Here is a 113,947-nt window from a genome sequence, read left to right as displayed (position 1 = left end):
GCGTGAGTAGCTGCGGATGATCTCAGGGCGGCCGCGCGTGGGCCAAGGGCGTTTCTTCAGCACAAGATCATCCTGGAGCTCGCCGACCGGAGCCTGCCGATGAGGGCTCGTGCCACGGCCGCCGCGGTACATCTGAGGACCGTCCGACTGGGCCGCTATGCCAGCACTCCGGCGACATGCGTCAGCACGGAGAGCCAACGTCCTACTGGCGGGGGAGCCAGGCCTTGATCAAGTACTCGGCTTCCTCGGACAGTCGCGCACGCCGGCCTTCTTCGTCGGCGATCTCGATCTCCCCCTGCAGGGCCAACTCCGTGCGCAGTACGGTCGCTCCCGGGACAGGTACCCGCTGACCCGGCTTCTCCGTGAACGGCTGCAGCTCTGCTGCCAGGGCCTTCGCGTCGTCCGATGCGCTCCGGCGCAGCGATAGGAAGACCCGGGCCAGCCAGTCCGCAGGGATCTGCACCATGGAGTCGGTCATGCTGGTGCAACGACCAGCCTGGGTGGTCCGTGTCGCTTGACCGCCCGGGTGGCCCAAGGGTGCCGAGGCTGTCGGCGGCTGCTCGGCCGGTGGTCCCGCACCGTCTCCCGCCCCCCGGGCGACGTGACTGAGGCTTCGAGGGGCGAGGAGTCGGTGGGCGCCCGCCGTTCAGGGGGGCTGCGATGCCCTGGCGGGCACCTCCATCTGACACCACCCTGGCAATCACACCGCTCACCACGTGGTCTGAGTGTTGTATTCACACCTGATCGGACGATCTATGTCAGGGCGGGGACCTGGCCAGCGGGCCTTGACCCCGGATTTTGAACACGTCTATCCGGCCTGGGGTCAGGGTGGTTGTTGCTGGTTGGAAGTCGTTCTCGTAGGCGATCAGAGATGAGCTTGCCGAACGTCATGCCGGGCCGGCTCCTCGTGGAACACATGACCGACCGGGCTGGAAGAGCGGGCCTGACCCACGTGCCCTGGCCTTCCGCGGTGCGGGACGATCAGTCCGGTGCCCAGGTAGGCGCCGACGGCGATGACCGTCGTCCCGGCCGCCACGACCGGCAGGTCCGACTCGCGCCAGACGCGGGCGTCGGCCTTGTTACCCGGCGCCGGCCGAGCCGACGCGATGACCAGGCGGGTGTCTGCGTCGATGATGACCTGCACGTTCGCCGAAAGCCGGTAGTTGCGGGACGAGGCGGCTACGGTGCGGTCGCGGACCGGGATCAAGGTTCCGTCCACGATCCACAGCCGGTCGACGTCGGCGACCGGCTGTGGGGCCGGCTCCAGTGCCAGCAGGGGCCGCAGGCGCTGGATGACCCGGCAGACGGTGGGCGGAGCGAGCTGCCGCATGGTGAGGTTCGTGCGGTAGTACACAGTCACCAGCAGCACCCGGTCGGGCGGCGGCAGGCACCAGGGACGGCCGCCGCGGGGCCCGTTCCCGCCCCGCTCCCGCACCACTTTCACCAGCTTCGCGAACCGGTCGATCCGCAAGCCCGTGAACGTCTCCACCCACACCGGCTCAGCCCGCAACACCCCACCCATACAGGCAAAATGCCCAAGACTGAGCCTTCTGCAACACCCTTTAGTACTGCAACGCATGTGGGGGGCGTAGTCCCGGCCGTTACCGCCGGGTAGGTCCGTGGTTCGGCTTCGGGCCGGGACGAGGCGGTGGGGTGGGGAGGGGGCTTGTGGCCTGTTTGGCGGGTTGATCAGTGGACGACTCGGTCTGCGATTCGGGGTTTCCCGCGGCTTCGGCTCTCCTCGGTCGGCGAGTTCGCGGTGCCAGGCCGCGAACTGCTCGCGGATGGCGGCGGCGGCCGGGGCGTCGAGGCCGTAAGCGGCGAACTGTTTGTCCGTGTGGTGCTGGACGCGGGCGAGGGCAGACACGTACTTGTCGAGACTGGGTTCGGCCTAGTTCTGTGCGGCGAGTTCGAGCAGCCGAGAGCGGGTGTAGCCGGCCTTCAGCGGCGCGTTGACGTCGATGGCGTCTCGGATTTCGGCTCGGCCGAACAGGGCCCCGGTCTTGGCCGCGGCGAGGTCGTCGAGGTGGAGGACCGGGCCCGAAAACCGGGCCCTGCGTTACGCATACCTGCGATGGGGGTGCTCCTGGGAGCCCAGAAGCCCCTCCGCGCCTGACCGCTTCCCGGGCGGCATGGGCGCTGGGGGACGCAATGCGCGGGAGCCAGTGCACGGCCCTCGCCGGGCTCCCGTGTACGGGGAACAGAGGCAGGCAAGAAGCGTCAGCGCGCTGCGCATAACGCCCACTCTGTACGTAACGCATACCGGCAGCCTGTCCAATTTACGCCGCGCAGGCCGCTGACCTGCGGTTTTCTTTCGCATGTTTTCGATAGATCTTATCCCGATGGACCCATCATGTTGAGTGGGTGGCCATCCTTGAACCCACGGCAAAGGGCGCCTGACCTCCAGTTTTACCGAGTGCGAATTATGTGCGCCACGTGCGTTACGGGCGACATCTTGACGCATATCTGACGCACGTTGACGCACGCGCGACGCACGATCGACTCCTCCATTGGTGGGGCGTCACACACGAAAAGCTGCCTTCCCACCGGGCGCAGAGCCTGGTGGGGACGGCGGCTTTTCCTATGTGGGTCGGCGCGGCAGGCGCCCCTAGGCCGTTTCGTTTGGATCACCGTGCAGACCAGAGGAAGATGCCCGCGATGTGGAGTCCGGCCAGGTAGATGGTCGCGGTCTTCTCGTAGCGGGTGGCGATGCCCCGCCACTGCTTCAAGCGGTTGACGCAGCGTTCGACGGTGTTCCGCTGCTTGTATGCCTCGCGGTCGAACGCCGGTGGCCTGCCGCCCCGGCGTCCGCGCCGCAGGCGGTGGCCGCGTTGATCGGCCGGGACGGGGATCACAGCGCGGATCCCGCGCTTGCGCAGGTGCTCGCGGATTGCGCGGGAGGAGTACGCCTTGTCGGCCAGGACCACGTCCGGCCTGGTGCGGGGCCGTCCTCTCCGTCGGCAGCCTGCTCATCCATCTCCACTACCGCAAGGCCGGTGTTGTAGTGCGCGCGGATGAGTATCGGCAGGGACAGGTTCTGTATCGATTCCTGATCACCCGTCGTTCAGCTGCCCTGCGATCGCAGGCGGTAGGCCGTGACGTGGGGCGTGTCCCGGTGGGGATGCGCAGTTGAGCAGCCGCGCCAGCCGGAGGCGGCACGTAGACACACGGTTGGGTCATCACAGGCAGAAGCCAGCTACCGAGCCGACCACAAAGAGGGTTCATCTGCTATCTCGTTCCCAGAATCAGCCGACGAAGTGGCCGACTACGAGGTTCTGACCGCTCTTCCGGATGCTATTGGTGATCTTGTCGGTTCTGTTGGCACGGAGCTGATGCGCCCCGTGCAGCTGCCTGACTTGCAGCCAATGCGCGAGGCAGGGGTCGGACCTTCGGCTGAGCTGGTGGAACGGCAGGCAGGGTTCTACGCTCGGGGGGCGAACGCGGCGGGCGGTCGAACCATGAGGTATCCCCGGGTGGGGAGTCGAGAGGGAGTGCTTCGTGCCACAGGCAGCGTTACAGTTTCCTGCATTACAGTCGGACGATCCGGACAGTCTTGGAGGCTTTCAGCTGGTGGCGCGGCTGGGCGAGGGCGGTATGGGGCAGGTGTTTCTCGCTCTTTCCCCTGGCGGGCAGCCAACGGCTTTGAAGGTGATCCGTCACGAGTTCGCCGGGGACGCGGAGTTCGGGCAGCGATTCGCGCGCGAGGTGGGTGCCGCACAGAAGGTGCGCGGTGCCCACCTCGCGCCGTTGCTGGACGCCGACCCCCAGGCCGAGCGGCCATGGCTGGCCACGACGTACGTGGCCGGGCCCTCCCTGCGGGACCTGGTGGCCGACCATGGGCCGCTGCCGACCGGGCAGGTGATGCTGCTGACCTGGGGCATCGCCCACGCCCTCGCCGACATCCACGCCGCGAACGTGGTGCACCGGGACCTCAAGCCCGGGAACATCATGCTGGACGAGAGCGGTCCGAAGGTCATCGACTTCGGCATCGTCAAATCTCTGACCCAGTCGGTGACCTACCGGAGCCATTCCACCCGGATCGGCACCCCGCTGTACATGTCGCCCGAGCAGGCCTCGGGCCGCGCCGTCGGCGCGGCCTCCGACGTCTTCGCTCTCGGTTCCACCCTGTATTTCCTCGCCGCCGGCCGTGAGGCGTTCGCCGCGGAGAACGAGTGGGCCGTTGCCCACCGCGTCGTCGCGGACGACCCGGACGTGTCGCTCTTCACCCCTCCTCTCCGCCGACTGATCGCCGCCTGCCTGCACAAGGACCCCGACGAGCGCCCGACACCGTTACGTGTGCGGGAGTGGTGCGAGGAGGAGCTGGGTAACGCGCTCGGTCCGGGCGCCTGGATGGGGATTACTGGCGCCCGCGTGGCTATCCAGGCGCGCACCAGCGCTTTGCGTGCCCTCACTGTCGCCGGCTCGGAAGCGGCAGACACCGCCTTACGCAATCAGCCTGATTCCCCGCACGTGATGGGTGGCGATGAAGGCGGCGGGACCCCGAAGACGGGGCCTGTCGTCTCATCGGCTCCCGCCGCTTTGCCGGGTACGCAGAAACTGCCGCAGCAGGTGCCGGACCCGATCGGGCCCCCATCGGTGGGTGAAGTGATCGGCACCCATGTGGCAGAGATCCTCGTGGCAGCGGGAGCGCTCGTCTGGGCGAGCTTCAAGCCGCTCTTTTCGGAGACCTGGAAGAAGGAGTCCTCCGGCACTCAAGTGGCGCACGTAGTCGAGCGCTTCAACTGGCAGCACCCTTGGGAAGCGATTCCCAGCGGCATCCCCGGAGTGGCGACGAGCTGGCAGGCGATACCCATCGGGATCATCGGTACAGCGGCCGGCCTCGCCTTGGCACTCCTGTTCCTGCTGAGGCTGGTCGGCAGCCAAGACCTGAAGAAGTTCGGCCTGGCGGCAGGCGTGATCTGTGCCGGCTGGATCACCATCGTGACGCTCCTTGGTCTGTGGGTGCTCGCGATGACATTCGGCTGGGAGCCCTCGGATGACGCCAATCCCGGATATACAATTCGCACCGTGCTCCTGCCTGGAGGCTGGCTGCTACTTCTCGCAAACGGCCTGACGGCTGACGCGCTCCGACGCACGCACGGATACCTCGCCAGGCGGGCAGCAGGCAGTGCCTGACGCTCGGACCGTCCTCACCGAGGTGGGTCAGATCGGAGTGGAAGTACTCGCGCAGGCCAGTGTCAGAGCGGGCCCTAGCCTCGATATTTCGTGACGGTCCGTCGGTTTCCTCGGCGGGCCGTTTCGGTTGTTCGGGCTGGTGGTGGTCAGGCTGATGGCCCGGCTGTCGCGTCGGGTGGGCGCCAGGTTCCACGGCTCCGGTCGGGGTGGTGCTGCTCGCAGGGGCGGGAACGTGCTGGTCAGTCGGGGTTCGGGAGGGCTTCGAGCCGGACGATGGCGTTGGTGATCACGTCGGTCCAGGGCCAGTGGCGTGCGAATCTCAGGTGCCGGCTGCGGGCGGTGGTGACGATCTGTGCGGCGGCGGAGAAGAGGCGGAGCCGGCGGCGGCGGGGCTCCCACCTGCGGGTTTTGCCTGTCAGGGCGAGCATGGGCATCCACGCGAGGAGGTCGAGGGCGATCTGGACGATCTCCAGCCAGATCTGGTTCTGTGCGGTGTCGTGCAGGGGCAGGTTGCGCAGGCCGGTGGCGCGGGCGGCCCGGATGCGGGCCTCGGCCCTCGCGCGCTGGCGGTGCCGCAGTTCCAGGGCGGCGATCGCCGTGCCGGTGGGGTTGGTGGCGAACGCGGTGAGGCGCAGGCCGTCGGCATCGGTGATGCGTAACTGGGCGCCGGGGTGTGGACGTTCCTTGCGGACGATCAGCCGCATCCCCTTTGGCCAGCTGCCCAGGACATCGCCGGTGAGTTCGGCGACCCAGGCGCCGTCGCGGATCTCACCTTCCGGTTCGACGGCGGGTGTCCACGCGGCGGGCGGGGCCTTGAGGACGGCCTGGTGGATGGCGTCGTGACGGTCATGCCGACCGAGTACGACAGCCACCTTCCCCGCTGGGCGAGCCAGGCGACGAACTCGTGGGTGCCGCCTGCGGAGTCGGTACGGATCAGCGTCTGGCGTCCGCGCCGGTACTTCTTCGGCAGCTGGACCAGGGCGAGTTGGGCGGTGGCGATGTGGTCGGCGGCGGTATTGCTGCCCGCGTTCCCGGGCCGCAACAGCGCGGCCACCGGCTCTCCGGTGCCGCCGCTTCCGTGATCGACGAAGCCCAACAGCGGGTGGTGTCCGAAGGTCTTCTTCCAGGTCGCGGTCGCGTCCTGCTTCTCGGAGTGGGCCAGCACCAGCACCCCGTCCAGGTCCACGATCACCTGGCCGGCGGTGTCCGGCGATGTGGCTCCGGCCAACTTCCAGACGCGCTCGCGCGCTTCGGCCCGTGCTGACCGGGTCGCGGTCAGGGCCTTGGGACCGGCCGCGGCCAGGGTATCGATGAGGCGGGAGAGGGTCGGGTCGGAGGCCACCGGGCCGAACACGCCCGGCTCGGCCCGCAGCATCCCGACATCGGCCAGGCAATCCCCGCCCAGCGCGACCGCCAGGGCCACATCCAGCACGGTCTTGCCCGGATCGTGCACCGCCCGGGCCTTCCGCCACGGTGCCAGCGCCACTGATCTCGAGTCGCCCTGGGCAGGGGTCAGTCGTGTGCGATCCGCTCGCCTATCCGGCGAGGGCGAGATTGTGCATGCGGGCGATGCCGAGCATGGCGTGGTGGAGGCCGTCGCCTTTGAGGCGGCAGTCGCGGAGGATCTTCCAGGTCTTCATACGGGCGAAGACGTGCTCGACGCGGGCGCGGATCTGCTTGTGGGACTTGTTGTGCGCCTGCTTCCAGTCGGGCAGGTCTTCGCCTTTGCGGCGTCGGTGCGGCATGACGAGTCCGGTGCCGGGGTAGCCGCCATCGGCGATCGTGAGTGTTCTGCCGACGGCGGCTTTGGTGCCGGATTCCTCCAATACGGGAGTCAGCCCTAGCAGGAACCTTCCAAGGCCCCTGCTGACGGCGGGCTGTTCGATTGAGTGACAGCAGCTGCGTGTGGCTCGTCGGGATGCATCGGATTCCTCTGGCTCCCTGAAGCCCCGCGTGGGACAAGCACTCGGTGGTGACACGTGGCTGCTGTCCTCGGTCGGGTGTGTTGGGTCCGTGGGCATCGGGTGGACGCTTCGACTACTTCCGGCTCGTGAAGCCTCTTGTAGGGACCGGCGCCTCCCGGTGCTTCGGATCTGACATCACCCGAACGGGCGCTTTCTCGTTGATTCTTGTGGTGTGAGCTCGCCGCACGGTGACCCCTCGAAAGCCTTCGGCGCTGGACGCCTTAAGACGGACCGAGGCTCGCGCGGTTTGCTGGTGCCACGAACGGCCAGTGAGAGGGAGGGCCAGGCCCACGCCAGACGTGGGGTGAGCCCTGGTATTGGAACGCCGCGTGGCCCGCATGGGCTCCTGACCAGCCCAGACGAGAGGAAAGGAGAACCAGTTGACCGTCCACTGCGGGATCGACTGGGCAGAAGGACACCACGACGTAGCCCTGGCTGACGACGGGGGCAAGCTGGTGGCCAAGCTTCGAATCGACGACACCCTTGCCGGCTACCAGCAACTGCTGGAACTGTTGGCCGAACACGGCGACACTGAACTGAACCCGATCCCAGTGGCCATCGAAACCGGCCGCGGCCTCCTCGTGGCCTTCCTGCGGCAGGGGAAACGGCAGGTCTATGCCCTCAACCCTCTGTCCGTGGCCCGCTACCGAGACCGGCATAGCGTCTCACGCAAGAAGTCTGACCCCGGCGATGCCCTCGTGCTGGCGAACATCCTCCGTACCGACGCGCACATGCACCGACCCATGCCAAACGACTCCGAGCTTGCCCAGTCCGTTGCCGTGCTGGCGCGAGCCCAGCAGGACGCAACATGGAACCGGCAGCAGCTGACGAACCAGCTGCGGTCACTGCTGCGGGACTACTACCCGGCCGCCCTCGAGGCCGTCGCCGGCTGGCAGAACGGCCTGTGCCGGCCGGAAGCCCGCGCGATCCTGGCAGTGGCGCCCACTCCTGGAAAGGCGGCTGCTACCAACCGCAAACGATTGTGCACGGCCCTGAAGCGAGCGGGCCGGGTCCGGGGCATCGACGCCGAGGCCGAACGCTGGGTCGAGATCCTCCAGCGGCCGCCGGCCCGCCACCCGCAGCTGGTCGAGGACGCCCTTGGACAGCAGATGCTCGGGCTGCTGAGGCAGCTCGATGCGGCCTGTCACACGGTCGACAAACTCGCCGAAGCGACGGAGAAGGCGTTTCGTCAGCACCCCGACGCTGAGGTGATACTGAGTTTCCCGGGCCTGGGCGTCCAGCTCGGCGCCCGCATCCTCGCCGAGACCGGAGACGACCGATCGCGTTTCGATGATGCTCAAGGACTGAAGGCGTACGCGGGCGCGGCACCCATCACCAGGGCATCCGGCAAGCACCACTACGTCGGGCGGAGACGGATCAAGAACAATCGTCTACACGACGCCGGGTTCCTCTGGGCATTCTCCGCACTGACCGCCTCCGGCGGCGCGAACGCACACTACCGACGCCGACGAGCCCGCGGCGACTTCCACCCCGCAGCCCTCCGGCACCTCTTCAACCGCATGCTCGGCCAACTCCATCACTGCCTCCAGAGCCAGACCTTGTTCGATGAAAAGACAGCCTTCCCGATACCCCTCCTCGTCGCCGCTTGACAAGTAGATGCCGTGAGAGGTCCCACGCCTTGCAGTCGTTGCGATTACCGGCGAGCGGCCGCGGCCGACCACGACGACCAGGCGGGTGTCGGCGTCGATGACGATCTGGTGGTTGGTGGAGTACCGGTAGTTCTTGAACTGCTCTGCCACGGCGTGGTCGCGGGTGGGCACGAGCGTGCCGTCCACGATGAGCACGGTGTCCTTGGCGAACCGCTTGTGGGGCTACAGGGCGAGCATCGGCCCGAGGGGGTCGATGATGCGGTCGGCCGCCGACTTCGAGACCCCGAAGAGTGGAGCGAGCTGGCGCATCGTCAAGTTCGTGCGCCAGTACGCCGCCACCAGCAGTGCCCGGTCCTCCAGCGGAAGGCTCCACGGCCGGCCCTTGCGGACCGCGTCCGCACCCTCGCATCGCAGCACGGTCACCAGCTTCCCGAAACCACGCGGGCTCAGCCCGGTGAACGGGGCTGTCCACGACGGCTCCGACGCCGTGATCACACCAGCCACAGCAAGATGATCTCACCCTCCCTTGCCGGGAGCCGGGCGATCACGACCACTGTGTCGCGGCGAATCATGCTGTCCGGCCATGCGTTCGCTCGTATGCACGGAGCCATCCGGACTCGGCCGGACTGGACCGGCAGACCCATCAGGCAGGTCGGCGCCGCCGGTAGTAGGCCCAGGCCAGGGCCAGCACGATCGGCCCCCACAGCATCGCCGGGCTGATGCACAACCGGGCCAGGGCCATCCACCATCCGTTGCTGAATCCCACCTCGGGCAAAACGCCCGCCCAGGCGAGCGGATAGAGGTCGAACATCGCCACCAGCGCCAGGCCGCCCAGGACCGCCGGGATCACCGCAGCGAGCGGCGCCACCCGCCGACCACCGACGAATGGCACCCAGCGCGGCACCACCTCGCCCCAGCTGCTCACCAAGCCGGTGGTGAGCAGAGCCAGTGCCTCGGTGAGCACACTGAGCCCGACGACGTAGAACGGAACCCACCAGGGAGCGGTTGGGGCCGCCGGGTCGATCATGCCCATACGGAAGTCGACGGCGAACGGCAGCCGCCACAGGCAGTGCGGCAGTACGACGAACGGGAGGATCTTGGCGAGTCGGAGGGCCCAGACGGGGACGGGACGCTCGGTGTCGCCGAGCGGAAGGGCGAGACGTGTGATCGGCATGACGCCCACCATCGTCGAACCTCAACGACAAGGCGTCGGCTATACGCCCGATCAGGATCCCCCACGAGAGCTACCCCTCGGTCATCCTGGCGGATGACCGTCGCCAGAACCCGGGCGGCCATCTCGGAGGTCAGTTACGGGGCAGCCCTTGGCGAGTGAAGATTGCCAACAGCCCCGGAAGTTGAGTCAGAGCCGGTTCTCAACTACGTAACCAGCCGCTCGATCATAGGCGTACGAGGTCGGCGGGCTGCATGCCGCTGCGCCAAGGAACTGTCGGGCACCGCGCAGTGTGGTGTGCAGGACCTGCTGGGTTGCCCGGCTGTCGAGACGTACGTCGAGACCGCCGGGGAGTGGGTGGAATCCCAAAGCGCGAAGACGGAGAGGACCCGGTGCTGCGGCGAAGGCAACTACTCGCGAACCTGGCGGTTACCGCAGCGGCCGCCATGGGGGCTCCCGTCGCCGGCGTGGCCCCAGCCAAGGCCGAAGAGGCACAGCTCGGCGAGACGCTCGTTGCGGGGTTGCGCGACGCGATGCTGGGACTCGGGCGCACAGCCTCTGATACGCCGGTGGACGTCCTCGCGGCGGAACTGCGCCGAGCCTCGGCCGACTTCGACGACTGCGCGTACTCCAGCCTCGCCCTCCGCCTCCCACGCCTGATTACCGCGGGGCATCAGTCCAGCAGCGACAGCTTGCCGCGTGCTGGCGCAGGCCTACCTCCTGGCGACGCGTATCCTCGTCAAGCTCGACGAGCCGCAACTCGGCTGGATGGCAGCCGACCGAGCTCGGCAGTTCGCCGCCGCCGGCGGGGCGCCCGTGGCGGTCGCGGAGGCGGCCCGCCAGCAGGCCGTCCTCGCCCGCAAGGCGGGGTGGCACGATCAGGCCCTCACCCTGGCCCTGAACGCCGCTGACGACCCGGCACTGCGCGACCTGGGCAACGCCGGGATCGCCCAGCGAGGCCTGCTGGTCCAGTGCGCCGCCTACACCGTCGCCCACCAACGCGATCAAGCAGGCATGCGCGAACTGACCAGCGAGGCCGCCGCCATCGCCAAGAGCCTGGGCGCCGTCACCCACCTGCGGGATACCAACGGCGGGTTCAGCTGGGCGACCGTGCAGCTACACCTGATATCGGCGGAGAACACCGCCGGCGATCCCTCGGCCGCCATCGCTGCCGCAGATGCCCTCGTCCCCCAGTCGCTTCCCTCCACAGAGCGGCGCGCGCTCTACTTCACCGACCGCGCGAAGGCGTTTGCTCAATGGGGTCGGCGAGACGAATGCATCCGTGCTCTCCTCCAGGCCGAGTACTGGGCCCCTCAAGAGACCCACGCCCGCCCGGCTGTGAAATCCCTCGTCTCCGGCCTGCTGCTCTCCGGGCGCACCACACCTGAGCTCCGAGGCATCGCCGCCCGCAGCGGCGTTCTGCACGGCTAGAGGTTGTCCCGTATGGGGTTGGGGTTATGCCGTGAGGGCCATGTTGTGGAGGCGTGCAACGCCGAGCATGGCCTGAGAAGGCTCAGCCACTGCACGGCAGGCAGATCATCGCGAGTCCGAGGCCCCGGTGAAGCTGGGATCGCTGCGCACCGACCGCGTTCGGATGGGTGAGCGCCGGGACAGCAGCCATCCCATCAGCGCAGCGGCGAGGCCGGCCAGGCCGGCCGCCGCGAAGCCGCCTGCCGGTCCGGACGTGTCGATCGCCCCGCCGACGATCGGGACGCCGAGGGCGAAGCCCGCGCCCAGCGCCGAGGACTGCAAGCCTGTCGCCTCACCGCGCACGCTCGCGGGTGCGAGCCGGCTCACGGCGTCGGACAACGCGGAAAGAGTCGGTGCGGCAAGCAGCCCCGCGCCGCAGCCTGCCACACACAACCAGTGCCAGTCGTGGGCCAGTCCGGCGGGAATGGTTACCAGCCCGAGCAGGCCGAGCAGCAGCCAGGTGGGCAGCGGTCGCGGGAGCGCGCCGTACAGAAGCCCGCCGGCGATGGAGGCCGCGCCGTACACGGCCACCACGACGGCGGCCCAGGAGACCTGGCCAGCTTCCTTGAGAGTGGCCACGATGGCCAGGTCGGTACCGTTGAGCACGATCGTGGCGCCGAACGCCATCACCAGCACCGCGATCATTCTCGGGCCCAGCCACTCCCGGCGACGGGGGCGGTCGGCTGGGGCGGCCGGCGCCTCGTCCTCGGCCCGCAGCGGGGGGTTGAGCAGGGCGATCCCCGCTCCGCCCGCCACGATCGCAGCGCCGACGCCCCAGGCCACCACGCCGGAGGGCAGTTGTGCCGCGCAGAGGATCACGATCGGCGGGCCCACCATGTAGGACAGCTCGCCCTGTACCGCTTCCAGCGCGAAGGCGGCCCGGCGCTGTCCCGCCTTCGTCATCGCGGCGATCGCCTGCCTGGTTACCATCGGGGCCGGCACCATCAGCAGACCTGCTACGAAGGCGGCGGCCAGCAGGGGCGTGTACGGCAGTACCGCGACGCTCAGCCAACACGCGACCTGAACCACGACGGTGATCAGCAGCACGATACGCGCGCCCCGCCGGTCGATCATGCGGCCCAGCAGCGGACCGCCCAGCGCCAGACCGGTGGTCATGGCCGCCGCGGCTCCTCCCGCTGCCGCGTAGCTCATGTCCAGGCCCAGAACGACGTACATCGTCAGCGCCATCCCGGAGGCCGTGATCGCGGTGCGGGCGAGCAACGAGACGCCCAGCAGCGATGCCATCCCGGGCACGGCGAGCACCTGTCGGTATCGAGTCACCCGCGTGACGCTAGCTCCAATCATCTGGCAATAGGAAGTGGCCATATTATTGGAGCCGATATAATAAATTTTTATGGCCAGGGATCTGGAGATCGTACTGCTGCGGTCGTTCGTTACCGCTGTGCGGGCGGGCAGCATCAGCCGCGCCGCAAGCGCGCTGGGGCAGAGCCAGCCCGCGCTCAGCCAGCAGTTGCGCAAGCTTGAGAACACCGTCGGTAGCCCCCTGCTCCTCCGGTCCACGACCGGCGTCTCGCCGACCCGCGCGGGTGACGAACTCCTGCCATACGCGGAGCGCATCCTCTCGCTCTCCCAGCAGGCACTCACCGAAGCCGGCCGCGCACTGACCGGCCACTGCGGCGTCGGGTTGCTCGAAGACCTCGCCGCGTCCCAGCTTCCGCAGGCCCTCGCCGACCTCGCCCGGCTGCATCCAGGCGCGACGCTTGAGGTGCTCAGCCTCTCCGGCGACGCGAGGCGCGAGGCGTACGACGCGGGACGCGTCCAACTCGTGCTCGACGAGGCGGCGGACGTTCCCGGCCGGCCGCGCTGGACGGTGCGCCGACCGCTGGTCTGGGCGGTCGGCCAGGGTGTGGACTTGGCTGCCGATCCGCTACCCGTGGTGCTGTTCTCGGGCCCGTGCACATGGCGTGCGTCGGTGCTGGAAGGGCTGGAAGGTGCCGACCGCCGCTGGCGGGTGGCGTTCGAGAGCAACAGTCTCGTCGGTGTGCTCGCCGCGGTGCGGGCCGGGCTCGGCGTTACGGCGGTGCTGCCCGGGAATCTCGAACCGGCCATGGCGTGCCACGACGCGGACGCCCTCCCCAGCCTGCCGGACATCGAACTCGGCCTGGCCAGGCACCCGCGGACCGAAGGCGATCCGCTGGTCGATGCCGTGGAGACCGCGCTACGACGCATGGTCTGAGCGGCGCCGCCCTCTGCCCGTCGAGTGCCGCTCGAATCTGACCGAACCAATCGGTGTCCAACCGCCGCCCGTCGGCGTTGTCCAGTCATGGATGGGGTGATGTCAGCAGGTGATCCGAAGTGGATCGAGTCGTTCGTCGGGTTGAGCCCGGTGCAGTTCGACCGTCTCGTCGCGTTGGTGCGGCGGCGGGGTGGTGACATCCAGCGAGGCCGGCCGTGGCGATTGCCGCTGGAGGACCGGGTGTTGCTGGTGGCCACGTACTGGCGCACGAATTTGACGTTGCGGCAGGTGGCGCTACTGTTCGGGATCTCAAAGTCGGCCGCGGACCGGATCCTGAACCATCTGGCGCCGCTGCTGGCGATCTCTCCGGCCCGCCGCAGACGCGAGGGCACCGTGTACATCGTCGACGGCACGCTGGTGCCCACTCGTGACTGCACTGTCGCGGCCTCGAGCAAGAACTACCGGTACTCGACGAACCTGCAGGTGGTCATTGATGCCAACAGCCGCCTGGTGGTGGCCATCGGTGACCCGCTACCCGGCAGCCGCAACGACTGCCGGGCCTTCACCGAGTCCGGTGTCGACCGGGCCCGCCATGGTGTTCCCACCCTCGCTGATGGCGGCTACCAGGGCACCGGACTGCTCATCCCGCACCGCAAAAGACGAGGCCAACAGCGTCTGAGCCCGCAGCAGGAGGCCGAAAACGCTGTCCACCGTCGGGCCCGGGCACGTGTCGAGCATGCCCTGTCGCGCCTCAAGAACTGGAAGGTTCTGCGGGACTGCCGACTCAAGGGCAACGGCGTTCACCTGGCCATGCTCGGCGTTGCACGCCTTCACAACAGGGCCCTCACGGGATAACCCCAACTCCATACGGTACAACCGCTAGCCGACAAAGCAGCTGATACTTAGGGCAAAGCGTCAGGCGATGCGGACGCAGACGGCTCGGTGCGATGACGATATCGGGCCAGGTCAACCGGGCGCTGCGCGCGCTGCGCCCCTCGCGGGAGCATCGCCATCGACCGCGGACTCGGCTAAGTGCCGTGGGCGTTGCCACTCATTGGGCGGGCTCGGGTAGCGGATCGAATGGCGACGGCGGCGGCGTACGTCGGTCAGCATCGCATGGGGAGCCGTCGCCTTCACCGACGCGACCGGCAGAACCGAACCCTGCGGGACGGACGGGTCAGCCCGTCAGTAGCGCATCGCGCACCGGGATCCAGTCCAGGGCCGACCGGATGCCGTCCTCCAGGGACAGCTTCGGCGTCCACCCCAGCAGCTCGGCCGCCCGGTCGCTCTTGGTGTAGCCGCCGGCCACGTCGCCGGGCCGGGGGGCGGCGTCGATGGTCTGCAGGGGTGTGCTGACGACGTTGTTGAAGGTGTCGCACAGCTCCCGGACGGTGGTGCCGGAACCGGTGCCCAGGTTGATCGCGATCGAGCGCTTCGACTCGTCGAGGATGGAGTCGAAGCGCTTGATCGCGGCGATGTGTGCCGCGGCGAGGTCCCACACATGTACGTAGTCCCGGATACCCGTGCCGTCGCGGGTCGGGTAGTTCGTTCCCGTGATCGGGAACGGGCGGCCCTCCTGGTGCGCCTGGATGAGGACACCCAGAGCGTGGCTGGGACGCTTCAGCTGCAGTCCGGTGCGCAGCTCAAGGTCGGCGCCGACGGGATTGAAGTACCGCAGCGAGAGCACGCGGGGCCCAGCAACGGCGATGTCGGCGAACATCTCCTCGCAGTGCGCCTTCGTCCGTGCGTAGGGACTCTGCGGGGCCAGCAGCGAGTCCTCGTTGATCGGTGAGCCGTCCTCGGCCCGGTAGATGGAGGCCGAGGAACTAAAGATGATCCGGTCGCAGCCGTTGCGGTGCAAGTGCCCGACGAAAGCCAGGCTCTTCGACACGTTCGCGTCGTAGTAGCCGATTGGGTCTGCCACGGAATCCGGCACCACGATCAGCGCCGCGCAGTGGACCACGGCGGAGATGTCCCGATGTTCCGCGAAGATGCGGTCGACCATCGCGCCGTCCGCGATGTCGCCCTCATAGAAGAAGCGGCCCTTGGTGAACTCGCGGCGGCCTTGGACGAGGTTGTCGAGGATCACGGGGGTGATACCGGCATCCAGGCAGGCCGAGGCGACGGTGCTGCCGATGTAGCCGGCTCCTCCAGCGATGAGGATGGTTGTCACAATGATCTCTTCCTGCCGATTCGGGTAAATGGGCAACCGGCCCCCAGGCCAGCGGAATTGGGTGCAGCGCCATCGCTGGTCGCCGCGAAGGCAGCACGCCGCCTCGGCGCAGGGAACGCTGGACGGCTTGGAGGCCTTCGGTGTTGCTGGCCCGGGCGGGCGCGGTCTGAGGGCTTTCCCTATACCGCGAGCTGTGTGAGCCCGCTGGCCGACTTCTCAGGGTTGAGGCGGGAGAAGTGTTCCGTGCCGATGATCCTGTTCCGGGTCGGTTCAGGGAGGCGGGAGAGGAGGGCGGGGAGCGGCCGTTGCTTCGCGACCTCGCTGCGGTGCGCGAGGATCGCCTGCCACTTCCTGCCGAGCCAGGGTCGGACGTCGACCGTCGCGGTGATCATCTCGTCCGGCACGCTCAGGACCGACTTGTCCACTCCGGCGAGCAGAGGACCGAGGTCGTCGAGGGCGGAGTGAGGGTGGGTTGCGGTGTACAGAGCCGCGGGCTGCCAGGGTTCCCCCGCGTCGGGATAGAGGTGCTCCAGCCCGGCGGCGGTGAACGCCAAGGTGGTGACGCGGTGGGTGTGCCGGTGGTCGGGGTGGCCGGTGAGCTGGCCGTAGGCGTCGTGGGTGACCATGATCTCGGGCCGGAACTGCCTGATGTGCCTCACGAGGTCCTCGATCACCTCGTCGAGCGGTGCGTCGCACAAGCGCGGGCGACCGGGGGCGGACTGGGGGATGCGGTGGTCGGCGTACCCCAGCATGCGCGGTTCGCCTGCGCCCAGGGCCGCTGTGGCGTCGGCCAGTTCGGCGGCGCGGTGGGTGTCGGGGGCCCAAGTGGTGGTGACGACGGTCGTCCGGGCACCGGAGTCGGCGTGCTGGGCGAGGACTCCGCCGGCGACGAGCGCCTCGTCGTCCGGGTGGGCGAAGACGCCGAGCAGACTGGGCAGCGGCACGGTGGCCTCCTGGTTGGTCGGGTCGACGGCGGGCGCGTCGGTGCTCGCCGGACGGGCTGGAGGGATCACGAGGCGGGTGCGGGTACGGGCGTGCCGGTGAGGTGGTAGGCGCGGTGGGCGAGGTGCGGCGCGAGCTCGGGGTGGCTGCCGCGGCCCGCGACCTGCAGGAGCTGCGCCAGTGCGACGAGTTCACCGAGCCGGCCCTCGGGGGTGTCGAGGACGTGGCTGAACTCGGCACGGATACGGGCGGCGGTGGTCGGCTGCGCGAGGGTGTAGGCGTGCAGGAGGCCCACGTCGAAGCCGGTGGGGAGGAGGCCCCACCCTTCCCAGTCGAGGATCACCAGGGGCTCGGGCGTGATGTTGCCCCAGTGAAGATCGCCGTGGCCGGTGGTCCAGGAGGTGATGGTGGGTGTGGGGATGCCGAGGAAGCGGGTGAAGTTGCGGTCGATCCACTGCTGCCGTACGGCCTGGCGGTCGGTCGGGACCCTCGCGGTCGTGGCCAGGGCGGCCCGAAGGTGAGCCCACCAGGAGCCGGGCAGATTGGCTTCGCGCGTCAGGATGGGCCCGCCCGCCTGCAGCGCGGGCTGGGCGATGTATTCGGACAGCTCGGCCCGGTAGGCGCTGGTGCCGTCGGTCCACTCGGTGACGTCGTGCAGCCGGGGCCGGGGAACGGACCGGGGCAGAGCGGAGTCCGCGGCAGCAGTGCCGTCCCACAGGCGGCCGCCGGACTTATCGGCAGGAGCGCTGACCAGCCGCAGCCACCACCGGTCGGCTCGGCGGCCCAGGGTGCGGCCCTGCCAACCCCAAGCCTCCGGACCGGACACCGTCAGAGAGAAGGCACGGGCGGCTCGCTGGTGCGCTCGGCGCATCCGTTGCCGATCGGCCTTCTCGGCCGGAGCCGCGAATACTGCCTGCCGGGCGTTTGGTTCGGTCATGCGGGCCGTCCGAGAAGACGCGCAGCCCCGGCGCCCAGCAGCTGTCGGCCTGCGTCCTGCCCGACAGCACTGGCTGCCGTCGTGGGACCGGACGCGCAGGCGCGCAGAGGGTCGCCGCCGGCCGGGTCGAGAACGGCCGCGTGCACGGTGACCACGCCCGACGCTGCATCGAGGGTGGCGTGGGCGGAGGCGGCGGTCAGACATCCGCCCTGCAGCGTGGCGAGCGCGGCCCGCTCGGCGTCGAGCAGGATCCGGGTCGGGGTATGGGTGAGGGGACCGAGCAGCTGCCCGGTCGCGGGGTCGTCTGCACGGTGCTCGACGATCACAGTCCCCGCCCCGGCCGCGGGCAGCCACACGGCTGGGTCGAGGATCTCGCAGGCCCGGTGCTCCTGGCCGAGGCGACGCAGGCCGGCCAGGGCGGCGATCACGACGTCCGCGCCGAGCGTTCCCGCGTCTAGTGCGCGCAGTCGGCTGTCGGCGTTGCCCCGGATCGGTACCTGCACGAGGGTTGGGTGGAGGGCCTTGAGGAGGGCTGACCGGCGGGGCGCGCTGGTCCCGACCCGGGTACCCGGCGGCAGCTCGGCGAGCGTGGTCACAGGCTGGCCGGTGGGGAGGACGAGAGCGTCGCGGGTGTCCTCACGGGGCAGGACCGCTCCGATGACGATGCCGGGGGAGCGGTCGTGCGGGCCGGGCACGTCCTTGGCGCAGGCGATCGTGGCCTGGACGCGTCCGTCCAGGAGGTACCGGTCCGCGTTGCGGGTGAAGGCCCCCTTGCCGCCGATCGCCGAGAGCGGGCCACGGTGCCGGTCGCCCTCGGAGATGATCTCGACGACGTCGAGCACCGCCTGCGGGTAGCGGCTCCGGAAGGCGACGGCGAAGCGCCCGGTCTGCTCCAGGGCCATCGGGCTGGGCCGGGTACCCAGCCGGACGGTGGTGAGGTCGGTGGTGCTGGTCATCAGGGTCGGACTCCATCGGCGGTTGCGGGGGGTGGGGGAAGGAGGCGGGTCAGAGCGGCATCGAGGACCGCTTGGCCTGCGAGCGCTGGTGTCGATGAGGTGGGCGTCGGCGTGCATCCACGCAGCGGCGGCAGCGGCGTAATCCGCCGCCCGGCGCCGCCGGTGCGCGCGTACGGCCTCGCTGCGGGCATCGTCACCGGGGTACTCCTCACTCGCGTCGATCCGGGCGCGCAGCCCGTCCGGATCGACGTGAAGGGCGAGATGGACGAGGCCGGGCGACAAGCGCAATGGCGCGAAGTTCTCAGCGGCGTACGCGGGATTGAGCACGGTCATGGGCGCGATGACGTGACCGCCCGTGTACTCGGCGACCTCTCCGATGTAGGCCGTGGTCAGGCGGCGCCATGCCGCGTAATCCTGATAGTCGCGGAGCTTGCCGGGATGCTCGTTCAGAGTGCGGCGCAGCAGATCACCGATCTCCTCCGAGTCGGCCACCACCGAACCGGGCAGCGCCCCGTGCAGCCCGGCCGCCAGGGTGCTCTTCCCGCTGCCGAAGGCTCCGTTGATCCAGATGATCACTGCTTGTCGGACCTCCCTTGTACCGCGCCACGTCCAACGCCGCTGTCGGTGGTGCCGTCACGGCCCGGCCAGCTGACGACGATGCGGCAGTCGTTCTTCCCGACAACGTTCCCGGCGGGGAGGCGGGAGTCGGGCGTGTCCGGGGGCAGCACCGTCAGCTGAGGGGTGGCCCGGCCGCGCAGTTCCCGGTCCCAGGTGTGCACGGCCGCAGCGATGGTGTCCGCGGCGGACTTGCCGTTCTCCCCGAAGAACTGCACCCCGAACTCCCACGTGGAGATGTCAGTGGTTTCGTCGTGCTCGCGCTTCTCCACCATCAGGCAGGCCAGCGAGCGGCCGAGGACGATGGCTTCGGCACCGGACCTCTTCGGCAGCCGCACCGGGCCTTGGCGGTCCGGATCGCCGCCCATCCGGCAGAAGCCGACCAGGGAGGTGGCCAGCCACAGCTGCAGGTCCTCGAACGACTCGCCGCCGCGGACCGTCACCCCGGTCCACAACTCGGTCCCGCCTGCGGCCAGGGCGCGGTCCAGGCCGTCGAGCGGGGCAGGCGGGGTGTCTTCCCAACGGATGCCGTAGCCGGTCTCCCCGATCGGGGCCGGGGCGTCGTCCCACCGGCCGACGCCCTGCATGGGGACGAACCCGCACGGGCTGATGTCCGTGGAGACCAGCGCCCAGTGCTCCTTGCGCAGGCCGACAGCTCGCGTGAATCCGCCGATGCGCAGCGGCACGACCAGGTGCCCGCCTTCCGCGAGCTGACTGGACCAGCGCCAGGGCAGGTCGTTCGAGGCGACGGTGACGATGATGGCGTCGAAGCCGTTCTCCGGGATCAGGTGCCCGGGGGCGCCGTGGGTGCCGTCGCCGAGGACGGGCCGGACCCGGTCCGCGTACCCGGTCTCTGCCAGGAAGCGCTGCGTGCGGGCGTGCACGTAGGGGTCGATCTCGACGCACACCACCGACCCGTGCGCGCCGACAAGCTCGGCGATGAGGGAGGCGTTGTAGCCGCCGCCTCCGATTTCCAGGACGTTGGCGCCCGGCCGGAGGTTGGCCCGGCGCAGCATGACCGCCTGCATCTCCGGCTGGGAAACCGAACTCATAGACCGGCCGGTGTCCTCGTCGAACACGGTGGCCACAGCCTCGTTGGCATACGCCTGGGCGAGCGGCTGCTCGGGCAGGAAGGCGTGCCGGGGCACCGTTGTGAACGCCCGCCGCAGCTCAGGGGTGTCGGTCCACCCGGCCGCTGTGAGTTCCCGGACCAGCTGCTGGCGGAGCCGGACCGCCGTGGCCGGTTCCGTGAACGTCAGCGACACGTCGTTCGCCGGCCTGGGTGTGTGGTGCGCGGGCGGGACATCGGGCAGCAGACCCGGCCACACCACGTTCAGGGCTTGGGCGGAAGCGGTGAACAGCGGCTGCGGCAGGCTCCGCACGGCGGAAGGGGTGTGCCACTCCCACCGGGTGATCAACTCCGGCTCGCGCGCCGTGGGCTGGCCGGTGTAGTCGGTGATGCGGGCGATCTCGGTGATGCGGGTGAAGCCGTGAGTGGCGTCGCACAGCGTCCCCAGCAGCAGCACGGCCTCTGTCAGGGCGTGCAGGCCGGCCTCCTCGGCGAGCTCGCGTACCGCGGTGGTCTCGAATGCCTCGCCCGGCTCCACCTTGCCCGCGGGGAGTTCCCACACGGTTCGGGAAGGGTTCCAGCCGAGAAGGACCTGCCCGTGTTCGTTGGTGACGACGACCGCGACTCCAGCCATCGCGGCCGGCTTCGGCGTCCGCTTCTCGCCGTACGCGACGACGTCGGACTTGGGCCCGCGCAGCAGCAGGACGGTGGAGTCGCCTGCCTCGACGCGCTCGCTGTGCTGCCAGCCGTCGGCGAGGAGGTCGATCTCGGCGTCGTCCAGGTAGATCCCGCGCAGCTCCTCCGGGTGCCGGTCCGCGTGCGGGGTGATCACACACAGGGTGCCGTCCTCGTCGAGCAGTGCGGCGAGTTCCGTGACTGTACGGGTGCGGTCGTGCAGGTGAGCCAGGGCCCGGCGCATGGTGATGACCCGGTAGCCGCCGGCGGGCGGTGCGAGGGAGGAGAGGTCCCCGCCGCTGATGTCGAGCTGGTGGAAGGCAACCTCGTCCGAGACCGCGGTGGCACGCTCAACAGCGGACTGGGCCCAGTCCACCGCGTCGACCCGGTACCCGGCAGCGGCGAGGAAGCGGGCAAGCTCACCGGTCCCGCAGGCCACGTCCAAGGCCCGGGCGTCCTGGGTGTCCCGCGGCAGGGCCAGGTGCTCGGTGAGGATGGCCTTTTCGGTGTCGGTCAGCGGGCGGAAGTCGCGGCCGGCCTCGTAGTGGGCGTGCCAGTCCAGCGCGGTGTGCGTGGTGCTCATGCGGTACGTGCTCCCTTTCGTCGGGTTGCTCAGGAGAGATCGGCGGGGCGCTGGGAGGCGGGTCCGTAGAGGGCTGCCGGTTCGCCGGTCATCAAGGCCCAGTAGCGGTCGCCGAACGACCAGTGCCACCACTCCGTGCCGTAGTTGACGAGCCCTGCGGCCGTGAGTGCACGGCTCAGGGTGGCGCGGTGCAGCCGGGCCTGGTGGGGGAGGCCGTCGGCGAGGGTGTAGCAGGCGCCCGCGCTTTCCTCCGGGCTGGCGTTGACCCGGGTGCCCATGTCCAGCTCAGTGCCGTCCGCATCGACGAGGGTCAGGTCGACGGCAGCGCCGGCGCTGTGTGGGGCGATCTCCGGCGGTGACACGTACCGGCTCGCCTGCGCCCTCAGCTCCTCCGCAGGCCAGTCGGCATGGGCGGTGCGCAGTTCGGCCGCGTACTCCTCGAAGTACCGCTGTTGTAGTGCCGGCGGCCGGAACCCTTCGACGACGAGCACGCGCAGGCCGTCGGGCAGAAGCGACTGGGCGTGCAGCAGCCGGTCGAGGACGCCGGAGCGGAGGTGCGCGAAGGCGTACGCGGGATCGGAGCGGCGGTCATCGAGGAGGAGCTCTCCGCCGGCGCGGACGTCGGCGAGGGGCTCGCCGTTGTCGGCCACCGGGATCGCGGCGACCCGCGGGTCGGACATCAGGACGATGCTCATTCAGGCCTCCCAATTCCAGGTGTCGAAGTACGCCGGCATCCCCGCGTGGCGGGCGGCCACCACTGCCTCGAGCCGTGCGTGGTCCCGTCCCGGCATCAGCTCCTGCCATTCGGACACGGTCAGGGCGCGCACTTGATCGTGCTCGTCCGGGTCCAGCACGATCTCGGCAAGCTGCCGCGAGGACAGTCGGCCGCCGTCGAACACGAACCCGACCGTCGCCAGCGGCCAGTCCTTGCCCGGCAGCCCGAACACCGTGGCCAGGAGCTTCGGCGGTCCCGCCACGTGGAGCCCGGTCTCCTCGCGGCACTCCCGCACGGCCGTCTCCCAAGGGCGCTCGCCGGACTCGGCGACGCCGCCCGGCCACTGCCAGGGGTGGGCGCTGGAGTACGTGGCACGCAGATGGACGGGCCGGTCCTCCTCGTCGGTGAAGAACACGGCCCCGAAGACCGTGGCCTTCGGCAAGGTCGCGGCGAACTCCTCGGGAGGAAGCCATTTCTTGCTCACGATGCGTTCCCTTCGGCCAGGGCGGGGAAGCGCGTCATCCGCATGAGCGCCGGGTCGGGGGCGAAGCCGAGATCCTCGTACAGCGGGGCCGAGCCGGCGCTGGCGTACAGCTCGTACAGGGTCACCCCATCGCGCTCCAGGTGATCGAGGAGCGCGGTGAGCGCGGCCTTGGCATAGCCGTGGCGCCGGTGGGCGGGGTCAGTGGCAACGGCGTGGATCCGTACGGCCAGCCCCTTGGGGTACTTCGGGGCGGGAAGGACGGCGTGGACCAGGCCGAGGGCGCAGGTGGCGAGCCCGCCGCTGGGCGAGTCGATGACGTAGGCGCGGGCGTCACCGCCGTACTGGAGGCGTAAGGCGAGCTGGTCGGCGCACGTGGTGAGCCGGGCTTCGTCGAGGGGTTCGCTGAGGATGTTCTCCGAGCGCAGGCGGGCGATCTCGGCGGCGTTTGTTGGGGTGGCCAGGCGAGGTTCGGGCACGGTGTTTCCTTCCCTGAAGGGGCATGTGGGGCTCACGGGTACTGGGCGTGGAGTCGGCGCAGGGTGCGGTGGCCGCGCTCGGTCACCTCGGGGTCGTCGTGGCTGGTTCCGTAGGCGATGCCGGAGACGGCGTCGAAGGCGGCCTCGCACTGAAGGCGCAGCTCCTCGGTGGGGGTGAGCGGTCTGCCGTAGCCGTCGAGGAACGCGGCGCGCAGTTCCGGGCGCCCGGTCCAGGTGTCGCTCAGCCGCACCAGGTCCCGCGTCACCGTCCCGTGCTCGGACCGCTCGAAGTCGAACAGTTGCGGTTCGCCGTTGTCGTCGAGCAGGACGTTGCGGTACTGCAGGTCCCCGTGGGTGGGCACGAGCACGGGCTTCGGCAGGTCCGCGTAGGCGCTGACCAAGGCGAGGACGAGGTCCTCGTCTTCCTCGGCCAGGTACGGTCGAGCGCCTTCCAGATGGCGCTTGACCTTGTCAGCGGCAGTCGCGGACTCAGCGGGCTGCTCGGGAGCACTGCGGTGGAGGGCGCGGACGAGACGGCCCAGATGGTGCTGGACCCGCGCCTCGTCGGCAGCGCCGAGGACCATCCCGTGCAGCGAACGTCCGGCCAGCGAGCTGATGACGACGGCCTGCGCCGCCGGGTCGGCTGCGATCAGACGGGGAGCCCTCGGCCCGAGCGCCGGCACCCACGACCGGTACGCGGCGACTTCCCGGTCATGGAACTTCCGCCCGCGGTGCCGCTTCAGATACCAGGTGCCACCACCAACCCCTGTGAGCAGCCACACCCGGCTGCCGGTGCGTACCCAGGAGACCTCCGTCGCGTGCGCGATCCGGCCGATCGCCTGCTCGGCGAACACGCGCAGCCGGTACGGCAGCTCCACCTCACCGGTCGGCGGGCCGGACAGGAGGCGGGTGCGGTCGGGGCCGTCCGGGCTGTGTTCGACGGTGTCGCCCGGCTGTTGGAAGTGCACGGCGGCGGGCAGGCCGGCACGGTAGGCGTCCAGACCTGCCCGGCAGTACGCCACCATCGGCGCGGGGAGGGCGTCGAGCGGGTACCAGTCCATACCGTCGCAGCGGTCCGGCTCCATGACCTGTGGCCGGCCGCCCCACCGGCGCACCTCGAAGAAGACGCCGATGCGGGAGCGGGAGCCGGTGGGCGGGTGGTGGTGGACGGTGACGGCGGCGGTCACGTCCTCCGCCGCGATGAGGACACCGGTTTCCTCGTGGGCCTCCCGGATCACGGCCTCGACCATGTCTTCGCCAGGGTCGAGGTGCCCGGAGGGGAGATGCCACAGGCCGCTCGCGTAGACGGGGCCGGCCCGGCGCGACAGCAGGACCTCGGGGCCGCTCTCCCCGCTGCGGCGCAGGACGAGGTGCACGTCGACCGGCACGGTGTGCCGGTCCCCGCCGCTCACCGCGACGTCCCGGGGCGGCGCGCGAGCAGCACCGTGAACACACCGTCTTCGTGCAGGACTCCGTCTTGGGCGTGCTGCTGGAGCAGGGGCCGGGCTTGCTCCTCGAATCGCTTGTGGTCGGTGAAGAGGTCGGGGCGGGCGTAGTGGTGGTCCACCGAGTCGAACAGGGTCACGTCTCTCCGATCGTCAGGCGCGGGCCGCGAGCAGCGGCCAGAGCGCCTTCGTCTTCAGCGGTCGGGGTGGTGGCGGGTGTCGGGGACCTGGGGCAGCCACGGCACGGCGGTTTCACGGAAGCTCTGGTTGACCGGGATCAGGTCGGTCGGGTTGCCCAGCGCGGACAGGGTGACCGCGATGCTGGTGGCACCGTCGTCGAGGGCGCAGAGCTGGCTACCGCATGTCGGGGAGAAGCCGCGTCGGGAGTCCGGCCACGTGTAGTGCCACGTCGGCTCGCCGCCCTCGTTCCAGGTCAGGCCGTCGAGGGGGAAGGAGACCCAGGACATCATCGGGGCCCCGGACAGCCGCTGGCAGTCCTTGCAACTGCAGGTGTGGGGGTAGTCGGGGGCGCCGGTGACCGCGAACTGAATCTTGCCGCACTGGCAGCTGCCGGTCCTCGGAGTGGTGACAGGGGGCACGGTCATAGGGTCGCTTCCTTCGGTGTGCGGTGGTGGGTGTGCGGGCCATGCGCTGAGTGCGGTGCCGCCTGCTGTTCCGGGGCGGCGGGGAGAGGCCAGGAAAGGTCCGCCGGCCCGGTACCGGCGCTGACCCACTGGGTGCCGTCGGGTTCGAGGTGGAGCCAGTAGGAGGAGGGGGATCCGGCGTTCTGCCAGCGGGCGGCGATGTCCTGGATCTCCTGCCAGATGTCCCGCGGCCCGCATGCCGTGACCGCCCACCCTCCGGTGTCGTCGGGACGAGCGGTCATCCAGGACCCGCACGCGGGTGCACCGATGACCAGGTCTTCGGCGGCCCAGTTGCGGACCAGGCCGGGGTGGAGGTGATCCAGTGCCAGCCACAGCCCCCGCGCCACGTCTGCAGGCGGGCCTGTCCGGGTGCTGTACGTGCTGCTGCCGTCACCGGCGGCGATCCCTTCCCGGAAGCGGGCGCTAAGGAAGATCTGCTTGCCCCCGTCGCGCAGGCGATGCCCGAGCTTCACCGCCTCCAGGCGGGCTTCCACCAGCCCGGCGGAAGTCCGGGTGATGACGGCGAGCCCGGGCCAGGACGGCGAGGACGTCGCCAGACTCGCCAGCGCGAGACCGCCGACGGCCAGCTGCTCCGGCCAGGCCGCGGGCACGCGGGTCACGGCGTAGGAGACGAAGATCCTGTCGTACGGCGCCTGCGAGGGCCAGCCGTCCTGCCCGTCCCCGGTCACCGCCAGAGGCCGGTGGCCGAGCGCGGCCAGCCGCTCTCGGGCGGCAGCGGTGACGTGCGGGTCGCGGTCCAGGGTGACCACCCCGGTATCCCCGGCGACCGTGCAGGCCACTGCCGCGGTCACCCCGGCGCCGGTCCCGATGTCCAGGTATCGCTGTCCCGGCTTCACACCCAGCCGATGCAGAAGGCCGACGGTCATGCCGACCGTGCTGGACATCGCCGTCATCGAACCGCCCGACCGCGGGCCAGGCACCCGGCCCAGGATCGGCTCACCCTCGTGCTGCACCAGCACGCTCTCCCCGCCGTAGAGCAGCCCGAGCAGCTCTTCCCGGTCCGCGGAGATGCTCCAGTCGAGGAGGTCCCAGCGGGGTGGGGTCTCGTCCGGGGCGCTGCGCCGTACGTAGGCCTGCGGCATCAGCACCTCCCTGCGTAAGGCCAGGAAGGCGTCGCGGATCGGGCCCTGCTGGAGGTGGCCGGCGGCTTCCAGTCCGGCAACCATCGCCGCCCGGGCGGTCTCCGTTCTCACGTCGAGGACGAGCTCGGCCCGGGTCGGCGGCACGGTGGGATCGGCCACGTACGACTCCTTACGTCTGGGTGGGGGGACGGCGGGCGGGGTGCGGGGTGGTCAGGTCCATCCGAGTTCGGTGTAGGGGCGGCCGGCTCGGATGCCCTCGATCGCGGCCCGGGTGTAAGCGACGATCGGTTCGGGGAGGGCGTCGGCGGGCCACCAACCCCAGGAGACGCACCGGTCCGGCTCCAGAACCTCTGGCGTCCCCGTCCACTGCTGGGCGCGGAAGACGAACCCGACGCGGGGTTGGGCACCGGGTTTGTCCACCATGTGCACCACGTGCGCCAGCTCGACGTCCTGCGGATCGATGAGCAGGCCTGCTTCCTCCTTCGCCTCGCGGACCAGGCAGGCCACGGCGGATTCCTGCTCGCAGTGTCCGGCGAGGAAGTGGTGGGTGGCTCCGGCGTACGCGGAGTCCGGGTGCCGCAGTCCGAGCAGTACCTGGTCGTCACGTTCCAGGTAGAGGTGGATGCCGACGATGTGGGGAACACTGGTGCTGTCGGCTTTCGGCCCCTCCGGCCGGAGAGCCCCGGGCCGGATCACCAGCTGGTCGCGGGACGACTGCTCGGCGTGCTTGCGCACCAGGTCCAAAGTGGAGGGGCTCAGCCGCAGTCGGGGCATGTCGTCGGGGTGGAACCAGGCGAGCATCACGCCTTCGGTGAGGTGGAGGCCTACGCAGTCACCGTTCCACCGTGCGGTGAAGACCTGGATCGGCACGGTCAGGCCGTCGGTGCCGGTGGCGAGCTCGACAGCGAACGGTTCCAGCGTGTCGGGCTCGAACCCGGCCTCCTCACGGAGCTCGCGGCGGACGGTGTCTTCCAAGGAGGTGTCGCCCGGTTCGCGGCCGCCGCCGAGCAGGGACCAGGCTCCCGGTTCCCAGACACCGGGCAGGTCATCGCGCAGGTGGAGCAGGTAACGGCCGTGGCCGTCATGGATCAGCGCAGAGGCGTTGGCCGGCTCGACCCGGCCGTTGAGGGCTGAGGCGCAGAGCTTCGTCCGCAAGGCCGGAGACGTCACCTGTTCGAAGGGGAGCCACTCAGCGCCCGAGACCTCCTCGGTCTGCACCGTGATCTCCACTTCGTCTCGGACGAGCATGAGGACGAAGCGGAGGTCGAAGTGCTGATGGGCCGGCTCACCCTTGGCCGTATTGGCGTCGATGTCGTGGACGTCGATGTCGAAGGGCTGCGTGCCGTACTCGGCGGTGGTGCACAGGGCGCCGGACGGGATGCCGGCCTCCTCGTGGACCTCGCGCAGCGCCGCTTCCAGAAGCGTCCGGTCGCTGTCCTCGACGTGTCCGCCCGGGGCGAGCAGCTTGCCGGTGGCGTTGTGACGGATGTGGAGGACGCGGCGGTAGCGGTCGACCACAACCGCACTGCACGTCACGTGCCCGGGCAGGGTGGAGCGGCTCGTGGGGTCGTCGCAGTCGTCCAGTGCCCGCAACAGGGGTGCCAACGGCGGTGCTTCGGCTGGGCGCTGTTCCAGGTAGGCGGTGACGAGATCGTGGATGTGCGAGCGGCTGGGTGGCAAGGCGGGCCTCACAGTTCGGGGAGAAGGCAGGGAAGGGCGTGACGCTCAGGGGCGTGGGTCTGGTGCGGTTGGTTCGGCGGGCGGGCGATCGGGCCCGACGAGGGCGGATGTCCCGGCCGGTGGAGCGGGTACCGGCATGGTGGTCAGGCGGCTGACGGGCGAGCGCCACAGCACGGCCACCGGCACCACGAGCAGCAACGTCCCGGCGACCAGCGCCGCACGGGCCCCGTACGCGGTGGCCACAGCGCCGCCCGCCAGGGCCGCGAACGGCTTGCTCCCGGAGACGAGCCAGGTGGAGGTCTGCTGCGCCCGCGCCTGCAGCTGCGGCGGACAGACCTGCTGGCGCAGCGACCTCTGAGTGGTACCAGCCACCGCTGCGGCAGCGAGCTGAAGACCGCCCGCCACGGCGAGGACCGCCAGCCAGCCGGGTCCGGGCCCAGCGATCAGAAGGGGCACGCCTGCCGTCGGGCATGTGGCGAATCCGGCGAGCAGGGTGGGTCCGGGGCCGAAGCGGGCCACGATCCTCGGGGCCACCAGAGCGCCGGCGAGCGCGCCCCCGCCGGAGACCCCCATCACGATCCCCAGCCCGGTCGGCCCCGCCCCCAGAGTGGTCAGCAGGTAGAACGCGAACAGGGCACTGGTCACGCCGACGCCCACACCGGTGAGGGTCAGAGCCAGCACGAGGTCCCTCACCAGCGGGGTCCGTGCCGTGTAGGCGAGGCCCTCCCAGATCTCACCGGCGAACCGGTACCTGCGCCTGCCCTCGGCCGCCGCGACCGGCGGCCCCGGTTGCGGAATCCGGGCCGCGCACCAGGCGGACACCAGATAGGACAGGGCGTCCAGCCAGAACGCCCTGGCCGCGCCGACGACGGCGACGACCACGGTGCCGAGGTACGTTCCGGCGGTGTCCGCGGCCCCGAACGCGGCCCCGACCCGGGCGTTGGCCCGGTGCAGCAGGGCTGGTTCGACCAGCTGCGGCACGATCGCGATGGCCGCCGCCTGGTGCAGCACGTTCACCGCACCCAGGACCAGTGCGACCCCGTACAGCACGGGCATCGACAGCACACCGGCCAGCGCCGCCGCCGGGATGACCGCGACGGCCGCGGCGGCGGCCAGGTCGGTGCCCACCATCAAGGCCCGCTTTCCATGCCGGTCGACGACGGCTCCGAACGGGAGCGCGAGGAGGAAGGTGGGCAGGTGCGCCAGGGAGGCGAGCAGAGCGGCCTGCCCGGCCGTCGCGTCCAGCTCGAGGACGGCGAGCGTGGGCAGCGCCACCAGGTGCACCGATGTCCCCGCCAGCCCGGCGGCCTCCCCGCTCAGGTAGAGCCTGAACACCGGCCCGAGTGCGGACGCCTTCCCGGGGGGAGAAGGCCGGGGACTGGGCAGGGTCACCACAGGCCCGCCTCTGTCAGCAGTTGGCCTGCCGGCATCAGCTCCGGGGTGGCCTGGCCGGTGAGGAGATCGTCAGGGACCGGGACCTGAGCATTCAGACAGAGTGCCTCCCGCCATGCCAAGACCTCCTGCCACTGCGCGCGAGCCCGAGCCAGCCCTGTCCCGGTCCGGCCGGACGCCTTCTCGGGCAGGTCCTCCAGGCGGAGCCCGCCGGCAAGAAGCAGCTTGGCGGTCACCGGACCGATGCCGGCGACCCCGGGGATGCTGTCGGATGCGTCCCCGGTCAGCGCCCGGAAGTCCGGCCACTGCACCGGGAGAACACCGAAGCGGGCGGTCACGTCCGCGGCCGTCACGAGCTGACGCCCGGCAGGAAGCCGGGTGTTGAGGATCCGCACCCGGTGCCCATCCAAGAGTCCGAACAGGTCACGGTCGCCGGAGAACACCATCACCTCCCGGCCTGCGTCGACGGCGAGGCGGGCCAGGGTGGCGAGGGCGTCGTCCCCTTCACAGCCCGGCTGCTCCAGCCACCGCACCCCCGCCGCGTCCAGCGCCCGCTTGACTGCGGGCAGATGGACGACAGGGCTGTGGTCGGCACCCGCCCTGGCCGCCTTGTAGCCGGGCACGCTCTCAGCGCGGTCGGCGGCGCCGTCCTCGGCGTCGAAAACCACGGACACCTCATGACCCGGACCGTGCTCCCGGTGCGCCTTGCGCAGCAGGGCAACGAACCCGAATAGGCCGGTCAGGTCCTCCCCGCCGGTCGCGGTCACATGCCGGGGAAATCCGAAGTGAGCCCGGTAGAGCAGATGATGACCATCGGCCAACAGCAGCGGAGCCCCGGGTACGACGGAGCGCGAAGGGGTTCCGGACTGCCGGTCTGGGTGTGACTGCTCCGCGTGGGATCCCCCCACAGGGGCGTCGTTCACCCCGGGGTCCTTGGTTACGGGGGTCATACGTGGTCCTCAGCGCGCACGATGTCGTGATCGCCGGCGGGCTGCGCCGGGATCGTGGCATCGAAGGCTGCTGCCTGGACCAGGTAGGCGTCGCGGAAGTCCCCAGTGCCCGTCGCCGGGTCCATCAGTTCCACGAAGGTGCCCGACTCCGCCACCCGGCCGTTCTTGAGGACGTGGATGAGGTCCGCGTGGCGCACGGAATGCAGGCGGTGCGTGATGAGCACGATCGTCTGGCCGGAGGTCGCGGCCAGGGCCCTGATCTGATCGAAGACCCGTTGCTCGGCGACGGCGTCCAGGGCGCTGGTCGGTTCGTCCACAATCAGGATCTCGGCCTTCCGGTACTTCGCCCGCGCGATGCCGATCCGCTGCCACTGGCCGCCCGAGATCTGGTGCCCGCCGCGGTAGCCGCGGGCCAGGAGCGTGCCGAGCCCCTGCGGCAGGTCGTCGAGGACCTGGTCGGCGCCGGCGAAACCAGCAGCCTCCTGGACCGCCTGATCGTTGATGGCCTGGCTGGGCTGTCCGATGCCGACGTTCACGCGGAAGGTGAAAGGCCAGTGGTAGAAGTCCTGCGACATCAGCGCGACACGGCCGAAGACCTGGTCGCGGTCAGCGGTGCGGGCGTCGACGTCGTCCCACCAGATGGTGCCGCTGCCCTCATCAGGCAGGTACAGGCCGGCCAGCAGCTTGACCAGCGTGGACTTCCCGGAGCCGTTCTCGCCCACCAGCGCGATGATCTTGCCTGCCGGGAACCCCAGGCTCACGTCGCGCAGTGTGGGCTCCGGCTCGTTGCTGCCGCTGCCGGGGTACGTGAAGGAGACCTTCTCGAACCGGACCTCCCGCAGCCTCTCGGGCAGCGGTTGCCCGCCCACGGGGATTGCCCGCGTCGTAGCCTCCCGGCACAGCCGCTCGAAATCGGCGACGAACAGCGACTCCTGGTGCAGCTCGGTGATCTGCAGCACCAGGGTGTCCAGACTTGCAGCACCGGTCCGGATGGCCAGGACGGCCGTGCCCGCGACCGCGAGGTCCATGGCCCCGCCCCACAGCAGCACACCCAGGGCCCCGTAGGTGAGGAGGGTGGCGATGCCGCCGGCGCCGTCAGCAACCAGCCCGATCCGCGCGGCGCGGCGGGCCAGCCGGGTCTGCTCGCGCTCGCTGGTCTCGGCCATGGTCCGGAAGTGGCCCAGCAGGAACGGGCCGACGCCGTGGACTCGGACCTCCGCCGCTGCCTCCTTCTGGGTCAGCAGCTGGCCGAGGAGATGCCCGGCCCGGGCGTGCTGGACGAAGGCGTGGAAGGAGATGTACTTCTGGCGGGAGATCATCAACGAACTCCACGCGCTCGGCAGGGTCATCAGCACGAGCAGCGGCAGCAGCAGCGGGTGCAGGACGGTCAGCACGCCGGCCGCGGCGATGAGGGAGACCGCAGAGTTGAGGGTATTGGTGCAGTAGCGGATCATGCGCCGGGCGGAGTCAGCGCCGTACCGGGCCGCGTCCAGGAGCCGGTGGAACTCGTCGTCCTCGATCGCTGCGAGCTCCGTACGGTGCACCAGCCCCAGGTACTGCTCGGTCGCCACCCGCTGCACCTTCGGCTCCAGGGCTCCGGTGGCTGCCGTCGACGCCGACCGCAGCAGCGAACCGAGAAACGCGGTCACAGCCACGACCGTGAGAGCGGGTACGGCCTGCGTAAGGCGCTCGTTGGTGCTGCCGCTCGCCAGGATGTGTCCGAGAACGCTGTTCACGGCGACCAGTCCCACGGCCTGGGCGATCCCGCGGCCAGCCTCGGAGGCCAGGACGACGCGCAGGGCGCGGGCGTCGGCCAGGTGTGCGAGCCGCAAGCCCGTCCCGACCAGCCGAGGCAGTTCCTTCGCCATGGCCCACAGGCCGAGCTTCAGCCAGGCGCCTTCGTGCCGGTCCCAGCCGATGTCGTAGGCGAGCTCGCCACCGAAGAGGAGCCGCTCGGAGTCCGACACCCCCGCGGTGCCGGATTCGGTCTTGGTGTCCTTGCTCACGCGGCCCTCCCGGTATTCGGTCGTGAGCCGCGGTCACGGCAGGAGGGGGAGTCAACCTGGCGCCCATCCCCCTGTGGCGCGCACGGGGCGGACTTGGGATGTTCGATTACGGAAGGAGCTTCGGGGTGGTTCGGCTGGGGATTCATACGGTCCTCCGGATGGGCGCACGGCTGGTACTGGTGCTCTAAGAACGGCTCCCGATCGGGCGAGTCACGGTCGATTCGGGGGCGGATGGTGAACAAATGTTCTGGTCGGCCCTGGTGGGCTTGGCGTGCCTGAGGGGGAGGTGTTGAAACTCGCTCGAACAGGGCCTTGTCACCCGGGCGGGGGATTGTGGGCTCAGGTTCGGCAGCTGGGTCGTGGCGTCTGTGGGCATGCCGGGGAGGGCAGTGGCGGGGCTGCCGCTGCCCTGACGGGGGTGCGAGGAGGGATCAGGCGGTGGTGCCCTCCAGGGCCTGGTTCCAGGAGCTGATCCCCGAGGGATCGAGGAGCGGCGTGACCGGCGTTGCGAGGTACTCGTGCTCGACGAGGTAGAGGGCCGCGGTGCCGGCGTGGCCGGGAAAGAGCTCGTTCATCCGGCGGGTAATCACTTCGGCGTCGGCGTCCGGGACGCCGAGGAGGGTCCGCGCGAAGATCTTCCGGTTCCAGACGTCAATGCCGAAGACCGACGGGTCGCGCGAGACATCGGAAGCCATGACAGCGGCCGTGTAGGGGCCGACACCCTTGATCTCCTGGAACCTCTCCACCAGGCTCCCACCCCGGAGGGTCTCTGGCCTGTGGCTGCGGAAAGACGCGGCGAAGTGAGGCAGGGACTTGGCCCGGTACCCGAGCCGGTCCTGCACCTTGAAAGTCTCGGCGCACAGCTGCGCCGCATGCGTCCGTCGACCACCTCTTCCTCGTGGACGGCGATGAGTTCCTGATCCAGGAGCCGCTCCAGGGCCCCGTAGAGCGTTCCGGTGCGCATTTTCGTGCGCCCTTCCGAGATCTTCTCGACCTCCTGGGCGATCGCGTACCCGTGCCGTGGGGCGTCGGCGATCGTCGGGCACCGCCCTAGCGGAAGACGGCCATCGCCTGGACCTCCAGGACGCCCTCCTCCGGGTCCCATTCCTGGACCTTGCCCAGGCACCGGGCCAAGAAGGTGCCCCGGGGGACCTGGTTGCGCAGGCCCTCCGTGGCGCAGGTGATCCGGACCCGGGGGCCCCGTGACGGGTCGGCCGGATCCCCGTACGGAGCGAGGAACACGGTGGAGCCGGATCGCTCCGGGCCGTCGCCGGTCGTGCGGAACCGGCCCCGGATCAGTACGAAGCCCTCGATGTCGCGCAGCCGGACGGCGCCCTGCGCGTCGGCGGCCGTCCGCAGCAGCGCGGGGCCGCGCGTGACCGACTGGCTCGGGAGGTCGACGTGCACGATGATGCGCTTCTCCTCCAGCACCTTCGTGATCAGGCCGATCACCGAGATCGGCTCCGCGACCTCCAGATAGCGGCTGACGATCTCGGTGTTCTCCTTGCGGCCACCGTCGGCGCCGACGCCGAAGACCTTGGCGCGGACGGTGCCGTCCTTGCTGTCGCTGGTGCGCTGTTCGACCTCCTTGCGCAGGGCGGCCGTGTACCCGCCCATCTGGTAGTGGTCCATCACCGTCTTGTCGTGCAGGTAGAAGCAGATGCCGTCCGTGAAGTCCAGGGCGGCGGCGGCCCGCCGGGCGCGGACCAGCCGCAGCGCCGCCACCGCCAGGAGCGCCGCGAGGCCCGCCCCGGTGGCGGCCCACAGCAGCATCCAGGGCCACCACACGGCCCACCACGCTTCACTCGTGACACCCACGGATCTCCTTGAAGGCATTGAGAAGGGACTGGCCGGTGGCATCGGCCATGTGCCCGCCGGTGGCCCTGGCGGCCCGGTCGAGGTCCCGCGGATCGGCCTCGCCGTACCGGACGGTGTACGTGCGGACCGCGCGGGCCGCCGACGGCAGGGCCGCGTACCGGGCGAGGAAGGCGTCGAGGCTCATCCCGGCGTTGTTCTCCCCGTCCGTCATGAGCACGATCGAGACGCGCTGCCCGGGGTCGTTGCCCACCGCGTCGGCCGCGGTCCGGTAGCCGTGGTCGAGGGCCGACCACACGGCGGTGCCCGCGTCGAACGTGTCGTCGGCGACCATGCCGCGCAGCCGCTCCAGGTCGGGCGCCCCCGCGTACGTCACGCTCCGCTCGTCCAGGACGCGGCCGCCGAAGCGCACCACCGTGAGAGTCTCGCCCTGGTGGAACCGCGTGAACTTGCCGGAAGGCGAGCCGTCGGCGCCGCTGAGCCCGTCCATCGTGGCGCGGAGGTTCGCGATGCGCTCGCCGCGCATGGACGTGGAGAAGTCGAGCAGGAAGATCACCCGCACCGGGCGGCCGCTCCGCGCGTCGGCGTAGTCGGCCAGCAGCCGGTCGACGACCGCCTGACTGTCCGGGAAGTACAGGGCGTTGCCGAGCGGGGTGCGCAGGCTGGGCACGCGGGTGAGGCCGGGGTCGACGGGCCGGCGCAGCGTACGTTCCATGATCTTCCGCTGAACCGGCTCGCTCCGGAGCCAGGCCGTCAGACGGTCGTACGCGGCCCGCTTGGCCGGATCGAGCAGCATCAGCGGATAGTCGGACAGCACGATGCCGTCCTTCGGGTAGACGACCTCCAGGGGAGTGCGCAGGGTGCCCGCGCGGTTGAGGGAGAGCAGCTCGGACTCGTACGTGATCAGGGCGTCGAGGCCGTCCTGGTCGCGTGCGTACGCGTCGGTGAGGCGGCCGGAGGAGTCCTCGGTCAGCGCCTGCCCGGTGAAGAAGCCGCGCAGCCGGTCGCAGGAGACGTCCTCGGGGCGCAGCGCGCCGCCGGTACCCGCGGCGGCGGTCGCGACGCCGACCAGCGCGGCGAGCCCGCTGTTCGAACTGCGGGGGTCGGCCATGGCGTACTTCAGCGTGCCCGCCGCCGCGGCGTCCGCCAGGTCCGCCCACGACAGCTGCCCGTCGGGGGTCGCCTTCCGCAGCCGCTGCGCCACCTCGGGCTTCAGGCCGACGACGACGGGGGAGCGCATGGTGCTCGTCGACAGCGGACCGTCCGTCTGGCGTCCGGCCTGCTTCAACAGGAGCTGGAAGGGGCGGGACGAGGAGAGCCAGGCGAGGTCGTGCCGGTAGTGGCCGGTGACCAGGGAGGCGGTGGCCTCGACGGTGCCCTGGTACTCCATGGTCAGCGTGATGCCGGTCTCGCGGCGCAGATCGTCGAACAGGGGCTGAATGTCGGCTAGTTCGGAGCTGGCGAGCACCCGCAGGGTGACCGGCTCGTCCCGGTCCCCGGAGCAGGCGGTGAGCGTGGCCAGCACGCACAGGCATGCCAGGGCCAGCGCGGCCAGGGTCCGGGGGCGCCGGCCGGTCGTGCCATGGGCCGTCATGGCGCCCCGTCCGGGAGCGGGGCGGGCGGGCAGTCGCCGACGATGGAGATCATCTGCTCCAGGTAGCGGATCCTGGGCATGGGCGAGCGGGTGTTGTCACTGCGCAGGGCCGGCACCGGGACGCTCCGCTCGGTCAGGAACTGCGACAGGTGGTCGCCGGCGACCTCGCCTGCCGGGTCCAGGATCCGGAAGCCCAGCTCCGTCGCACGCCGACGCAACTCCGGGTCGGTGGCGATGAGTTCGCCGAGCCGCTCGCCCCTGCCGTTCAGGGAGATGAACTGGGGCTGGGTGACGAACTGGCTGGAGGGATACAGCAGCACCCGCTCCGGGTCGAGCCGCTCGGATTCGGCGCGGTGGCGGACCTGATAGGTGAGGTACTGGTGCTCGTAGGCCACGACCACCGGGGCGATCCCCTTGCCCTCCGGCGAGATGTACGTCTTGAACACATCGGCCGCGGGCAGGCCCTGCTCCATGAGGTGTTTGACGGACTGCGCGCGGCTGCTCGCCTCCTGCTCGGTGGAGGGCACCTCGGGACCGTTGCCGCGCCTGGTGAAGGAGACCAGTGCCAGATAGGTGCCGGCCGAGTTGGAGCCGCACACGTCGGGGCTCTGGGCGACGATCCGGTTGGCGTTGGAGATCCCGTGCTGCTGGATGCCGAGATCGTTCCAGCGCTGTCCCCTGTCGATGCTGTCGAGGAACTTCTGCATGTCCAACGAGTAGTAGAGCGGCCGGTCCGCGCCCTCGGCGGGCAGCGGGGTGGCGATGCCGGCGCCGTGCAGCGTCTCGGCGTACTCCCGGTACGTCGCGAGCACGATGGGGCTCACGAACGGGCGGTGCACCTTGGCGTACTGGCCGGCCGCCGCACGCACGCCGGTGATCAGATCGCCGGCCGGCTGACCCGAGGGGAAGACGAAGTCGAAGGCGGCGAGGTCCCGCAGGGCGACCTCGCGCGAGCCCGAGCTGGTGATGTGGACCTTGACGCGGTGTTTGAGCAGGATCCGCTGGACCTCCTCGTCCTCGAAGAAGTCGCGCTTGGAGGCCATCTTGCCCTCGAGGACGACGACGCTCTCGAAGGGCAGCAGCAGATTGCCCGACACGGCCAGCGCGGCGAGGCCCGTCAGTACGGTGGCCAGCGCGGGCAGGAAGAACAGCAGCAGGCTCCGCCGCGACCACGAGCCGGACGACCGGCGCCGGACGGTCAGACGAGGCTCCTCGATGAACGGTCTCTCCGCTGAAGCCCTCTCTCCGACGGTCACACATGCCCCCCAGCACGCTCGCGTCACGCTCAAGCGGCAGCATCTACTGCCCGGCTGACCATTCACGCACGGTTCGGCTAATCCCGTATTAACAACTGCGTTGAAAACGTGGAGAGTTGGCTTGCCGACCGGCGTCTTCCGGCCATCATCGCGGCCCGCCCGGCGCGCACACCGCCCGGCGCGCACACCCGACCGCGCGCAGGCGCCCCGCAGGGTGGGTCGGCAGCTGCGCTACCGGGGTGCTGCGGACCCGGCGCCGCCGTCCGCGACGCGGCGCCGGACCTGGTCCTCCTGGGCGAGACGCCGCAACAGCTCGAACACCGGGGCGCAGATCGCGAAGACGATGACCGCCCGCTCGGCCAGGGCCACGGGGTCGTCGAGGCCGGCCGCGCGTTCCAGGTCCAGCAGGGCCACCGACTCGGCGAGCCTCGCGTAGGCGGCGAGCTCGCCCGGGGCGTACTGCGCGTCGAGCCGTCGCAGCTCCTTCAGTGCCGCCGTCAGCCCCTGCACGTGCGGTGAGGTGCCGGGCGCCTGCCACTCCAGGGTCGTGAGGAGCTCCGCCACCTCGGCCCCGGCGGTCGCGTCGGCCTCGGCCTCCTCCTCGGGGGCGGCGGCGGGCTGGGCCGCCACCGGCACCGGAAGGGCGTAGCTGACCGCTCCCAGGGCGCCTTCGGAGCTGTGGGCCTGGTCGACGGCTCCGAGCACCTCACGGGTGGCGGCGATGGACAGGCCGCCGAGCGTGGTCAGTGCCTTGATCAGCCGCAGCCGCTCCGCGTGCTCCTCGCCGTACTCGGCCAGGGTCGCGGCGGTCGCCCGCCCGGCGGGCAGCAGGCCCTGCCGCCGGAAGTACTTGATGCTGGCGACCGGCACGCCGGTCCGCCGGCTGAGCTCCGAGATCTTCATACGGCTTCCCTGATGGTCGTGTGGTCCGGAATCCGTCATCGGCGATTGGACACCACAACAAGATACTGCGACTATCCAGTAGCTGGATACCTGAAGTATCCAGCTTAGGAACGCAGCCGCGCCGGAGAATCGATGCCTCAGCCCACGCCCCCCTCCGTGCTCCGCCGACCCCAGTTGTGGATCGGAACGGGACTCATCGCCGCAGTGGTCTCGATGTTGTTCGCCCTGCTCTACGTCGGGGGCAACGTCAACCCGAGGGGCAACCTGCGCGACCTGCCCGTGGCCCTGGTCAACACCGACGCCGGCGCCGACGCGGGCGGCCGCCGCGTCAACCTGGGCGAGCAGGTCGTCTCGGGGATCCAGAAGGCCGCCAAGGGCGACAAGAGCATCGACTGGCAGGTCGTCAGCCGCGAGGAGGCCGACAAGCGGCTGGGCCGGGGCAAGGTCTTCGGTGCCCTCGTCATCCCCAAGGACTTCTCCGCCACGGTGACCGGGCTCGCCGCCCCGCAGCCCGCGCCCCAGGGCAAGGCCGTCCCGCCGACCCTGACCGTGCTGACCAATCAGGCCGCCGGCAGCATCGGCTCCTCGATGTCCTCCCAGGCCGCCCAGAAGGCCGCCCACGCGGCCTCCGCCCAGCTCGGCCAGGAACTCCTCAAGCAGGCCACGGCCCAGAAGACCCCGCTGCCGACGGCCGCCCAGCTCAAGCTGGCCGACCCGGTGACCGTGAACGTCGCCGACGGCCACCCCGTCGGCTCCCGCAGCGCCATGGGGCTGAGCGCCTTCTACTACGCGCTGGTCCTGGTCGTCTGCGGCATGCTCGGCGCCAACGTGGTCAACTCTCAGGTCGACACCGCGCTCGGCTACCTGCACACCGACTTCGGCCCCATCCGCAAGCGCGAACCCGTCCAGCACACCAGCCGCGTCCGTACCCTGGCCATCGGTATGGCGCTCATGCTCGGCCTGTCCCTGGTCATGGGCACCCTGGTCGAGGTCGCCACGGTCGCCATCCTCGACATGGACGCGTCGCACCTCGGCCTGCTGTGGCTCTACTCGGTCGCCACCATCGCCGTCGTCGGCATCGGCAGCCTGGCCCTGTTCGCCGCCTTCGGCACCCCCGGCATGCTGCTGGCCACCATCGTCTTCGTCGCGATGGCCGTCCCCTCCTCCGGCGCCACCGTGCCCGTCCAGGCGCTGCCCGGGTTCTTCCGAGGTCTCGCCGAGTTCGAGCCGCTGCGCCAGATCACCGAGGGGCTGCGCTCGCTGCTCTACTACGGAGCCCAGGCCGACGCGGGCCTGACCCGGGCGTGGGCGTCGATGGGTGTCGCCCTCGTCGCCGCGCTGGTCTTCGGCTTCGCCGTCACCCGCCTCTACGACCGCAGGGGGCTGCACCGCATCCCCCTGCCCGGTGCCGGGACCGGGGCCGCCGCCGAGACCCCTGCGCCCCCCGCGTCTCCCGAGGCCGCAGCACCCGCCACGGCCTGAGACCGGCCAACGCCGCCTGCGCACCCATGGAGACCGATCAGCTCGGCTCCGGGTGCGCGAGCCGGTGTCTCACCGTGGTGCGGGGCCACGGCTGAGGCGCGCCGCCCTCAGCGGCAGGGGTTGCCCGTCCGGAAGGTGGCGGTCGCCGCGGCGATGACCGCGTCCAGCCTGTCCCGGGTGTCCTCCAGGGTGCCGATCCGGGTGTCGATGCGGTCCCGCTCCGCCGACAGCCGTTCGAGCAGTTCCGGTGTCACCTCACCGGTCACCACGCACGGCAGCAGTTCCACGATCGACCGGCTCGGCAGCCCCGCCGCGTACAACTGCTGGATCAGCAGGACACGGTCGACGGCGTCGTCCGGATAGTGCCGCTGTCCGCTGGGGCTGCGTTCGGAGGCGAGCAGGTGCTGCTCCTCGTAGTAGCGCAGCGCCCGCACACTCACACCCGTTCTCGTGGCGAGTTCACCGATGCGCATCACATTCCCCTTGCCCCTGACGTCAACGTCAGCTTTTAGCGTGACCGGTGTACGGGCCTGAGGCCAGTGATTCCACCGGGAGATGAACAAGATGACGTACGACCGTTACACGGGACTGCGGGTGGCGATCGACGCGGGCGTGGCCCACGTCACGCTCGACAACCCGCCGGTCAACATGCTCGACACGACGCTCATCAACGAACTGCACGACTTCGCCGGAGCCGTCCGCGAGGACGAGCGGGTGCGCGTGATCGTGCTGCAGAGCGCCGACCCGGACTTCTTCGTCGCCCACGTCGACCTGGGCTTCATGCTGAACCCGGAGACCTTCGCGGAACTCGCCAACCCGGACGCCCGGACCGGCGGGGACGAGTCACTGATCAACCCCGTGCAGAAGCTGATGCTGCGCCTGCGCGCGCTGCCGCAGGTGACGATCGCCAAGCTCGCCGGGCGCCTCCGGGGCGGCGGCAACGAGCTGGCGATGGCACTCGACATGTGCTTCGCCGCCCGGGGGCGGACCTGGCTCGCCCAGCCCGAGACCCGGATGGGCATCATCCCCGGAGGTGGCGGCACCCAGCTGCTGCCCCCGCTGGTGGGCCGCGCCAGGGCCCTGGAGGTGATCCTCGGCGGAAACCTCTTCGACGCGGAGGTGGCCGAGCGCTACGGCTGGATCAACCGCGCCCTCCCGGCCGGCGAGCTCGACGGCTTCGTCGACGACCTGGCCCGGCGCATCGCGGCGCTGCGCCCGGAGCAGATCGCCGCCGCGAAGGCGGCGGTCGGGGCCGCAGCCACCGGCGGGAGCCTGCTGGAGGGGCTCGGCGAGGAGAGCAAGGCCCTGGGCGGGGTCTACCCGGCACCGGATGCCGTGGTCGAGCGCATGCGGGCCGCCGTGGCGGCCGGCGCCCAGACGCGCGAAGGCGAACTCGACCTGGAGGGGTCACTGGACCGCGCGGTCTGAGCCGCCGACCGCTCGAGCACGCGGGCCCTCAACGGGTCAGGTCTGTGCCATCACCCCGGACCGTCCACGACGGGTGGGTGTTGACCTGGGTCACCGTGGCCTGGGCCAGGCGCTTGTAGCGGTTCGCGATCGACTCCGCCCGGCCGACGGGCAGGGCTCCGCCGTGCTCCGCGGCCCGCGCGATGATCGCTTCCGGTCCCAGGTCCCGGTTGGCCAGCACGACAGCGTTCACGGTCGGTCGGCGCATGCGGTCGTAGCGGCGGAGCGCGGCAGCCGGGTCGTGCTCCCGCGTCAGACACCAGGCCAGGACACGGGCGTCGACGATGGACTGCGATCCGCCGTTCATGCCCATCGGGAACATCGGGTGCGCGGCGTCGCCGAGCAGGGCGACGCTCCCGAAGCTCCAGTTCGGCAGCGGGTCGCGGTCGAGCATCGGGTACTCGAAGATCGTCGAGGAGCGCTCGGCGAGCGCCTCCAGGTCGATCCACGGCAGGTTCCAGTCCGCCAGGCCGGCGCGGGCCTCTGCCGGTGTGATGCGGCGGCTCGGCCGGTCCGGCGGCGCGGCCGACTGCCCGTGCCGTACCTCCAGTACCCAGTTCAGCAACGCATCGCCCCCTTCGACCGCCGGGTCCTCGATCGGATAGGCGACGAACTTCGCCCCCGGGGTGCCGCCAGCCACCACGATGGAACGGCCGCCGAGGACGTGTGGGTACCGCGCGACTCCGCGCCACATGTGGACGCCGTTCCCGTGGGCGGGGCCCTCGTCCGGGTGGAGCTGGGCGCGGACCGCGGAGTCGATGCCGTCGGAGCCGATCAGCACGTCGGCGTCCTCCACCGCCGGCGTGCCGCTCGTGCGGTCCACGAAGTGGGACCGCACGCCGCCCGCCGTCTGCTCGAAGCGCCGGAACAGCCGGCCGGTGCGAACGGAGTCCGGTCCCAGGCGCTCGCGCACCGCCGCCAGCAGCATGACGTGCAGGCGGCCGCGGTGCACGGAGTACTGCGGCCAGTGGTAGCCGGCCGCGCGGCCGAGCGGCTCCTCCCATATCGGTTCGCCCGCCCGGTCGCGGTAGCTGAGGCGATGCGGGGGCAGAGCGACCACGGCCAGTTCCTCGGCCAGGTCGAGTTCGGTGAGCTCGCGCACGGCGTGCGGGAGCAGGTTGATCCCCACACCGACGGCCTCGACGGTCCGTGCCGCCTCGCTCACCCGGGGCCGGAAGCCGGCGGCGTGCAGGCTCAGTGCGCAGGTCAGCCCGGCGATCCCGCCGCCCACGATACTGACCCTCATCGGTGTTCCTGCCCGGTCAGCGGGTGGCCTCGGCGGCGTCTTCGATGAGGCGGGCGGTGACGCCCGGATGGCTGATCATGGGGACGTGGGACGCCCCCGGTACCTCGACGATGCCGCGGGCGCCTGCGCGCCGGTAGAAGAAGCGTTCCAGGGCCGGCGGGATGGCCTTGTCCTCGCCGGCCACGAGGCCCCAGGAGGGGACGGTGTGCCAGGCTGCGGCGGTGGTCGTGTCGGTGAAGGCGGAGGCGCTGAAGGGCCGCTGGGTGGCCTGCATGAGGCGGGTGTCGGCGAGTGGGACGTCTGCGGCGAACGCGGCCCGGAACTTGTCGGCCTGGAGGTACAGGTCGGTGCCGGTGGTGCCGTCGGGGTTGGCGTACGGAACCGCCCGGGTCGCGGCCTGGATGATGCTGCCGGGGAACCTTTTGATCAGTGCGCCGAGCTGTTCGCCCTGGTCGGGGACGAACGCGGCGATGTAGACCAGCGCCTTGACGCTGGGGATCCCCGCTGCGGCGTTGGTGATGACCGCACCGCCGTACGAGTGGCCGACCAGGACGATCGGGCCCGTGATCGAGCGGAGGACGCCGGCGACGTAGGGAGCGTCGGTGGTCAGGCCGCGCAGCGGGTTGGCGGGGGCGAGGGTCGGGTATCCGGCGTGCTGGAGGCGCCTGATGACGTCGTTCCAGCCGGATCCGTCGGCGAATCCGCCGTGCACCAGCACGATCGTCGGCTTGGTTCCGGCCGCGGCGCGGTCCGCGGCGTAGGCGGTGGAGCCGAGCGGTCCCAGCAGAGCGGCCGTGCCTGCGACGGCGGCGCCGGTGGCGAGCACGCGGCGGCGGGTGGGATCAGGACCCATGGGGTGACTCCTTCTCGGTGGACGGGGAACAAACGGGTTTCGCCCGGCGGTGGGCCGGGCGGGACGTTCTGGTGCGGCGGTGTGCGGCGGTGTGGCGGGGCCTTCGTGTCGCCGGGCCTGGCTGGACGGACGCCGTCCCGCGGAGGACGTTAGGTTCCGGGCGGGCACCGTCGCTTCCGTCATGTGACGTAGGCGTGCTAGGCACACCTGCCGACCGGCGCGGGGCGGCGGCTCGAGCCGCTCGACCGGTGACGCCCCGCGACCCGAGACCGCAGAGGTGACGAGGTATGCGGGGCCGTGCGGGTCGAGGTGAACCGGAGGCGCGGGGGCGCCGTTTACCCGTTCACTGGAACTTCATCAGGGGTTCGACGAGGAGTTGAGCGCGGGTACGTCAGGCCCAGACCGGCGTACAGATCCTGCTGGGTTTCCTCATGACCCTCGTCTTCAGCCCGCGGTTCGGCGCGCTCACCGAGGTGCAGGCGGGTCAGTACGTGCTGACCCTGTTCGTGGCCTTCGGAGCCGCCGCCTTCCTCATGGCACCGGCCCCCTTCCACCGCGTGGTCTTCCGCTGCGGGATGCGGACACAACTGGTCACGGTCTCCAACCGGTTGGCACTCGCCGGGCTGGTTCTGCTCATGGTGGCCATGAGCAGTTCCCTCCTCCTCGTGGTGACCATGGTGCTGGGGTTCGGCACGTCCGCGGTGCTGGCATCCGTGATCGTCGGCGCAGTGGCCTGGTTGTGGTTCGGCTTGCCGGCGTGGTGCCGTCTGCGCCATCGGAGATGACACCCTTGCCTACCGGGTGGGGCCGGCTTCCGGCGCTGGTGCGGCTCGCAGGCCCTCGAGCAGCGTGGCCAGGTAGCGGTGAGCGGTGTCGATCCGGTCGGCAGGGGTGCCGCCGTGGACGTGCACGGCGTGGGCGATGCCGCACATGAGCGGGACCAGGTCGGCGGAGGCCAGGTCGGGGCGGACCGCTCCGGCCTCCCTGGCCCGGTCGAGGAGCGTGGCACCGGACGACCACAGCGACGCCTTGAGTTCCGTGGTCCGCGGCAGGGTGTCGGCCGGTGCGGCGGTGACCGGGGCCAGGGAGGCGTCGCTGACCTGCGCTTCGACGGTGCGGGTGAGGAAGGCCTCCAGCGCGCCCCAGGGGTCGGTGCCGGCCAGCGCCCGCCGGCCGGCGGTGGCCAGGGATTCCAGACACGGGGTGGCGACGGTCTCCAGCAGTGCCTCGGGCGTGGCGAAGTGCCGGTAGACGGTGCCGACACCGAGTCCGGCGCGCCGGGCGACGTCGTTGAGCTGCAAGGGCGTGCCCTGGTCGACCAGGGCACGGGCGACGGCGACGATCCGGTCCCAGTTGCGGGCCGCGTCCTTGCGCAATGGTGTCGTCGTCATGGGGACATGTTAATTGGATAGCCCATCCGGATGGCCCCGCCGCCCGTATCGGCCTTTCACGGCGGGTCAGGTGGCCGCAAGAGGCGCGTGCCGTTCGCTGAGCCGGCGTACGGCCTCGGCGACGCGAGGGTCGGCTGCCGCGCGGGCCGGCGTGACCGGGCGGGCCTCGGCCCCGATGAGGATGCCGGTGCGGTCCGTCAGCGCGTCGTCGGTGGCGGCGATGATGGAGGGCCTGGCCGCTAGGGACGCCGGGCCGGAAGTCGAGCGTGCGAACGTGCGGCGCACGAGCGGCCACAGCAGCCGCAGGGCGGGCGAAACGATCTTCGGGTCGGTCAAGGTGCCGTTGGTCATGTCGGTCGCGGCGCCGCCGGGGTCGGCGGCGAAGACCGATACGCCCGTGCCGTCCAGGCGCTTGGCCAGGTCGAGCGTGTAGGCGAGGTTGGCGAGCTTGGCGCGGCCGTACCAGTGGAAGCCGTAGTAGCCCCCCGGCGGCTCGACGGCGTCGAACACCCGCTTCGCCACCCCGACCGCTCCCGAGGTGACGTTCACGATCCTGCTCGGCGCACCGGCCGTCAGTGTGGGGAGCAGGAGCTCGGTCAGCAGGTAGGGCGAGAGGTGGTTGACGACGAACGATGCCTCGACGCCGCCCAGGTCCTGCCGATCCGGGAACATCGCCCCGACGTTGTTGACCAGTACGGTCAGCGGTTCGCCCGAGGCGGCATGGTCGGAGGTGATCCGGCCGGCGAGGGCGCGCACGTCGTCGAGCGAGGCGAGATCGGCGGACAGGAACCGGCCCGGGTGTTCCGGGCTCACCGTGTTGATCCGCTCGACCGCCCGGGCGCCCCGGTCGGCGTTGCGTCCGACCACGGTGACCGAGAACCCGGCCGCAGCCAGCCCCAGCGCCGTCTCCAGGCCGATGCCGGCCGTTCCGGCCGTAACGACGGCTGTCTTCTTCATGACACGTCCACCCCGGTAGAAATTCGGATAGGTCATCCGCTTGGTGTGACCGTAACACGCATGCGGATGACCTATCCGGTTAGAGCCCGCTCGGTCCGCTCCCTCGGCGCGATGTGGCACACGTCACTCCGAAGGGGTCGAACTTCCGCTCCGCCCGCGCATCTTGTCGGTGTCATCGACCCACGTTCAAAGATCGGGAGCACTGATGGGGTCACCTCTTACCGGCCCGCCGGCCGAAGGCGCCTACACCCTCCCGGCGGAGGGCGTCGCCTTGCGGTACCACGTCCACGGAACGGGACCGCTGTGCGTGGCGCACCCCGGCGGCCCCGGCATCGAGCCATCTGGCCGCGCTGATCGACCACTTGGCCGGGCACCGGGTGCACCTGCTCGGCCACTCGCACGGCGGCTTCGTCGCCCAGTTCCACGCGCTGCACCGTCCCGGCCAGCTCGCCGGAGTGGTGTTGTACGAGAGTGCGCCGGTCACGGGCCCGAGCTCGGCGAGGAGTTGATGCGCAGGGTGGGCGAGTTCGCAGCCCGGCACGACGTCGTGTGCGGAGCGCGGTGGGCCGAGGAGCTGCACACGCTGATTCCCGCCTCGCAGCTGCTCGTCCTGGAGCAGAGTGGACACTTCGGCCACCTGGAGGAGCCGGACCGGTTCACCCGCGAGGTCGCCGCCTTCGTAACTTCCGGGAACTCCTAGAGCATGGGGAGACAGGGAATGCCCACGACGGAGACCGTACGCGGACCGGTTGTCCCGGCGGACCGAGCCGCTCCGCGGATGTTCGACACGGACGGGCCGCTCTTCGGGCGCACGGCAGATCTGGACCGCATCGACCTCTTCCTGGAGGGTGTCGCGCGGGACAGCGGTCCCCTGCTGCTGCTCGGTGATCCGGGCGTCGGCAAGACCGCACTGCTGGCTGCCGCCGTGTCCCGGGCAGAGGAGCGCGGTATGCGCGTCGTGGCGACGGCCGGTGCGGAATACCGGGCACGGCTGAGCTACAGCGGCCTCGGGCAGCTGATCGAGGCGGCGGCGGGCGAACAGCCGTCGGTCGTCCTGGGCGACGCGCTGGCCGTGGTCCTGGGCCGCCGGGACGGCCCGGCACCGGAACACGAGACGGTCGCGAACGCCGTCCTGTCGGTGTTCGGGCAGCTCGCGGGCCACAAGCCGACACTGCTGGTCGTGGACGACGCGCAGTGGCTGGACCCGGCCAGCGCCACCGTCCTGGGCGAAGTCGCGCGCCGACTCGCAGGCCGCGGCGTCGGCATGCTGTGCACGGCCCGGGAGGGGGCGGAGGGGTTCTTCGACCACAGCGGACTGCCCATCCACGACGTGGGGCCCCTCAGCGACGCCGCGTCCGAGGACCTGTTGGTCCAGCGGTTCCCGGCGCTCGCGCTGCGGGTACGGCGGCGCCTGATGGCCGAAGCGCAGGGCAACCCGCTGGCGCTCCTGGAGCTTCCGGTCGCGCTCAGCGGCCCGCAGCAGGCGGCCTCCGCGACCCTCCCCGAGCGTTTACCGCTCAGCCGCAGACTGCAGTCGGCGTTCGCCTCCCGCATCACCGGCCTGCCTGCGGCCACGCGCTACCTGCTGCTCCTGGCCGCGCTGGACGGCACCGGAGACCTGCAGGTGCTGCGGCGTGCCACGTCCGGGCGGTGCAGCCTCAAGCACCTGGGCTCCGCCGAGCACGCCCAGCTGCTCCGCGTCGACGAACCGTCGGGCATGCGGTTCCGGCATCCGCTGACACGGGCGGCCGTGGTGGAGCTGGCCACCAGCGATCAACGGCGCAGCGCCCACCGTGCGCTCGCCCGGGCATGGCAGGAGGTTCCCGAGCGCCAGGCCTGGCACCTGGCCCAGGCCACGGAGGCCCCCGACGAGCGGGTCGCAGCGCTGCTGGAACGGGCGGCCGCCGTCATCGGCCACCGTGGCGACGGGCCCGCCGCGGTGACGGCCCTGCTGCGGGCCGCCGAGCTGACCCCCGCAGGGCCCGAACGGGCACGACGGCTCGCCGAGGCGGCCTACACCGGCGCGAACATCACCGGTGACCTGCGGGACGTGCCCCACCTGCTGGACGATGCGCGCCGCACGGCGCCCGGGGCGGGATCCCTGGCCATGGCCGTGGCCGGTGCGGCGTACCTGCTCAACGGCTCCGGCGACATAGACACCGCGTACAGGCTGTTGTGCGGTGCGATCACCATGCAGCCCGAACCGTACGACCCCGCCGATGCCACGCTGGCCGAGGGTCTGCACACCCTGCTGCTGGTGTGCTTCTTCGGCGGCCGGCCGGAGCTGTGGTCACCGTTCGACGCCGCGCTGGCCAAGTACCCTGCCGTCCCCGTGCTGTTGGCGACGGCGCGCAGCACCTTCGCCGATCCGGCCCGCACGGGCCCGTCCGCTCTGGCCGTGCTGGACGAGGTCATCGCGGAGCTGACCCACGAGTCCGACCCGCTGCGCATCATCCGGGTGGCCACCGCCGGGGCGTACGTGGACCGGCTGGACGGATGCGTGGAAGGGCTGCACCGCGTCGTGGCGGGCGGCCGCCGGGGCGAGAACATCACCACCGCCATCGACGCCCTGTTCCTGCTCGGCAACCACGCGTGGATGACCGGGCAGTGGTCGGACCTGCGGCAGTTCGTGCGCGAGGGACTGGACCTGTGCGACCAGTACCACTATCCGATGCTGGCCTGGGTGGGGAAGTACCTGCTGGCCTGCACGGCCGCGGCGTGCGGAGACCACCCGGCGGTCCGCGGCCTGACCGGCCAGATGGAACAGTGGGCCGGGCCTCGGCGCGCCGACACCGTGCGCGCCTACGCCGCTCACGCCAGGACCCTGTCCGCCCTGGGGCAGGGGGACTTCGAGGAGGCGTATCAGCAGGCGACGCTGATCGCGCCGCCCGGGAAGCTGCCGGACTTCGCCCCGCAGGCGTTGTGGACGGTCATGGAACTGGTCGACGCGGCCATGCGAACAGGCCGCAGCAGCCGGGCCGTGGACCATGTCGCCGCAGCCCGGGACGCGGGTCTGGAGGCGGTGTCCCCGCGGCTGAGGATGCTGCTGCACGCCTCCGCCGCCCTTGCCGCCGACGACGAACGGCATCCGGGCTTCCAGGACGCGCTCGCCGTGGAGGGGGCCGGGCGGTGGCCCTTCGACCTGGCCCGTATCCGCCTGTACTACGGCGAGCGGCTCCGGCGCGGCAGAGCACGCGCGCTGGCGCGCCATCACCTGGCCGCTGCGGCTGACACGTTCCAACGGCTCGGCGCGGTGCCGTGGGCCGATCGGGCGAACCAGGAGCTGCGCGCCTGCGGCAGCTCCGCGCGTACGTCTCCCCGGCCGGAGACCGCCCCGCTGACACCTCAGCAGCGGGAAATCGCCAACCTGGCGGCGGCAGGCCTGACCAACAAACGGATCGGCGAGAAGCTCTCCCTTTCCCCGCGCACCGTCTCCACCCACCTCTACCAGCTCTTCCCCAAACTCGGCGTGACCTCCCGGGCCGGACTGGGAGACGCCCTGAGGCGGCTCGACCAGCACTGACACACTCCGCCGACTGGGCTACGTCATATGACGGAAGCGGCGAATTCGGCCACATTCGTAGGGTGCGCAGCACGGGCCGCGCATTCAGGCCCGAAGAACACTGGAGGAAAGATGAACGACAACGCACCGCGCGGAAATGTCGTGCTCGTTCACGGAGGCTTCGTGGACGGCTCCGGTTGGCAGGGTGTGTACGACGCCCTCAAGGCCGACGGCTACAACGTGGCCATCGTGCAGAACCCCACGCTTTCGCTGGAAGGCGACGTGGCCGCCACCCATCAGGTGATCGACGGGATGCCGGGACCGGTGACCCTGGTCGGCCATTCCTACGGCGGGGTCGTGATCACCGAGGCGGGCAACCACGAGAAGGTGACCTCGCTGGTGTACATCGCCGCGTTCGCCCCCGACAAGGGCGAGTCGGTGAGCACCCTGATCGCCGACCCGCCGCCGGGAGCCCCGGTCCCGCCCATCCTGCCGCCCGACCAGGGCTTCCTGTTCCTGGACCGCGACAAGTTCGCCGACTCCTTCGCCGGCGACCTGCCGCGCGCCCAGGCCGAGTTCATGGCCGACTCCCAGGTCCCGTGGGGCCTGGACGCCCTGGGCGGCACGGTGTCCCGGCCTGCCTGGCGGACCAAGCGCGCCTGGTACCTGATCGCCACCGACGACCGCATGATCCCGCCGCCGGCCCAGCACGCGATGTCCGAGCGGATCGGAGCACAGACCGTCGAGGTGGCCGGCAGCCACTCCGTGTACGTCTCGCAGCCGGACGCCGTCGCAGAACTGATCAGGCAGGCCGCCGCCGGCTGAAGACCGCCGATGCCACGCCGGGCCCGGCTCGGCAGCGCCCGCCGATCGATCCGCCACATCCGGTTCGGCGGGCGCCGCCCACGCATCGACCGTCAGGTATGGCGGTTCGTCTGCTGGTCAGAGGGCAGCAAGTCCTTGGCCCGGCGCTCCATCAGGACCGGCAGGTAGGTACGCACACGTGCATATCTGAGCTCTTCGTACGCCGTCCGTACCGAGCTTTCCACCAGCCCGGCATCCAGCTCGGGGTGGGCCTTCATCAGCCGCTCCGCGACATGGCGGATGGTGAGGTCATCCTCCGACTCAGCCACCGCGCACCTCAGCCTTCCTCCGGGGACCGGCTTCCTCAGTCTCGCGGAGCGGCGGTCACCCCGGAAGCCGATCTTCCGCCGCTTTGCGCGGCCATTGGCCGTCAGGCGTCGTCGAATCGCCGGCGGGAGGCCTCGATGTGACCGAGGTGGCGGTGGGTCCAGTCGCACAGTCCGTCGATCGTCACCCGCAGGGCCTGGCCGGGCTCGGTGAGGGTGTACTCGACCCGTGGCGGCACGACGGGGTGCACCGTCCGCTCGACCAGACCGTAGCGCTCCAGCATGCGCAGGTTCTGGGTGAGCATCTTGTGGCTGACGCCGTCGACCTCATCGCGCAGCTCGCTGAACCGCAGGGTGTCGTCCCCCAGGGCCTCGATGATCAGGAGCGCCCACTTGTTGGCGACGTCCGAGAAGATCTCCCGCCCCAGGGAGTCCGCGCGCCGCAGGTCCGCCTCGTCGGGCGAGCCCGTGAACTGCTTGGTCACCATCAGGTTCCCCAGTCACTGAAAAGTGCGTTCTTCCATGTCAGCAACCACTCTCCTACGGTTCCTGAGTAACCACAAGAGAGCAAGCGCGCGTTACGGCTCGATGGAAGCGAGCTCGCGGGCGCTCATGGCAATGGAGGCAGGCAGCATGTCCATCACCCTGGTGAACCCCAACGGATTGCCGGAAATCGACGCCTACCGGCAGGTGTCGATCGCGACAGGATCGAAGCTGGTCTTCATCGCCGGACAGGTCGCCTGGGACGCCGACGGAGTCAATGTCGGCGAAGGCGACCTCGCCGCCCAGGTCGAGCAGTGCTACCTCAACATCGCCACCGCCCTGGCCGAGGTCGGCGCCTCCTTCGACGACGTGGCGAAACTGACCGTCTACGTCGTCGACTGGACCCCGGACAAGATGCCCCTGCTCATGGAGGGGCTCGGCCGGGCGGCCGCGAAGCTGGGGGTCACCGCGGCACCCCCTGCCTCGCTGCTGGGTGTCGCCGCTCTGGACGTACCCGAACACCTGGTGGAGGTCGAAGCCACCGCGGTCATCGACTGAACGGGCGCTCCGGCGTCGGTGATCCCGGCCGGCTTCTCCTGCCGCGGGGGTTCCGCGGCAGGAGAAGCCGAAGGGCACCCGTCAGGTGCGGTACGCGTAATAGACCGCGTCCGGGTAGGACGCGATGATGCTCGCGAGCGACTTCCGGTACGTGTTGGTGGAGTGGTAGGTGAGGTACGGCATTCCGGCGTTGCTGCGGTACGTCACCATCATGGAATGGTCCTTGGACCCGTCCCTGTTGAAGTCCACCTGCACGATGTCACCGACGTCCGTCTGGTAGACGCTGGCCAGGTTGGCGGCCCGCTGGTTGGACAGCGTGAACCACGCCCACTCGTTCGCCCCGACCCACGAGTCGGTCTGGCGCGTGCCGTCGTACGACCAGTTGCGGTAGTCCGTCGTGGGGCCCGGAACGGTCTTCCAGCCACCCGCCTTGAGCGCCTGGCTGATGAAGTTGGTGCAGTCACCCCCCGCTCCGCTGAACTTGCGGTACGCCGGGTTGTAGTTGCTCCAGTACTTCTCCGCGTACTTCGCCATGGCCGTGTAGTCGTACGCACCGCCGGTCTTCGCCTTGGGCTTCGCCGGGGCGGGGTACTTGGTCGACGCGGGCGTGCCGTCCGGGTACTGGTTGCCGTCGTCCTTGACGACTTTCGCCTTGGCCGCCACCGGCTCGTTGATCGCGACGGGGCCGTTGTCCTGGGACTTGATCGAGGTCAGCTCCCAGGCACCGCCCCGCTTGCTGGTGAGGGTCAGTTCGTAGCGCGTCCGGAAGTCGGTCGTGGCAGGCTCGTCCCCGCGCAGCTTCTTGTAGGTGAGCGTGGTGTCCTCGGTGACCGCGACGGTGGCCTTCCCGCCGGTGACCGTGGCTCGCTCCACGGCGACGTGGGTGGTGGCACCCGTGTAGGCCTCGCCGAGCGCCGCCAGGCGCGTCTTACGGGACTGCAGCGACGAGATCGCGGCGTCCTCGTCCTTCTTCAGCTGGGCCGACATGCGCGTCTTCGCGGAGGCCGGGCCGGAGTTGCGGTGCCCCGGGTTGTCTTCGACCAGAGCCTGGGTGCGCTGGGAGAGCACGTCGTCGGCCATGCGGGCGAAGGCGTCGACGGTCGCGCGGTCGGCTGCTTCGGGCCCGGAACCCGCACTCGCGGAGTAGGCGAACAGCGTCGCGGACGACAGGGTCACGGTCAAGGCTGCGCCGACGGCAAGCCTGAACCTCTTTGGTATCACTGCTTTTCCCCTTGTCACCCGGTCCACACGAACCGGGGGACGGAATCCTCGCACAACCTGACGACTCCTTCGATGCGTTCCGCTTCGCCGGCAGTCGCCTGACAGGAACCGTCTCGAGCGCAGGGCGGCCTGCCTCCGGTTCATCTCCGGCCACGGCGCCGTACTTCGCGGCCCGATGCCGATGCCTTCACGCCGGCCTCACAGCAAATGCCTCTAGGGTATGCAGGAAAGTACAGCAAGGGGGCATTCCCAGTGGGCAGGCAGGATACGTCCGCAAGAGGGCGATCGTGGGGCAGGCGGGCGGTTCCGGAGGGTAGTGGCGGTGCCCCGTCGGGCCGCCGGGGGAAGACCGGGACGCGCCGTCGGCCCCGGGCGTCAGCCGGCCGGCCGGCCGCCCTCGCGTCGGCCACCGCTGCGGCGCGCACACAACTGCGGCGCCTGCGGCCCGCCTTCCCGAGGCCGGGCCGCAGCGGCTGGCGCCGGTGGATACCCTCCTGGCGCCAGTGGCTGGGTGCCTGCCTGTATGCGTTCGCAGTCCTGGCGGGCTTCATCACGTACGCCTACGCGACCACGCACATACCCGAAGACCTCAACTCGTTCGCCACGCAGCAGGACAACGTCTACTACTGGGCCGACGGCTCCACGATGGCCCGGACGGGCTGGGTCAGCCGGCAGGAGATGCCGCTGGACAAGGTGCCGGCCAAGGTCCAGGGAGCCGTTCTCGCCGCCGAGAACGCGAGCTTCTACTCGGATCCCGGCGTGTCACCGTCCGGCGTCCTGCGCGCCCTGGGTGCCGCGGCGACGGGGGGCGAGACCCAGGGCGGGTCCACCATCACGCAGCAGTACGTGAAGAACGCCTACCTGAACCAGGACCGCACACTCTCCCGGAAGTTCACCGAGCTCCTGCTCGCCGTGAAACTGGACAACCAGAGGGACAAGGACCAGATCCTCCAGGACTACCTCAACACCAGCTGGTTCGGGCGCGGGACGTACGGGATCCAGCGCGCCTCCCAGGCGTACTACGGCAAGGACGTCTCGCAGCTCAATGCCAGCGAGGGCGCCTTCCTGGCCTCCCTCCTCAAGGGCGCCGGGCTGTACGACCCGGCCCTCGGCAAGGAGAACCACGAGCGGGCCGTCGAACGCTGGGCCTGGATCCTGGACCGCATGGTCGAGACCGGCCGGCTCTCGCGCGCCGAGCGCGCCACCTACACCGCCTTCCCCGAGCCCTCGGGGGCCGCCCTCCCCGGAACTCCCGGCGCGCAGACCGGCTATCTGGTCGAGCTGGCCAAGGCCTACACGATCAAGGCGGGCCACATCTCGGACTCCGACTTCGACCTCGGCGGCTACCAGATCTACACGACCTTCGACCGGACCCGCATGACGGCCCTGACCTCCGCCGTTCAGAAGGCGCAGAAGGACTTCGACGCCGAGCGGCGTCCCGACACGGACAAACACGCGAAGATCGGCGCGGCGAGCGTCTCCCCCGACGGGCGGCTGCTCGCCGTGTACGGCGGCCCCGACTATCTGAAGCAGGGCTTCAACGAGTCGAACGCGACGACGATCCCGGTCGGCACGGCGTTCACGCCGATCGTCTACGCCGCCGCGCTCGACGAAGGAGTGCTGCGCTCGCGCGGCAAGACCCGTACGCCCGTCTCCCCCTCCACCACGTACAACGGCGACGACCAGGTCACCGTGCAGACGCCCGAGGGGCCGTACTGGGACCGCAGCGGCAAGGTCGTGAAGGGCCGCAACGACGACGGCCGCAACTGGGGCCAGGTGACCTTGCGCCAGGCCGTCGCCAACTCCGTGAACACCCCCATGATGCAACTCGGCCTCGACGTGGGCCTCGACGGCGTGCAGTCGTTCGCCCAGCGCGCGGGCCTGCTCGGATCGAGCCTCGGGCCACGCATTCCCACGTTCGCGCTCGGGGAGAACTCGATGCCCAGTGCGATCCGCATGGCCGGCGCCTACGAGACCTTCGCCGCCGACGGCATGCACACCGACCCCTACTCGGTGCGCTCGGTCAGCCTCAACGGCGCTGCGGTGCCGCTCGATACGCCGCAGCCGACCCGCGCCGTGACGGCCAAGACCGCCCAGGCGGTGACGGACGCCTTGCGGGACGCGGTCACCGAGGGTTCGGCGAAGGCGGCGGGCAAGGCGCACGCCGGGGCGGCGGGCAAGACCGGAACGACGGCCGCGAATACGGCCGGCTGGTTCGTTGCGAGCACCGAGCAGGAGTCCACGGCCGTGGTGGTCTACCGGATGTCGCTGACCGACCTGGTTCCGCTGCCGCTGACGGGACTGGGCGGCGACGCCCCGGGCACGCCCGGCAGCGAGCGGGCGGTGCGTCTGTGGACCGATTACATCAAGGCGGTGAAGTAGGCCGGGCAGCGCACGCTGCCCGGCCCCCCGGCGACCGCAGGGCCCGTCTACTTGATGAGCGAAGCCCAGTCCGGTGCCTGCGCGGGGTCGAGCGTGCGCAGTTGGGCCAGGACCTTCGGGTCCTGCGCGTCGAGCCAGTCCGCCAGCTCCCGGAACGACACGCAGCGGACGTCCTGGCGCGGACAGACGTCCTTCATCACGTCCTCGACGGCCTTCATGTAGATGCCGCCGTTCCAGTCCTCGAAGTGGTTGCCGACGAACATGGGCGCCCGGCTGCCGTTGTAGACACGGTTGAAGCCGTTCAGATACGAGCCCCTGGTCTGCGCCTGCCACGCCGCGAACTTCGCCGGGTCGCCCTGCGTGCTGTCGCCCGACTGGTTGAAGAGGAAGTTGAAGTCCATGGAGAGGACCTGCACCTCCTTGCCCTGCAGCGGTACGAGCTGCAGGGGGAAGTTCCAGATGCCGTCCTGCTTGGACGGCCACAGCTGGAAGTCGCCCGCGGAACTCGCGTCGTAGCGCCAGCCGTACGGCTTGATCGCGGTCAGCAGGTTCTTCTGGCCCTCCAGGCAGGGCGCCCGGCCCCCGACCACTTCCCGGTCCGGGTCGAAGGGCAGCGGCGCCTCCTTGGTGAAACCGGTGTTGGTCTTCCAGTTCTTGACGAAGGAATACGTCTGGTCGATCTCGCTCTTCCATTCGGCGGGGCTCCAGTCCCCGCCGCCCTTGGGGCCGCAGAAGTGCCCGTTGAAGTGCGAACCGATCTCGTTGCCGTCGCCCCAGGCGCCGCGCAACTGCTCCAGCGTGCTCTTCACGTGCGGGACGGTCGGGTAGGAGATGGCGGCCGAACCCTGGCTGTGCTGGGGCGGCCGGTAGAGCGTCTTCTTGCTTTCCGGCAGCAGGTAGATGCCCGTGAGGAAGAAGGTCATATGAGCCTTGTTCTCGCGGGCGACCTCGCGGAAGTGGGAGAAGAGGTGGTCGTCGCCCTCCAGCGCGCCGTCCCAGGAGAACACCACGAACTGCGGCGGCTTCTCCCCGGGCTTCAGCCGCTCGGGCTTGAGCTGTCCCGGCTGTGGCCCGGTGTAGGAGGTGGAGCCGTCGCCCAGCACCTTGACCTTGCCGTCCCACGCCTCCTCGGCCTTCTTCGCAGCGGCGGCCCCGTCGGCCGCACCGCCCGGAGCCCCGAGCTTCGCATCGTGCTGGGCGGCCCCCGAGGGACCGCTCCTCGTGAAGGCGAACGCGGCGGCGGTGGCCCCGGCCATGGCGATCACGGCGACGCCTATGCCCAGGCGCCTGCGGTTCTGCGCCTTCCTCCGTACCTTGCGGCTACTCCGGGACTCCGTCCGGGCAGCCGGAGCGGTTTCGGTATCAGCCATCGCAGTCGTCCCCCTGAGATCCCCGCAGCCGGGCCGCGTGTGGATGGTTCATACGAATATAGAACTTGTCCGCACTCATCCCACACTCCGGACTCCTCGACCCGTCGCTTCACAGCCAACTCACAGCCCACACCGGGTACCGGCCTCAGGGGGCGGTGGGGCCGTGTCCGGTCGGACGAAGGCAAGGATCGGCGGTGCGGGCGACCTCGAGCCGAGGCGCCCTGCCCTGCCCGTCACGGGCCGGACGGATCCTCGTGGACGGCCCGCCGCGGGGCGTCATCGAGGGTCACCACCAGGTTGCCGTCCGGGGTGCGCCGCGCGAGTTCGCCGGTGCGGAAGTACCCGTCGGCGGTGAAGGAGCGTGCGTTGCGGCCGGGGGACCGGTAGTAGCCGCGCAGGGTGTACGGACCGCGGGCGAGGAGTTCGCCGGGCTCTCCGTCGGGGACGTCCTTGCCGTCGGCGTCGACGATGCGGATCTCGTCGTCGGGCGAGAGCGGCCGGCCCTGCGTGGCGAGCACGGTCTCTTCCGGATCGGCGGGCCGGGTGAGCGTGAGCAGCCCCTCGGCCATGCCGAAGACCTGCTGCAGGCGACAGCCCAATTCCGGTCCTATCCGTTCGGCGGTCGCCCGGTGCAAGGGCGCGCCACCGACCTGGAGGAGACGCAGACTGCTCAAGTCGGCCTGGACCGTGGGGAGTACGTCGAGCCACAGCCGGGCGGCGGCGGGCGCCAGCGACGTGACGGTGACCCGCTCCCGTTCGATGACCGCGAGGCATTCGGCGGGTTCCGGGTTCTCGGCCAGGACGACGGTGCCGCCGACGGAGAGGGTGCCGACGATGCCGGGGCAGCCGAAGGCGAAGTTGAACTCGGCGGGCAGCGCGGCGAGATACACGTCGTCCTCGGTGAGCGACACCAGCTCCGCGGCGGCCCGCGCCTGGTAGGCGTAGTCGTTGTGGGTGCGCGGAACGAGCTCGGGCGCCGCGGCGTTACCGCCGGAGAGCAGGAGGAACGCCACCTGATCGGGGCTCTGCGCAAGCGCCGGCTCGGGCGCGGCGTCGATGGAACCCAGCGGGGAGTACTGACAGCCCGACGGGTCGGTCGTAAGGCCGCCGTACGGGGACGACTCGCCCGGCGCCTCAAGGGTGAACACCCGCCGCAGGAACGGCCATCGGGCCGCGATGTCCGCAGCCATCGCCGTGTGGTCGAAGCCCTGGTACGTCGGGGGAGCGACGTAGCCGACGGCCTGGGTGACCCGCACGAGCTCGGGCACCTCGGACGTGCGGTGCGAGAGCGGGCAGAACACGGGGATCGCGCCGACGCGCATCAGCGCGAACACGGTGACGACGTACTCGGGAACGTTCGGCAGCTGGACGACCACCCGCTGCCCGGGCCGGAGGCCGCGCAGCCGGAATCCGGCGGCCATGCGGTCCACGCGCCGGTTCAGGTTCGCGTACGTGATGCGGGTGCCGCCGTGCACGAGCGCGGTCCGTGGCCCGTACTGCAGGGCCCAGCCGCGCAGCAGGTTGTCCAGCGTGTTGCCACGCCAGTGCCCGGCCGCCCAGTAGCGTTCGACGAACTCCTCGGGCCAGGGCGTGCAGCCGGCGAGCATGGATGTCATTCGTTTCCCTCTGTGCCGGGTTTCCGGACCGGAAACCCGGCGGGTCGTGTTTCGGTGCGTTGCCCCTGGCAAGCCAATCCTCCACCACCCCTGTTCGCAATGCGCTTTCCGGACCATGGGCGCTGAATTCCATCAGCGGAAAGTCCAATCAGGGCCTCTGACCAGCAACTTCAACGGGACCGTGTTCGCGTCCCTTTCGCCCGGCGGCGCCAAGACCCGGGGCGGCGGGGCGCGACGACACCACTCGTCACGCCCCGCCCTCCCGCAGCAGCCGGGGCACCCTCGACCCGGGCCGCGAACCGGGGCCCCTCAGCCCCGGTCGTACGTGTGGAACCCGCGGCCCGTCTTGCGGCCGAGGAGCCCTGCCTGGACCATCCGCTGGAGGAGCGGCGGCGGGGCGTAGAGGGGTTCCTTGAACTCGTCGTAGAGGGATTCCGCGATCGCGGCAACGGTGTCGAGGCCGATGAGGTCGGCGAGCTTCAGCGGTCCCATGGGATGGGCGCAGCCGAGCACCATGCCGGCGTCGATGTCGGCGGCGGTGGCGAAGCCGGACTCGGCCATCCGGATGGCCGACAACAGGTAGGGGACCAGGAGCGCGTTGACCACGAACCCGGACCGGTCCCGGGAACGGATCGCGCTCTTGCCGAGCTTCTCGCGTACGAAGGACTCCATCGCCTCGGCGGTGTCCGCCGTCGTGTGGAGGGAGGAGACGATCTCCACCAGGGGCAGGACCGGGACGGGGTTGAAGAAATGCAGGCCCAGTACACGGTCGGCGCGGCGAGTGGCCATGCCCAGGGTCGTGATCGGGATGGCGGAGGTGTTGGAGGCGAGGATCGCCTCCGGGTCCTCCACGATCTTGTCGAGAGCGCTGAAGATCTCCGTCTTCACGTCGGCGTTCTCGACGGCGGCTTCGATGACCAGTTGCCGGTCCGCGAGATCCTCGAGGTCCCCGGTGAACAGCAGGCGGGCCAGTGCGTCCTCGGCGGAGATCCGGTCGAGCTTGCCGCGCTGCACGGCGCGTTCCAGCGATACGGCGACCCGCTCACGGGCGGCGCGGGCCGCCGTGGCGTCGGCTTCGCAGACGACTGTGTCGAGGCCGGCGCGGGCGCAGACTTCGGCGATGCCGGCGCCCATCTGGCCGCCGCCGACGATGCCGATGCGACGGAGCCCGGAGCTGAGCGTGCTCATGAGCGGGCCTCCGTGCGGCGGACGAGGTGGCGGGTGTAGGCGTCGGGGGTGAAGAAGGCGGGCAGCTCGCGGCCGAGGGCGGTGCGTTCCAGGATGCCGCGCGCTTCCGCGGCCAGGGCGTCGGGCTGCTCCGCGGCGAGAGCCGCGCATTCGGTGTCGATCAGGCGCAGCACCTCGTCCCGGGTGATCCGGCGGTGGCGCAGCCACTGCCAGAGCTGGACGCGGGCGATCTCGGCGGTGGCCGCGTCCTCCATCAGCCCGTAGAGGGCCACGGCGCCGCTGCCGCGCAGCCAGGCGTCGAAGTACCGCAGGGCCACGGCCACATTGGCGCGCACCCCCTCCGTCGTGGGCGGTCCGCTGATGCGGCGGACCGACAGCAGGTCCGAGGCGCGGACGCTCACGTCCTCACGGGTGCGGTCGATCTGGTGCGGACGCTCGCCCAGGACGCCGTCGAAGACCTCCCGGCAGACGGGGACCAGACCCGGGTGGGCGACCCAGGAGCCGTCGAAGCCGTCCTCGGCCTCGCGCTCCTTGTCGAGCCGCACCTTGGCCAGGGCCGCTTCGTTCGCGGCCGCGTCCTTGCTCGGGACGTGGGCGGCCATGCCGCCGATGGCGTGGGCGCCGCGCTTGTGGCACGTACGGACGAGCAGTTCGGCGTACGCCCGCATGAACGGGGCGGTCATGGTGACCTTGGCCCGGTCGGGCAGCAGGAAGTCGGTGCGGTGCCCGAAGTTCTTGATGAGGCTGAACAGGTAGTCCCAGCGGCCTGCGTTGAGACCGGAGCTGTGCTCGCGCAGCTCGTAGAGGATCTCCTCCATCTCGAACGCGGCCGTGACCGTCTCGATGAGGACGGTGGCCCGGACGGTGCCGCGGGGGATGCCGAGGAGTTCCTGGGCGAGCAGGAAGACATCGTTCCAGAGGCGGGCCTCGTACCGGTTCTCCAGCTTGGGGAGGTAGAAGTACGGTCCGTACCCGGCATCGATCTGCCGCCGGGCGCAGTGGAAGAAGTACAGGCCGAAGTCGACCAGCGAGGCGGGGACGGGTCGGCCGTCGACCGTGAGGTGCTCCTCGGTGAGGTGCCAGCCGCGGGGGCGGACCACGATGGTCGCGAGTTCCGTGCCGAGGCGGTACTCCTTGCCCCCGGGGGTGGTGAAGTCGATGCGCCGCTCGATGGCGTCGAGCAGGTTGAGCTGACCGCCGATGACGTTGTCCCAGGTGGGCGCGGTGGCGTCCTCGAAGTCCGCCATCCAGACCCGCGCCCCGGAGTTGAGGGCGTTGACGGTCATCCTGCGGTCCGGCGGGCCGGTGATCTCGACGCGGCGGTCGGTCAGGCCGGGCGCGGGCGGGGCCACCCGCCAGCCGGGGTCGGCGCGGACGGCCGAGGTGGCGCGGGAGAAGTCCAGTGGCGAGCCCGCGGCCAGGTTGGTGTGGCGGCGCTGCCGCTCCTTGAAGAGCTCGAGCCGTCGCGGGGCGAAGGCGGCGTCGAGGCGGCCGATGAAGTCCAGGGCCGCGGGGGTGAGGATCTCCTCGTGGCGCTCGCCCGGCGTTCCGTGGACCTGGACGGTGTGGGTCAGTGCGTGGGTGGACATGGTGGGTCTCCTCCGGGGAGGGGAGGGCCGGACGGGACGCTGCGTCCGGCCCTCCGGAACACGGGCCGACGGGACGGGCCGGCGAAGCGGTGCTGCTCGCCGGCCCAACGGGGTCCCAGGACCTGCCGGGGTCCCAGGACCTGCGGGGTTCCTAGTGGAACTGCTCCTCCTCGGTGGAGCCGGCGAGCGCGGTGGTGGAGGAGGCGGGGTTGACGGCGGTGGAGACCAGGTCGAAGTAGCCGGTGCCGACCTCGCGCTGGTGCTTGACCGCGGTGAACCCGTGCTCCTGGGCGGCGAATTCGCGCTCCTGGAGGTCCACGTACGCGGTCATGCCGTGCTCGGCGTAGCCGCGGGCGAGGTCGAACATGCCGTGGTTGAGGGAGTGGAAGCCGGCGAGGGTGATGAACTGGAAGCGGTAGCCCATCGCGCCCAGCTCCCGCTGGAACTTGGCGATCTGGTCGTCGTCCAGCGCCGCCTTCCAGTTGAAGGAGGGGGAGCAGTTGTAGGCCAGCATCTGGTCCGGGTACTGAGCGTGGATCGCCTCGGCGAACTCACGGGCCTGCTCCAGGTCCGGGGTTCCGGTCTCCACCCAGATCAGGTCCGCGTACGGGGCGTAGGCGAGGCCGCGGGCGATGACCGGGGCCATGCCGCCCAGGACGTGGTAGAAGCCCTCGGCGGTGCGCTCCCCGGTGCAGAACTCGGCGTCGCGCTCGTCGACGTCGCTGGTCAGCAGAGTCGCGGCGAGGGCGTCCGTACGGGCGATGATCAGGGTCGGGGTGTCGGCGATGTCGGTGGCCAGGCGGGCCGCGTTCAGGGTGCGGATGTGCTGCGCGGTGGGGACGAGCACCTTGCCGCCGAGGTGGCCGCACTTCTTCTCGGAGGCGAGCTGGTCCTCGTAGTGGATGCCGGCCGCACCTGCCGCGATCATGGCCTTGGTGAGCTCGAAGGCGTTCAGGGGACCGCCGAAACCGGCCTCGGCGTCGGCGACGATCGGCGCGAGCCAGTCGATGCCGTCCGTGCCGCCCTCGGCGGTGGAGATCTGGTCGGCGCGCAGCAGCGCGTTGTTGATCCGACGGACCACCTGGGGCACGGAGTTGACCGGGTAGAGGCTCTGGTCCGGGTAGGTGTGCCCGGCCTGGTTGGCATCGGCGGCGACCTGCCACCCGGAGAGGTAGATGGCCTGGAGGCCGGCCCGGACCTGCTGGACGGCCTGGCCGCCGGTGAGGGCGCCGAGCGCGTGGACGTAGTCCCGCTCGTGAAGCTGTCGCCACAGCCGCTCGGCGCCGCGCCGGGCCAGCGTGTGCTCCTCGCGGACGCTGCCGGAGAGCCGGACCACGTCCTCGGCTGAGTAGGTCCGCTCGATGCCGGCCCAGCGCGGGTCGCTCGCCCAGCGCTCGGCGAGGTCCGCTGCCGCTGCCGTCGTGTTCGTGTCTGCCATGACCGTCACCGTCTCCATGATCTCGATTGAGCTGCGCCTGTACGTCAAAGGTGCAAAGCCTTGGCACTGTGTGCCGTTCGTGCTGGTGGCGGCCCGCCGTCCGTGCATGGAACGAGCTGAGCAATGTTGTCGAACCCCAGCCGGAACCTGCCGGGATCACCGACATCAGGGCATGAATCGCGCCCGGCGGTTCCGCGCCGGCCGCCGAGTCCGGCGGGCCGCAGGACGACTCTCCCAATGACACCCAGTGCCATCAAGAAGGGATGTCTGCTAAGTTCTGCGCATCTTTTCGCGCTGGTTTGCCAAGTCTGCAAAGGCCGGCCGATGCGGACTCCCGAGCTACGCTGACGCGGGACACGAGGGGGCGCGGTGAGCAAGACGTACGCGGGAGCGCGGCTGCGGCGGCTGCGCGAGGAGCGCCGGATGAGCCAGGCCGATCTGGCCCGGGTGCTCGCGATCTCGCCCAGCTACCTCAACCAGATGGAGCACGACTCCCGCCCGCTGACCGTGCCGGTGCTGCTACGGCTCACCGAAGCCTTCGGCGTCGACCCCGGCTTCTTCTCGGAGCGCGACACCGGCCGCCTCGTCGCGGACCTGCGCGAGGCGCTGGCCGGGGAGGTGGCCGAGGCCCGGGTCTCCGCCTCCGACCTCGCCGAACTGGCCTCCCGGATGCCGGCGGTCGCCCAGGTGCTGCTGGACCTCGGGCGACGCAGCCAGCGGCTGGCCGAGGGCCTGGCCGGGGTCGCGGACGGCCGTGACGGGGACATGGGCGGCCCCCTCTCCCCGCACGAGGAGATCCGCGAGTTCTTCTACCGCCGCCAGAACTACCTCCACGACACCGACCTCGCCGCCGAGGAACTCGCCCGCACCATCGGGATCCGGCCCGGCGAGGTGGTCCGCGCCCTCTCCGCCCGGCTGGCGGACCGGCACGGCGTACGGGTCGCGGTCGCCGGTGACTCGGCGGCCGGCTCCGAGCGGCTGCACCACTACGCGGAATCCGGGCGCGTGCTCCGGCTCTCCGCCCGCCTGAGGCCGGGCCAGCAGGCCTTCCGGATGGCCACACAGCTGGCCCTGCTCGAGTACGGGGACGAGCTGGACCGGCTCGCCTCGGAGGACTTCCCCGCCGGTTCCACCCCGCACGGCCTCGCCCGGATCGGCATCGCGAACTACTTCGCCGCCGCGCTGATCCTCCCGTACGGCGCCTTCCACACGGCCGCCGAGGGATTCCGCTACGACATCGAGCGGCTCACCGACCACTTCGGCCTCGGCTACGAGACGGTCTGCCACCGCCTGAGCACCCTCCAACGCCCCAGGCTGCGCGGGGTCCCCTTCTCGTTCGTGCGCGTCGACCGCGCCGGGAACATGTCGAAGCGGCAGTCCGCGACCGGATTCCACTTCTCCCGCGCGGGCGGCACCTGCCCGCTGTGGAACGTGTACGAGGCCTTCGCCGCGCCCGGCCGCATCCACGTCCAGGTCGCCGCCATGCCGGACGGTCAGCGCTACCTGTGGACCGCCCGCGCCGTCACCCGGCACCGGGGTGGCTGGGGCGAACCCGGCAAGACCTTCGCGATCGGCCTCGGCTGCGAGATCCGGCACGCCTCGCGGCTCGTCTACTCCGACGGCCTCGACCTGGACGACACCTCCGCCGACACGCCGATCGGCATGGGCTGCCGGATCTGCGAGCGCCTGGAGTGCCCGCAGCGCGCCGTCCCGCCGCTCGGGCGCCCGCTGGCCGTCGACGAGAACAGCAGCACCTTCGTCCCGTACCGGGTCGCCGAGCGCGCGGAGTAGGGCCCCGTCGCGGAGCAGGGCCGGTTCGCGGGAACCGCCCAGCCGGAAGGCCTCCGCCGGCGTCACCGGCTCCCCGGCCCGTACGGCGGGCAGTTCGGCCCAGCCGGGCAGCGAGGTCACCGGCTCCCGTTCGCGCAGGGTGCGTTCCGGGCTGAACCCGCAGGGGAGCAGCAGGACCACCTCCGGACGGGCCGCCCGGACCGCGTCCCAGTCCATGCGCCGGGTGTGTTCGCCCGGCGCGGCGATCAGTGCGTTCACACGTCCGCGCCGTGGGTGGGGTGGACTTACTAGGACGTCCAACTATATGTTCGTGGCAACCCGCGGTGCAGGGAAGCCGGTGTGAATCCGGCGCGGTCCCGCCACTGTGACCGGGGAGTGTGCTCTTCAGTAGTTCAGGCCACTGACGGAAATCCATCCGTCGGGAAGGCCGGAGAGCGCGCGCTGATCCGGGAGTCAGGATACCGGCCGTGGGGTGTTCCGTGTTGTCCACGAGGATGGAGAAGACACGCATGGCACCGGTACGTGACCACGGCCCAGGTGATCCGGCGGAGTACCCGAACGGCACGGCCCTGTCCGCGCGTTCGTGACTCGACGGGCGCTTTCGCGCCCTCACTGTCCCGCGGCCGGCCCCGCGGTGCGCACCCCGGTCGGTGCCGTACCGCGCCCTCGCCGCGCCTTCCTCGGATCCTCACCTGATGAGAGCAGGCTTCGATGGTCCGCGAGCTCACCCATTTCATCGGCGGAAAGCACACGACCGGTACCTCCGGTCTCTTCGCCGACGTCCACGACCCCAACACCGGCGCGGTACAGGCCCGGGTCCCCCTGGCGGGGCGTGCCGACACCGAGGCGGCGATCGCCAACGCCGAGGAGGCCCAGCTGGAATGGGGCCAGTGGAACCCGCAGCGCCGTGCCCGCGTCATGCTGCGTTTCCTCCAGCTCGTCGAGGGCGAACGCGACGCGCTGGCCCGGCTGTTGTCCTCCGAGCACGGCAAGACCGTCGCCGACGCCCACGGCGACCTGCAGCGAGGCCTGGAGGTGGTCGAGTTCGCCGCCGGAATCCCGCACCTGCTCAAGGGCGAGTTCACGGACAACGCCGGAACCGGCATCGACGTGCACTCGCTGCGCAGCCCGCTCGGCGTCGTCGCGGGGATCACCCCCTTCAACTTCCCCGCGATGATCCCGCTGTGGAAGGCCGCCCCGGCCCTGGCCTGCGGAAACGCCTTCATCCTCAAGCCCTCCGAGCGGGACCCCTCCGTACCGCTGCGCCTCGCCGAGCTGTTCCTGGAGGCAGGTCTGCCGCCGGGCGTGCTCAACGTCGTCAACGGCGGCAAGGAAGCGGTCGACACCCTCCTCGAGGACCCGCGCGTCCAGGCCCTGGGCTTCGTCGGCTCCACTCCGGTCGCCGCGCACATCTACGCCACCGCCGCCGCGCACGGCAAGCGCGCCCAGTGCTTCGGCGGCGCCAAGAACCACATGATCGTGATGCCCGACGCCGACCTGGACCAGGCCGCCGACGCCCTCGTCGGCGCCGGATACGGATCGGCCGGCGAGCGCTGCATGGCGATCTCCGTCGCCGTCCCCGTCGGGGAGGAGACCGCGGATGCGCTCGTGGCGAAGCTGAAGGAGCGCATCGCCGCCCTGCGCATCGGCACCTCCGACGACCCGGACGCCGACTTCGGTCCCCTGGTCAGCCGGGACGCCCTCGACCGGGTCGACCGCTACGTCGGCATCGGCGCCACCGAAGGCGCCGAACTCGTCGTGGACGGGCGCGGATTCACCCTTCCCGGGCACGAGAACGGCTACTTCGCAGGAGCCTCCCTCTTCGACCGTGTCACCCCGCAGATGCGGATCTACCGCGAGGAGATCTTCGGCCCGGTGCTGTGCGTCGTACGGGCCGCCGACTACGAGGAGGCCCTGCGGCTGCCCAGCGAGCACCCGTACGGCAACGGCGTCGCCATCTTCACCCGCGACGGGGACACCGCCCGCGATTTCACCCGCCGCGTCAACACCGGCATGGTCGGTGTCAACGTGCCCATCCCGGTCCCCGTCGCGTACCACACCTTCGGCGGCTGGAAGAAGTCCGGCTTCGGCGACCTGAACCAGCACGGCCCGGACGCCATCCGCTTCTACACCCGTACCAAGACCGTCACCTCGCGCTGGCCCTCCGGGGTCAAGGAGGGCGCGAGCTTCACCATCCCGACGATGGGATGAGCACCGTGACCACCCTCACCGAGGACCAGCTCGCTCTCGCCGAGGTCACCCTCGACTTCGCCCAGGAGCAGCTGGCCCCCTACGCCGTGGCCTGGGACCAGGACAAACACTTCCCCGTGGACGTCATCCGCAGGGCCGCCGCACTCGGCCTCGGCGGGATCTACGTCCGCGAGGAGCACGGCGGCTGCGGACTCACCCGAGCCGACGGGGTCCTCGTCTTCGAGACCCTGGCGACCGGCTGCCCCTCCATCGCCGGCTACCTCTCCATCCACAACATGGTCGCCTGGATGGTCGACCGGTACGGCAACCGGCAGCAGCGCGAGCGCTGGCTGCCGGGCCTCTGCTCCGCCGAGACCCTGGGCAGCTACTGCCTCACCGAACCGGGCGCGGGCTCGGACGCCGCCGCGCTGCGCACCCGCGCCGTGCGGGACGGCGAGGACCAGTACGTGCTGACCGGCGTGAAGCAGTTCATCTCCGGCGCCGGAGCCTCCGACGTGTACGTGGTCCTCGCCCGCACGGGCGAGGACGGCCCCCGCGGGATCTCCGCCTTCGTCGTCGAACGCGGCGACCCTGGCGTCTCCTTCGGCGCGAACGAGCGCAAGATGGGCTGGAACGCCCAGCCCACCCGCCAGGTCGTCCTCGACGGCGTCCGGATCCCCGCCGGCCGGCGGCTCGGCGCCGAGGGCGACGGTTTCCGCATCGCCATGCACGGCCTCAACGGCGGCCGCCTCGGCATCGCAGCCTGCTCGCTCGGCGGCGCCCAGAGCGCGCTCGACCGCAGCCTCACCCACCTCGCCGACCGAGAGGCCTTCGGGGCCCGGCTGCTCGAGGCCCAGGCCCTGCAGTTCAGGCTGGCCGAGATGGCCACCGAGCTCACCGCCGCCCGCGCACTGGTCCGGCAGGCTGCGCAGGCCCTGGACCACGGCGACCCGCAGGCCCCCCAGCTCTGCGCCATGGCCAAGCGCTTCGCCACGGACACCGGCTTCTCCGTCGCCGACCGGGCACTGCAACTCCACGGCGGATACGGCTACTTGAGTGAATACGGCATCGAGAAGATCGTCCGGGACCTACGGGTCCACCGGATCCTGGAAGGAACCAACGAGATCATGAACGTCATCGTCGCCCGCGGCCTGACGGAGCACCTTCGATGACCGGGGACGAGGAGGTCCTGGTGCGTACCGAGGGACGGGCCGGCCGGCTGACCCTCAACCGCCCCAAGGCCCTCAACGCACTCAGCCACCCCATGGTGCTGCGCATCGAGGAGGCCCTCACCACCTGGCGGGAGGACCCCTCGGTGGAAACGGTGGTGATCTCCGGCGCGGGAGAGCGCGGACTGTGCGCGGGCGGCGACATCCGCGCCATCTACGAGGACGCCCGCTCCGGCGGCAGCGCCTCGGCGGACTTCTGGCGGGACGAGTACCGGCTCAACGCGCTGATCGCCCGCTACCCCAAGCCGTACGTCGCCCTGATGGACGGCATGGTCATGGGCGGCGGCGTCGGCATCTCGGCCCACGGAACCGTGCGGATCGTCACCGAACGCTCACGCGTCGCCATGCCGGAGACAGGCATCGGCTTCGTCCCCGACGTCGGCGGGACCTACCTGCTCGCGCTGGCCCCCGGCGAGCTCGGCACCCACCTGGCCCTGACCGGCGCGCCCGTGGGCGCCGCCGACGCGCTGCTCTGCGGCCTCGCCGACCACTTCGTACCGGCCGAGCGGCTGGGCGCGCTGGTGGCGGGGCTCGCGCAGGCGCCCGTACACGACGCCCTGGCGCCGCACGTCGGCGAGGCGCCGCCCGGTGAACTGTCCGCCCACCGGGAGTGGATCGACCACTGCTACGCCGCCGAGACGGTGGAGGAGATCGTCGAACGCCTCCTCGGCAGCGGGGTACCGGCGGCCAAGGAGGCGGCCGCCACCCTGGCCGCCAAGTCCCCGACGGCGCTCAAGGTCACCCTGGCCGCGCTGCGCAGTGCCCGCCGGCTCGGCCCGCTGGAGCGGGTCCTGGAGCAGGAGTACCGCGTCTCCTGCCACGCCTTGCGCTCGCCCGACCTGGTCGAGGGCATCCGGGCCCAGGTCATCGACAAGGACCGCAGCCCCCGCTGGTCGCCCGCCCACCTCGCCGAGATCGGCGAGAGCGACGTGGCCCGCTCCTTCGCCCCGCTCGGCGCCGACCGCGAACTGAACCTCGCCGCCCCCAGCTCCCTTCAGGAGGTGCCCTGGTGACAACCGTCATCGCCTTCATCGGCCTCGGCCGCATGGGCGGCCCGATGGCCGCCAGCCTCACGGCCGCCGGCCACCGCGTACTCGGCTTCGACCTCGTCCCCGATGCGCTGGCCGCCGCCGCGGCGGCCGGGGTGGAGATCGCGGACTCCGCACGGGCGGCCGCGGCCGGGGCGGACGTGGTGATCACCATGCTGCCCGCGGGACGCCACGTACTCGCGCTCTACCGGGACGAGGGGCTGCTGGCGGCCGCGAAGCCCGGCACCCTGTTCATCGACTGCTCCACCATCGACGTCGCCGACGCCCGCGCCGCCCACGGGGCGGTGGTCGCGGCCGGCCACCGGGCCCTGGACGCCCCCGTATCGGGCGGAGTCATGGGAGCCGAGGCGGCGACCCTCACCTTCATGGCCGGCGGGGGCGAGCCCGAATTCGCCCAGGCGCAACCGCTGCTGGCGGCCATGGGCAAGAAGACGGTGCACTGCGGGGGAGCGGGCGCCGGGCAGGCCGCGAAGATCTGCAACAACATGATCCTCGGCATCTCGATGATCGCGGTGAGCGAGGCCTTCGTCCTCGGCGAGAGCCTCGGCCTGTCCCACCAGGCCCTCTACGACGTCGCTTCCACCGCCTCCGGCCAGTGCTGGGCGCTCACCGCCAACTGCCCCGTCCCCGGCCCGGTCCCGGCCAGCCCCGCCAACCGCGACTACCGCCCCGGGTTCGCCGCCCCCCTCATGGCGAAGGACCTCGGACTCGCCGCCAACGCCCTGCGCGCCGGCGGCATCGACACCGGACTCGGCCTGCGCGCCGCCGACATGTACACCGCCTTCGCCGAAGGCGCCGGAGCGGACCAGGACTTCTCCGCAATCGTCCACGCCCTGCGCGAAGCAGCCGCAGCACAGAACGGATGACCTCATGACCGACACCCCGTACGAGACGATCCTCGTCGAGCGCAAGGGCCGCACGGCCCTCCTCACCCTCAACCGGCCGAAGGCGCTCAACGCCCTCAACCTCCAGGTCATGAACGAGGTCGTGGCCGCCACCGAGACGCTGGACCGGGATCCGGAGATCGGCTGCATCGTCCTCACCGGCTCCGCGAAGGCGTTCGCCGCCGGTGCGGACATCAAGGAGATGCAGCCGCAGGCGTACGTGGACATGTACCTCACCGACTGGTTCACCGCCTGGGACCGCCTCGGCAACGTCCGCACCCCCACCGTCGCGGCCGTCTCCGGCTACGCGCTGGGCGGCGGCTGCGAACTCGCCATGCTCTGCGACATCCTGCTCGCCGCCGACACCGCCGTCTTCGGCCAGCCGGAGATCAAGCTGGGCGTGATCCCGGGCATCGGCGGCTCCCAGCGGCTCACCCGGGCCGTCGGCAAGGCGAAGGCCATGGAACTCTGCCTGACCGGCCGGACCATGGACGCCGTCGAGGCGGAACGCGCCGGGCTGGTCTCCCGCATCGTCCCGGCCGAGGAGCTCCTCGCCGAGGCCCTCACCGTCGCGGAAACCGTCGCGGCGATGTCCGCGCCCGTCGCGATGATGGCCAAGGAGGCAGTGAACCGGGCCTTCGAGACCACCCTGGCCGAGGGGGTCCGCTTCGAACGCCGTCTGTTCCACGCGGTGTTCGCCACGGCGGACCAGAAGGAGGGCATGTCCGCCTTCGTAGACAAGCGAGCCCCGGACTTCACCCACCGCTGACCCACCTCACCCGGCAGGTGCGGGGCGCGGCGCACGCTCCCGCACAATGATCTCCGGATCCCGCAGGCGCGGCCGCCCACCGGCGCCGCCTGCGGCCTGCCCGCACCGAACCGACCCCGGGAGAGCCCGTGACCCCGCCGAGCCCCGTGCCGTCCACGCCGTACGCCGTCCCCGTCGTGGGCCGCGCCCCGTTCGGGGCGAGGTGGGCGCTCGTCGACGGCTCCGGGCAGCTGGTACGTCCGCCGGACCTCACCGCCGTCGGGCCGTTCCACGAGGACGGCGGAGGCGGCCTGATCGCCCCCGCGGCCGACCTCGCGGGGCGTTGGGGGTACCTGGACGCCCGGGGCGGCTGGATCGCCGAACCCGGCCTCGAGTGGGCCGGGCCGTTCGACGGGGCAGGCCTGTCCCGCTTCCGGTCGGCGGAGCTGTGGGGGTACGCGGACACCACCGGCGCGCATGCGGTGCCGGCCCGTTTCACCGACGCGGAGCCCTTCCACCACGGGCTGGCCGTGGTCCGTACCGATGACGGTGCGGGGTACGCCGACCCCACGGGCCGGGTGGTGATCGGCGGCGGCTTCCAGGCCGCCGGGCCCTTCGCACCCGTGGGGCTCGGTGGCGTGAGGCTGGCCGAGGGCGGCCGGTGCGGATACGTGGACCGCCGAGGGCGACTCGCCGTCCCGGCCCGGTTCGACGGGGCCCGGCCGTTCGGCCCGGGCGGGGCCGCCCCGGTGCGGATCGGCGACCGCTGGGGGCTGGTGGACACCGCGGGGGAGTGGATCGTGGAGCCGTCGTTCCGCCTGGTGAACCCCTTCGACGAGAACGGCCTGGCGTACGTGGTCGGCGGCGAGACCGGCGCCCTGTTCACGGGCTTCGTGGACTGCCGGGGCGAGCTGGTCATCACGCGCCGGGGCGAGATGGACCAGGAGCTGCGCTGCGGCCTGCTGAAGGTCGGCAACGGCTTCGTGCGCGGCTACGTCGATCGAAGCGGGCAGGAGGTGATCGAGCACCGGTACGCCTGGACGGAGGCCTTCTCCCGCAGCGGCGCGGCCGTGGCCCGCGAGGACCATCCCGAGCGGTGGGGCGTGCTGCGGACCGACGGCACGTTCACGCGCTCTCCGCACCGGGAACCCCTGACCGACGACGACGGCCGGGTCCTCGGCTTCGACGACGCCACCGGGCTCGCGCCGTTCGTCACCGACGGCGGAGCCGTGGTGTACGCGGGCCCGGACGGCCGGGACGTGTGCCGCGTCAGGGCCGCAGGCGACGGCAGCTCCGTCACCCTGGGCGACGCTGCCGGCCGGACCGTCTGGGAATCCGCGGCGGGCACGGCGTCACCGGGCACCTTCAAGCGGGCCCGGCCGTTCCTCACCCGTGAGGCCGGCCAGTACGTCGACCACCTCCCCGCCTGGGAAGGCGACCCGGCGGCCGTCGCCCGGGAACTGCTGGAGCGTCAGGCGCAGCCGTTCCGCCCGTGCTCGATGATCTTCGACGGCTCCGCGGACCCGTACGACCTGTCGGGGCTGGACGAGGAGGACGAGGACGGGGTGTGGCACGGCGCGATCCGCGTGATCGCGAGCGTCTTCCTCCTGGCGGAGTCCCTGACCGAGTACCCCTTCCTCCACGATTGGACGACCGAGCGCTTCGGGGAGGTCTTCGACACCCTCGAGGTGCGCCTCGTGGCCCGTTACGGACCGCCCTTGCCGGCCGGTGAGGCCGTGCTCCTGCGCTACGGCGACGGGGACCGGTCCACCACCTGGCGCGTGGGCGGGCGCCTGCTGGTCCTCCAGGAGTACGGCCTCGTGGGCGACGGCGACATCGAACTGCAGACCTGGCTCGCCGCGGTCGACGCCCCGCCCTCCACCGATTGAGAACCGCTGGAGTACGGCCGCATGGGAGCACCTGGACGGCTACGCGGCCAGGAAGGACAGCCGTACCGTGCGGTGGGGGTTGTCCCGGTTGGTGTCCACCAGCACGATGGACTGCCAGGTACCGAGGGCCAGCCTGCCCCGCACCACCGGCAGTGTGGCGTGCGGCGGCACGAACGCGGGCAGTACGTGATCGCGGCCGTGCCCGGGGGAGCCGTGCCGGTGGTTCCAGCGGTCGTCGGCGGGCAGCAGGGTACGCAGCGCCTCCAGCAGGTCGTCGTCGCTGCCGGCGCCCGTCTCGATGACGGCCAGCCCGGCCGTCGCGTGCGGAGTGAACACGTTGAGCAGTCCGTCGCGGCCCCGGGAGGCGTCCCGCAGGAACTCTGCACAAGCCGCGGTCAGGTCGTGCACGGTCTCCGAGGAACCCGTCGTCACATCGAGGGTGCGTGTGGCGAAGGTGTCCCGGGGAACCGGGTCGACGGGGGATGGCGGCGTCATGCCGGTCCTGCCCCGCCCCGGTGGGTGTCTGCGGGCAGGTTCCGGGGGACCGTGGTGGCCCCGCCGATGCGTACGGCGTCCACCATCGCCTGGTGCAGGAGGCGGCTGGCCTCCTCGGACGGGCAGGGCACCGGACTGCCGGTGACGGTGAACCAGTCCGAGCCGCCGCTGTACTGCACCGCCACCTGGGCCTCCTGGCCCGACCAGGTGGTGTGCAGGGTCAGGTCCCCGCTGAGGAGCCCCGCCTCGTCGGTGCGTACTCCGCCGCGTCCGGCGTAAACCCCTGTCGTCGTCCACGAAGCCCAGGTCATGGCGCATCGCCCCTCACCGCGGAGTCCTCTGGCCCTTCCACGGTACGGCGGGTCCGGCGATCCCGCGTGGTCGCCGCGGCGCAGAACGGCCGACGGGGAGTTCTTCAGGCTCCGCTTTCGGCCTCGGCCTCGGCCTTCAGGCGGTGGAGCCAGGTGTCGAGGGAGGCGTCCAGCGCCTGCTGGAGAGCGCGCGTGTCGGCGTTGACGGGCGCGCCGGCCCAGGACTCCTCGGTGTGGACGTGCACCCCGTCCTTGCGCTGGGTGAAGGTCCATACGTGGACCGCGGTGATCCCCTGCGCCGGTCCGCCCCACGCGATGCGGCGCTGCGGTACGACCTGGCGAACGGTGGAGTCGATGCCGGCGAGGCCGTGGACGGACCAGCGGAACACGGACCCGGCCCGCAGCGGGCCGGGCGTGCGCTTGGTCGCCTCGATGACCTCGGGCTGCCACGTCGGCCAGGCCTCCACGTCGGTCTGGATCTTCCAGACCTTGTGCAGCGGCGCGTGGATGACGATGTCGTCGCGCGTGATCACCGGTGCATCGTGGTCGATCTCCACGGGGTGATGAGGGGCGCCGGTGCCGCAGACGCCGATCGTGAACGCGATGGGGAGGGCGGCGGTCTTGGCGAGCAGGGTGGTCAGCATGGCGGTTCTCCAGGGGGAGCGGTGAGGGCGAGGGGGCGGCCGGGTCAGGGGACGAGGACGACCTTCCCGGCGACCGTCCCGGACTCGGCCAGACGCATCGCCTCGGCGACGCGGGCCAGCGGGATCTCAGCCGCGACCTTGGCGGTGATCTCACCGCGCTGCAGCGCCGTGAACACCTGGGTGAGGTCGGAGCGCAGGCGCGCCCGGAAGCGGTTCTTGGCGTAGGCGCGCCCGGCCCACACGTTGAAGAAGTACGCACGGCGGCCGTTCGGCAGCGCGTTCCACAGCCACACCCGGCCCAGCAGTTTGAGGATCGGCGACGAGCCGGAGCCATCGTCGTCGCGGGTGGCGGCGCTGCCGTACGAGACGAGCGTGCCGCCGGGGGCCAGGAGCCGCCAGGAATCGACGATGCCCTCGCCGCCGACGTGGTCGAACACCGCGTCCACCCCGCCGGGCGCGAGTGCCCGTACCCGTGCGGGAACGTTGCCGGAGCGGTAGTCGACGGGAGCCACCCCGAGGGCGCGCAGCCCGTCGTGGTGACGGGCAGAGGCGGTGCCGATCACCCGGGCGCCCGCGGCGAGCGCCAGCTGGACCAGGACCGAGCCGACACCGCCGTTGGCACCGTGGACCAGGACGGTCTGCCCGGCGCGCACCCGGGCCTTGCGGTGGAGCATCTGCCACGCGGTGATGCCGTTGACGACCGCGGTCTCCGCGTCCACCGCGCTGACGCCGTCGGGTACCTCCACCACGTCGGCGGCGTCGAGCGCGATGTGGCTGGCCCAGCCGCCGGTCTTCGTCAGCGCCGCCACCCGCCGGCCGAGCAGGCCGGAGCCGACGCCTTCGCCCGCGGCCAGCACCGTGCCGACCAGGTCGTATCCGGGGACGAAGGGGAACGCGGGCTGGTCGTAGTACCGGCCGCGGCGCATCTGCTGCTCGGCGAAGGACACGCCCGTCGCCTCCATCGCGACCACGACCTGCCCGGCGGCCGGTACCGGGACCGGCCGCCGGTGCAGCTCCAGGCCTTCCGGCTCGACCTTGCCCGGCAGAACGATCTCGATCAGCTCGGCGGTGTTCATCATGGCCTCCAGATAGTTTGGGCTTCTCGTGGTCGTTAGAAGCTGTAACTAGAATGAGCAGCTGTATCGCCGATGTCAAGGGAGTGGGTCATCTGATCGCGAGTGGGCTTGCCGATGGTGATAGCCTCTAACTGACTGGCGTGATGGGCGATGAGAGGGTGGCGGGCATGACCGGGAGTACGAAGACCCCCCGTGAGCGGTACCGGCAGCAGGTGCGCGAGGAGGTCAAGGAGAAGGCCTGGCAGCAGATCGCCGGATCCGGCGCCTCTGCGCTCTCCCTCAACGCGATCGCCAAGCAGATGGGCATGAGCGGACCCGCGCTGTACCGGTACTTCGCCAACCGCGACGAGCTGATCACCGAACTCATCCGCGACGCGTACCGCAGCCTCGCCGACGCCTTCATCGCCGTCGGCGCCGGGGAGGACGGGGGAGCGGGCCGGCCCGGCCTCGCCGCGCTGGCGCAGGTGCTCCGCCGCTGGGCCCTGGAGGATCCGCACCGCTACTTCCTCGTCTACGGCACCCCGGTACCCGGCTATCACGCGCCTCAGGACATCACCGTGATCGCCTCGGAGATGATGTCCGTCCTGCTCGACGCCTGCACCGCCGCCGGGCCGGACCCCGCCCCGGGTGCGGAGCCCCGTGCCTTCGAGGGCCACCTGGCCGGCCACCGGGAGTGGGCCGGGAGCCACCCGGACGCCCCGCCGTCGGCCCTGAGCCTGGCCCTGGCCTTCTGGACCCGCCTGCACGGCGTGCTGTCCCTGGAGCTGGCAGGCCACTTCACCGGTATGGGCCTGGACCCCGCCCTGCTTTTCGAGGCCGAGGTGGACACCTTGACCACCCGCTGACCCGTACGCACCCCCACCGCATCCTGGAGCGCACCGACGTCCACACGCTCGGCTCGGCTCAGTACACGTCGCGGCCGTACCGCTTGTCGGCGGAGAGCCGCTTCAGGTACGCGGCGGCCTCGTCCTCGTCGAGGCCGCCGTGCGCCACGGCTATGTCGCGCAGCGCCTGGTCGACGTCCTTGGCCATCCGGCTCGCGTCACCGCACACGTAGAAGTGGGCGCCGTCCTGGAGCCAGGACCACAGCTGGGCACCGTGCTCGCGCATGCGGTCCTGGACGTAGATCTTGGTGCGCTGATCGCGGGAGAAGGCCAGGTCGAGGCGGCTGAGCGTGCCGTGCCGGTGGAGCTCCTCCAGCTCCTCGCGGTAGTAGAAGTCGGTGGCCCGGCGCTGTTCGCCGAAGAACAGCCAGTTGCCGCCGTGGTGGCCGAGGGCGCGGCGCTGTCCGAGGAAGGCCATGAACGGGGCGATGCCGGTTCCGGGGCCGACCATGACCGCCGGTGTGTCCGCGCCGGCGGGCGGGCGGAAGTGGGCCGAGCGCTGGACGAACAGCGGTACCGGGGTGCCCGGTTCGGCATCCGCGAGGAAGGTGGAGGCGACGCCCTTGCGCTGCCGGCCGCCCGGCCCCTCGTAGCGTAGGACCGAGACGGTCAGGCTCACCTCGCGCGGGTCGACGAGGGGGCTGGAGGAGATGGAGTACAGGCGCGGCTGGAGGCGTTTGAGGCGCTCGGCCCACTCCTGGGCGCTGAGGCGGACCGGGAACTCGGCCAGGAGGTCGACGGGCTGCCGCCCCCAGGCCCATCGGGCGAGGCCGTCCTTGTTGTCGGGGCGCGTCAGCTGCTTGAGCCTGCGGTCGCCGGTGCGCTCGGTGACGAACCGCAGGAGGTCGGGCGTGAGACGGGTGATGTCCAGGTGCCGGTGCAGCGCCTGGGCGAACGGCATGGGGGCGTGTCCGGGCACGGCGACCTCCGTGTCCGGGGCGAGGCCGGTGGCGGCCAGCCATTCCGCCACCAGGCCGGGGCAGTTGACCGGGAGGACGCCGAGGGCGTCACCCGCCTCGTACGCCGGGCCGTCCTCGCCCAGGTCGAAGGTGAACCGGCGGACCTCCTTGGTGGCGCCGGGCAGGCTCAGCAGCTGGTTGCCGGACAGCCGGGCGGTGTACGGGGAGTTCTTGTCCGGCACCGGACGGGACGGCCCGGCGGTGGCTGGAGCCGGGGCCGCCGGAGCCGTGGCCGCCGGGGCCGGGGCCGCCGGGGCCGGGGCGGCCGCCAGGGCGTCGCGTACCCGCTCCAGCCACTGGGCAGCCGGCTCCTCGTAGTCGGGCTCGCAGTCCACGCGCGGCAGGAGACGCAGGGCCCCCAGCTCCTCGAGACGCCGGTCGAGCCGGCGGCCGTGGCCGCAGAACGCGTCGTAGCCGGAGTCGCCGAGCGCGAGGACCGCGTACCGGACGTCCTCGAGCCGGGGCGCGTCGGACGCCTCGAGGGCCTCCCAGAACGGGGCTCCGTTGTCCGGGGCATCGCCGTCGCCGAAGGTGCTCGTGACGATCAGCAGATCCGTGCCGGGAGTGAGGGAGGCGGGGGTGCGGTCCGCCATGCTGTGCACGGTCGCGGCGGAGCCGCTGCCGGCCAGTTCCGTTCCGATGGTGGCGGCGAGGTCCTCGGCGTTCCCCGTCTGGGAAGCCCAGAGGACCACGGTCTGCCGGGTCGGCGCTCCCGGAGCGGCGGGGGCCGGAGCCGGGGCGCCCGGAGGCGTGGCGGCCACGGCCGTCGCCGCACGCGAGTACGTGCCGGCGAGCACTCCGTCGACCCAGAGGGCGTGTCCCGCCTCGAAGGGGGCGCCGGCGGGAAGTGCCGGGACGCCCGTGCCGGGCGGGGCGGAGGCGAGCCCGGCGAGGAATCCGGCGAGGTACTGGCGTTCCCGGTCGCAGAGGGCGGGCGGTGCGTGGCCGTCCAGTCCGAACAACGAGGTGAGGGCCGTCGCCGCGGTGCTCGCCGCGGTCGTCCGGGCGGTTGCGGGACGCGTCAGCGTCGCCGTGGCACCGCCCGGGTGCGCCCCGGCGGCGACGGAGCTGCCCAGGCTGGGCTCGGCAGCGGGCGGGGCCACGGGAACCGGGGCGCGCGTCTTCGTCAGCGTGACAGCGCACATCTTGAACCCGGGCTGGAAGGAAATCGGGTCGACGGCGTCGTCGGTGACGGCGTTGACGCTGAGGTATTCGCCGAACAGGTCGTTCCAGTGGAAGGGCGCGAAGCAGTTCCCGGGCCGGACCCGGTCGGTGACGACGGCGGGCAGTACGGCCCGCCCGCGGCGGGAGGCCACCTCCACGCCGTCGCCGGCCGCGATCCCGAGGGCGGCCGCGTCCTGCGGGTGGATCTCCACGAACGGCCCGGGGTTGAGCTTGTTCAGCTTGGCGACCTTGCCGGTCTTGGTCAGGGTGTGCCACTGGTGTTGCAGGCGGCCCGTGTTGAGGACGAACGGGTAGTCGTCGTCCGGGAGTTCGGCGGCAGGGAGATGGGGGCGGGCGAAGAACACGGCCCGTCCCGTCGCCGTGGGGAACACCAGACGGGGGCGGCTGCCGTCCGGGCGCTCCACCAGGGTCTGGCTGACGCCGTCGTTGAGGTAACGGACCGGGTTGCGGTCCGGCCCGCCCGGGGCGGCCGGCCACTGCACCGGGCCGGCGCGCAGCCGCTCGTACGTGACACCGCGCAGGTCCCAGCCGGTCTTCGGGTTCCAGGCCTGCCGCAGCTCCTCGAACACCTCCTCGGCACAGCTGTACGTGAACGCCTCGGCGAATCCCATCGCGCAGGCGACCCGGGCTATCAGCTGCCAGTCGGGCAGGGCCTGGCCGGGCGGGTCGGCGGCCCCCTGCACCAGGGTGAGGTTGCGCTCCGAGTTGATCATCACGCCGTCCGCCTCGGCCCAGAGGGTGGCGGGGAGCACGATGTCCGCGTAGGCGTTGGTCTCGGTCTCCGCGAACACGTCCTGCGTGACGACCAGTTCGGCGGTCTCCAGCGCCTTGATGACCGTGCTGCGGTTGGCGACGGAGGCCACCGGGTTGGTGCAGATGATCCAGCACGCCTTGATCTCACCGGCGGCCATCTGCTCGAACATCTCGACGGTCCCGCGCCCGGCGTCGGTGCGCAGGGTGTTCTCCGGCAGGCCCCACAGCTTCTCGGTGAAGTCGCGGTCCTCGTCGACCAGGACCGAGCGCTGGCCCGGCAGGCCGGGTCCCATGTAGCCCATCTCGCGGCCGCCCATGGCGTTCGGCTGGCCGGTGAGGGAGAACGGGCCGCTGCCGGGACGGCAGATGGCGCCCGTGGCCAGGTGCAGGTTGACCAGGGCGTTGGTGTTCCAGGTGCCGTGGACGGACTGGTTGAGGCCCATGGTCCAGCAGCTCATCCACTCGCCCGCCTCGCCGATCCAGCGGGCGGCCAGCCGGATGTCCGCCTCCGGTACGCCGGTGATCCCGGCGACCCTCGCGGGCGGGTACTCCCGCAGGAAGGCGGGCATGTCCGGCCAGCCCTCGGTGTGCTCGGCGATGAAGTCCGGGTCGGTCCAGCCGCCCTCGACGAGCAGGTGCAGCAGCCCGTTGAGGAGGGCCAGGTCGGTGCCCGGCCGGATCTGCAGGAACAGGTCGGCCTTGTCGGCGGTGGTGTTGCGCCGGGGGTCGACCACGATCAGCTTGGCTCCGGCGGCCTTGACGCGGTCCATCATCCGGAGGAAGAGGATGGGGTGGCAGTCGGCCATGTTGGCGCCGATGACGAAGAACGCGTCCGCCCGCTCGAAGTCCTCGTACGAGCCGGGCGGCCCGTCGGCGCCCAGCGAGAGCTTGTAGCCGCTGCCGGCGCTCGCCATGCACAGCCGCGAATTGGACTCGATCCGGCTCGTCCGCAGGAAGCCTTTGGCCAGCTTGTTGGCGAGGTACTGGGCCTCCAGGGACATCTGGCCGGAGACGTAGAGCGCAAGTGAGTCGGGGCCGTGCGCCTCGAGGATCTCCCGGAGGCGGCGGCCCGTCTCGGCGACGGCCACGTCCACCGCGACGGCCGCGGGCCCGCTACCGCGCTCGCTGCGGATCAGCGCGGTCTCCAGCCGGCCGGGCGCGGCCAGCATGTCGGCGTGCGTGGCGCCCTTGGTGCACAGGCGACCGGCATTCGCGGGGTGCTGCTTGTCGCCGCTGACCTTGGCCACCGTACGGCGCCCGCCGTCGCCCCGGGCGATGTCCAGTACGACCCCGCAGCCGACGCCGCAGTACGAGCAGACCGTCCGCACCTGCTGACCGGTCGCGGCCCTCGCCTCCGCCTCCACCTCCGCCACAGCAGACCTCCTCGCGCCGCCGGCCGACCCCACCGCTCGGGGCCGCCGCGGCCGTGTGCAGGTCGATCCCGTTGCGGCCCAACGTAGAAAGTCCGTGTTGCATGCATGTGACGGGCGGTGCCACCCGGGGGTTACAAGCGTCTGCGCCAAGGTCACCACGGAAGGTGAGGCACGTGCCACGGGGTCCCCGCCCACCGGACATGATGGCGGTGGCACCTTGATCCGTACGCGACACGCAGCGAGGAACCAGATGAGCGACGCAGCCGCCCTCCTTCACCCCGGGGCTCCCGACTCGCCCGTGATACTCCACATCCCGCACTCGTCCCGCGCCGTACCCGCGGACGTCCGCGCCGGGATCCTGCTGGACGACCGCGAACTCGAAGGGGAGCTGGACCACATCACCGACTCGCACACGGCGGAGATCGCGGCGCGGGCGGCCGAGGCCGCCCGCGTCACCCCCTGGCGGTTCGAGAACCGGCTGTCGCGGCTGGTCATCGACCCCGAGCGTTTCCCCGACGAGCGGGAGGAGATGCTGGCGCGGGGGATGGGTGCGGTCTACACACGGACGACGCACCGCGAGGAGCTCCGCCCGGCCGGCTTCGACGGACGACCGCTGATCGAGCGGTACTTCCACCCGTACGCGCAGGCGATGACGGACGCGGTGGAGGAGCGGCTGGAGGCCGTCGGGCGGGCCGTCATCCTCGACGTGCACTCGTACCCGGCGAAGGCACTGCCCTACGAGCTCCACGGCGACGGACCGCGCCCGCCGATCTGCATCGGCACGGACGCCTTCCATACGCCCCGTCCACTGCGCGAGGCGGCGCGGCAGGCGTTCGCGGGGTTCGGGGGCACGGGGCTGGACAGCCCGTTCGCGGGAACGTACGTGCCGCTGCGCCACTACGGAAAGGACGCGCGGGTCGGCGCGCTGATGGTGGAGATCCGGCGGGACCTCTACATGAGCGAGCCCGCAGGACCGGCGGGCCCCGGTCTCGACGCGCTGGCGGGCGCGCTGGCCGCTCTCGTCGAGTGGGCCACCGCCTGACGTGGAACCACCCCGTGCTGACGTGGAACCACCCCGTGCGTCGCCGGCCGGCCCGGGGACGGGGCATGCCGGACGTCCCGGTCGGCCGGTGCGCGGCCGACCGGGACGTCCGGCAAGGGTGCAGGTTCAGGCGAGGTCGAACCGGTCGAGGTTCATCACCTTGTCCCACGCGGCCACGAAGTCACGCACGAACTTCTCCCCACCGTCCCCGGACGCGTAGACCTCCGAGATGGCGCGGAGCTGGGAGTGCGAACCGAAGACGAGGTCGACGGCGGTGGCGGTCCACTTGGCCTCGCCCGTGGCGCGGTCCCTGCCCTCGAACACGTTCTCGACCGAGGTCGACGGCTTCCACTCCGTGCCCATGTCGAGCAGGTTGACGAAGAAGTCGGTGGTCAACGCCTCCGGCCGGTCCGTGAAGACACCGTGCGCGGACCGCCCGAAGCCGGTGTTCAGGGCCCGCATGCCGCCGATCAGCACCGTCATCTCGGGAGCGGTGAGCGTCAACAGGTTGGCGCGGTCCAACAGGAGCGTCTCCGGCGACAGCTTCTCCCCCTCCCGCAGATAGTTGCGGAACCCGTCGGCAGGGGGTTCGAGCACGGCGAACGCCTCCACGTCGGTCTGCTCCTGCGAGGCGTCCGTACGCCCCGGTGCGAACGGGACCGTGATGTCGTACCCGGCGTTCTTCGCGGCCTGCTCCACGGCCGCGCACCCGCCCAGGACGATCAGGTCCGCGAGCGAAACCTGCTTGCCGCCGGCCGGGCCGTTGAACTCCTGCCGGATCTGCTCGAGGGTCTGCAGTACCCCGGCCACCTCGGGTACGGCGTTGACCTCCCAGTCCCGTTGCGGCGCGAGCCGGATCCGCGCCCCGTTGGCCCCGCCCCGCTTGTCGGTGCCGCGGAAGCTCGCGGCCGCCGCCCAGGCGGTGGTGACCAGCTGGGGGACGGACAGCCCCGAGGCGAGGATCCGGCCCTTGAGGGCGGCGATGTCCGCGTCCCCGACCAGCTCGTGATCGACCGCGGGGACGGGGTCCTGCCACAGCTGCGGCTCGGGAATCCACGGGCCGAGGTAGCGCGTGAGGGGCCCCATGTCGCGGTGCAGCAGCTTGTACCAGGCCTTGGCGAACGCCACCGCGAGCTTGTCCGGGTTCTCGTGGAAGCTCTTCACGATCGGCGCATAGACCGGATCCATCTTGAGCGCGAGGTCCGTCGTCAGCATCATCGGCGCGTGCCGCTTCGACGGATCATGGGCATCAGGCACGGTGTCCCGGGCCGACGGATCCGTGGGAGTCCACTGCTGGGCACCGGCGGGGCTCGTCGTCAGCTCCCAGTCGTACCTGAGCAGGTTGTCGAGGTACCCGTTGTCCCACTTCGTCGGCTCAGAGGTCCATGCGCCCTCGAGCCCACTGGTCAGCGTGTCGACGCCCTTGCCGCTGCCACACGTGTTGCGCCAGCCGAGGCCCTGTTGCTCGATCGGGCCGGCCTCGGGCTCCGGGCCGATGTAAGCGGGGTCGACCGCACCGTGGCACTTGCCGAACGTGTGGCCGCCGATGATGAGCGCAGCCGTTTCCTCGTCGTCCATGGCCATGCGCTTGAACGTCTCGCGAATGTCCTTCGCGGCGGCCATCGGATCCGGGTTGCCGTTGGGCCCTTCCGGATTGACGTAGATCAGGCCCATCTGCACGGCGCCGAAAGGACCGGTGAGTTGCCTGTCGCCGGCGTAGCGCTCATCTCCGAGCCACGTGTCCTCGGGCCCCCAGAAGATTTCCTCGGGTTCCCACGTGTCCTCCCGCCCGAATCCGAATCCGAACGTCTTGAACCCCATCGATTCCATGGCGCAGTTTCCGGCGAAAATCAGCAGGTCGGCCCATGAGACTTTCCGGCCGTACTTCTGCTTGACCGGCCAGAGCAAACGGCGCGCCTTGTCCAGGCTCGCGTTGTCCGGCCAGCTGTTGAGGGGGGCGAACCGCTGAGATCCGGCGCCGCCACCGCCCCGGCCGTCGGCGATGCGGTACGTTCCCGCGGCATGCCAGCTCATCCGGATGAAGAGCGGCCCGTAGTGGCCGTAGTCGGCAGGCCACCAGTCCTGGGACGCCGTCATCACCTCGAAGACGTCCTGCTTCAGCGCGTCGACGTCGAGGCTCGCGAATTCCTTCGCGTAGTCGAAGTCCTCGCCCATCGGATCGGACAGGGGCGAATGCTGGTGGAGGACCTGCAGGTCCAGCTGATTCGGCCACCAGTCCCGGTTCGTTCTGGGGCGGATCGGCGCGGGGGTGGGGGAGGGGATTGCTGGGTTCTCGCTTTCGCTGCCGGACACGTCCGCCCTTCTTCCTGTCTCGGTGTTTCTTCGCCTTGCTGGTGTCGAACACTGCGACCCACGCTCGTAGCGCGCCGTGGCGCCCGCCGGATGTCGGCGTCCTGATGGTCGCGCACCGTGTGCCGCGCGGCGGCGAGAACACGCAGAGCGCCGCTTCGTATGAAGAACTCGCGCGTGAGAAAGGCGGCCCGTTCAGATGATCGTGATCATTGAGCAGGGCCACGAAGAGCACGGCGAAACCGATCACATACCCCTCGTGGGACCCGGAGCGGGCTCCGCGTGGCAGACGTGCGCCTTCTCGTTGGCGAGGCCGCCGGGCAGCACGAGTGCGTCGAAGGCCTCCGCCGTGTCACCGGCCAGGACGTGGTCGACGCCGTACGTGTCCCCCGGGGCGAAGTGGCGGAACGCGCGGACCGGACGGAAGCGTCTCCATCAGCGCCACCGGGGCTGGGGAGCGGTCCGAGTGCGCCCAACTCGCCGACATCGTGTTGCCGAGGTCCCGGCGCGGCATCGCCATAGGCTCGGGAGCGGCGGATACCCGTGACCGGGCCGTTTCCCTATGCGGAGGAGGTCCGCCCCATGCCGGACGATCGGGACGAGACCCCGGCGGAGCGGGCCGACCGCCGCTGGAACGAGACGCTGCAAGAGGTCCGTGTCGCCCAGACCGGGGCCCAGATCCTCTTCGGCTTCCTGCTCAGCGTCGCCTTCACGGCCCGCTTCGAGGAGCTGGGCCGCTTCGACCGCGGCCTGTACGTGGTGACGGTGGCGCTGGGCGCCCTGGCCACCGGGACCCTGATCGCGCCGGTCGCCTACCACCAACTGCTGGCCGGGCACCACCTCAAGCCGCAGCTGGTCAAGGCGGCGGGCCGGCTGGTCTCCGTCGGCATCGTGCTCCTCGCGCTGACCGTGACCTTCTCGGTGCTGCTCCTGCTGCGGGTCGCCACCGCGCACTGGATCGCCTGGCCGGTGACCGCCTGTGTCACCGGTTGGTTCGCGATCTGCTGGCTGGTCATGCCGAGCCTGCTCCTGCGCAGCAAGGCCGGCAAGGCCGGGAACGGGTGAGGCGCGCCGCCCAGCACGCCGTGTGAACGGTCGGCCGCGCCGGGCGACCACAGGTTTTCGGCGGCGGCGTCCGGGCAGGCGCCGGGTATCGGGGACCGGACGACGCACGAGGAGGGTCGGGCCATGGAAGACCAAGGCGGCGCCGGAGGCGTTCCCCTGCACGGTCACGACGACAAGGAACGGCGCCGCGCCCCGCACGTTGCGCCGCGGGCCGGGGCCGGAGCCGGGGCCGACGGCAAGGACCTGCCGCCCGTCCGGGCGGCGGACACCGACGAGGCGAGCCGACTGGACCGGCCGAACGAGGCGGCAGCGCCGGCGCGCAAGACCCGCCGCCGGGACTCCGGAGGCTGATCCCGTCACCGGACCAGTCGGACGAAGGCGCGGGCGTCGGCGACGGCGGCCCCGCCCGCGTCGTTGTTGAAGTACGCGAAGACATCGGCATCCGGCGGCCACACGTCGGCGATGCGCTGTGCCCAGGAGCGCAGTGCGGTGCGACCGTACCTGGGTGCCGGATCGGCTCGTCCCCCGTGGAACCGTACGTATCCCCAGTCGGCGGTCCGCCACAGCGGGGTCACGGGGCGTGAGCCGCGGTCGGCCCAGCACAGGGCGGCCCGGTGCTCCGTGAGGACCGTGCGGACGTCGGTGGTCCACCACGACTCGTGCCGCGGTTCGACGGCGATGCGGGTGCCGGCGGGGAAACAGGCCAGGCAGGCGTCCAGGGCGTCCGGGTCGGCCTGCAGCGTGGGGGGAAGCTGGAGCAGGACCGGCCCCAGCCGCTCGCCCAGGGCTGCCGCGTGCGTCATCAGCCGGTGGACCGGTTCCCTCGGGTCGCGCAGTCGCTTGATGTGGGTCAGGTAGCGGCTGGCCTTCACCGCCATGACGAAGCCCCGGGGAGTGCGTTCCCGCCACTGGGCGAACGTCTCCGGAGAAGGCAGCCGGTAGAACGCGTTGTTGCTCTCCACAGTGGCGAAGTGCTCCGCGTACGCTTCCAGCCACAAGCGCTGGGGCCGGTCGGGCGGATAGAGGACCCCTGCCCAGTCCCGGTACTGCCATCCCGAGGTGCCGACGCGTACGGGCATGTCATCACTTCTCCGTACACGGGTCGTGCTGGTCTCTACGGGTGCATCCGCGTGCGCCGGACCGACAGGCTACCGACGGGTGGCCGCCGGACTCGCGATGACGCGCGGCCGGCGCCCGGAATCCGCAGCCGCGGGCGGCTGTCGGGCCGGTGTCCGGCGGGTGAACCGTCGGTGTCGCCGACGTGTCGGCCCTTTCGGGCAGGCCGCCGGCGCAACGAAATCCGCAGAGTAACCAGCCGGTAGCTCTAGATCATCTGACGTGTTTTCGGTTAGCGTCATCTCTCGCGCCGCCACACCCAGGGCACACGGCCCTGCTGGGACTAGCGGCGCAGGGGAATTACTCACGTTGACGACTGCCATTCAAGGCATCTTCGCCGTCCGTCCCTATACGCCTCACTGCCAGGTCATCCACGACGAGGGTGATCACGCCGTCATCGGCATCTCCTCCGGGAACTCGTACTTCACCCATGACCGCGTGCTCGATCTCGCCCGGTGGGGGCTCGAACACTTCCGGCAGGTCGATCTCATCTGGACCGACATGCACGTGGCCGAGATGTTCGTGGCCCTCGGCTACCCCGAGGTCGAAGCGCAGCGCAAGGCGGTGAAGAACCTCCGCGGCGTGCGCGCCAAGGTCACCGCCGCCGTCGCCGCCCTCGACCCCGAAGGAGAGCGGCTGCGCGGGCGGCCCATGTCCGTGCTCCTGGAGCTGCCGGCCTACCAGCACATCCGCTCCCGGCTCGACACCCTCATGACCGACGACCCCGAGTTCCGCGAGGTGTGCGACCAACTCGCGGCCCGGTTCCTCGCCGACAAGCTGAACGGCCGACCGCCGACCGAACTGCAGCGCGAGGTGTGCATCAAGTACGTGTGCGCCGAGGTACCCCTGTTCCTCGACACCCCGGCCATCCTCGGGGTCTCCTCCTCGCTCAACTGCTACCACCAGGCGCTGCCGTTGGCAGAGCTGCTGTACGCACGGGGCTGGGGCCTGCGCGCCTCGCGCAATCAGGGCCACGCCGTCATCACCCCCGCCGAAGCACCCGAAGAACAGGACCGCTCCGCATGACCAGCACCATCGACCCCACCACGGCCGCCCCGGCCGACGAGCTCACCCGGTTCCCGTTCGACGCCAACGGCACGCGACTGCCCGACGAGATCGCGCACCTGCTCACCGACGAGCCGGTCAAGAAGGTCCGCACCATTGCCGGAGCAGAGGCCTGGCTGGTGTCCTCCTATCGACTGTGCAGGCAGGTGCTCGACGACCCGCGGTTCTCCCTCAAGGACACGTCCGCCCCGGGCGCGCCCCGCCAGTACGCGCTGACCATCCCCCCGGAGGTGGTCAACAACATGGGGAACATCACGGGTGCCGGGCTCCGAAAGGCCGTGATGAAGGCCCTCAACCCGAAGGCCCCCGGGCTGGAGGAGTGGCTGACCGGCCATGCGCACGCGCTCGTCGACCAGTTGGTCGCGACCGGGGTGCCGGCCGACCTGCGCCACGACTTCACCGTCCCCTACTCCACCGGGCTGCACTGCCACATCCTCGGCATCCCCCAGAGCGACGGCCCCGGCCTCTACCGGTCGCTGCACGTCGCGTTCATGAACAGCCCGCGCACCATCCCCGCGGCGGGCATCAACTGGGACCGCGACATGGGCCACATGATCGAACGTCTCAACGACCCGGCGACGACGGGCCTCATGGCCGAACTCGCCGCACTGCGCGACGACCCCGACTACGCGCACCTGACGGACGAGATGCTCGCCACCGTCGGCGTCACGATGTTCGGCGCGGGCGTCATCAGCGTCATGGGCTTCCTCACCATGGCACTCGTCTCCCTGATCCAGCACCCGGAACTCAAGGCCCGGTTGATCGCCGACCCGGCCCTCATCCCTGCCGCGGTGGACGAGCTGCTGCGCATCAACCTGTCGATCGCCGACGGCCTGCCCCGGATCGCCACCGAGACCATGCAGCTCGGTGACGTCACCGTGCAGAAGGGGGAGCTCGTCCTCGTCCTGGTCGAGGCCGCGAACCACGACCCCGCCGAATTCGAGGACCCGCACACCGTGCGCCTCGACCGCCCGAACCCGAACGCGCACCTGTCGTTCGGCGGAGGCGGCCACTACTGCCCCGCCACCGCCCTCGGCAAGCGGCACGCACAGATCGCCGTCGAGGTCCTCCTCGAGCGGCTGCCCGGCCTCGACCTCGCCGTGCCGATCGAGCAGCTCGTGTGGCGCACCGGTTTCATGAAGCGCATCCCCGAGCGGCTGCCCGTGCTCTGGTGATGCCGGGCTAGTTTCCTTCGGACACCGGCAGCCGGGACACCCGGCTGCCGGTGTCCGGTATCCCGCGCGCAACAGGACGCAATTGCGGCGACAGGGAGCACCGGGACCGGCAGGATGTGCGGGTGAACAGTGTGACCATCAGTGAGGAAGACCGCCGTTCCCTCGGACGCTGGGCCGCCGACTGCGCCGAGCGGGTGCTTCCGCTGTTCGAGGCGAAGGCTCCCTCCGACACCCGCCCGCGCGAGGCCGTCGAGGCCATCCGCTCCTACGCGCGCGGGGAGCTGCGGAAGGGGCCGCTGCGCTCCCTCGCCCTCGCGGCCCTCACCGCCGCACGCGAAGTCGGCGATCCGGCTGCCACAGCCGCCGCCCGCGCCGCGGGCTACGCGGCGGCGACCCCTTACATCCATGCCCTGGCCACCCCTCACCAGGCGAAGCACGCCCTGGGGCCCGCCATGTACGTGGCCCGCGCTCGCGAGCTCGCGGCGGGCGACGACACCGGCACGGGCGACGAGGAGATCCGGTGGGCGATCGCGCACGCCCCGCCGGAAGTGCGCGGGATCCTGCGGCAGATGCCGGTCTTCACCCCGGGGCGCAGCCGGCTGGACGAGCTCCGGCACGGGCTCGACACAGCTCTTCGTCACTGAGTGCCGTCGTCGCCGGTCACAGGTGCCGGCGCTGGGCGCGCCTCTCGGTCTCGTAGCGCTCCCGGGCCTCGCGGGCGGCCGGGGACGCGGAGACCTCCGCCACCGGGACCTCCCACCAGGCGTGCGACTCCAGGGCCGGCAGGTCCGGCGCCGGGGGAACGGTCTCGACGTAGACGGCCGTGGGCCGCTCCGCCTTCCTGGCGTCGAGCACCGCCTGCCGCAACTCCGCGACCGTGCGCGGGCACAGTACGTCGACTCCCAGGCTCTCCATGTTGGCGGCGAGATCGACCGGCAGCGGATGGCCCGCATAGCGGCCGTCGGCCGTGCGGAAGCGGTAGTCGGTGCCGTAGCGTTCCGCGCCCACGCTCTCGGACAGGGCCCCGATGGACGCGTAGCCGTGGTTCTGCACCAGCACGGGGATGATCTTGATGCCTTCCTGGACGGCCGTCACGAGTTCCGTCGGCATCATCAGGTACGTGCCGTCGCCCACCAGCGCGAACACCTCGCGCTCCGGTGCGGCGAGCCGGACACCGAGCGCGGCCGGGATCTCGTAGCCCATGCACGAGTAGCCGTACTCGACGTGGTACTGGCGGCGCTCGCGCGGACGCCACAGCCTGTGGAGGTCGCCCGGCATCGATCCGGCCGCGTTGACGACGACGTCGGTCGGCTCCAGGAGTTCGTTCAGGATGCCGAGCAGCTGCGCCTGCGTGGGCGGGCGGCTGCCGTCGGGGGCCGCGACGGCCTCGTCGACGGCGCGCTGCCAGCGCGCCACCCCGTCGGCGTACTGCGCGCGATGGCTCTCCGGGACCCGGTACGTGCCCAGGCGTGCGGTCAGCGCCTCCAAGGCGACGCGGGCATCGGCGACCAGCGGCTGCCCGGCGAGCTTGTGCCCGTCCGAAGCGGCGACGTTGACATTGACGAACCGGACGCCGGGCTCGGCGAACAGCGTGGCCGAGGCCGTGGTGAAGTCGCTCCAGCGGGTGCCGACCCCGATCACCACGTCGGCCCGTCGCGCCACCGCGTTGGCCGCCGCCGTCCCGGTGTGGCCTACGCCGCCGAGGGCGCACGGGTGGTCCCAGTCGAGCGCGCCCCGGCCGGCCTGGGTCTCGGCCACCGGGATCCCGGTCGCGTCCGCCAGCGCGCGCAGCGCATCCTCGGCGTCGCTGTGGTGGACCCCTCCGCCGGCCACGATCAGCGGGCGCTCGGCGGCGCGGACGAGCCGTACGGCGCGCTCCAGTTCGCCGAGGTCGGGCTGCGGGCGGCGGATGTGCCAGACCCGGTCGGCGAAGAACTCCGCAGGCCAGTCGTGGGCCTGGGCCTGGACGTCCTGGGGCAGGGCCAGGGTGACGGCACCGGTGTCGACCGGATCGGTGAGCACCCGCATCGCCTGGAGCGCCGCCGGGATCAGCATCTCCGGCCGCCAGATCCGGTCGAAGAAGCGGGAGACCGGCCGGAGCGTGTCGTTCACGCTCACGTCGCCGGCCCACGGCGCCTCGAGCTGTTGCAGTACGGGGTCGGCCGGGCGGCCCGCGAAGACGTCACCGGGCAGGAGCAGCACCGGGATCCGGTTGATCGTGGCGAGGGCTGCCCCCGTGACGAGGTTGGTCGCGCCGGGGCCGATCGAGGTGGTCACCGCGTGCGTGCTCAGGCGGCCGCTCTGGCGTGCGTATCCGACGGCGGCATGGACCATCGACTGTTCGTTGCGGCCCTGGAGGAAGGGAAGGCCCGCCGGGTCCTGTTCGGCCGCCTCGACCAGCGCCTGGCCGAGGCCGGCCACGTTCCCGTGGCCGAAGATGCCCCAGCAGGCCGTGATCAGGCGCTGCCGGTGGCCGTCGCGCTCCGTGTACTGGCGGGAGAGGAAGCGTACGAGCGCCTGGGCGGTGGTCAGCCGGACCGTGCCCGCGGGGGAGCCGGTCGCGGGGGTGGTGTCGGGCGGGGTCAGCATCAGTGCGTGCCTTCCGGGGACGGGGCGGTGTAGAGGGGCAGCCGGGGGTCCGCGGGCTCGTCCGGCCACGTCCCGCGGACCCAGGCGTGCGCGGGGTCGTCGCAGATCAGCCAGCGCCGTTCGGGGCCCGGACCGGCCATCACGTTGAGGTAGTACATGGGGTAGCCCGGGGCGGCCATGGAGGGGCCGTGCCAGCCGTCGGGGACCAGGACGGCGTCACCCGTGCGGACTTCGGCCAGGACGTCCGAGGGACCGCCCGCGGCCGAGGGGTACACCCGGTGGTAGCCCATGCCCCCGCCCTCACCCGTACCCCCGCCCGTGCCCGCGCTGCCGTGCGGACCCCCGCCGATGGCGAACCAGTAGACCTCCTCCAGCCGGCACTCCTCCCCCGGCCGGTCCTCGTCGTGCTTGTGCGGCGGGTACGAGGACCAGTTCCCGGCCGGGGTCAGGACCTCGACCGCGATCAGCCGGTCCGCCTCGAAGGCTTCGGCGGAGGCGAAGTTGTTGACCTGGCGGGCGGCCCGGCCCGCCCCGCGGATCTCGACCGGCACCTCGGACGCCGGCCCGTAGCGCAGCGGCAGCCTCGAGGTGCACCGGGCCCCGCAGAGCGCGAAACGGCCTCCTCCCGCCGAGTCGACCCGGGCCGTCGCGTCCCGCGGCAGGTACGCGAAATCGCTGACGGCGCTGAACACGTCCGGACGGCCGTGCAGCCGCAGCCGCGCCCCGTCGCACACGACCTCGGCCGAGCCGGACAGCGGCAGCAGGATCCACTCGCTGTCGCCGGTCTCGAGGGTGTGGGAGCCGCCCGGCGCCAGGTCGAGGATGCGCAGGGACGTGTGGGTCCAGCCGGCGGACTCCGGGTCGATCCGGCAGCGGTACCCGTCCCGCGCGGCGGCGCCGTCGGGCAGATGGAGATGCGTCACGTGGTGCTCCAGGTACAGGGGCGAGGGCGGGGGCGGGGGCGGGGGCGGGCCGAGGTGGCAGGGTTCAGCGGTCCAGCAGGCCGACGGCCGTGTCGACGGCCCGGGCGACGTCCCCGTCCGGCGGATACAGCACGGTGCGACCGATCATGAGCCCGCGTACCTGCGGGATGCGCAGGGCCTGGCGCCAGGACTCGTACATGGCGTCGCGGTCCGGGCCGCCCTCGCCGCCCAGCAGCATCGTCGGCAGCGTCGTCGAGGACATCATCCGTTCCATGTCCTCGACGATCGGGAGCTTCAGCCAGGTGTGCGCGGTCGTACGGCCGAGGCCCTGGGCGATGTTGTTCGCCCACATCTGCTCGTCCGCGGTCAGCAGGTTGACGATCCTGCCCCGCTGCCGGCGGGAACTGAAGGGTTCGATCATGGCCATGAGGGATCGCTCGTTCAGGGCGTCCACCGCACGGGCGGCGCTCTCCAGGGTCCGGATGGTGCGCGAGTCGTGCGGATCGATGCGCAGCAGCATCTTCCCGCCGTCGAGACCGGAGTCGGCGATGCCGGCGGCGTCGTACCCGGTGAACCGGTCGTCCATCTCGAACGTGGCGCCGCTCAGACCACCGCGGTTCATCGAGCCGAGCACCAGCTTGCCGTCGAGGGCCCCGAGCAGCGTCAGGTCCTCGACCAGGTCGGCGGTTCCGAGGAAGCCGTCCACACCGGGACGGGCGAGTGCCTCGGCGCAGCGGGCCAGCAGCTCGTGCCGGTCGCCCATGGCGGCGGGGTCGCCTCCGGCGGCCATGGCGCCGCGCGCCGGATGGTCGGCGGCCAGCACGAACATCGGGCGGGCCAGCCGTTCCCGGTCGAACCGCGGGCGCTGGCGGACCAGCCGTCTGACGGCCTCGGGGTCGCAGGCCCGCAGTTCGGTGAGGGAGCTGAGGTCGAACGGCCGCCGCAGGACGGGCGGGGAGCATGCGGTCGGCGCGGAGGCCACGGACATCTCGGTCATACGATCATCTCTCGGTGGCCATCGGTACGGGAGCTCCCCAGCCGGTGTGCGGCCGGCGGCACGGTCAGGACCGGATCGTCCGGGCGCCTGCGCCAGTGGCGGGCGAGCAGCGCCTGGATCTCGTGGGGTTCGGGCATGTCGTCGGCGCACGCGAGGCGTCCGGCGACGAGGGCGCCGGCCGCGTTGGCGGTTTCGACGACCTCCCGCAGCGGGCGGCCGCGGCGCAGCCCGGCGGCCAGGGCGCCGCCGAACGCGTCACCGGCGCCCAGCCCGTTGACGACCTTGACCGCCAAGGGGGAGACCCGTACCTCCTCGCTCGCGGTACGGGCCAGGACGCCCGCCGGTCCCTGCTTGACGACGGCGAGTCGTACGCCCCGCTCCAGCAGCAGGTCGGCTGCCCGGTCGGGGTCGCGGGTACCGACGGCGACCTCGGTCTCGTCGCGGTTGCCGACGGCGACGGTGGCCAGTTCCAAGCCCCGGGCGTACCAGGCGGGGGCCTCGGACGGGTCGTCCCAGAAGGACGGGCGCCAGTCGAGGTCGAACACCACGTCGGCCTCGGGCGCGCGGTGGGCCGCTGCGAGCAGGGTGGTGGTCCGCGAGGGGTCGACGGCCAGTCCGCCGCCGGTGATCCAGACGATCGCCGCGGCACGGATGACGTCGAGGTCCAGCTCCTCCGGGGCGATGCACTGGTCGGGGGCGACGGGCCGCCGGTAGAAGACGAGCGGGAAGTCGTCCGGCGGGTGCATCTCGCAGAAGACCACGGGGGTCTGAGCGCCGGGGACGGTGACCACCTGGCGGTCGTCGACGCCGAACGCGCGCAGGGTCTGCCGTACGTACGGTCCGAAGGGGTCGTCCCCCACCCCGGTGACGACAGTGGTGCGCAGTCCGTGCCGGGTGGCGGCCACGGCGACGTTGGTGGCCGTGCCGCCGAGCGATTTGGCGAAGGTCCGCACATCCGCGAGGGGCACGCCGGTCTGCTGCGGATAGAGGTCGACCCCCACGCGCCCCAGGGCCACCAGGTCGTACGACGGGGTCCGGCCCCCGCCCCCGACGATGCCCGCGGCGCTCATCGGCCGACCGCCCACTGGCCGGCGTCCAGGCCGGCGAGGAACCGCAGCCCCGTGGTGACGTCGCGGACGGGCCCCTCGCCGGGAGCGGGCTCGGCGCCGAGGACGGCGTCCTGCTCCATGACGTACCAGCCGTCGTACCCGCTGCCCTCCAGCACCCCGACCAGTTCGGCGATCTGTGCGTCGCCCTGGCCGAGCGGTCGGTACATGCCGGCTGCGACCGCGGCGGTGTACCCGAGCCGGCCGGCGCGGACCTTCCCGGCCGTCGCTGCGTCGACGTCCTTGAGGTGGACGTGGGCGATCCGGTCGGCGGCCCGGCGGGCCAGCGCGAGCGGGTCCGTCCCGCCGACGAGGAGGTGGCCGGTGTCCAGGCAGAGCGGGACCTCGCTCCCGTCGAGCACCCGAAGGACCTCGTCCACCCGCTCGACCATCGTGCCCACATGGGGGTGGAGGGTGGCGGTGATGCCGTACTCGCGGGCTACGGCGGTGACGGAGTCGAGGCGGGCCAGGAGGGTGCGCCAGCCGTCGGCGTCGAGGCTCGGGCGGCTGTCGTACCCGTCCAGGCCGGTGGCCGCGGCGAGTACGAGGGTGTCCGCGGAGCAGGCGGCGAAGGCGGCGAGGGCCGCGCGGACCGCCGGGAGCGGATCCAGGTCCGGATCGTGCAGCACGGCGGGGACGAAGCCGCCCACCGCGCGCATGCCGTGCGCGCCGAGTACGGCGAGGCGTTCGCCGGGGGCGTCCGGAAGGAATCCGTCGGGCCCGAACTCGGTTGCGGCGAGGCCCAGTTCCCGCATCTCGCGCAGCACGCGGGAGGGCGACATCTGATGGCCCCAGCCGGGAACCTCGCACACGCCCCAGGAGATCGGGGCCGCGGCGATCCGGCCGGCCAGGGGCCGGGTGGTGTCCGTCGTGCTCATCGGGCATCCCCTTCGGCCTCGGCCCCGGAGCGGACGTCGTCGACGCGGACCGGGCCGCCGATCCGCCGGGAGAGTTCGCAGGCCTCGGCGACGAGCAGTGCCTCGAGGGCGTCGTGCCCGGTGCACGGGCTGGGGCGCAGGCCCCGCGCGACATCGAGGAAGGCGTCCAGCTCGGCGACGTACGCGTCGTGGAAGCGGGCGAGGAAATCGGGCCAGGGGTCGGCGGGGGCCTTGGGGCCGCCGGGTTCGGCGGAGGTCAGGGGAGCCCGGGCGTCGAGGCCGGCGACCAGGGTGCCCCGGCTGCCGGAGACCTCCATGCGCACGTCGTACCCGGCGCCGTTGTAGCGCGTGGCGTTGCAGCTGACCAGGGTGCCGTCGTCGAGGGTCAGCAGGGCGGCCGCAGTGTCGACGTCTCCGGCTTCGGAGAAGAACGGCTCACCGAGGTTGGAGCCGGTGGCGCAGACGCTGACGACCTCGCGGCCGGTGACCCAGCGGACGATGTCGAAGTCGTGGACGCAGCAGTCCCGGAAGAGGCCGCCGGAGGTGGGGACGTACGAGGCCGGGGGCGGGGCCGGGTCGGCGGTGACGGCCCGGATGGTGTGCACGAAGCCGAGGCCGCCGGTACGGACGGCCTCGCGGACCGCGCCGTACCCGGCGTCGAAGCGCCGCTGGAAGCCGAGCTGGAGGGCGGTGCCGCAGCGTTCGACCTCGCGCAGCGCCGCGAGCGTGCCCGGGACGTCGGTGGCGATCGGCTTCTCGCAGTAGGCGGGGAGCCCGGCCCGGGCGGCGCGGATGATCAGATCCGAATGGGCGTCCGTGGCGGTCGCGATGACCACGGCGTCGACGCCTGCCCGAAGCACGGCCTCGACCGAGTCGAGAGCGGCGACGGATGCCCGGGCGTCCGCGAGGCCGTCCGCCACGTCGTGCGCGCGGGCGGGATCGGTGTCGGCCACGAGGAGCTCGGTGACCGCGGGGTGGGTGGCCAGTGTTCTGGCATGGAAGGAGCCGATACGGCCCGTTCCCAGAAGACCGACGCGCATGGTGTCGCCTTTCGATGGAGCGGAGAGCGGAGAGCGGAGAAGGGGGAGAGAGCGGGCCGTCGTCAGTCGGCGGGCGCGGGGGCAGGGGCGCGGAGCTCGTGCTCCAGGGCCTCGAGTTCGGCTCCGCCGGCCATCTGGCGGGTCAGCTCGGCCAGCGAGATGTCGGCCTTCTCGAAAGAGCCCAGACTGCGGCCCCGCTTGAGGAGCAGGAACCGGTCGCCGACCGGGTAGGCGTGGTGCGGGTTGTGCGTGATCAGGACCACGCCGAGACCCCGGTCCCGTGCCTGTGCCACGTAACGCAGCACCACACCGGCCTGCTTGACGCCGAGCGCGGCGGTCGGCTCGTCCAGGATGAGCACCCGGGCCCCGAAGTGGACCGCCCGGGCGATGGCGACGCACTGCCGCTCGCCGCCCGACAGCGTCCCGACCGGCTGCTCGACGTCGCGCAGGTCGATGCCCATCTCGCGCAGTGCCGTACGGGCCGTCTCCCGGCCGTACTTCCGGTCGAGGAGGCGCACCGGCCCGAAGCGGCGCACGGGCTCGGAGCCCAGGAAGAAGTTGCGCCACACACTCATCAGCGGCACGACCGAGAGGTCCTGGAACACCGTGGCGATACCCCTGTCGAGCGCCGCGCGCGGTGAGGGGAAGTGCACCGGCTCGCCGTCGAGGAGCAGTTCGCCTCCGGTGTGCTGGTGCGCACCGGCCAGGATCTTGATCAGCGTGGACTTGCCGGCTCCGTTGTCGCCCAGTACGCAGGTGACCTGGCCGGGATTGACGACCGCGCTCACGTCGCGCAGGGCGATGACGGAGCCGTACGACTTGCCGATGCCCCTGGCCTCCAGCAGCGGGCGTACCGCCCGGGATGCGTCCTTCATCGCCGTACCCTTTCCGCCCGACGCCGGAACGTGTTGTTCACCAGGACGGCGGAGAGCAGCATCACGCCGAGGAATGCCATGAACCAGTCGCTGTTCCACTGGGCGAAGACGATGCCCTGGCGGGCCATGCCGAAGATGAGCGCGCCGATCGCGGCGCCGACCGCCGAGCCGTACCCGCCGGTCATCAGGCAGCCGCCGATGACCGCGGCGATGATGTACTGGAACTCCAGCCCGACGCCCTGGTTGGCCTGCACGGTGGTGAACCGCAGGATGTTGATGGTGCCGACCAGCCAGGCGGCGGCCGCCGTGGTCATGAACAGCGTGATCTTCGTACGCTCGACGGGCACGCCCACCTGACGGGCACTCAGTGCCGAACCTCCCACGGCGAAGATCCAGTTCCCGCCGCGGGTGCGCATCAGGACGATCGAGGCGAGTACCGTCGCCACGACCCACCACACCAGTGAGATCTGGAACGACGTGCCCCCGATGTCGATGGTGGAGGCGAACACGTACCCTGCCGATTCGAAGCCCGGCGTGCTGCGCATACCGCTGACCTGAACGGTTCCCGTCACCGCTCGGGTCACGCCGAGGTTGAGGCCCTGGAGGGCGAGGAACGAGCCGAGGGTGACGATGAAGCTCGGCAGGCCGGTGCGCATGACAAGCCAGCCGTTGAGGGCTCCCACCCCGAGGGCGAAGGCCAGCGAGACGAGGAGCGCGAGCCAGACGTTCCAGCCGAGCTCGACCGAGAGCAGCGCGGTCACCAGGGCCGTGGACGCAGTCATCACACCGGCCGAGAGGTCGAACTCGCCGCCGATCATGAGCAGTGCGACGGCGACCGCGACGATGCCGAGCGTCGCCGAGTCGTCGAGCCAGGTCGCCGCGCCCAGCGGGCTGAGGAACTGGCCGGTGACCGCTGAGAAAAAGGTGAAGACGAGCAACGCGCCGAGGAGGGCGCCGAGTTCGGGCCGCAGCAGCAGTCGGCCCAGCGGGCCGCGCCGGGCGAGCCGCTCGTCGGTGGCGGAGCCCTGCTGCGGGGTGGCGGGGGTGGTCGGGGCGGGGGAGGTCGCCGTCATCGGGTGCCCCGGGCCGCGTACTTCGCCACCTGGTCGACGTTGGACGCATCGACGAAGGCGGGGCCCGTGAGCACGGGCAGGCCGCCGCCGACCGTGTTGCCGTTGTCGTGCTGGAGCTTGAGCATGACGACGGGCAGGTAGCCCTGCTCGTACTGCTGCTGGTCCACGGCGAAGGCGATGGTGCCGGCCTTGACGGCGCCGATCACGTCGGCGTTGAGGTCGAAGGTGGCGACCTGCGCCTTGGAGTTGAGGGCCTTGACCGCCTCGGTGGCCGTCGCGGCTATCTGGGCGTTGAGGGTCAGGACTCCGTCGACCGCGGGGTCGGCCTGGAGGGCGCCGCGGATCCGGGACAGCACGTCGGTCGGGTTGGCCGCGTCGACCTGGAGGTTGACCACGTCGCCGCCGAAGCCCTTGCGGGCGCCGTCGCAGCGCTGGTTGAGGCCGATGTTGCCGGCCTCGTGGATCACGCAGAGGACCTTGTGCCGTCCGCTCTCCTTGAGCTTGGCGCCCGCGCCCTCGCCGGCGACCGACTCCTCCTGGCCCACGTGCCCGATGGCCCCGAACTCCCGGCTCTTGGCGGATCCCGAGTTGATGGTGATCACCGGGATCCCGGCCGCGACGGCGGCCTTGACCGAGCTCTGGAGGGCGTCGGGGTTGGCCATCGAGACGACCAGGCCGCCGACGTGCTGGGCGACCGCGTTGTCGATCAGTTTGGCCTGGCCGGACGGGTCCGGGTCGGAGTTGTAGTCCACCTGTACGCCGAGCTGCTTGCCTGCGTCGGTGGAACCGTTCTTCACCACGTTCCAGAAGGCGTCGCCCGGACCGCCGTGGCTGATCACCGCTATGTGCAGGGATCCGTTGCCGGCAGCCGGCTTGGCGCCGGACGCGTCGGCGGCCGGACTCTTGGCCGAGCCGCCCTCGGCGGCGGGGCCGCTGCAGGCGGCGGCGAAGGCGAGCGCCACGGCAACCGCGGCGGTGGGCACCAGGCGGGGCAGGGTGCGTCTGCGGGACGCGGAGGGGCGGCGTCCGGGTACGGAGTGGTTCACGTTCATGGGGTGCGACCTCCGATGAGGGGCTGCGGGGCCGGAGGCGAGATGTCGGCCCTGAAGGGGGGAGTACGTGCGCCGGCCGCTGGGGCACCCCGGGTGGCGGGTGGTGTGCCGCAGCGATGTGGCAACACCTTCGTCCCGCGCAAGTCAGTATGTCAAGACATACGGACTTGGTTGTTGGGTGTGTGAGATCGAACCGTGACGGGCCCGGGCGGACGCCTCAGCGCGCCATGAGGGTGATTTCGAACGAGTAGAGCGAGGCCCGGTAGAGGTGGTCGCCGTACTCCACGGGGCGGCCGTCGCTGTCGTACGCGGTGCGCCGCATGGCCAGCAGCGGGGCACCCCGGACCTCGGAGAGCAGCCGGGCCTCGGCGGTGGACGCCCGCCGCGCGGTGATCGACTGGTCGGCCAGGCTCAGCCGGGTACCGGCCGCGCGCAGCAGCTCGTACAGGCCCCGGTCCGCCAGATCCGCCACCGTGAACCGGCACAGCTCGACGGGAACGTGGTTGCGGAGCAGGGCGAGCGGCTCGCCGTCCGCGTAGCGCAGCCGCTCGAGCGCGACGACCTCGCTCCCCTGCGGCAGGCGCAGCGCGGCCGCCACCTCGTCCGGGGCCGGAACGCGCTCCATCGACAGCACTTCGGTGCGCGGATGCCGGTCGGCGCGGAGCAGGTCGTCGTGGAGGCTGGTCAGTTCCACCTGGCGGCGGACCCTGCTGTGCACGACCTGCGTGCCGACGCCGCGCTTGCGGACCAGCAGCCCCTTGTCGACGAGATGCTGGATGGCCTGCCGCATCGTGGGGCGGGACAGGCCCAGGTCACCGGCCAGGGCGACCTCGTTCTCCAGCCGGGATCCCGCGGGCAGCTCGCCGCCCGCGATCAGCTCCTCCAGTCGCACGGCCACCTGGAAGTACAGGGGCACCGGGCTGGAGCGGTCGATGCTGATCAGCGAGGCGAGCGAAGACATCCTGGGCTCCAGCGGCCGGGGGCGAGAGGGACATTATCCCTCGCGCCGCCCCGTTGATCAGCATGATGTCCTGACGTCCTGATGCCCGTACGCCTTGACCTTGGAACCCTGGTGGAACCGCGGTGGAAACCCCAGGGCCGCCTCAGGGCGCCAGGAACGCGGTGAGCGCGGCCGCCACGGCTTCGGGATCCTCCAGCTGCGGGTAGTGCCCGACGGCCGGCGGCCCGGCGAGCTCCACGACGTGCGCCTGCGGCATCCGTGCCCGGATCCGGGGGAGTACGTGGCCCCCGCTGATCGGGTCGGCGGGTCCCCACACGAACAGCGCGGGTCCGGGGAAGCCCTCCAGGGCCGAGGTCCAGCGCACGGCATACCGGCGGCGCTCGTCGATGTAGCGCAGCAGTTGCGGGGCGAGGCGGTGGCCGCCGGCCCGGGACGCGGCCGCCCACAGGTCGTGCAGGTCCTCGTCGTGGACCGGCCGGCCGAGTACGGCGCGCAGGGACGCGGCGAACCGCCGCTCCGTGGTGAGGGGCGCCAGCAGCGGACCCAGCGGGCCGTGCAGCAGGCGCTGGATCGGCACGGGGCGGTGCAGATCGGCGTACAGGCCGCCGTTGAGCCAGGCCATGCGGGTGATCCGGGCCGGGTCGCGGGCCAGCAGCTCCTGGCCGACGCTCACCCCGTAGTCGTGTGCGACCAGGGCGGTACTGCCGATCCCGTACCGCCGCCAGACCTCCTCGACCAGCGAGGCCTGGTCGAGCACCGAGTAGCGGTGGCGCCGGGGCTTGTCGCTCTCCCCGAAGCCGAGCAGGTCCAGCGTGGTGACGTGGAGTCCGGCCGCGACGAGCGCCGGGACGACGGCGGCCCAGTCGTGGGAGGAGGTCGGGAAACCGTGGACGAGGGTGACGGGCGAGCCGTGTGCGGGCCCGTCCTGGCGTACGAAGACCGAGTGACCGTCGATCCGTACGGTGCTGCCGTCCTCGGTCCATCGGCGCAGCGGCGGCAGGACGCGTGGGCGGGTCATTCGGGCGGCCGTGCCGTCGGTCGTTCCGTCGGCGACGCCGTCGGTCATGCGCGGGCCTCCTCGTCGTGGAGGTGGCCCAGCCCGTGCAGCAGCGCCCGCAGGCCGAACGCGAACTCGGCCTCGGCGTCGAGCGAGTTGAGCAGTCCGGCGTGGCGGCGGACCACCGGGTGCGTGCGCGGGGAGAGGGAGGCGAACAGTTCGGCCATCGCGGCACGCTGACCGGCTGTACGGGCCGCGCCGCCGGAGTCGAGCACCGCGGCGCCGATCACGAAGTGGGTGACCGTGAGGTAGACGTGGACGGCCGGCCGCGGGGCCCAGCCGTGGGTGAGGAGCTGCCCGAGGGCGTGTTCGCGCGCCCGCAGGGCATTGGGGCCGAGCAGCTGACCGGCGGTCAGCAGCGGGACGACCGCCGGGTGTGCCGCGAGCACCCGGCGGAACTCCCGGGCGCCGCCTTCCAGTCCGGCCCGCCAGTCCCCGTCGAGCGAGGGCAGCCGGATCTCCCCCAGCATGTGGTCGACCGTCTCGATCAGCAGCTCCTCGCGGCTCGCGACGTGCCGGTAGAGGGAGGTGTGGCGGACCTGGAGGTGGTCGCCGAGCCGACGCATCGTGAGCGCCTCCAGGCCCTCGCGGTCGGCCAGTTCGAGCGCGCCCGCGGTGATCCGGTCGAGCGTCAGCCCGCCCTGGCGGGGCCTGCGCCGGTCGCGCTCGGCGTACCGGTCCTGCCACCAGGCGGGGGAGCCGGGTTCCGCGGGGGCGGGTTCGGCATCGGCTTCGGGCTGGAGTGTCATGGGGGGTGGCGCCTATTCGAAGAGGTCGGGTTCCGTGCGGGCGATCTCGTCCCAAAGGGGCTGGAAGGAGAACCAGCCCGCGAGCGGGAATCCGGTCTGGTCCCGGGTGTGCCGGGCGGCCTCGGGGTCGATCAGGTGCGGGGTGCCCGCGGCTTGCGCGAGCAGCTGCGCCTGGGCGCTGCGCTCCATGGAGATGAACCACCAGGCCGCCTCGTCGACCGATTCGCCGACGGTGAAGATGCCGTGGTTCTGGTGGATGACGGCCTTGTGCGGCCCGAGCCCCGCGGCGAGCTGCCGGCCGGCCTCCTCCTCGACCACCACGGCACCGGCGCCGTCCCGGTGGACGGTGTGCTGCTCGTACAGGGCACACGCGTCCTGGGTGATCGGGTCCAGCAGGCGTCCCAGACTCGAGAACGCCTTGCCGTGGACGGCGTGGGCGTGACAGGCGGCGACCACGTCGGGGCGGGCGGCGTGGATGGCCGAATGGATCACGAATCCGGCCCGGTTGACGGGGCGCCTGCCGTGGCGGACCTGTCCCTCGTGGTCGACGAGGATCAGGTCGCAGACCCGGACGTGCCGGAAGGACATGCCGAACGGGTTGACCCAGAACATGTCCGGGTACTCCGGGTCCCGCACGGTGATGTGGCCCGCGACGCCTTCGGAGAAGCCGAGGCGGCCGAAGATGCGGCAGGCTCCGGCGAGCCGCTGCTTGCGGTGCTCGCGCTCCTGCGCGAGGTCGGTGAACACGGGCGGCAGGGGCAGCTCGAGGTTCTCCTGCCGCGGCACGAACGCACTCCCGCGCAGGCCGGCGCCCGCCGCCGCGCCCGTCCCCGTGTCCGTCTCCGTGTCCGTCCCCGTGTCCGTCTCCGTGTCCGTCTCCGTTCCCGCCCCGTGCCGCCCTCGGGTGCCTGTCGTCCGGTCCACGCCCGCCTCCCTCTGTTATGCGTCCGCTGGACGCACATAATGAGTCCAGCGGACGCATAGCGCAAGACCTCCGTTGCCGGCCGGGGCGCGCGGGTTCCCCGCGAGGCGGCCCCGCCGCTGCGCAGCCGGCCGACCCCGTCCGGTCGGCGCGGATCCCTTGACGGATTAAGTAAACATTCCTAATTTTATGGCGTCCGCCGCGCTGCGATGCGCCCCGCGCCCGATCCCCCAGCCGCGTCCAGGGAGTCCTCCATGTCCGGATCGCCACCCCCGAGCGGCGGGTTCGTCCGCCGCGTCGGGCTGTTCCAGGCCATCGCCATCAACATGAGTCAGATGTGCGGAATCGGGCCGTTCGTCACGATCCCGCTGATGGTCGCGGCCTTCGGCGGGCCGCAGGCCGTCGTCGGCTTCATCGCGGGCGCCGTCCTCGCCCTCGCCGACGGCCTCATCTGGGCTGAACTCGGGGCGTCTATGCCGGGCTCGGGCGGCAGCTACGTCTACCTGCGCCAGGCGTTCCAGTACCGGACGGGGCGGCTCATGCCGTTCCTGTTCGTGTGGACCGCCATGCTCTTCATCCCGCTGATCATGTCCACCGGAGTCGTCGGATTCGTCCAGTACCTCGGCTACCTCGTCCCGGACCTCGGGCAGACCGGCGGTGACCTCGTCGGGCTCGCCGTGATCGCACTGGTGGTCCTGCTCCTGTGGCGGGGCATCGAGCACATCGCCAAGATCACCGCCGTCATGTGGGCCGTCATGATCGCCGCCGTGAGCCTGGTCATCGTCGCCGCGGCCACCCACTTCAGCCTCGACCTGGCCTTCAGCTACCCCAGCGGCGCCTTCTCCGTCACCGACAGCACCTTCTGGATCGGTTTCGCCGGCGGCCTGACCATCGGCATCTACGACTACCTCGGCTACAACACCACCGCCTACATGGGCGCGGAGATCAAGGACCCCGGGCGTACGATCCCGCGCTCCGTCGTCCTCTCCATCATCGGCATCATGGCCGTCTACCTGCTGCTCCAGATCGGCTCGCTCGGCGTGCTCGACTGGCACCGGATGCTCGACCCCAAGGACATCGCGTCGACCTCCGTCGCCTCCGCCGTCCTGGAGGAGACCTGGGGAGAGGGCGCCGCCCGGGTCGTGACCGTCTTCATCCTCGTCACCGCCTTCGCCTCCGTCTTCGCCGGACTGCTCGGCGGCTCCCGGGTGCCGTACGACGCGGCCCGCGACCGCGTCTTCTTCCGGCCGTACGCCAAGCTCCACGCGAAGCACCGCTTCCCGGTCCTGGGCCTGGCCACCATGGGCGCCGTCACCGCCGTCGGCTTCCTGATCGGCCGTCACACCGACCTGGTGACCCTCATCCAGCTGCTCACCACCGTGATGGTCCTGGTGCAGGCGCTGGCCCAGATCCTGGCCCTGAGCGTGCTGCGCAAGCGGCAGCCCGCGCTGCGCCGCCCGTACCGGATGTGGCTCTACCCGCTGCCCAGCCTGATCGCCCTGGCCGGCTGGCTGGTCATCTACGGCTTCGCCGACCGGAACGCACCGGGCCGCCACCCCATCGAGTGGTCCCTGGCCTGGCTCGCCCTCGGCTGCGTCGCCTTCCTCGTCTGGGCGAGGACCGAGAAGGTCTGGCCGTTCGGTCCCCGCCACATCAGCGAGGAGTACCTGAGCAACGCCGTGACCGAGCAGGACGAGCCCGTCGAGGGAGCCACCGTCGCCTGAGCAGACCCCCCGAGCCCGGCCGGGACGAGGTCTGCGGCACCTCCCGCTAGCGGGCCGTGCCGAAGTCCTGCGTCCAGAAGAAGTTCGGCTGGGCGAGGCCGACGCCGATCTCCTTGAAGGCACAGTTGAGGATGTTCTCCCGGTGCCCCGGGCTGTTCATCCAGCCGGTCATGACCTGCTCGGGCGTGCTGTAGCCGTAGGCGACGTTCTCGCCGTAGGTCGTCCAGGTGTAGCCGGCACGGGTGATGCGCTGGCCCGGGTCCGAACCGTCGGAGCCGGTGTGCGACATGTTGGCGTGCGCGGCCATGTCCTCGCTGTGCTTCAGCGCGGCATCCGTCAGCTTCGGATTGACGGTGAGCGCCGAGCACCCGACCTTGGCGCGCTCCTTGTTCACGAGCGCCACCACTTCGGCGGCCGGGCCGGAGGGCGCAGCGGTCGGGGTGGCCGGCTTCTGCGGAGTGACCGGCGCCGTCGGCCGGGCCGGGGCCGGCTGCGCGGGCTTCGGCGCCGCGGGGGCGGTCGACGGCTCCGTGGGCTCCGTCGTCCGGGGAGGCTGCTCGGTCTGCTCGGTCTGCTCGACAGGCACGGCCGGTGCCGTCTCGACCGGGGCGTCCGCGGGACCCGCCTGGATCTGGACCGACTCGCCGGGGGAGGGGGCGGTGTGGGAGGGGCGCGTGCCGTGGTGCCGGCCGGCGGCCCTCGCGGAGCCCGCCTCCTGGGTGTCCAGGCACGCCATGGCGGCGGTGGGTATGCCCACGATTCCGAGCGTGACGGCGGCGATGGTTATTTTCTTGTAGTGCGTCCGCTTTTTACGGTGCTTTTGCATGCGTGACCTCACTTGGTTTCTGCGATGCGTCCTGCGCCTGAGCTGCTGGAGCGCCGGGGCCGGGCCGCCATTCTTAGAAGCCCTGGAAGGGGCTGGCAAGTCTCGACGCCGGCCCGCGCGGGACCTCCGTACAGCGGGCTTGAAATGGCCGGACGGTCATGCTGGCCGTCCGGCCGGCCGACTGCGTGAGACGAAGACCGACCATCAGACACGGCTGTGGCGTGGCGAGTTGCCGCAGAACGTCCCGCTCCTCAAAATTCCCATTTCAGCGAAGAGGGGAATGTCGATTCCAGTGGGACAAATATCGACATGTCGGGGAAGCGTGAGCGGACGTAATGCTTCCGTGATCACCCAACCCGTGGTGATGCATGTCACTGTTTCGCGCGGGAACCAGGTGCGGACGACGGGCGTCCGAGGGGTTCTGTGATGGCACCGGCGGACGGCCCGCGGCGCCGCGCGGCGCCGGTCACCCCGCCGGTCACTGCCGTCGGCCACCACGCCGGCCGCCGCGCGGCGGGGCTGCTCCGGATCCCCGCTGCGCGTCAACTCGCCCTGGAAGCAGCCTTGTTACCAACCCGATCACGGGTGAACAGCCGGTGTCGGGACCCTTGCTGTGCCGTCGGGGTTCGCGAATGATGCTCGCTGTGCGCCGGCCACACAGCCGGGATCCGACCGCCCCCGAATCGACCGGCCCGGAGGCCTGCTTTGCGGACGAGCCAGCACATCCGGAGATCATCCCTCGTCGTCGGCGCCGCCCTCGCGCTGGTCGTCGCCGCCGCGCAGACGGCCTTCGCGGCTCCGCCCCCGGCGCTCCCCGCCAACGCCGAAGCCATCGAGCTGACGTTCCAGCCGGCGTACGACTACGACACCGACGGCTGCTACCCGACGCCCGCCATAGGCCCGACCGGCGTCCTGAACGGCGGCCTCAAACCCAGCGGCGCCCTCGACGGCAGCTGCCGCGACGCCTCGGACCTCGCCAACACCAACGGCTACTCCCGCGCCACCTGCAACAACGGCTGGTGCGCTGTGGTCTACGCGCTGTACTTCGAGAAGGACCAGGCCGTCCCCGGCATCGGCCTCGGCGGCCACCGCCACGACTGGGAACACGTGGTGGTATGGATCCAGGGCAACGAGGCGAAGTACGTCGCCACCTCCGCCCACGGCGACTTCGAGATCCACGCGCGCGACCAGATCCGCTGGGACGGCACCCACCCCAAGATCGTCTACCACAAGGACGGCATCGGCACGCACTGCTTCCGCGCGGCGAACACGAACGACGAGCCGCCGGAGAACCACCGCCACACCTGGCAGTTCCCCGCGCTCGTCGGCTGGTCGGGCTACCCGGCCACGCTCCGGGAGAAGCTCAGCCAGGCCGACTTCGGCAGTGCCCACTTCGGCCTGAAGGACGGTTCTTTCTCCTCCCACCTGGCGGAGGCCAAACCGGCGGGCATCCCCTTCGACCCGTACCAGTAGTAGGCGGCTGAGCCTTGATGTCCGCCCCGGGCATCAGCGGTATCGGATCACCCGGACCCCCGACTCGTGGAACGCGTCCAGGCTCCTGAGCTCTTCGGCGGAGGCGTCGACGATGCCGACGTGACCCGCATCGGTGTGCATCCCCGTCAAGAGCAGGCCGGCACTCTCGCGTCCTCGGGCGTCCCGGCGCCGGACCCACAGCAGGGCGCGTCCCCCGGGCGGCAGCGCGGCGACGGCCTGCACGGCATCGACGACGGTCGTGTGCTCGGACACCTCCATCGCCGGACCCAGCTCCGCCATGGTGGAGGCCAGCCAATCGGCCTTCCCCGCAGGAGGCGTCGGACCGGTCGGCTCGCCCCGGTCCCAGGCGGCGAGGAAGCCCCACGGGTCGGAGTTCGGCAGCAGGAACGGCTCCTGCGGCCCCTTGGGCACCACCACGGCGGCGTCGAGCATCGCGTGCCTCCAGTCCCGGCTCCGCAGTGCGGCCGAGGTCTGGCACGCGAACAGCCAGCCGCGGGCCGTCTCGTCCCCGGCGTCCGGCGACACCAGCTCGACGGGTTCCGCGTACGTGCGGCGCAGCCACTCCTCGGCCTTGTGCCGGGCGGCCTCGTAGTCGTCGGCCCGCGCCGGCCCGCCGGGCCGTACCCGGGCGAAGACCAGTTCCAGCAGGCCGGCCGTGTCCAGGCGCGCCAGCCCGCCGGTCATCCCGTCGAGGAACACCACGGAACCGCCGTTGTTGTGCGCGTACAGCAGGTGGCCGCTGACCTCCGTGCCGCCGAGGGCGCGTCGCACCCAGACCACGCCCTGGGTGTCCGGGCCGGTCTGCTCCGCCCGCTCGATGACCTCGTCCCAGCTCGCGCACCGCAGTTGTTCGGCGCCGGGGAAGTAGCGCCGAAGCAGCAGTTCCCACCATCCCGGAGCCTCGTGCGCCGGCTGCCACGGCAACGGACACGAGGGCGCTCCGGTGATCGCCGCCGCCATGGTGACCACGCATCCGCGTGAATTCAGGCGTCGCGTCTGAGCCTCGGGGTCACGGTCCACGGGGTTCTGCGTGTAGGCCGCGGCGTCCCGCCACGGATCGTCGGCCGCCGGATGGAACGGCGTGCCGAGGTCCTTGGGCACGACCAGCGAAGCCGCCAGCATCGGCGTCCGCGGATACCCCGGCTGAGCGGTGGTCCGGCAGGCGAACAGCCAGGTCCCGGCGTCCTCGGCCACGGGCTCGATCGTGACCAGCTCCACCAGGCCGTGGTAGGTGGTGAGGAGCCACTCCAGGGCCATCTGCCACGGCTCGGCCTTCACCGTCCTGGCCAGGCCGGCGGTCGTCCAGCCGCCGTGCCGTACGTAGGCGAAGTACTCGTCCAGGGGCAGGTGCGACGGCGGGAACCGCACGGCGGAGCCGTCCCTGGGCACGAGCACCAGGCTCGTCAGCGGAGCGGCCGTCGCACCCGCCGCCCCGGCGGCCGGCTGTGCCTCGTACCGGACGATCCAGGCGAGTGGGTCTTCCTCGGACAGCTCCGGCTGCAGGACGATCGTCCAGGGTTCGTGGGAGTACGCCCGTTCGAGATGCGTCCGCGCCGCTTCCAGGGCCTCGTTCAACGTGAGCATTGCTGTTTCCTGACGGGGTTATCGGTAGGGGACATGGGCGATCTCGCTGATGTTGGACGTCTCCAGCCTGGCCAGCGTCCCGGTCTGACCGTCCAAGAAGACCACTCCGTGCGGGGTGTTCACGGCACTGAAGACATGGCCCACCCCGCCGTGGCGGGAAATGGCGACCACGCTGCGCGAATCCGGACCCCGTTGTTCCAGGTCCTTGATGATGTCGTCGTAACTGTTGACGACCTTCTTCGCGTCCGGAGTCACCCCGAGCTCCTTGTAAGGGATGTCACCCGGACCGGTCTTGGGGGCGGCCGACACCTCGACCCCGTCCAGCCGTTTGTCGAGGGTGGCCACGTTGTGCGTGCAGTTGTACTCGTAGCCCGGCATGCCCGTGTTGTTCATGTCCTTGAGCCACGGGTACTGGTCGTCGAGGAACTTCTGGGCCTGCTTCGCACCGACGGAGTCGGCGTGGATGGCCCCGCGTTCCGTGACGCCCTTCGCCGGTTTCGCCAGGTGCGACCACGCCGACGGCTTCGCGGCCACCGTCTCCGCGACCCGTACGCCCGCCCGCGCCCCTCCCAGGCCCTTGGTGCCGAGGAGCTCGGGCACCAGCCGGCCGAGGCCCTCGGACGGGTCGTCCTTGAAGCTGTCGATCAGAGCCCCCGGAATCCGTTCCGGGTGGGCGGCCGTCGATACGAGGCCGGCCAGCGTCATGTTGAGGTGCTGCGAGTACTCGGCGGGGTGGGTCAGGTTGTACGGATCCATCGGGTTCAGGCCGCGGGCGAAGTTCAGCAGCCCCGCCGTTCCCTTGACCACTCCGCCGACGAAGTGGTTGAGCTCCACGGCCTCTGCGCCGTAGTAGTCGCCGATCCCCGCCAGCGCCCGCTCGGACGGGGGCGGCTCGGCCGGGGCGTGCGCCAGCGCTGCCGCCAGCGCCTTCTGCGCGTCGGCGGCCGCGTCGTTACGCTGCCTGCGGGCCTCCTTCAGGATCTCGTGGGCCCGCGTGCCGTCGGCCTTCCCGGCGTCGACAGGCTCCACCGGCTTGTCGCCGGGGTCCCTGCCCGCGTCCGCCGCCGCGGTGTAGGCCTTGGCCTTGGCCACGTAGTCCTCGTGCGCCTCCTTGGCCTGTTTGACGGCCGCCTTGTAGAGGTCTATGGCCTGCTGTGCCTGCTGCTGCGCCCACTCCACCGTCCCGGCGTACCGGTTCAGGGCGCCGGCCGCTGCCTCGCAGGCCTCGGCGGCGCGCAACCAGTCCGTCGGGTGCATCGCGAACTTCTCACGGAACGTTTCAGCCGCCTGCCCCTTCCAGTGCTCGGAGTCCAGCGCCTTCATGCCCTCGCCGACCCGGTCGAAGGCGGCCTTGAAGTCGGTGAGGTGCTTGGTCGATTCCCGGATCGCCGACGCCTTGCCGTGGATCAGCTCGTTCGCCTGCTCGGTCTGTCCGAGCTGCTGCTCGCTGATCGAGGCCCCGAGGTCGGAGCCGATGTCGTCGCCCCAGTCCTCGACCTTGTCCGCCCAGTCGTGCGCCCCGACGTAGTCCAGGGCGGCGCCTATGCCGTCGGTGGTCTTGTCGACACCCTCCCCGACGACCTTCTTGGTCGCGTCCCAGCCGTCCTCGAGCTTTCCCAGACCCTTGTCGAGGAGACCACCCCAGTCCGTCATCAGCGCTCACCCTGCGGCTGCGGCGCCGGTCCGACCATGCGGTCGACCGCGCCGTCCACCTCGTCGCGCAGCCCGGCCGCGTCGACCAGCTGGTTCGACAACAGCACGTCGGAGGTGTTCACGTCCCGCACCGCGCTCTTCCACGCCTCCTTGCTGTTCTGTGCTGCCCGGTCGAAGGACTCCTGGCTGTAGTCCGCGTCACGGATCTGCGTGTACGGGTTGTCGGAGAGCACCTCGCCCCAGTCCTTGTCGATGACGTCCTTCTCGGAGGCGTACGGATTGCCCATCGCCGAGTTGGTGAGGACCTTGAAGCTGCCCTGGATGTACTGGTCCTGCTCGTGCAGCACACCGGCGGACAGGCCCACCTTCGCCGCGAACGAGTTGCCCTGCTGCACCAGTGACCGCACCCCCCACTCCCAGCGCTCGCAGAAGGTGTTGAAGGTCGACGTCAAGCCGTCGTGCCCGGTCTCCATACCCGACAGGGCGATGTCCGAGAAGCCCCGCCCCATGCTGGCGGAGCCGATCATCCCCAGTTCCTTCAGCTCGCCCAGCGTCTCCGTGATGCCCCGGGCGATCTGGCCCAGTGCCTGCTGTGAGACGTCGAGATCTGCCCCGTCCCCGCTCATTCCGTCACCTCACCATCGAGTGCCGCCCTTTCGGGCACGAACCCGCTCAACGGCGGGAAGACCATGCCGTCGGGCCCCGCCACGTCCCACGCCACCCCACAGGGGAAGTCCAGCGCAGGCACGACCTCGTCCAGGATCCGCGCCCCGACCACCCGCCGGTACGGCCATTCCCGCCCCTGCTCGCCGCGGGCCTGCGCGAACCGGGCCAACTGCTCGTCCCCGGAGAACGCGTAGATCCAGTCGAGCCCGCCGAACTGGCCCGTCCACAGCCCGTCACGCTCGTCCAGGGGTACGAGCAGGACCCGGCTGCGGAAGTCCGCGAGGCGCTCCAGCACCGCCTCCCGCGCCATCTCCAGGGTGTCGGCCACCGTCTCGGGAGCGGCCGCGGGTGCGGATGCGATCGGCGGCTCCGGCCCCGGCCCCGGCCCCGGCCCCGGCCCCGGCCCTGGCTCCGGCCCTGTCTGCGACTGTGGCTCCGGTGTCTTCGCGGCGCGCTCGGCGGCTGTGCGCAGCCCGGCCCACTCCTCGTCGAAACCCACCTCAGAACTCCCCTCGCCGGGCAGCCGGAGCCGAAGCGGGCCCGGGACTTCCCGACTTGTCATGCGCATACGTGATCAAACCGAGAATACCCAGGGCGTGGCGGCCGCCGGTCCACCGGTGCGCCGCCCGCCGGGGCTGCGGCGATCGCGGCCTGACCTGCGACTCGACCGGCCGTGGCGTCGGCGGCATGCCAGGGCCTGTCAGTCCGGTGTCGGTGGCATGTCGGTGGCAAGTCGGGGACTGTCGGTGCGATGTCGGTGAGGCCCGGCACATTTCCAGAGGTGCGGCCGGGTGCCCATCCGGCTGCAGGTCTGGGAGGGGAAATCTCGTGCATGACGTAGTGATCGTGGGCGCCGGTCCGGTCGGTCTGTTCCTTGCCTGCGAGCTTGGCCTCGCGGGCTGTTCGGTCCTGGTGCTCGAGCGGGAGCCGGAGCCCGGCTCCCCGTGGAAGGCGGCACCACTGGGGAGGCGCGGCCTGTCCGGGGCGTCGCTCCAGGCGTTCTACCGCCGTGGGATGCTGCACCCGCTGCTGACGGCGTCGGGTGTCAGCGGCGACCCCGCCGCGAACCCCGACGAGGACGAGGCATCACCCCCTCGCTGGGCGGGCCACTTCGCCGGCATGATGCTCGACCCGGCCAAGGTCGACGTCACCGCCCTCCCGTTCCGGCTTCCCAGCCCGGCACCGGACATCGTGCTGACCCACCTCGAGGCGATCGAGGCGGTACTGGCCGAGCAGGCGGCCAAGCTCGGCGTGGACGTCAGGCGTGGCGTCACGGTCTCGGCCATCGCCCAGAACGATGAGGGTGTGGTCGCGCAAGCCGGCGCGGACGCGTACGCGGCGCGCTGGCTCGTCGGCTGCGACGGCGGACGCAGTACGGTGCGCAGGCTCGCGGGCTTCGACTTCGTCGGCACCGAGCCGCAGTTCACCGGCTACACCATGCACGCGACCATCGCCGATCCCGAGAAGCTGCGGCCCGGGTTCAACCTGACGTCGACGGGCATGTACATGCAAATGCCCTCGGAAAATGGGCACATCGGCATGATGGACTTCGACGGCGGCGCGTTCGACCGCTCGCAGCAGCCGACTCGTGACCGTCTCCAGGCGGTTCTGCGCCGGGTGTCCGGCACCGACGTGACGGTGAGCGACGTCCGTCTCGCCTCGACCTTCACCGACCGGGCGATGCAGACGACGGCCTACCGGCAGGGACGCGTCCTGCTCGCGGGCGACGCCGCCCACATCCACTCACCCCTGGGCGGGCAGGGACTCAACACCGGCATCGGCGACGCCGTGAACCTGGGTTGGAAGCTCGCGGCGACCGTGCACGGGCACGCGCCGGACGGGCTTCTCGACACGTACACCGGCGAGCGCCATCCGATCGGCGCAGCGGTGCTCGACTGGTCGCGCGCCCAGGTGGCGGCCATGCGGCCGGACCCGCACGGCCAGGCGATGCAGGCAGTGGTTCGCGACCTGATCGGGACCCGTGACGGAACGACCTACGTCTTCGAGAGGCTGTCGGGATCGTGGGTCCGTCACGACTTCGGCAGCGAGCATCCGCTGGTCGGCCGCAACGCCCCGGACCTCCGTCTCGAGGACGGCACGCGCCTCGGCGACCTGATGCAGGACGGACGGGGCGTGGCGCTCGATTTCAGTGCCGACCGGCGCCTGCACGGTTCGGCGATGGGCTGGGAGAGCCGCGTACGGTACGCGGCCGGTCCGGCGAGGAACGACCTCGGATTGGGTGCCGTGCTCGTCCGGCCCGACGGCGTGGTCGCCTGGGCAGGGGATCGCACCCCTGATCGTGAAGCGTTCGAGCGGGCCGCCGGCCGTTGGTTCAGTGGGCCCGAAGTCTTTTGAGCGCCGGAATGCCGACGTTCCCATCCGCTCTCATCTGCTTTCCCCTCCTCACCCTGGTTCAAGGAGCGCACATGACGATCACAGTCCGGCCGGGAAGCCCCGTGATGTTCACCGGCGATTCGATCACCGACTGCCAACGGCTGGAGAGCGAGGACGGTCTCGGGTTCGGCTACCCGCTGCGCGTCGCGGGCGAGTGGGGACTCCGGTACCCGGACCGACCCGTGACCTGGCTGAACACCGCGAACGGGGGCGACAAGGTGATGGACCTCGAAGCCCGCTGGCAGACGGACGTACTCGACGCGCGCCCGGACGTGGTGTCGATCCTCGTCGGGGTCAACGACATGGGCTGGCACACGCTGGACCCGGAGGGGTACGTGATTCCCGCCGAGGAGTTCGAAGCGGGCTATGACCGCCTCCTCGCGCCCCTCGCCGCAGCGGGCACGAAGCTGATCCTCATCGAGCCGTTCCTCCTGCCGATCCACGGCGTCGTCGAGGCCGGTGACGGCGACGCGCTCATCGGCGAGAAGGAGCGGGAGGAATGGCGCACCGACCTGGACCCGAAGATCCAGGTCGTGCGCAAGCTCGCCCGCAAGTACGGCGCACATCTGCTCGCCGCCGACGGCATGTTCGCCGAACTCGCCGCGACGACCCGGCCGGAGTACTGCGCCGCGGACGGCGTACACCCGACGCCGGCCGGTCACGCCGCACTCGCGGAAGCCTGGCTACGCCTGGTCGCGTGACCGGGCCCCGCATGCCCGCACCCTGCCCACCGGAGCGGGGCAGTGCTGCGGTGCCGCCGGGCGGGAGGGACGGCTCCGGCCCGGCGGCAGCGTGTGAGGGGTGCGGTGTGGTCAGCTCACGTTGATGGAGTTCAGAATCGCCGATGCGACGTGATCAGCGGCATTCTGGTGGCCCCTGGCGTTGGGGTGTACGAAGGCCACCTCGTCGGGGAACCGGGTGAAGATGCCCTCCACCCACTTGCCCGCGTCACAGACGCTGTGCCCGCGGGAGGAGTCGTAGAGGTCGACGAAGTTGTCGCCGCGCTTGGCGGCTGCCTTCTCGATGACCGCGTTGAGGGGTTCCATGACGTCCTGGCGCAGCCAGTCCAGGTCCCCCTGGGTGATCGAGGCGAACTGTTCCCAGTCGTCGTACCGGCACTTGGACGTGTCCTTGGGAATGACCGTCGGGTACCCGACGGCCAGGATCTTTGCGTGCGGAGCCCGTTGGTGGAGCGTGGCGAGCATCGCGTCGTAGTCCTTGCTCACCTGGTTCAGGCGGCTGGGGATGTTGTCGGCCAGGTCGTCCCTGCAGGGTGTGCCCACGCCGCCACTTCCCGAGCCCAGTTGCAGACAGGTGAAGAGGATTTCGGCGAACCCCAGGCTGTTGCCGCCCGCACCGACGGTGACCACGTCGGTGCCGGGCTGCACTGCCTCGGACTGGGGAGGTACGGCGGGGAAGGGGTAGTCCGGGTCCTCGGAGAAGGGCGGCAGGTGCCGTCCGATCGGGTGCTGGGCTTCGGACGTGATGTTCTTGATCGTGGCGGCGCCACAGCTGACGTTCGTGAGCTCGAACAGTGCGCCGAGGTCGCGGTCGATGACCTGAGGGTAGGACCGGTCGGTGCGCTCGCAGCCGTCACGGGGAACTTCGAACGTGTCGCCTGCGGCCGGGATGACGCCGGCGGTGTACGAGTCGCCCAGGGCGACCCACTCGTAGTTCGCCGCGGGGGCGGCCCCTGCGGGTTGTGCGGGGGTCAGGACGCCGGCGGCGAGAGCCGCGGCCGAGCCGAGCATGGCCAGACGGGTACGGAAGAGTGCCACGAATCCTCCAGAGATACGGCGTTGGCAGCACGACGACCATACGGAATCCGTTACTCTATGCACTAGATCGGATGCGGACAGTCACGTTCCGTGGAGTCCGTGGGTCCACTCGGACAAAGACGGACATGCTCCGAACGGACAGGTTCCTTCTGTCGGCGATGAGGATGCACTGTCTGACAGGTCCTGTGCGATATGTGAGCAATGTGAAGAGAGTGTTGGTCGACCCGTGCGACCCCGGCCTGTGGATCGGTCCGCCCGGCTGTCCTGTTCGCGATCACCCGCGGCTCCGCACGCCCTGCAGGCGGCGGGTCAGTGGGAGCGCCCACGCAAAACGCCCGGCCGGGGAATCTCGGCCGGGCGTCTGTCCGTACGGTTGCCGCCCCGCGCCTGCGGGCGCGTGTCGCGGCGGTCTCCTGGATCCAGGAGGCCGGCCACCGGGGTGGCGGCTTAGTACCAGTGGTTGGCCTGCCAGAAGTTCCAGGCGCCGACCGGGCTGCCGTAGCGGGAGTTCATGTAGTCCAGGCCCCACTTGATCTGGG

At 71.1% G+C, this 113,947-nt stretch carries 95 protein-coding genes, 7 pseudogenes and 1 riboswitch; of the genes and pseudogenes, 32 read left to right on the top strand and 70 right to left on the bottom strand.

What is annotated here, in order from left to right; genetic code table 11:
* Positions 1 to 202: 202 nt before the first annotated feature.
* From ACZ5WG_RS14595 to ACZ5WG_RS14585, 3 genes and pseudogenes are all read right to left on the bottom strand, one after another.
* Positions 203 to 466, bottom strand: coding sequence for a hypothetical protein (locus ACZ5WG_RS14595; RefSeq protein WP_468723195.1), 264 nt, complete (start codon positions 464 to 466; stop codon positions 203 to 205).
* A gap of 489 nt (positions 467 to 955) precedes the next feature.
* Positions 956 to 1,522 (bottom strand): annotated as a pseudogene (locus ACZ5WG_RS14590) (transposase family protein); the annotation flags it as partial.
* Between the two features lie 1,105 nt (positions 1,523 to 2,627).
* Positions 2,628 to 2,951: pseudogene (locus tag ACZ5WG_RS14585) on the bottom strand (transposase); the annotation flags it as partial.
* Between the two features lie 547 nt (positions 2,952 to 3,498).
* Between ACZ5WG_RS14585 and ACZ5WG_RS14580 the strand changes: the two are divergent.
* A complete protein-coding gene (locus tag ACZ5WG_RS14580; RefSeq protein ID WP_468723193.1) occupies positions 3,499 to 5,136 on the top strand; it encodes a serine/threonine-protein kinase in 1,638 nt (545 codons plus the stop codon).
* Positions 5,137 to 5,375: 239 nt separating this feature from the next.
* On the opposite strand, the pseudogene ACZ5WG_RS14575 reads toward ACZ5WG_RS14580, so the two are convergent.
* Together ACZ5WG_RS14575 and ACZ5WG_RS14570 are read right to left on the bottom strand one after the other, a co-directional pair.
* Positions 5,376 to 6,691, bottom strand: a pseudogene (locus tag ACZ5WG_RS14575) (IS1380 family transposase).
* Positions 6,672 to 6,959, bottom strand: a pseudogene (locus ACZ5WG_RS14570) (transposase); the annotation flags it as partial. The pseudogenes ACZ5WG_RS14570 and ACZ5WG_RS14575, both read right to left, overlap by 20 nt.
* Positions 6,960 to 7,480: 521 nt before the next feature.
* Between ACZ5WG_RS14570 and ACZ5WG_RS14565 the strand changes: the two are divergent.
* Positions 7,481 to 8,710, top strand: a complete 1,230-nt coding sequence (locus ACZ5WG_RS14565; protein WP_468723192.1) for an IS110 family RNA-guided transposase — start codon at positions 7,481 to 7,483, stop codon at positions 8,708 to 8,710.
* 13 nt (positions 8,711 to 8,723) lie between these two features.
* Here the strand turns inward: ACZ5WG_RS14565 and ACZ5WG_RS14560 are convergent.
* Positions 8,724 to 9,214 (bottom strand): annotated as a pseudogene (locus tag ACZ5WG_RS14560) (transposase family protein); the annotation flags it as partial.
* A gap of 139 nt (positions 9,215 to 9,353) precedes the next feature.
* Positions 9,354 to 9,884 carry a hypothetical protein gene (locus tag ACZ5WG_RS14555; RefSeq protein WP_468723190.1) on the bottom strand — a complete coding sequence of 177 codons (531 nt, stop codon included), beginning with the start codon at positions 9,882 to 9,884 and terminating at the stop codon, positions 9,354 to 9,356.
* A gap of 696 nt (positions 9,885 to 10,580) precedes the next feature.
* Here ACZ5WG_RS14555 and ACZ5WG_RS14550 point away from each other — a divergent pair.
* Positions 10,581 to 11,312 carry a hypothetical protein gene (locus ACZ5WG_RS14550; protein ID WP_468723188.1) on the top strand — a complete coding sequence of 244 codons (732 nt, stop codon included), beginning with the start codon at positions 10,581 to 10,583 and terminating at the stop codon, positions 11,310 to 11,312.
* A gap of 105 nt (positions 11,313 to 11,417) precedes the next feature.
* On the opposite strand, the gene ACZ5WG_RS14545 is transcribed toward ACZ5WG_RS14550, so the two are convergent.
* Positions 11,418 to 12,596: an MFS transporter gene (locus ACZ5WG_RS14545; protein WP_468723187.1), complete on the bottom strand. Its 1,179-nt coding sequence runs from the start codon at positions 12,594 to 12,596 to the stop codon at positions 11,418 to 11,420.
* Positions 12,597 to 12,705: 109 nt separating this feature from the next.
* On the opposite strand from ACZ5WG_RS14545, the gene ACZ5WG_RS14540 reads away from it, so the two are divergent.
* Complete coding sequence (locus tag ACZ5WG_RS14540; RefSeq protein WP_468723186.1) at positions 12,706 to 13,548, top strand: LysR family transcriptional regulator; 843 nt, start codon at positions 12,706 to 12,708, stop codon at positions 13,546 to 13,548.
* An 87-nt stretch (positions 13,549 to 13,635) separates the two neighbouring features.
* On the top strand, positions 13,636 to 14,403 hold the full coding sequence (locus ACZ5WG_RS14535; protein WP_468723185.1) for a transposase: 768 nt from the start codon (positions 13,636 to 13,638) through the stop codon (positions 14,401 to 14,403).
* Between the two features lie 322 nt (positions 14,404 to 14,725).
* On the opposite strand, the gene galE is transcribed toward ACZ5WG_RS14535, so the two are convergent.
* From galE to ACZ5WG_RS14425, 22 genes and pseudogenes are all read right to left on the bottom strand, one after another.
* Positions 14,726 to 15,721, bottom strand: coding sequence for a UDP-glucose 4-epimerase GalE (gene galE / locus ACZ5WG_RS14530; RefSeq protein WP_468723184.1), 996 nt, complete (start codon positions 15,719 to 15,721; stop codon positions 14,726 to 14,728).
* 179 nt (positions 15,722 to 15,900) lie between these two features.
* Positions 15,901 to 16,665, bottom strand: a complete 765-nt coding sequence (locus ACZ5WG_RS14525) for a PIG-L family deacetylase (protein WP_468723895.1) — start codon at positions 16,663 to 16,665, stop codon at positions 15,901 to 15,903.
* Positions 16,666 to 16,730: 65 nt separating this feature from the next.
* Positions 16,731 to 17,489, bottom strand: a complete 759-nt coding sequence (locus ACZ5WG_RS14520) for a hypothetical protein (RefSeq protein WP_468723183.1) — start codon at positions 17,487 to 17,489, stop codon at positions 16,731 to 16,733.
* A gap of 107 nt (positions 17,490 to 17,596) precedes the next feature.
* Complete coding sequence (hemC, locus tag ACZ5WG_RS14515) at positions 17,597 to 19,132, bottom strand: hydroxymethylbilane synthase (RefSeq protein WP_468723181.1); 1,536 nt, start codon at positions 19,130 to 19,132, stop codon at positions 17,597 to 17,599.
* Positions 19,129 to 21,498, bottom strand: coding sequence for a methyltransferase, FxLD system (gene fxlM, locus ACZ5WG_RS14510; protein ID WP_468723180.1), 2,370 nt, complete (start codon positions 21,496 to 21,498; stop codon positions 19,129 to 19,131). The genes hemC and fxlM overlap by 4 nt, the downstream gene beginning before the upstream one ends.
* 29 nt (positions 21,499 to 21,527) lie before the next feature.
* Positions 21,528 to 22,193, bottom strand: coding sequence for a M15 family metallopeptidase (locus tag ACZ5WG_RS14505; protein ID WP_468723179.1), 666 nt, complete (start codon positions 22,191 to 22,193; stop codon positions 21,528 to 21,530).
* Positions 22,194 to 22,697, bottom strand: coding sequence for an NUDIX domain-containing protein (locus tag ACZ5WG_RS14500; protein WP_468723178.1), 504 nt, complete (start codon positions 22,695 to 22,697; stop codon positions 22,194 to 22,196).
* Entirely contained in the window at positions 22,694 to 23,173 is a 480-nt protein-coding gene (locus ACZ5WG_RS14495; RefSeq protein ID WP_468723177.1) for a GNAT family N-acetyltransferase, read from the bottom strand. The genes ACZ5WG_RS14500 and ACZ5WG_RS14495 overlap by 4 nt, the downstream gene beginning before the upstream one ends.
* A 32-nt stretch (positions 23,174 to 23,205) precedes the next feature.
* Positions 23,206 to 24,585, bottom strand: coding sequence for a phosphotransferase (locus tag ACZ5WG_RS14490; RefSeq protein WP_468723176.1), 1,380 nt, complete (start codon positions 24,583 to 24,585; stop codon positions 23,206 to 23,208).
* The gene (locus tag ACZ5WG_RS14485; protein WP_468723175.1) at positions 24,582 to 24,758 is read right to left on the bottom strand and encodes a hypothetical protein; all 177 of its coding nucleotides are present in this window, start codon (positions 24,756 to 24,758) and stop codon (positions 24,582 to 24,584) included. Before ACZ5WG_RS14485 ends, ACZ5WG_RS14490 begins: the two co-directional genes overlap by 4 nt.
* A gap of 54 nt (positions 24,759 to 24,812) precedes the next feature.
* Entirely contained in the window at positions 24,813 to 25,223 is a 411-nt protein-coding gene (locus ACZ5WG_RS14480) for a GFA family protein (protein ID WP_468723173.1), read from the bottom strand.
* Positions 25,220 to 26,524, bottom strand: coding sequence for a protein-L-isoaspartate O-methyltransferase family protein (locus ACZ5WG_RS14475; protein WP_468723171.1), 1,305 nt, complete (start codon positions 26,522 to 26,524; stop codon positions 25,220 to 25,222). The genes ACZ5WG_RS14480 and ACZ5WG_RS14475 overlap by 4 nt, the downstream gene beginning before the upstream one ends.
* Before the next feature lie 51 nt (positions 26,525 to 26,575).
* The gene (locus tag ACZ5WG_RS14470) at positions 26,576 to 28,045 is read right to left on the bottom strand and encodes an NUDIX domain-containing protein (protein ID WP_468723170.1); all 1,470 of its coding nucleotides are present in this window, start codon (positions 28,043 to 28,045) and stop codon (positions 26,576 to 26,578) included.
* Between the two features lie 45 nt (positions 28,046 to 28,090).
* Positions 28,091 to 29,380, bottom strand: coding sequence for an MFS transporter (locus ACZ5WG_RS14465; protein ID WP_468723169.1), 1,290 nt, complete (start codon positions 29,378 to 29,380; stop codon positions 28,091 to 28,093).
* Positions 29,381 to 29,433: 53 nt separating this feature from the next.
* Positions 29,434 to 30,387, bottom strand: coding sequence for a 5'-3' exonuclease (locus tag ACZ5WG_RS14460; RefSeq protein ID WP_468723167.1), 954 nt, complete (start codon positions 30,385 to 30,387; stop codon positions 29,434 to 29,436).
* Complete coding sequence (locus ACZ5WG_RS14455) at positions 30,384 to 32,393, bottom strand: ABC transporter ATP-binding protein (protein WP_468723166.1); 2,010 nt, start codon at positions 32,391 to 32,393, stop codon at positions 30,384 to 30,386. The genes ACZ5WG_RS14460 and ACZ5WG_RS14455 overlap by 4 nt, the downstream gene beginning before the upstream one ends.
* Positions 32,394 to 32,824: 431 nt before the next feature.
* The gene (locus ACZ5WG_RS14450) at positions 32,825 to 33,235 is read right to left on the bottom strand and encodes an HhH-GDP family DNA glycosylase (protein WP_468723936.1); all 411 of its coding nucleotides are present in this window, start codon (positions 33,233 to 33,235) and stop codon (positions 32,825 to 32,827) included.
* A gap of 20 nt (positions 33,236 to 33,255) precedes the next feature.
* Positions 33,256 to 33,429 (bottom strand): annotated as a pseudogene (locus tag ACZ5WG_RS14445) (PadR family transcriptional regulator); the annotation flags it as partial.
* Between the two features lie 14 nt (positions 33,430 to 33,443).
* Positions 33,444 to 34,211 carry a hypothetical protein gene (locus tag ACZ5WG_RS14440; protein WP_468723165.1) on the bottom strand — a complete coding sequence of 256 codons (768 nt, stop codon included), beginning with the start codon at positions 34,209 to 34,211 and terminating at the stop codon, positions 33,444 to 33,446.
* Complete coding sequence (locus ACZ5WG_RS14435) at positions 34,195 to 35,802, bottom strand: vWA domain-containing protein (protein WP_468723164.1); 1,608 nt, start codon at positions 35,800 to 35,802, stop codon at positions 34,195 to 34,197. Before ACZ5WG_RS14435 ends, ACZ5WG_RS14440 begins: the two co-directional genes overlap by 17 nt.
* Positions 35,799 to 37,058 (bottom strand): hypothetical protein, encoded by a 1,260-nt coding sequence (locus tag ACZ5WG_RS14430; RefSeq protein ID WP_468723162.1) that lies wholly within the window; start codon positions 37,056 to 37,058, stop codon positions 35,799 to 35,801. The genes ACZ5WG_RS14435 and ACZ5WG_RS14430 overlap by 4 nt, the downstream gene beginning before the upstream one ends.
* A gap of 231 nt (positions 37,059 to 37,289) precedes the next feature.
* Positions 37,290 to 37,961, bottom strand: coding sequence for a MerR family transcriptional regulator (locus ACZ5WG_RS14425; RefSeq protein WP_468723160.1), 672 nt, complete (start codon positions 37,959 to 37,961; stop codon positions 37,290 to 37,292).
* A gap of 132 nt (positions 37,962 to 38,093) precedes the next feature.
* On the opposite strand from ACZ5WG_RS14425, the gene ACZ5WG_RS14420 reads away from it, so the two are divergent.
* Positions 38,094 to 39,443, top strand: a complete 1,350-nt coding sequence (locus tag ACZ5WG_RS14420) for a YhgE/Pip family protein (protein ID WP_468723158.1) — start codon at positions 38,094 to 38,096, stop codon at positions 39,441 to 39,443.
* A 107-nt stretch (positions 39,444 to 39,550) separates the two neighbouring features.
* On the opposite strand, the gene ACZ5WG_RS14415 is transcribed toward ACZ5WG_RS14420, so the two are convergent.
* On the bottom strand, positions 39,551 to 39,916 hold the full coding sequence (locus ACZ5WG_RS14415) for a MerR family transcriptional regulator (protein ID WP_468723157.1): 366 nt from the start codon (positions 39,914 to 39,916) through the stop codon (positions 39,551 to 39,553).
* Between the two features lie 91 nt (positions 39,917 to 40,007).
* Between ACZ5WG_RS14415 and ACZ5WG_RS14410 the strand changes: the two genes are divergently transcribed.
* Entirely contained in the window at positions 40,008 to 40,871 is an 864-nt protein-coding gene (locus ACZ5WG_RS14410) for an enoyl-CoA hydratase/isomerase family protein (RefSeq protein WP_468723893.1), read from the top strand.
* A gap of 28 nt (positions 40,872 to 40,899) precedes the next feature.
* Here the strand turns inward: ACZ5WG_RS14410 and ACZ5WG_RS14405 are convergent, their stop codons facing one another.
* Entirely contained in the window at positions 40,900 to 42,156 is a 1,257-nt protein-coding gene (locus ACZ5WG_RS14405) for an FAD-dependent monooxygenase (protein WP_468723156.1), read from the bottom strand.
* Positions 42,157 to 42,172: 16 nt separating this feature from the next.
* Positions 42,173 to 43,009 carry an alpha/beta fold hydrolase gene (locus tag ACZ5WG_RS14400; RefSeq protein ID WP_468723155.1) on the bottom strand — a complete coding sequence of 279 codons (837 nt, stop codon included), beginning with the start codon at positions 43,007 to 43,009 and terminating at the stop codon, positions 42,173 to 42,175.
* Positions 43,010 to 43,407: 398 nt separating this feature from the next.
* On the opposite strand from ACZ5WG_RS14400, the pseudogene ACZ5WG_RS14395 reads away from it, so the two are divergent.
* Positions 43,408 to 43,794 (top strand): annotated as a pseudogene (locus tag ACZ5WG_RS14395) (DUF6328 family protein); the annotation flags it as partial.
* 9 nt (positions 43,795 to 43,803) lie between these two features.
* Here ACZ5WG_RS14395 and ACZ5WG_RS14390 read toward each other — a convergent pair.
* Positions 43,804 to 44,400: a TetR/AcrR family transcriptional regulator gene (locus ACZ5WG_RS14390; RefSeq protein WP_468723153.1), complete on the bottom strand. Its 597-nt coding sequence runs from the start codon at positions 44,398 to 44,400 to the stop codon at positions 43,804 to 43,806.
* 66 nt (positions 44,401 to 44,466) lie between these two features.
* Positions 44,467 to 45,357 carry an SDR family NAD(P)-dependent oxidoreductase gene (locus ACZ5WG_RS14385; RefSeq protein ID WP_468723151.1) on the bottom strand — a complete coding sequence of 297 codons (891 nt, stop codon included), beginning with the start codon at positions 45,355 to 45,357 and terminating at the stop codon, positions 44,467 to 44,469.
* 377 nt (positions 45,358 to 45,734) lie between these two features.
* Between ACZ5WG_RS14385 and ACZ5WG_RS14380 the strand changes: the two genes are divergently transcribed.
* From ACZ5WG_RS14380 to ACZ5WG_RS14365, 4 genes are all read left to right on the top strand, one after another.
* On the top strand, positions 45,735 to 45,866 hold the full coding sequence (locus ACZ5WG_RS14380) for a hypothetical protein (RefSeq protein ID WP_468723892.1): 132 nt from the start codon (positions 45,735 to 45,737) through the stop codon (positions 45,864 to 45,866).
* Positions 45,867 to 45,874: 8 nt separating this feature from the next.
* Positions 45,875 to 46,057: an alpha/beta fold hydrolase gene (locus ACZ5WG_RS14375; protein WP_468723149.1), complete on the top strand. Its 183-nt coding sequence runs from the start codon at positions 45,875 to 45,877 to the stop codon at positions 46,055 to 46,057.
* Between the two features lie 18 nt (positions 46,058 to 46,075).
* Positions 46,076 to 48,880 carry a helix-turn-helix transcriptional regulator gene (locus ACZ5WG_RS14370; RefSeq protein WP_468723148.1) on the top strand — a complete coding sequence of 935 codons (2,805 nt, stop codon included), beginning with the start codon at positions 46,076 to 46,078 and terminating at the stop codon, positions 48,878 to 48,880.
* 111 nt (positions 48,881 to 48,991) lie between these two features.
* On the top strand, positions 48,992 to 49,684 hold the full coding sequence (locus ACZ5WG_RS14365) for an alpha/beta fold hydrolase (protein WP_468723146.1): 693 nt from the start codon (positions 48,992 to 48,994) through the stop codon (positions 49,682 to 49,684).
* Positions 49,685 to 49,776: 92 nt separating this feature from the next.
* Here the strand turns inward: ACZ5WG_RS14365 and ACZ5WG_RS14360 are convergent, their stop codons facing one another.
* Together ACZ5WG_RS14360 and ACZ5WG_RS14355 are read right to left on the bottom strand one after the other, a co-directional pair.
* The gene (locus tag ACZ5WG_RS14360; RefSeq protein ID WP_468723144.1) at positions 49,777 to 49,992 is read right to left on the bottom strand and encodes a three-helix bundle dimerization domain-containing protein; all 216 of its coding nucleotides are present in this window, start codon (positions 49,990 to 49,992) and stop codon (positions 49,777 to 49,779) included.
* 101 nt (positions 49,993 to 50,093) lie between these two features.
* Positions 50,094 to 50,477: a winged helix-turn-helix transcriptional regulator gene (locus tag ACZ5WG_RS14355; RefSeq protein ID WP_468723142.1), complete on the bottom strand. Its 384-nt coding sequence runs from the start codon at positions 50,475 to 50,477 to the stop codon at positions 50,094 to 50,096.
* A 145-nt stretch (positions 50,478 to 50,622) separates the two neighbouring features.
* On the opposite strand from ACZ5WG_RS14355, the gene ACZ5WG_RS14350 reads away from it, so the two are divergent.
* The gene (locus tag ACZ5WG_RS14350) at positions 50,623 to 51,030 is read left to right on the top strand and encodes a RidA family protein (protein WP_468723140.1); all 408 of its coding nucleotides are present in this window, start codon (positions 50,623 to 50,625) and stop codon (positions 51,028 to 51,030) included.
* Between the two features lie 81 nt (positions 51,031 to 51,111).
* Here ACZ5WG_RS14350 and ACZ5WG_RS14345 read toward each other — a convergent pair whose 3' ends face one another.
* On the bottom strand, positions 51,112 to 52,251 hold the full coding sequence (locus ACZ5WG_RS14345; protein WP_468723139.1) for an amidase domain-containing protein: 1,140 nt from the start codon (positions 52,249 to 52,251) through the stop codon (positions 51,112 to 51,114).
* A 207-nt stretch (positions 52,252 to 52,458) separates the two neighbouring features.
* Between ACZ5WG_RS14345 and ACZ5WG_RS14340 the strand changes: the two genes are divergently transcribed.
* Positions 52,459 to 54,633, top strand: coding sequence for a transglycosylase domain-containing protein (locus tag ACZ5WG_RS14340; protein ID WP_468723137.1), 2,175 nt, complete (start codon positions 52,459 to 52,461; stop codon positions 54,631 to 54,633).
* Between the two features lie 47 nt (positions 54,634 to 54,680).
* On the opposite strand, the gene ACZ5WG_RS14335 is transcribed toward ACZ5WG_RS14340, so the two are convergent.
* The 5 genes from ACZ5WG_RS14335 to aceA form a co-directional block, all read right to left on the bottom strand.
* Positions 54,681 to 56,003: a polysaccharide deacetylase family protein gene (locus tag ACZ5WG_RS14335; protein WP_468723136.1), complete on the bottom strand. Its 1,323-nt coding sequence runs from the start codon at positions 56,001 to 56,003 to the stop codon at positions 54,681 to 54,683.
* A 233-nt stretch (positions 56,004 to 56,236) separates the two neighbouring features.
* Entirely contained in the window at positions 56,237 to 57,619 is a 1,383-nt protein-coding gene (locus ACZ5WG_RS14330) for a (2,3-dihydroxybenzoyl)adenylate synthase (protein WP_468723135.1), read from the bottom strand.
* A 309-nt stretch (positions 57,620 to 57,928) separates the two neighbouring features.
* Positions 57,929 to 58,807, bottom strand: coding sequence for a 3-hydroxybutyryl-CoA dehydrogenase (locus ACZ5WG_RS14325; RefSeq protein ID WP_468723134.1), 879 nt, complete (start codon positions 58,805 to 58,807; stop codon positions 57,929 to 57,931).
* The gene (gene aceB / locus ACZ5WG_RS14320) at positions 58,804 to 60,396 is read right to left on the bottom strand and encodes a malate synthase A (RefSeq protein WP_468723133.1); all 1,593 of its coding nucleotides are present in this window, start codon (positions 60,394 to 60,396) and stop codon (positions 58,804 to 58,806) included. Before aceB ends, ACZ5WG_RS14325 begins: the two co-directional genes overlap by 4 nt.
* Before the next feature lie 151 nt (positions 60,397 to 60,547).
* Entirely contained in the window at positions 60,548 to 61,834 is a 1,287-nt protein-coding gene (aceA, locus tag ACZ5WG_RS14315; protein WP_468723132.1) for an isocitrate lyase, read from the bottom strand.
* Between the two features lie 369 nt (positions 61,835 to 62,203).
* On the opposite strand from aceA, the gene ACZ5WG_RS14310 reads away from it, so the two are divergent.
* From ACZ5WG_RS14310 to ACZ5WG_RS14280, 7 genes are all read left to right on the top strand, one after another.
* Complete coding sequence (locus ACZ5WG_RS14310; protein ID WP_468723130.1) at positions 62,204 to 63,625, top strand: short-chain fatty acyl-CoA regulator family protein; 1,422 nt, start codon at positions 62,204 to 62,206, stop codon at positions 63,623 to 63,625.
* A 304-nt stretch (positions 63,626 to 63,929) separates the two neighbouring features.
* Positions 63,930 to 64,109, top strand: a riboswitch (cobalamin riboswitch).
* 227 nt (positions 64,110 to 64,336) lie between these two features.
* Complete coding sequence (locus ACZ5WG_RS14305) at positions 64,337 to 65,836, top strand: CoA-acylating methylmalonate-semialdehyde dehydrogenase (RefSeq protein WP_468723129.1); 1,500 nt, start codon at positions 64,337 to 64,339, stop codon at positions 65,834 to 65,836.
* Complete coding sequence (locus ACZ5WG_RS14300; protein ID WP_468723127.1) at positions 65,833 to 66,987, top strand: acyl-CoA dehydrogenase family protein; 1,155 nt, start codon at positions 65,833 to 65,835, stop codon at positions 66,985 to 66,987. Before ACZ5WG_RS14305 ends, ACZ5WG_RS14300 begins: the two co-directional genes overlap by 4 nt.
* Positions 66,984 to 68,057, top strand: a complete 1,074-nt coding sequence (locus ACZ5WG_RS14295) for an enoyl-CoA hydratase/isomerase family protein (protein WP_468723126.1) — start codon at positions 66,984 to 66,986, stop codon at positions 68,055 to 68,057. The genes ACZ5WG_RS14300 and ACZ5WG_RS14295 overlap by 4 nt, the downstream gene beginning before the upstream one ends.
* Positions 68,054 to 68,959, top strand: coding sequence for a 3-hydroxyisobutyrate dehydrogenase (gene mmsB / locus ACZ5WG_RS14290; protein ID WP_468723125.1), 906 nt, complete (start codon positions 68,054 to 68,056; stop codon positions 68,957 to 68,959). Before ACZ5WG_RS14295 ends, mmsB begins: the two co-directional genes overlap by 4 nt.
* Before the next feature lie 4 nt (positions 68,960 to 68,963).
* Entirely contained in the window at positions 68,964 to 69,746 is a 783-nt protein-coding gene (locus tag ACZ5WG_RS14285; protein ID WP_468723123.1) for an enoyl-CoA hydratase, read from the top strand.
* A 128-nt stretch (positions 69,747 to 69,874) separates the two neighbouring features.
* Positions 69,875 to 71,614 carry a WG repeat-containing protein gene (locus tag ACZ5WG_RS14280; RefSeq protein ID WP_468723122.1) on the top strand — a complete coding sequence of 580 codons (1,740 nt, stop codon included), beginning with the start codon at positions 69,875 to 69,877 and terminating at the stop codon, positions 71,612 to 71,614.
* A 39-nt stretch (positions 71,615 to 71,653) separates the two neighbouring features.
* Here ACZ5WG_RS14280 and ACZ5WG_RS14275 read toward each other — a convergent pair whose 3' ends face one another.
* The 4 genes from ACZ5WG_RS14275 to ACZ5WG_RS14260 all read right to left on the bottom strand — a co-directional run bounded on the left by ACZ5WG_RS14275 (position 71,654) and on the right by ACZ5WG_RS14260 (position 74,140).
* The gene (locus tag ACZ5WG_RS14275) at positions 71,654 to 72,109 is read right to left on the bottom strand and encodes a secondary thiamine-phosphate synthase enzyme YjbQ (protein ID WP_468723120.1); all 456 of its coding nucleotides are present in this window, start codon (positions 72,107 to 72,109) and stop codon (positions 71,654 to 71,656) included.
* A complete protein-coding gene (locus tag ACZ5WG_RS14270) occupies positions 72,106 to 72,420 on the bottom strand; it encodes a hypothetical protein (protein WP_468723118.1) in 315 nt (104 codons plus the stop codon). The genes ACZ5WG_RS14275 and ACZ5WG_RS14270 overlap by 4 nt, the downstream gene beginning before the upstream one ends.
* 104 nt (positions 72,421 to 72,524) lie before the next feature.
* The gene (locus ACZ5WG_RS14265) at positions 72,525 to 73,064 is read right to left on the bottom strand and encodes an SRPBCC family protein (protein ID WP_468723117.1); all 540 of its coding nucleotides are present in this window, start codon (positions 73,062 to 73,064) and stop codon (positions 72,525 to 72,527) included.
* A 44-nt stretch (positions 73,065 to 73,108) separates the two neighbouring features.
* Positions 73,109 to 74,140: a medium chain dehydrogenase/reductase family protein gene (locus ACZ5WG_RS14260; RefSeq protein ID WP_468723890.1), complete on the bottom strand. Its 1,032-nt coding sequence runs from the start codon at positions 74,138 to 74,140 to the stop codon at positions 73,109 to 73,111.
* A gap of 167 nt (positions 74,141 to 74,307) precedes the next feature.
* Here ACZ5WG_RS14260 and ACZ5WG_RS14255 point away from each other — a divergent pair, with 167 nt between their 5' ends.
* Positions 74,308 to 74,985 carry a TetR/AcrR family transcriptional regulator gene (locus ACZ5WG_RS14255; protein WP_468723115.1) on the top strand — a complete coding sequence of 226 codons (678 nt, stop codon included), beginning with the start codon at positions 74,308 to 74,310 and terminating at the stop codon, positions 74,983 to 74,985.
* 58 nt (positions 74,986 to 75,043) lie between these two features.
* Here the strand turns inward: ACZ5WG_RS14255 and ACZ5WG_RS14250 are convergent, their stop codons facing one another.
* Positions 75,044 to 79,294: a molybdopterin-dependent oxidoreductase gene (locus ACZ5WG_RS14250; RefSeq protein WP_468723113.1), complete on the bottom strand. Its 4,251-nt coding sequence runs from the start codon at positions 79,292 to 79,294 to the stop codon at positions 75,044 to 75,046.
* 250 nt (positions 79,295 to 79,544) lie between these two features.
* Between ACZ5WG_RS14250 and ACZ5WG_RS14245 the strand changes: the two genes are divergently transcribed.
* The gene (locus tag ACZ5WG_RS14245; protein ID WP_468723112.1) at positions 79,545 to 80,336 is read left to right on the top strand and encodes an N-formylglutamate amidohydrolase; all 792 of its coding nucleotides are present in this window, start codon (positions 79,545 to 79,547) and stop codon (positions 80,334 to 80,336) included.
* A 126-nt stretch (positions 80,337 to 80,462) separates the two neighbouring features.
* Here ACZ5WG_RS14245 and katG read toward each other — a convergent pair whose 3' ends face one another.
* Positions 80,463 to 82,649, bottom strand: coding sequence for a catalase/peroxidase HPI (katG, locus tag ACZ5WG_RS14240; RefSeq protein WP_468723110.1), 2,187 nt, complete (start codon positions 82,647 to 82,649; stop codon positions 80,463 to 80,465).
* A gap of 579 nt (positions 82,650 to 83,228) precedes the next feature.
* Here katG and ACZ5WG_RS14235 point away from each other — a divergent pair.
* The gene (locus ACZ5WG_RS14235) at positions 83,229 to 83,711 is read left to right on the top strand and encodes a DUF6328 family protein (RefSeq protein WP_468723109.1); all 483 of its coding nucleotides are present in this window, start codon (positions 83,229 to 83,231) and stop codon (positions 83,709 to 83,711) included.
* A gap of 123 nt (positions 83,712 to 83,834) precedes the next feature.
* Entirely contained in the window at positions 83,835 to 84,062 is a 228-nt protein-coding gene (locus ACZ5WG_RS14230; protein ID WP_468723108.1) for a hypothetical protein, read from the top strand.
* A gap of 5 nt (positions 84,063 to 84,067) precedes the next feature.
* On the opposite strand, the gene ACZ5WG_RS14225 is transcribed toward ACZ5WG_RS14230, so the two are convergent.
* Positions 84,068 to 84,790: a DUF72 domain-containing protein gene (locus ACZ5WG_RS14225; RefSeq protein WP_468723106.1), complete on the bottom strand. Its 723-nt coding sequence runs from the start codon at positions 84,788 to 84,790 to the stop codon at positions 84,068 to 84,070.
* 346 nt (positions 84,791 to 85,136) lie between these two features.
* Here ACZ5WG_RS14225 and ACZ5WG_RS14220 point away from each other — a divergent pair, with 346 nt between their 5' ends.
* The 3 genes from ACZ5WG_RS14220 to ACZ5WG_RS14210 all read left to right on the top strand — a co-directional run bounded on the left by ACZ5WG_RS14220 (position 85,137) and on the right by ACZ5WG_RS14210 (position 87,711).
* Positions 85,137 to 85,853 (top strand): cyclodityrosine synthase, encoded by a 717-nt coding sequence (locus ACZ5WG_RS14220; protein ID WP_468723104.1) that lies wholly within the window; start codon positions 85,137 to 85,139, stop codon positions 85,851 to 85,853.
* The gene (locus ACZ5WG_RS14215) at positions 85,850 to 87,067 is read left to right on the top strand and encodes a cytochrome P450 (RefSeq protein WP_468723103.1); all 1,218 of its coding nucleotides are present in this window, start codon (positions 85,850 to 85,852) and stop codon (positions 87,065 to 87,067) included. The genes ACZ5WG_RS14220 and ACZ5WG_RS14215 overlap by 4 nt, the downstream gene beginning before the upstream one ends.
* Before the next feature lie 122 nt (positions 87,068 to 87,189).
* On the top strand, positions 87,190 to 87,711 hold the full coding sequence (locus ACZ5WG_RS14210; RefSeq protein ID WP_468723101.1) for a putative immunity protein: 522 nt from the start codon (positions 87,190 to 87,192) through the stop codon (positions 87,709 to 87,711).
* 16 nt (positions 87,712 to 87,727) lie between these two features.
* Here ACZ5WG_RS14210 and iolD read toward each other — a convergent pair whose 3' ends face one another.
* From iolD to ACZ5WG_RS14145, 13 genes are all read right to left on the bottom strand, one after another.
* Positions 87,728 to 89,656 carry a 3D-(3,5/4)-trihydroxycyclohexane-1,2-dione acylhydrolase (decyclizing) gene (gene iolD, locus ACZ5WG_RS14205; RefSeq protein ID WP_468723099.1) on the bottom strand — a complete coding sequence of 643 codons (1,929 nt, stop codon included), beginning with the start codon at positions 89,654 to 89,656 and terminating at the stop codon, positions 87,728 to 87,730.
* Positions 89,656 to 90,579, bottom strand: a complete 924-nt coding sequence (gene iolB / locus ACZ5WG_RS14200; protein WP_468723098.1) for a 5-deoxy-glucuronate isomerase — start codon at positions 90,577 to 90,579, stop codon at positions 89,656 to 89,658. The genes iolD and iolB overlap by 1 nt, the downstream gene beginning before the upstream one ends.
* A 64-nt stretch (positions 90,580 to 90,643) precedes the next feature.
* Complete coding sequence (locus ACZ5WG_RS14195; protein WP_468723888.1) at positions 90,644 to 91,567, bottom strand: Cgl0159 family (beta/alpha)8-fold protein; 924 nt, start codon at positions 91,565 to 91,567, stop codon at positions 90,644 to 90,646.
* Between the two features lie 5 nt (positions 91,568 to 91,572).
* Positions 91,573 to 92,646: a 5-dehydro-2-deoxygluconokinase gene (gene iolC / locus ACZ5WG_RS14190; protein ID WP_468723096.1), complete on the bottom strand. Its 1,074-nt coding sequence runs from the start codon at positions 92,644 to 92,646 to the stop codon at positions 91,573 to 91,575.
* A complete protein-coding gene (locus ACZ5WG_RS14185; RefSeq protein ID WP_468723095.1) occupies positions 92,643 to 93,560 on the bottom strand; it encodes a TIM barrel protein in 918 nt (305 codons plus the stop codon). Before ACZ5WG_RS14185 ends, iolC begins: the two co-directional genes overlap by 4 nt.
* Positions 93,557 to 94,600 carry a Gfo/Idh/MocA family protein gene (locus ACZ5WG_RS14180; RefSeq protein WP_468723094.1) on the bottom strand — a complete coding sequence of 348 codons (1,044 nt, stop codon included), beginning with the start codon at positions 94,598 to 94,600 and terminating at the stop codon, positions 93,557 to 93,559. Before ACZ5WG_RS14180 ends, ACZ5WG_RS14185 begins: the two co-directional genes overlap by 4 nt.
* Before the next feature lie 62 nt (positions 94,601 to 94,662).
* On the bottom strand, positions 94,663 to 95,475 hold the full coding sequence (locus tag ACZ5WG_RS14175; protein ID WP_468723093.1) for an ATP-binding cassette domain-containing protein: 813 nt from the start codon (positions 95,473 to 95,475) through the stop codon (positions 94,663 to 94,665).
* Positions 95,472 to 96,548, bottom strand: coding sequence for an ABC transporter permease (locus tag ACZ5WG_RS14170; protein ID WP_468723091.1), 1,077 nt, complete (start codon positions 96,546 to 96,548; stop codon positions 95,472 to 95,474). Before ACZ5WG_RS14170 ends, ACZ5WG_RS14175 begins: the two co-directional genes overlap by 4 nt.
* Positions 96,545 to 97,600: a sugar ABC transporter substrate-binding protein gene (locus ACZ5WG_RS14165; RefSeq protein WP_468723090.1), complete on the bottom strand. Its 1,056-nt coding sequence runs from the start codon at positions 97,598 to 97,600 to the stop codon at positions 96,545 to 96,547. The genes ACZ5WG_RS14170 and ACZ5WG_RS14165 overlap by 4 nt, the downstream gene beginning before the upstream one ends.
* 217 nt (positions 97,601 to 97,817) lie before the next feature.
* Positions 97,818 to 98,561 carry a GntR family transcriptional regulator gene (locus ACZ5WG_RS14160; protein WP_468723089.1) on the bottom strand — a complete coding sequence of 248 codons (744 nt, stop codon included), beginning with the start codon at positions 98,559 to 98,561 and terminating at the stop codon, positions 97,818 to 97,820.
* Positions 98,562 to 98,703: 142 nt separating this feature from the next.
* Entirely contained in the window at positions 98,704 to 99,627 is a 924-nt protein-coding gene (locus tag ACZ5WG_RS14155) for an alpha/beta fold hydrolase (RefSeq protein WP_468723088.1), read from the bottom strand.
* Positions 99,624 to 100,367, bottom strand: coding sequence for a TetR/AcrR family transcriptional regulator (locus tag ACZ5WG_RS14150; protein ID WP_468723087.1), 744 nt, complete (start codon positions 100,365 to 100,367; stop codon positions 99,624 to 99,626). The genes ACZ5WG_RS14155 and ACZ5WG_RS14150 overlap by 4 nt, the downstream gene beginning before the upstream one ends.
* 12 nt (positions 100,368 to 100,379) lie before the next feature.
* Entirely contained in the window at positions 100,380 to 101,153 is a 774-nt protein-coding gene (locus ACZ5WG_RS14145) for a class II aldolase/adducin family protein (protein ID WP_468723886.1), read from the bottom strand.
* Between the two features lie 390 nt (positions 101,154 to 101,543).
* On the opposite strand from ACZ5WG_RS14145, the gene ACZ5WG_RS14140 reads away from it, so the two are divergent.
* Positions 101,544 to 103,013 carry an APC family permease gene (locus ACZ5WG_RS14140; protein WP_468723085.1) on the top strand — a complete coding sequence of 490 codons (1,470 nt, stop codon included), beginning with the start codon at positions 101,544 to 101,546 and terminating at the stop codon, positions 103,011 to 103,013.
* 46 nt (positions 103,014 to 103,059) lie between these two features.
* On the opposite strand, the gene ACZ5WG_RS14135 is transcribed toward ACZ5WG_RS14140, so the two are convergent.
* Positions 103,060 to 103,839: a CAP domain-containing protein gene (locus ACZ5WG_RS14135; RefSeq protein ID WP_468723084.1), complete on the bottom strand. Its 780-nt coding sequence runs from the start codon at positions 103,837 to 103,839 to the stop codon at positions 103,060 to 103,062.
* A 705-nt stretch (positions 103,840 to 104,544) separates the two neighbouring features.
* Here ACZ5WG_RS14135 and ACZ5WG_RS14130 point away from each other — a divergent pair.
* Positions 104,545 to 105,312: an NPP1 family protein gene (locus ACZ5WG_RS14130; protein ID WP_468723082.1), complete on the top strand. Its 768-nt coding sequence runs from the start codon at positions 104,545 to 104,547 to the stop codon at positions 105,310 to 105,312.
* Between the two features lie 33 nt (positions 105,313 to 105,345).
* Here the strand turns inward: ACZ5WG_RS14130 and ACZ5WG_RS14125 are convergent, their stop codons facing one another.
* Genes ACZ5WG_RS14125 through ACZ5WG_RS14110 form a run of 4 tightly spaced genes read right to left on the bottom strand, consistent with a single transcriptional unit; the run spans position 105,346 to position 109,735 of the window.
* Positions 105,346 to 106,917 carry a YrhB domain-containing protein gene (locus ACZ5WG_RS14125; RefSeq protein ID WP_468723080.1) on the bottom strand — a complete coding sequence of 524 codons (1,572 nt, stop codon included), beginning with the start codon at positions 106,915 to 106,917 and terminating at the stop codon, positions 105,346 to 105,348.
* Positions 106,918 to 106,935: 18 nt separating this feature from the next.
* On the bottom strand, positions 106,936 to 108,570 hold the full coding sequence (locus ACZ5WG_RS14120) for a putative T7SS-secreted protein (RefSeq protein WP_468723078.1): 1,635 nt from the start codon (positions 108,568 to 108,570) through the stop codon (positions 106,936 to 106,938).
* On the bottom strand, positions 108,570 to 109,196 hold the full coding sequence (locus ACZ5WG_RS14115) for a hypothetical protein (protein WP_468723077.1): 627 nt from the start codon (positions 109,194 to 109,196) through the stop codon (positions 108,570 to 108,572). Before ACZ5WG_RS14115 ends, ACZ5WG_RS14120 begins: the two co-directional genes overlap by 1 nt.
* Entirely contained in the window at positions 109,193 to 109,735 is a 543-nt protein-coding gene (locus ACZ5WG_RS14110) for a hypothetical protein (RefSeq protein WP_468723076.1), read from the bottom strand. Before ACZ5WG_RS14110 ends, ACZ5WG_RS14115 begins: the two co-directional genes overlap by 4 nt.
* 329 nt (positions 109,736 to 110,064) lie before the next feature.
* Here ACZ5WG_RS14110 and ACZ5WG_RS14105 point away from each other — a divergent pair, with 329 nt between their 5' ends.
* Together ACZ5WG_RS14105 and ACZ5WG_RS14100 are read left to right on the top strand one after the other, a co-directional pair.
* Positions 110,065 to 111,591, top strand: a complete 1,527-nt coding sequence (locus tag ACZ5WG_RS14105; RefSeq protein WP_468723884.1) for an FAD-dependent oxidoreductase — start codon at positions 110,065 to 110,067, stop codon at positions 111,589 to 111,591.
* Positions 111,592 to 111,662: 71 nt separating this feature from the next.
* A complete protein-coding gene (locus ACZ5WG_RS14100; RefSeq protein WP_468723074.1) occupies positions 111,663 to 112,331 on the top strand; it encodes an SGNH/GDSL hydrolase family protein in 669 nt (222 codons plus the stop codon).
* Between the two features lie 111 nt (positions 112,332 to 112,442).
* Here ACZ5WG_RS14100 and ACZ5WG_RS14095 read toward each other — a convergent pair whose 3' ends face one another.
* Positions 112,443 to 113,408 (bottom strand): SGNH/GDSL hydrolase family protein, encoded by a 966-nt coding sequence (locus ACZ5WG_RS14095; RefSeq protein WP_468723073.1) that lies wholly within the window; start codon positions 113,406 to 113,408, stop codon positions 112,443 to 112,445.
* Between the two features lie 447 nt (positions 113,409 to 113,855).
* A partial coding sequence (locus ACZ5WG_RS14090; RefSeq protein WP_450315969.1) for an aggregation-promoting factor C-terminal-like domain-containing protein occupies positions 113,856 to 113,947 on the bottom strand: 92 nt, incomplete at its 5' end.

It is taken from the genome of Streptomyces sp. NPDC032745 (assembly GCF_055579465.1).
The sequence above is the reverse complement of the archived record's forward strand: the minus strand, read 5'-3'. Positions and strand labels throughout refer to the sequence as shown.

Excerpts from the sequence above, each read along its gene's own strand:
- ACZ5WG_RS14415 (WP_468723157.1), bottom strand. The coding sequence starts at position 39,916 with ATGCGCATCGGTGAACTCGCCACGAGAACGGGTGTGAGTGTGCGGGCG.
- ACZ5WG_RS14545 (WP_468723187.1), bottom strand. The coding sequence starts at position 12,596 with ATGGCATCGCTGCTGGGCGTCTCGTTGCTCGCCCGCACCGCGATCACG.
- ACZ5WG_RS14180 (WP_468723094.1), bottom strand. The coding sequence starts at position 94,600 with ATGCGCGTCGGTCTTCTGGGAACGGGCCGTATCGGCTCCTTCCATGCC.
- ACZ5WG_RS14295 (WP_468723126.1), top strand. The coding sequence starts at position 66,984 with ATGACCGGGGACGAGGAGGTCCTGGTGCGTACCGAGGGACGGGCCGGC.
- ACZ5WG_RS14435 (WP_468723164.1), bottom strand. The coding sequence starts at position 35,802 with ATGACGGCCCATGGCACGACCGGCCGGCGCCCCCGGACCCTGGCCGCG.
- ACZ5WG_RS14460 (WP_468723167.1), bottom strand. The coding sequence starts at position 30,387 with ATGACCCCCGTAACCAAGGACCCCGGGGTGAACGACGCCCCTGTGGGG.
- ACZ5WG_RS14410 (WP_468723893.1), top strand. The coding sequence starts at position 40,008 with ATGACGTACGACCGTTACACGGGACTGCGGGTGGCGATCGACGCGGGC.
- ACZ5WG_RS14480 (WP_468723173.1), bottom strand. The coding sequence starts at position 25,223 with ATGACCGTGCCCCCTGTCACCACTCCGAGGACCGGCAGCTGCCAGTGC.
- ACZ5WG_RS14265 (WP_468723117.1), bottom strand. The coding sequence starts at position 73,064 with ATGCTGACCACCCTGCTCGCCAAGACCGCCGCCCTCCCCATCGCGTTC.
- ACZ5WG_RS14170 (WP_468723091.1), bottom strand. The coding sequence starts at position 96,548 with ATGACGGCGACCTCCCCCGCCCCGACCACCCCCGCCACCCCGCAGCAG.
- ACZ5WG_RS14535 (WP_468723185.1), top strand. The coding sequence starts at position 13,636 with ATGGATGGGGTGATGTCAGCAGGTGATCCGAAGTGGATCGAGTCGTTC.
- ACZ5WG_RS14125 (WP_468723080.1), bottom strand. The coding sequence starts at position 106,917 with ATGCTCACGTTGAACGAGGCCCTGGAAGCGGCGCGGACGCATCTCGAA.
- ACZ5WG_RS14165 (WP_468723090.1), bottom strand. The coding sequence starts at position 97,600 with ATGAACGTGAACCACTCCGTACCCGGACGCCGCCCCTCCGCGTCCCGC.
- ACZ5WG_RS14390 (WP_468723153.1), bottom strand. The coding sequence starts at position 44,400 with ATGACGACGACACCATTGCGCAAGGACGCGGCCCGCAACTGGGACCGG.
- ACZ5WG_RS14325 (WP_468723134.1), bottom strand. The coding sequence starts at position 58,807 with ATGAGCACGCTCAGCTCCGGGCTCCGTCGCATCGGCATCGTCGGCGGC.
- ACZ5WG_RS14175 (WP_468723093.1), bottom strand. The coding sequence starts at position 95,475 with ATGAAGGACGCATCCCGGGCGGTACGCCCGCTGCTGGAGGCCAGGGGC.
- ACZ5WG_RS14185 (WP_468723095.1), bottom strand. The coding sequence starts at position 93,560 with ATGAGCACGACGGACACCACCCGGCCCCTGGCCGGCCGGATCGCCGCG.
- ACZ5WG_RS14595 (WP_468723195.1), bottom strand. The coding sequence starts at position 466 with ATGGTGCAGATCCCTGCGGACTGGCTGGCCCGGGTCTTCCTATCGCTG.
- ACZ5WG_RS14405 (WP_468723156.1), bottom strand. The coding sequence starts at position 42,156 with ATGAGGGTCAGTATCGTGGGCGGCGGGATCGCCGGGCTGACCTGCGCA.
- ACZ5WG_RS14245 (WP_468723112.1), top strand. The coding sequence starts at position 79,545 with ATGAGCGACGCAGCCGCCCTCCTTCACCCCGGGGCTCCCGACTCGCCC.
- ACZ5WG_RS14160 (WP_468723089.1), bottom strand. The coding sequence starts at position 98,561 with ATGTCTTCGCTCGCCTCGCTGATCAGCATCGACCGCTCCAGCCCGGTG.
- aceB (WP_468723133.1), bottom strand. The coding sequence starts at position 60,396 with ATGTCCACCCACGCACTGACCCACACCGTCCAGGTCCACGGAACGCCG.
- ACZ5WG_RS14540 (WP_468723186.1), top strand. The coding sequence starts at position 12,706 with ATGGCCAGGGATCTGGAGATCGTACTGCTGCGGTCGTTCGTTACCGCT.
- ACZ5WG_RS14300 (WP_468723127.1), top strand. The coding sequence starts at position 65,833 with ATGAGCACCGTGACCACCCTCACCGAGGACCAGCTCGCTCTCGCCGAG.
- ACZ5WG_RS14140 (WP_468723085.1), top strand. The coding sequence starts at position 101,544 with ATGTCCGGATCGCCACCCCCGAGCGGCGGGTTCGTCCGCCGCGTCGGG.
- ACZ5WG_RS14255 (WP_468723115.1), top strand. The coding sequence starts at position 74,308 with ATGACCGGGAGTACGAAGACCCCCCGTGAGCGGTACCGGCAGCAGGTG.
- ACZ5WG_RS14260 (WP_468723890.1), bottom strand. The coding sequence starts at position 74,140 with ATGAACACCGCCGAGCTGATCGAGATCGTTCTGCCGGGCAAGGTCGAG.
- ACZ5WG_RS14370 (WP_468723148.1), top strand. The coding sequence starts at position 46,076 with ATGCCCACGACGGAGACCGTACGCGGACCGGTTGTCCCGGCGGACCGA.
- fxlM (WP_468723180.1), bottom strand. The coding sequence starts at position 21,498 with ATGAGCACCACGCACACCGCGCTGGACTGGCACGCCCACTACGAGGCC.
- ACZ5WG_RS14155 (WP_468723088.1), bottom strand. The coding sequence starts at position 99,627 with ATGACCGACGGCGTCGCCGACGGAACGACCGACGGCACGGCCGCCCGA.
- ACZ5WG_RS14365 (WP_468723146.1), top strand. The coding sequence starts at position 48,992 with ATGAACGACAACGCACCGCGCGGAAATGTCGTGCTCGTTCACGGAGGC.
- ACZ5WG_RS14230 (WP_468723108.1), top strand. The coding sequence starts at position 83,835 with ATGGAAGACCAAGGCGGCGCCGGAGGCGTTCCCCTGCACGGTCACGAC.
- ACZ5WG_RS14420 (WP_468723158.1), top strand. The coding sequence starts at position 38,094 with ATGCCTCAGCCCACGCCCCCCTCCGTGCTCCGCCGACCCCAGTTGTGG.
- ACZ5WG_RS14135 (WP_468723084.1), bottom strand. The coding sequence starts at position 103,839 with ATGCAAAAGCACCGTAAAAAGCGGACGCACTACAAGAAAATAACCATC.
- ACZ5WG_RS14350 (WP_468723140.1), top strand. The coding sequence starts at position 50,623 with ATGTCCATCACCCTGGTGAACCCCAACGGATTGCCGGAAATCGACGCC.
- ACZ5WG_RS14270 (WP_468723118.1), bottom strand. The coding sequence starts at position 72,420 with ATGACCTGGGCTTCGTGGACGACGACAGGGGTTTACGCCGGACGCGGC.
- ACZ5WG_RS14150 (WP_468723087.1), bottom strand. The coding sequence starts at position 100,367 with ATGACACTCCAGCCCGAAGCCGATGCCGAACCCGCCCCCGCGGAACCC.
- ACZ5WG_RS14505 (WP_468723179.1), bottom strand. The coding sequence starts at position 22,193 with ATGAGCATCGTCCTGATGTCCGACCCGCGGGTCGCCGCGATCCCGGTG.
- ACZ5WG_RS14235 (WP_468723109.1), top strand. The coding sequence starts at position 83,229 with ATGCCGGACGATCGGGACGAGACCCCGGCGGAGCGGGCCGACCGCCGC.
- ACZ5WG_RS14285 (WP_468723123.1), top strand. The coding sequence starts at position 68,964 with ATGACCGACACCCCGTACGAGACGATCCTCGTCGAGCGCAAGGGCCGC.
- ACZ5WG_RS14195 (WP_468723888.1), bottom strand. The coding sequence starts at position 91,567 with ATGTCCGTGGCCTCCGCGCCGACCGCATGCTCCCCGCCCGTCCTGCGG.
- ACZ5WG_RS14425 (WP_468723160.1), bottom strand. The coding sequence starts at position 37,961 with ATGAAGATCTCGGAGCTCAGCCGGCGGACCGGCGTGCCGGTCGCCAGC.
- ACZ5WG_RS14215 (WP_468723103.1), top strand. The coding sequence starts at position 85,850 with ATGACCAGCACCATCGACCCCACCACGGCCGCCCCGGCCGACGAGCTC.
- aceA (WP_468723132.1), bottom strand. The coding sequence starts at position 61,834 with ATGGCAGACACGAACACGACGGCAGCGGCAGCGGACCTCGCCGAGCGC.
- iolC (WP_468723096.1), bottom strand. The coding sequence starts at position 92,646 with ATGAGCGCCGCGGGCATCGTCGGGGGCGGGGGCCGGACCCCGTCGTAC.
- ACZ5WG_RS14225 (WP_468723106.1), bottom strand. The coding sequence starts at position 84,790 with ATGCCCGTACGCGTCGGCACCTCGGGATGGCAGTACCGGGACTGGGCA.
- iolD (WP_468723099.1), bottom strand. The coding sequence starts at position 89,656 with ATGCTGACCCCGCCCGACACCACCCCCGCGACCGGCTCCCCCGCGGGC.
- ACZ5WG_RS14385 (WP_468723151.1), bottom strand. The coding sequence starts at position 45,357 with ATGAAGAAGACAGCCGTCGTTACGGCCGGAACGGCCGGCATCGGCCTG.
- ACZ5WG_RS14305 (WP_468723129.1), top strand. The coding sequence starts at position 64,337 with ATGGTCCGCGAGCTCACCCATTTCATCGGCGGAAAGCACACGACCGGT.
- ACZ5WG_RS14330 (WP_468723135.1), bottom strand. The coding sequence starts at position 57,619 with ATGACATCCATGCTCGCCGGCTGCACGCCCTGGCCCGAGGAGTTCGTC.
- ACZ5WG_RS14100 (WP_468723074.1), top strand. The coding sequence starts at position 111,663 with ATGACGATCACAGTCCGGCCGGGAAGCCCCGTGATGTTCACCGGCGAT.
- ACZ5WG_RS14335 (WP_468723136.1), bottom strand. The coding sequence starts at position 56,003 with ATGGCTGATACCGAAACCGCTCCGGCTGCCCGGACGGAGTCCCGGAGT.
- ACZ5WG_RS14120 (WP_468723078.1), bottom strand. The coding sequence starts at position 108,570 with ATGACGGACTGGGGTGGTCTCCTCGACAAGGGTCTGGGAAAGCTCGAG.
- ACZ5WG_RS14355 (WP_468723142.1), bottom strand. The coding sequence starts at position 50,477 with ATGGTGACCAAGCAGTTCACGGGCTCGCCCGACGAGGCGGACCTGCGG.
- ACZ5WG_RS14275 (WP_468723120.1), bottom strand. The coding sequence starts at position 72,109 with ATGACGCCGCCATCCCCCGTCGACCCGGTTCCCCGGGACACCTTCGCC.
- ACZ5WG_RS14400 (WP_468723155.1), bottom strand. The coding sequence starts at position 43,009 with ATGGGTCCTGATCCCACCCGCCGCCGCGTGCTCGCCACCGGCGCCGCC.
- ACZ5WG_RS14555 (WP_468723190.1), bottom strand. The coding sequence starts at position 9,884 with ATGCCGATCACACGTCTCGCCCTTCCGCTCGGCGACACCGAGCGTCCC.
- ACZ5WG_RS14115 (WP_468723077.1), bottom strand. The coding sequence starts at position 109,196 with ATGAGCGGGGACGGGGCAGATCTCGACGTCTCACAGCAGGCACTGGGC.
- ACZ5WG_RS14340 (WP_468723137.1), top strand. The coding sequence starts at position 52,459 with ATGCCTCTAGGGTATGCAGGAAAGTACAGCAAGGGGGCATTCCCAGTG.